Source organism: Mesorhizobium sp. WSM4829, from assembly GCF_055811475.1.
Genome location: NZ_JBVVQJ010000026.1, coordinates 1 through 101,912 on the forward strand (window position 1 = coordinate 1; position 101,912 = coordinate 101,912).

86 protein-coding genes, 2 tRNA genes and 5 pseudogenes are annotated in these 101,912 nt (G+C 61.9%); 51 read left to right on the top strand and 42 right to left on the bottom strand.

What is annotated here, in order from left to right:
* Positions 1-142 precede the first annotated feature (142 nt).
* Entirely contained in the window at positions 143-1,435 is a 1,293-nt protein-coding gene (murA, locus tag AC0L17_RS22745; RefSeq protein ID WP_473517476.1) for a UDP-N-acetylglucosamine 1-carboxyvinyltransferase, read from the bottom strand.
* A gap of 121 nt (positions 1,436-1,556) precedes the next feature.
* Entirely contained in the window at positions 1,557-1,820 is a 264-nt protein-coding gene (locus AC0L17_RS22750; RefSeq protein ID WP_473517477.1) for a hypothetical protein, read from the bottom strand.
* Between the two features lie 118 nt (positions 1,821-1,938).
* Between AC0L17_RS22750 and AC0L17_RS22755 the strand changes: the two genes are divergently transcribed.
* Positions 1,939-2,013, top strand: a tRNA-Thr gene (locus AC0L17_RS22755).
* A 405-nt stretch (positions 2,014-2,418) separates the two neighbouring features.
* Here AC0L17_RS22755 and AC0L17_RS22760 read toward each other — a convergent pair.
* Both AC0L17_RS22760 and AC0L17_RS22765 read right to left on the bottom strand, forming a co-directional pair.
* A complete protein-coding gene (locus AC0L17_RS22760) occupies positions 2,419-2,898 on the bottom strand; it encodes a hypothetical protein (protein ID WP_473517478.1) in 480 nt (159 codons plus the stop codon).
* 266 nt (positions 2,899-3,164) lie between these two features.
* The gene (locus AC0L17_RS22765; protein WP_091595321.1) at positions 3,165-4,448 is read right to left on the bottom strand and encodes an ROK family transcriptional regulator; all 1,284 of its coding nucleotides are present in this window, start codon (positions 4,446-4,448) and stop codon (positions 3,165-3,167) included.
* 199 nt (positions 4,449-4,647) lie between these two features.
* Between AC0L17_RS22765 and AC0L17_RS22770 the strand changes: the two genes are divergently transcribed.
* From AC0L17_RS22770 to AC0L17_RS22785, 4 genes are all read left to right on the top strand, one after another.
* Entirely contained in the window at positions 4,648-7,215 is a 2,568-nt protein-coding gene (locus tag AC0L17_RS22770) for an ATP-binding cassette domain-containing protein (protein WP_473517479.1), read from the top strand.
* Positions 7,212-8,201 (top strand): ABC transporter permease, encoded by a 990-nt coding sequence (locus AC0L17_RS22775; RefSeq protein WP_473517480.1) that lies wholly within the window; start codon positions 7,212-7,214, stop codon positions 8,199-8,201. Before AC0L17_RS22770 ends, AC0L17_RS22775 begins: the two co-directional genes overlap by 4 nt.
* A 46-nt stretch (positions 8,202-8,247) precedes the next feature.
* On the top strand, positions 8,248-9,249 hold the full coding sequence (locus AC0L17_RS22780; RefSeq protein ID WP_473517481.1) for a rhamnose ABC transporter substrate-binding protein: 1,002 nt from the start codon (positions 8,248-8,250) through the stop codon (positions 9,247-9,249).
* Between the two features lie 88 nt (positions 9,250-9,337).
* Entirely contained in the window at positions 9,338-10,120 is a 783-nt protein-coding gene (locus AC0L17_RS22785; RefSeq protein ID WP_473517482.1) for a glutamine amidotransferase, read from the top strand.
* A 177-nt stretch (positions 10,121-10,297) separates the two neighbouring features.
* Here AC0L17_RS22785 and AC0L17_RS22790 read toward each other — a convergent pair whose 3' ends face one another.
* The gene (locus AC0L17_RS22790; protein WP_473517483.1) at positions 10,298-11,083 is read right to left on the bottom strand and encodes a PAN/Apple domain-containing protein; all 786 of its coding nucleotides are present in this window, start codon (positions 11,081-11,083) and stop codon (positions 10,298-10,300) included.
* Positions 11,084-11,088: 5 nt separating this feature from the next.
* Positions 11,089-11,577: a COG3904 family protein gene (locus AC0L17_RS22795; protein WP_473517484.1), complete on the bottom strand. Its 489-nt coding sequence runs from the start codon at positions 11,575-11,577 to the stop codon at positions 11,089-11,091.
* Between the two features lie 336 nt (positions 11,578-11,913).
* Between AC0L17_RS22795 and AC0L17_RS22800 the strand changes: the two genes are divergently transcribed.
* The 4 genes from AC0L17_RS22800 to AC0L17_RS22815 all read left to right on the top strand — a co-directional run bounded on the left by AC0L17_RS22800 (position 11,914) and on the right by AC0L17_RS22815 (position 14,047).
* Complete coding sequence (locus tag AC0L17_RS22800; RefSeq protein WP_473517485.1) at positions 11,914-12,597, top strand: Crp/Fnr family transcriptional regulator; 684 nt, start codon at positions 11,914-11,916, stop codon at positions 12,595-12,597.
* 218 nt (positions 12,598-12,815) lie between these two features.
* On the top strand, positions 12,816-13,061 hold the full coding sequence (locus AC0L17_RS22805) for a hypothetical protein (RefSeq protein ID WP_473517486.1): 246 nt from the start codon (positions 12,816-12,818) through the stop codon (positions 13,059-13,061).
* A complete protein-coding gene (locus AC0L17_RS22810) occupies positions 13,033-13,308 on the top strand; it encodes a hypothetical protein (RefSeq protein WP_473517487.1) in 276 nt (91 codons plus the stop codon). The genes AC0L17_RS22805 and AC0L17_RS22810 overlap by 29 nt, the downstream gene beginning before the upstream one ends.
* A gap of 439 nt (positions 13,309-13,747) precedes the next feature.
* Positions 13,748-14,047, top strand: a complete 300-nt coding sequence (locus AC0L17_RS22815) for a DUF1236 domain-containing protein (protein WP_473517488.1) — start codon at positions 13,748-13,750, stop codon at positions 14,045-14,047.
* Positions 14,048-14,143: 96 nt separating this feature from the next.
* On the opposite strand, the gene AC0L17_RS22820 is transcribed toward AC0L17_RS22815, so the two are convergent.
* On the bottom strand, positions 14,144-15,055 hold the full coding sequence (locus tag AC0L17_RS22820) for a transglutaminase family protein (RefSeq protein ID WP_473517534.1): 912 nt from the start codon (positions 15,053-15,055) through the stop codon (positions 14,144-14,146).
* Positions 15,056-15,373: 318 nt separating this feature from the next.
* Here AC0L17_RS22820 and AC0L17_RS22825 point away from each other — a divergent pair, with 318 nt between their 5' ends.
* The gene (locus AC0L17_RS22825; protein WP_036263866.1) at positions 15,374-15,574 is read left to right on the top strand and encodes a hypothetical protein; all 201 of its coding nucleotides are present in this window, start codon (positions 15,374-15,376) and stop codon (positions 15,572-15,574) included.
* 128 nt (positions 15,575-15,702) lie between these two features.
* On the opposite strand, the gene AC0L17_RS22830 is transcribed toward AC0L17_RS22825, so the two are convergent.
* Both AC0L17_RS22830 and AC0L17_RS22835 read right to left on the bottom strand, forming a co-directional pair.
* Positions 15,703-15,903 (bottom strand): CsbD family protein, encoded by a 201-nt coding sequence (locus AC0L17_RS22830; protein ID WP_091595138.1) that lies wholly within the window; start codon positions 15,901-15,903, stop codon positions 15,703-15,705.
* Between the two features lie 197 nt (positions 15,904-16,100).
* Entirely contained in the window at positions 16,101-16,385 is a 285-nt protein-coding gene (locus AC0L17_RS22835; RefSeq protein WP_236473004.1) for a hypothetical protein, read from the bottom strand.
* A gap of 216 nt (positions 16,386-16,601) precedes the next feature.
* On the opposite strand from AC0L17_RS22835, the gene AC0L17_RS22840 reads away from it, so the two are divergent.
* Positions 16,602-16,880: a DUF3606 domain-containing protein gene (locus tag AC0L17_RS22840; RefSeq protein ID WP_091595140.1), complete on the top strand. Its 279-nt coding sequence runs from the start codon at positions 16,602-16,604 to the stop codon at positions 16,878-16,880.
* Between the two features lie 33 nt (positions 16,881-16,913).
* Here AC0L17_RS22840 and AC0L17_RS22845 read toward each other — a convergent pair whose 3' ends face one another.
* The 3 genes and pseudogenes from AC0L17_RS22845 to AC0L17_RS22855 form a co-directional block, all read right to left on the bottom strand.
* The gene (locus AC0L17_RS22845; RefSeq protein WP_473517489.1) at positions 16,914-17,825 is read right to left on the bottom strand and encodes a YihY/virulence factor BrkB family protein; all 912 of its coding nucleotides are present in this window, start codon (positions 17,823-17,825) and stop codon (positions 16,914-16,916) included.
* Between the two features lie 184 nt (positions 17,826-18,009).
* Positions 18,010-18,729, bottom strand: a complete 720-nt coding sequence (locus AC0L17_RS22850) for a hypothetical protein (RefSeq protein WP_473517490.1) — start codon at positions 18,727-18,729, stop codon at positions 18,010-18,012.
* Between the two features lie 214 nt (positions 18,730-18,943).
* Positions 18,944-19,717, bottom strand: a pseudogene (locus AC0L17_RS22855) (SDR family NAD(P)-dependent oxidoreductase).
* A gap of 195 nt (positions 19,718-19,912) precedes the next feature.
* On the opposite strand from AC0L17_RS22855, the gene AC0L17_RS22860 reads away from it, so the two are divergent.
* A complete protein-coding gene (locus tag AC0L17_RS22860; RefSeq protein WP_091595148.1) occupies positions 19,913-21,229 on the top strand; it encodes an NAD(P)H-dependent oxidoreductase in 1,317 nt (438 codons plus the stop codon).
* A 276-nt stretch (positions 21,230-21,505) separates the two neighbouring features.
* Here AC0L17_RS22860 and proC read toward each other — a convergent pair whose 3' ends face one another.
* The 3 genes from proC to AC0L17_RS22875 form a co-directional block, all read right to left on the bottom strand.
* Complete coding sequence (gene proC / locus AC0L17_RS22865) at positions 21,506-22,321, bottom strand: pyrroline-5-carboxylate reductase (protein WP_473517491.1); 816 nt, start codon at positions 22,319-22,321, stop codon at positions 21,506-21,508.
* 186 nt (positions 22,322-22,507) lie between these two features.
* Complete coding sequence (locus tag AC0L17_RS22870) at positions 22,508-23,827, bottom strand: O-antigen ligase family protein (RefSeq protein WP_473517492.1); 1,320 nt, start codon at positions 23,825-23,827, stop codon at positions 22,508-22,510.
* On the bottom strand, positions 23,796-24,794 hold the full coding sequence (locus AC0L17_RS22875; RefSeq protein WP_473517493.1) for a glycosyltransferase family 2 protein: 999 nt from the start codon (positions 24,792-24,794) through the stop codon (positions 23,796-23,798). The genes AC0L17_RS22870 and AC0L17_RS22875 overlap by 32 nt, the downstream gene beginning before the upstream one ends.
* 175 nt (positions 24,795-24,969) lie before the next feature.
* Here AC0L17_RS22875 and AC0L17_RS22880 point away from each other — a divergent pair, with 175 nt between their 5' ends.
* The 7 genes from AC0L17_RS22880 (at position 24,970) to AC0L17_RS22910 (ending at position 33,992) form a co-directional block, all read left to right on the top strand.
* Positions 24,970-26,142, top strand: coding sequence for a glycosyltransferase (locus AC0L17_RS22880; RefSeq protein ID WP_473517494.1), 1,173 nt, complete (start codon positions 24,970-24,972; stop codon positions 26,140-26,142).
* Positions 26,139-26,969, top strand: a complete 831-nt coding sequence (locus AC0L17_RS22885; RefSeq protein ID WP_473517495.1) for a WecB/TagA/CpsF family glycosyltransferase — start codon at positions 26,139-26,141, stop codon at positions 26,967-26,969. The genes AC0L17_RS22880 and AC0L17_RS22885 overlap by 4 nt, the downstream gene beginning before the upstream one ends.
* Positions 26,966-27,889, top strand: coding sequence for a DUF6492 family protein (locus AC0L17_RS22890; protein WP_473517496.1), 924 nt, complete (start codon positions 26,966-26,968; stop codon positions 27,887-27,889). The genes AC0L17_RS22885 and AC0L17_RS22890 overlap by 4 nt, the downstream gene beginning before the upstream one ends.
* Before the next feature lie 366 nt (positions 27,890-28,255).
* Positions 28,256-29,806 carry an AbgT family transporter gene (locus tag AC0L17_RS22895; RefSeq protein WP_473517497.1) on the top strand — a complete coding sequence of 517 codons (1,551 nt, stop codon included), beginning with the start codon at positions 28,256-28,258 and terminating at the stop codon, positions 29,804-29,806.
* Positions 29,807-29,857: 51 nt separating this feature from the next.
* Positions 29,858-31,060 carry a M20/M25/M40 family metallo-hydrolase gene (locus AC0L17_RS22900; RefSeq protein ID WP_473517498.1) on the top strand — a complete coding sequence of 401 codons (1,203 nt, stop codon included), beginning with the start codon at positions 29,858-29,860 and terminating at the stop codon, positions 31,058-31,060.
* Positions 31,061-31,106: 46 nt separating this feature from the next.
* On the top strand, positions 31,107-32,942 hold the full coding sequence (locus AC0L17_RS22905) for an SLC13 family permease (RefSeq protein WP_473517499.1): 1,836 nt from the start codon (positions 31,107-31,109) through the stop codon (positions 32,940-32,942).
* A 6-nt stretch (positions 32,943-32,948) separates the two neighbouring features.
* Positions 32,949-33,992, top strand: a complete 1,044-nt coding sequence (locus AC0L17_RS22910; RefSeq protein WP_473517500.1) for an AI-2E family transporter — start codon at positions 32,949-32,951, stop codon at positions 33,990-33,992.
* 43 nt (positions 33,993-34,035) lie between these two features.
* On the opposite strand, the gene AC0L17_RS22915 is transcribed toward AC0L17_RS22910, so the two are convergent.
* Complete coding sequence (locus AC0L17_RS22915) at positions 34,036-34,374, bottom strand: hypothetical protein (protein WP_473517501.1); 339 nt, start codon at positions 34,372-34,374, stop codon at positions 34,036-34,038.
* Between the two features lie 40 nt (positions 34,375-34,414).
* A complete protein-coding gene (locus AC0L17_RS22920; RefSeq protein ID WP_473517502.1) occupies positions 34,415-34,930 on the bottom strand; it encodes a DUF1269 domain-containing protein in 516 nt (171 codons plus the stop codon).
* Positions 34,931-35,394: 464 nt separating this feature from the next.
* Between AC0L17_RS22920 and AC0L17_RS22925 the strand changes: the two genes are divergently transcribed.
* The 4 genes from AC0L17_RS22925 to AC0L17_RS22940 all read left to right on the top strand — a co-directional run bounded on the left by AC0L17_RS22925 (position 35,395) and on the right by AC0L17_RS22940 (position 39,623).
* Positions 35,395-36,600 carry a M14 family metallopeptidase gene (locus tag AC0L17_RS22925; RefSeq protein WP_473517503.1) on the top strand — a complete coding sequence of 402 codons (1,206 nt, stop codon included), beginning with the start codon at positions 35,395-35,397 and terminating at the stop codon, positions 36,598-36,600.
* A 158-nt stretch (positions 36,601-36,758) separates the two neighbouring features.
* Positions 36,759-37,064, top strand: coding sequence for a hypothetical protein (locus tag AC0L17_RS22930; RefSeq protein ID WP_473517504.1), 306 nt, complete (start codon positions 36,759-36,761; stop codon positions 37,062-37,064).
* 112 nt (positions 37,065-37,176) lie between these two features.
* Positions 37,177-38,841, top strand: a complete 1,665-nt coding sequence (locus AC0L17_RS22935; protein WP_473517505.1) for an alpha/beta hydrolase — start codon at positions 37,177-37,179, stop codon at positions 38,839-38,841.
* Between the two features lie 38 nt (positions 38,842-38,879).
* Positions 38,880-39,623: an META domain-containing protein gene (locus AC0L17_RS22940; protein WP_473517506.1), complete on the top strand. Its 744-nt coding sequence runs from the start codon at positions 38,880-38,882 to the stop codon at positions 39,621-39,623.
* A 50-nt stretch (positions 39,624-39,673) separates the two neighbouring features.
* Here AC0L17_RS22940 and AC0L17_RS22945 read toward each other — a convergent pair whose 3' ends face one another.
* Positions 39,674-40,741, bottom strand: coding sequence for a helix-turn-helix domain-containing protein (locus tag AC0L17_RS22945; protein WP_473517507.1), 1,068 nt, complete (start codon positions 40,739-40,741; stop codon positions 39,674-39,676).
* Positions 40,742-41,002: 261 nt separating this feature from the next.
* Here AC0L17_RS22945 and AC0L17_RS22950 point away from each other — a divergent pair.
* Positions 41,003-41,401: pseudogene (locus AC0L17_RS22950) on the top strand (DUF6492 family protein); the annotation flags it as partial.
* Between the two features lie 91 nt (positions 41,402-41,492).
* Here AC0L17_RS22950 and AC0L17_RS22955 read toward each other — a convergent pair.
* Together AC0L17_RS22955 and AC0L17_RS22960 are read right to left on the bottom strand one after the other, a co-directional pair.
* Positions 41,493-42,155, bottom strand: a pseudogene (locus AC0L17_RS22955) (alpha-hydroxy acid oxidase); the annotation flags it as partial.
* Positions 42,156-42,275: 120 nt separating this feature from the next.
* Positions 42,276-43,571, bottom strand: a complete 1,296-nt coding sequence (locus tag AC0L17_RS22960) for a lipopolysaccharide biosynthesis protein (RefSeq protein WP_473517508.1) — start codon at positions 43,569-43,571, stop codon at positions 42,276-42,278.
* Between the two features lie 196 nt (positions 43,572-43,767).
* Here AC0L17_RS22960 and AC0L17_RS22965 point away from each other — a divergent pair, with 196 nt between their 5' ends.
* From AC0L17_RS22965 to AC0L17_RS22980, 4 genes are all read left to right on the top strand, one after another.
* On the top strand, positions 43,768-45,960 hold the full coding sequence (locus tag AC0L17_RS22965) for a GumC family protein (protein WP_473517535.1): 2,193 nt from the start codon (positions 43,768-43,770) through the stop codon (positions 45,958-45,960).
* Positions 45,961-46,083: 123 nt separating this feature from the next.
* The gene (gene folD / locus AC0L17_RS22970) at positions 46,084-46,983 is read left to right on the top strand and encodes a bifunctional methylenetetrahydrofolate dehydrogenase/methenyltetrahydrofolate cyclohydrolase FolD (RefSeq protein ID WP_473517509.1); all 900 of its coding nucleotides are present in this window, start codon (positions 46,084-46,086) and stop codon (positions 46,981-46,983) included.
* A gap of 19 nt (positions 46,984-47,002) precedes the next feature.
* The gene (locus AC0L17_RS22975; RefSeq protein WP_023800286.1) at positions 47,003-48,001 is read left to right on the top strand and encodes a GlxA family transcriptional regulator; all 999 of its coding nucleotides are present in this window, start codon (positions 47,003-47,005) and stop codon (positions 47,999-48,001) included.
* Between the two features lie 166 nt (positions 48,002-48,167).
* Positions 48,168-49,823 (top strand): vWA domain-containing protein, encoded by a 1,656-nt coding sequence (locus AC0L17_RS22980; protein WP_473517510.1) that lies wholly within the window; start codon positions 48,168-48,170, stop codon positions 49,821-49,823.
* A 137-nt stretch (positions 49,824-49,960) separates the two neighbouring features.
* On the opposite strand, the gene AC0L17_RS22985 is transcribed toward AC0L17_RS22980, so the two are convergent.
* Positions 49,961-50,137 carry a hypothetical protein gene (locus tag AC0L17_RS22985; protein WP_473517540.1) on the bottom strand — a complete coding sequence of 59 codons (177 nt, stop codon included), beginning with the start codon at positions 50,135-50,137 and terminating at the stop codon, positions 49,961-49,963.
* Here AC0L17_RS22985 and AC0L17_RS22990 point away from each other — a divergent pair.
* From AC0L17_RS22990 to AC0L17_RS23000, 3 genes and pseudogenes are all read left to right on the top strand, one after another.
* Positions 50,072-50,327: pseudogene (locus tag AC0L17_RS22990) on the top strand (type II toxin-antitoxin system RelE/ParE family toxin); the annotation flags it as partial. The gene AC0L17_RS22985 and the pseudogene AC0L17_RS22990 overlap by 66 nt on opposite strands.
* Positions 50,328-50,348: 21 nt before the next feature.
* Positions 50,349-50,660, top strand: coding sequence for a helix-turn-helix domain-containing transcriptional regulator (locus AC0L17_RS22995; protein ID WP_473517536.1), 312 nt, complete (start codon positions 50,349-50,351; stop codon positions 50,658-50,660).
* Positions 50,661-50,851: 191 nt separating this feature from the next.
* A complete protein-coding gene (locus AC0L17_RS23000) occupies positions 50,852-51,385 on the top strand; it encodes a dihydrofolate reductase family protein (RefSeq protein ID WP_473517511.1) in 534 nt (177 codons plus the stop codon).
* A gap of 330 nt (positions 51,386-51,715) precedes the next feature.
* On the opposite strand, the gene AC0L17_RS23005 is transcribed toward AC0L17_RS23000, so the two are convergent.
* The 4 genes and pseudogenes from AC0L17_RS23005 to AC0L17_RS23020 all read right to left on the bottom strand — a co-directional run.
* Positions 51,716-53,605 carry a CHASE2 domain-containing protein gene (locus AC0L17_RS23005; RefSeq protein WP_473517512.1) on the bottom strand — a complete coding sequence of 630 codons (1,890 nt, stop codon included), beginning with the start codon at positions 53,603-53,605 and terminating at the stop codon, positions 51,716-51,718.
* 5 nt (positions 53,606-53,610) lie between these two features.
* Positions 53,611-54,147, bottom strand: a complete 537-nt coding sequence (locus AC0L17_RS23010) for a FecR domain-containing protein (protein WP_473494474.1) — start codon at positions 54,145-54,147, stop codon at positions 53,611-53,613.
* Positions 54,148-54,188: 41 nt separating this feature from the next.
* The gene (locus tag AC0L17_RS23015; protein WP_473517513.1) at positions 54,189-54,599 is read right to left on the bottom strand and encodes a hypothetical protein; all 411 of its coding nucleotides are present in this window, start codon (positions 54,597-54,599) and stop codon (positions 54,189-54,191) included.
* A 7-nt stretch (positions 54,600-54,606) separates the two neighbouring features.
* Positions 54,607-54,813 (bottom strand): annotated as a pseudogene (locus tag AC0L17_RS23020) (PIN domain-containing protein); the annotation flags it as partial.
* Here AC0L17_RS23020 and AC0L17_RS23025 point away from each other — a divergent pair.
* A complete protein-coding gene (locus AC0L17_RS23025; RefSeq protein ID WP_473517514.1) occupies positions 54,770-54,997 on the top strand; it encodes a hypothetical protein in 228 nt (75 codons plus the stop codon). The pseudogene AC0L17_RS23020 and the gene AC0L17_RS23025 sit on opposite strands and share 44 nt — an antisense overlap.
* A 316-nt stretch (positions 54,998-55,313) precedes the next feature.
* Here the strand turns inward: AC0L17_RS23025 and AC0L17_RS23030 are convergent, their stop codons facing one another.
* A complete protein-coding gene (locus AC0L17_RS23030; RefSeq protein WP_473517515.1) occupies positions 55,314-55,643 on the bottom strand; it encodes a CDC27 family protein in 330 nt (109 codons plus the stop codon).
* Between the two features lie 319 nt (positions 55,644-55,962).
* Here AC0L17_RS23030 and AC0L17_RS23035 point away from each other — a divergent pair, with 319 nt between their 5' ends.
* Positions 55,963-57,285 (top strand): adenylate/guanylate cyclase domain-containing protein, encoded by a 1,323-nt coding sequence (locus AC0L17_RS23035; RefSeq protein WP_473517516.1) that lies wholly within the window; start codon positions 55,963-55,965, stop codon positions 57,283-57,285.
* Between the two features lie 167 nt (positions 57,286-57,452).
* Here the strand turns inward: AC0L17_RS23035 and AC0L17_RS23040 are convergent, their stop codons facing one another.
* Both AC0L17_RS23040 and AC0L17_RS23045 read right to left on the bottom strand, forming a co-directional pair.
* The gene (locus AC0L17_RS23040) at positions 57,453-58,355 is read right to left on the bottom strand and encodes a dienelactone hydrolase family protein (protein ID WP_473517517.1); all 903 of its coding nucleotides are present in this window, start codon (positions 58,353-58,355) and stop codon (positions 57,453-57,455) included.
* A gap of 243 nt (positions 58,356-58,598) precedes the next feature.
* Positions 58,599-59,357, bottom strand: a complete 759-nt coding sequence (locus AC0L17_RS23045) for a rhodanese-like domain-containing protein (protein WP_473517518.1) — start codon at positions 59,355-59,357, stop codon at positions 58,599-58,601.
* A 318-nt stretch (positions 59,358-59,675) separates the two neighbouring features.
* Between AC0L17_RS23045 and AC0L17_RS23050 the strand changes: the two genes are divergently transcribed.
* The gene (locus AC0L17_RS23050; RefSeq protein ID WP_473517519.1) at positions 59,676-59,834 is read left to right on the top strand and encodes an alpha/beta fold hydrolase; all 159 of its coding nucleotides are present in this window, start codon (positions 59,676-59,678) and stop codon (positions 59,832-59,834) included.
* A gap of 385 nt (positions 59,835-60,219) precedes the next feature.
* Complete coding sequence (locus AC0L17_RS23055) at positions 60,220-63,381, top strand: adenylate/guanylate cyclase domain-containing protein (RefSeq protein WP_473517537.1); 3,162 nt, start codon at positions 60,220-60,222, stop codon at positions 63,379-63,381.
* Between the two features lie 301 nt (positions 63,382-63,682).
* On the opposite strand, the gene edd is transcribed toward AC0L17_RS23055, so the two are convergent.
* The 3 genes from edd to zwf all read right to left on the bottom strand — a co-directional run bounded on the left by edd (position 63,683) and on the right by zwf (position 67,760).
* A complete protein-coding gene (gene edd / locus AC0L17_RS23060; protein ID WP_473517520.1) occupies positions 63,683-65,527 on the bottom strand; it encodes a phosphogluconate dehydratase in 1,845 nt (614 codons plus the stop codon).
* Positions 65,528-65,592: 65 nt separating this feature from the next.
* Positions 65,593-66,309 (bottom strand): 6-phosphogluconolactonase, encoded by a 717-nt coding sequence (pgl, locus tag AC0L17_RS23065; protein WP_473517521.1) that lies wholly within the window; start codon positions 66,307-66,309, stop codon positions 65,593-65,595.
* Positions 66,291-67,760, bottom strand: coding sequence for a glucose-6-phosphate dehydrogenase (gene zwf / locus AC0L17_RS23070; protein ID WP_236375126.1), 1,470 nt, complete (start codon positions 67,758-67,760; stop codon positions 66,291-66,293). Before zwf ends, pgl begins: the two co-directional genes overlap by 19 nt.
* A 308-nt stretch (positions 67,761-68,068) precedes the next feature.
* Between zwf and AC0L17_RS23075 the strand changes: the two genes are divergently transcribed.
* Entirely contained in the window at positions 68,069-68,815 is a 747-nt protein-coding gene (locus AC0L17_RS23075; protein WP_473517538.1) for an SDR family oxidoreductase, read from the top strand.
* Positions 68,816-68,927: 112 nt separating this feature from the next.
* On the opposite strand, the gene AC0L17_RS23080 is transcribed toward AC0L17_RS23075, so the two are convergent.
* The 3 genes from AC0L17_RS23080 to AC0L17_RS23090 form a co-directional block, all read right to left on the bottom strand.
* The gene (locus tag AC0L17_RS23080; RefSeq protein ID WP_288142191.1) at positions 68,928-69,764 is read right to left on the bottom strand and encodes an SH3 domain-containing protein; all 837 of its coding nucleotides are present in this window, start codon (positions 69,762-69,764) and stop codon (positions 68,928-68,930) included.
* A gap of 228 nt (positions 69,765-69,992) precedes the next feature.
* On the bottom strand, positions 69,993-71,276 hold the full coding sequence (locus AC0L17_RS23085; protein WP_473517539.1) for an NAD(P)/FAD-dependent oxidoreductase: 1,284 nt from the start codon (positions 71,274-71,276) through the stop codon (positions 69,993-69,995).
* Positions 71,277-71,435: 159 nt separating this feature from the next.
* Positions 71,436-72,872: a glutamine synthetase family protein gene (locus AC0L17_RS23090; RefSeq protein WP_027156302.1), complete on the bottom strand. Its 1,437-nt coding sequence runs from the start codon at positions 72,870-72,872 to the stop codon at positions 71,436-71,438.
* Between the two features lie 149 nt (positions 72,873-73,021).
* Here AC0L17_RS23090 and AC0L17_RS23095 point away from each other — a divergent pair, with 149 nt between their 5' ends.
* The 5 genes from AC0L17_RS23095 to AC0L17_RS23115 all read left to right on the top strand — a co-directional run bounded on the left by AC0L17_RS23095 (position 73,022) and on the right by AC0L17_RS23115 (position 77,522).
* A complete protein-coding gene (locus tag AC0L17_RS23095; protein WP_473517522.1) occupies positions 73,022-73,738 on the top strand; it encodes an HAD family hydrolase in 717 nt (238 codons plus the stop codon).
* 304 nt (positions 73,739-74,042) lie between these two features.
* On the top strand, positions 74,043-74,924 hold the full coding sequence (locus AC0L17_RS23100; RefSeq protein WP_198032843.1) for a metal ABC transporter substrate-binding protein: 882 nt from the start codon (positions 74,043-74,045) through the stop codon (positions 74,922-74,924).
* Entirely contained in the window at positions 74,921-75,826 is a 906-nt protein-coding gene (locus tag AC0L17_RS23105; protein ID WP_473517523.1) for a manganese/iron ABC transporter ATP-binding protein, read from the top strand. The genes AC0L17_RS23100 and AC0L17_RS23105 overlap by 4 nt, the downstream gene beginning before the upstream one ends.
* The gene (sitC, locus tag AC0L17_RS23110; RefSeq protein ID WP_473517524.1) at positions 75,823-76,680 is read left to right on the top strand and encodes an iron/manganese ABC transporter permease subunit SitC; all 858 of its coding nucleotides are present in this window, start codon (positions 75,823-75,825) and stop codon (positions 76,678-76,680) included. The genes AC0L17_RS23105 and sitC overlap by 4 nt, the downstream gene beginning before the upstream one ends.
* Positions 76,677-77,522 (top strand): metal ABC transporter permease, encoded by an 846-nt coding sequence (locus tag AC0L17_RS23115; protein ID WP_473517525.1) that lies wholly within the window; start codon positions 76,677-76,679, stop codon positions 77,520-77,522. The genes sitC and AC0L17_RS23115 overlap by 4 nt, the downstream gene beginning before the upstream one ends.
* 10 nt (positions 77,523-77,532) lie before the next feature.
* Here AC0L17_RS23115 and AC0L17_RS23120 read toward each other — a convergent pair whose 3' ends face one another.
* The 4 genes from AC0L17_RS23120 to aceA form a co-directional block, all read right to left on the bottom strand.
* Complete coding sequence (locus AC0L17_RS23120; protein ID WP_023800311.1) at positions 77,533-77,976, bottom strand: Fur family transcriptional regulator; 444 nt, start codon at positions 77,974-77,976, stop codon at positions 77,533-77,535.
* A gap of 195 nt (positions 77,977-78,171) precedes the next feature.
* On the bottom strand, positions 78,172-78,585 hold the full coding sequence (locus AC0L17_RS23125) for a response regulator (protein WP_473517526.1): 414 nt from the start codon (positions 78,583-78,585) through the stop codon (positions 78,172-78,174).
* Positions 78,586-78,865: 280 nt separating this feature from the next.
* Complete coding sequence (locus AC0L17_RS23130) at positions 78,866-79,108, bottom strand: SMc00767 family acetate metabolism repressor (RefSeq protein WP_027156310.1); 243 nt, start codon at positions 79,106-79,108, stop codon at positions 78,866-78,868.
* Positions 79,109-79,173: 65 nt separating this feature from the next.
* Positions 79,174-80,463: an isocitrate lyase gene (aceA, locus tag AC0L17_RS23135; RefSeq protein WP_077379770.1), complete on the bottom strand. Its 1,290-nt coding sequence runs from the start codon at positions 80,461-80,463 to the stop codon at positions 79,174-79,176.
* Between the two features lie 246 nt (positions 80,464-80,709).
* Between aceA and AC0L17_RS23140 the strand changes: the two genes are divergently transcribed.
* The 6 genes from AC0L17_RS23140 (at position 80,710) to AC0L17_RS23165 (ending at position 87,733) form a co-directional block, all read left to right on the top strand.
* The gene (locus AC0L17_RS23140; RefSeq protein ID WP_473517527.1) at positions 80,710-82,164 is read left to right on the top strand and encodes a helix-turn-helix domain-containing protein; all 1,455 of its coding nucleotides are present in this window, start codon (positions 80,710-80,712) and stop codon (positions 82,162-82,164) included.
* 147 nt (positions 82,165-82,311) lie between these two features.
* Positions 82,312-83,265, top strand: coding sequence for a DMT family transporter (locus tag AC0L17_RS23145; RefSeq protein ID WP_473511426.1), 954 nt, complete (start codon positions 82,312-82,314; stop codon positions 83,263-83,265).
* Between the two features lie 357 nt (positions 83,266-83,622).
* Positions 83,623-84,720 (top strand): polyamine ABC transporter substrate-binding protein, encoded by a 1,098-nt coding sequence (locus tag AC0L17_RS23150; RefSeq protein ID WP_473517528.1) that lies wholly within the window; start codon positions 83,623-83,625, stop codon positions 84,718-84,720.
* Positions 84,721-84,795: 75 nt separating this feature from the next.
* Positions 84,796-85,935 (top strand): ABC transporter ATP-binding protein, encoded by a 1,140-nt coding sequence (locus AC0L17_RS23155; RefSeq protein ID WP_091595229.1) that lies wholly within the window; start codon positions 84,796-84,798, stop codon positions 85,933-85,935.
* A gap of 8 nt (positions 85,936-85,943) precedes the next feature.
* Entirely contained in the window at positions 85,944-86,918 is a 975-nt protein-coding gene (locus tag AC0L17_RS23160; protein WP_473511429.1) for an ABC transporter permease subunit, read from the top strand.
* Positions 86,915-87,733, top strand: a complete 819-nt coding sequence (locus AC0L17_RS23165) for an ABC transporter permease (RefSeq protein WP_287065432.1) — start codon at positions 86,915-86,917, stop codon at positions 87,731-87,733. The genes AC0L17_RS23160 and AC0L17_RS23165 overlap by 4 nt, the downstream gene beginning before the upstream one ends.
* Before the next feature lie 68 nt (positions 87,734-87,801).
* Here AC0L17_RS23165 and AC0L17_RS23170 read toward each other — a convergent pair whose 3' ends face one another.
* Entirely contained in the window at positions 87,802-89,652 is a 1,851-nt protein-coding gene (locus tag AC0L17_RS23170) for an AsmA family protein (protein WP_091595235.1), read from the bottom strand.
* A gap of 300 nt (positions 89,653-89,952) precedes the next feature.
* On the opposite strand from AC0L17_RS23170, the gene AC0L17_RS23175 reads away from it, so the two are divergent.
* Entirely contained in the window at positions 89,953-91,959 is a 2,007-nt protein-coding gene (locus tag AC0L17_RS23175) for an acetoacetate--CoA ligase (protein ID WP_473517529.1), read from the top strand.
* 437 nt (positions 91,960-92,396) lie between these two features.
* On the opposite strand, the gene AC0L17_RS23180 is transcribed toward AC0L17_RS23175, so the two are convergent.
* Entirely contained in the window at positions 92,397-96,071 is a 3,675-nt protein-coding gene (locus AC0L17_RS23180; protein WP_473517530.1) for a PAS domain S-box protein, read from the bottom strand.
* A gap of 254 nt (positions 96,072-96,325) precedes the next feature.
* On the opposite strand from AC0L17_RS23180, the gene AC0L17_RS23185 reads away from it, so the two are divergent.
* Both AC0L17_RS23185 and AC0L17_RS23190 read left to right on the top strand, forming a co-directional pair.
* Positions 96,326-96,784 (top strand): phasin, encoded by a 459-nt coding sequence (locus AC0L17_RS23185; protein WP_128166139.1) that lies wholly within the window; start codon positions 96,326-96,328, stop codon positions 96,782-96,784.
* A 442-nt stretch (positions 96,785-97,226) separates the two neighbouring features.
* Positions 97,227-97,303: transfer RNA gene (locus AC0L17_RS23190), tRNA-His, on the top strand.
* A 253-nt stretch (positions 97,304-97,556) separates the two neighbouring features.
* On the opposite strand, the gene AC0L17_RS23195 is transcribed toward AC0L17_RS23190, so the two are convergent.
* A complete protein-coding gene (locus AC0L17_RS23195; RefSeq protein ID WP_473517531.1) occupies positions 97,557-99,008 on the bottom strand; it encodes an acetamidase/formamidase family protein in 1,452 nt (483 codons plus the stop codon).
* A 428-nt stretch (positions 99,009-99,436) separates the two neighbouring features.
* Here AC0L17_RS23195 and AC0L17_RS23200 point away from each other — a divergent pair, with 428 nt between their 5' ends.
* Positions 99,437-101,626: an acetamidase/formamidase family protein gene (locus AC0L17_RS23200; RefSeq protein WP_473517532.1), complete on the top strand. Its 2,190-nt coding sequence runs from the start codon at positions 99,437-99,439 to the stop codon at positions 101,624-101,626.
* A 49-nt stretch (positions 101,627-101,675) separates the two neighbouring features.
* Here the strand turns inward: AC0L17_RS23200 and AC0L17_RS23205 are convergent.
* A partial coding sequence (locus tag AC0L17_RS23205) for an EAL domain-containing protein (protein WP_473517533.1) occupies positions 101,676-101,912 on the bottom strand: 237 nt, incomplete at its 5' end.

A 101,912-nucleotide genomic window follows, 5' to 3' on the forward strand; every position in this document is an offset into this window, starting at 1 on the left:
GATGCGCATCGGCCTCGCAGAGTTCCAAGCCATCAAGTACGGAGCCACGCTCGATGTGTGAATCCGATAGGTCACTATACGGGGAGAAGGTGCCGGCAGGCGGATGAGGGGCGGCGCCGACCTCGGCAATTCCGCGCAGTTATCACCCCGAAATCCGCTCGATCTCCGCGCCGCAGCCGGACAGCTTTTCTTCCAGCCGCTCAAAACCGCGGTCGAGATGATAGACCCGGTTGACCGTGGTCTCGCCTTCGGCCGCCAGGCCGGCGATGACCAGCGACACCGAAGCGCGAAGGTCGGTCGCCATCACCGGCGCGCCCTTCAGCTTCGGCACGCCGTCGACGATCGCCGTCTGGCCGGACAATGTTATGTGGGCGCCGAGCCGGGCAAGTTCCTGGACGTGCATGAAGCGGTTTTCGAAGATCGTCTCGGTGATGCGCGACTTGCCCTTGGCCATCGTCATCAGGCCCATGAACTGCGCCTGCAGGTCGGTCGGGAACGCCGGGAACGGCGCTGTCGTCACGTCGACCGGCGCAATGCCGGCGCCGTTGCGCCTGACGCGGATGCCGGAATTGGTCTGCGTGATCTCGGCGCCGGTTTGGGAAATCACGTCGAGCGCGCTCTGCAGCAGGTCCGCCCGCGCGCCTTCGAGCACGACATCGCCGCCGGTCATGGCGACGGCCATCGCATAGGTGCCGGTCTCGATGCGGTCGGGTATCACCCGGACGCGCGCACCCGACAGCGCCTCGACGCCGTCGATGGTGATGGTCGCGGTGCCGGCGCCGGAAATCCTGGCGCCCATGGCGTTGAGGCATTCGGCGAGGTTGACGATCTCGGGCTCGCGGGCGGCGTTTTCGAGCACCGTCTCGCCCTTGGCCAGGGACGCCGCCATTATTAGCACATGGGTGGCGCCGACCGACACTTTCGGGAAGACGTAGCGATTGCCGACAAGACGGCCGTTCCTGGTCTTGGCGATGACATAGCCGGTGTCAACGTCGATATCGGCGCCCAGCGCCTGAAGGCCTTCCAGGAAAAGATCGACCGGCCGCGTGCCGATGGCGCAGCCGCCGGGCAGCGACACCTTGGCCTCGCCCATGCGGGCAAGCAGCGGGCCGATCACCCAGAACGAGGCGCGCATCTTCGACACCAACTCGTAGGGGGCCGTTGTGTCGACGATGTTGCGGGCGGAGAAAGTGACGGTGCGCGAATAGCCCTCCTGCTGCTTTTCGCGGCGTCCGTTGACCGAGTAGTCGACGCCATGATTGCCGAGGATGCGGATCAACTGCTCGACATCGGCCAGATGCGGCACGTTTTCCAGGGTCAGCGTGTCGTCGGTGAGCAGCGAAGCGATCATCAGCGGCAGCGCGGCGTTCTTCGCGCCCGAGATCGGGATGCTTCCGGCAAGCTTGTTGCCGCCGACAATTCTGATGCGATCCATTTAAAGAGCGTCCCCTCGGCCGAAAGGCCGGTTTAATCGGTTGAGTCTGTTGTGGCCCGTCTAAACCATTGGCCGGCCTGGTTCAAGAAACAGGATTTTCGCGCTGGCCAGCCTGTTGATATCAATCCTTTTGCGTTTCCCTTAAGGCGCCGAACCCTTCCGGCCGCTTGTCAGCCTCGCCAGTGCGTCGCGAGCGCGACTGCGCCTTGCGCTTCTGCAGATTGGCGCGCAATTGCTCGGCGAGCCGGGTCTGGCGGTCAGCCTTCTTCGGTGGGCTGTCCTTTTTCGATGGCCCGCCCTTGTCAGGTGGACCCTCCTTGTCGGGTGGACCGTCCTTGTCAGATGGAATTGCCTTGTCGTTCATGGCTTCAGGGAAAGCCAACATTGTGGCGCCGCCATGTCCGCAAAAGCCGTTGGAGCGGGCTTTCACAGATGGCTTGCGAATGGCTTGCGCTTGGCCTTGCGCTTGCCGGTTCGATATGGCAGAAGCCCCGCCATCAGCGGCTGCGGTAGCTCAGTGGTAGAGCACTCCCTTGGTAAGGGAGAGGTCGAGAGTTCAATCCTCTCTCGCAGCACCATTCCAAGCCATTGTTTGGAAACAACTATCTGACTTTCTTGGTCTTTTCGCCGCCTGTCTGGTACACAGGGGTGGGTACACGTGAGCTTGAGAATGCCTGGACCTTGGAAGCATCCGAAGACTGGTGTCTATTACCTTCGGCAACGCGCACCGACTGACTTGAAGAATTTTCCCCTGGACGGGAAGGTGGCAATTCCCGTTGGCGGAGCCATCAACACAGTGAAAGCGGGGGCATCCTCGCTCTCGCGGGCGCGTCCTGCGGCACATAGGTACCGCGCTTGAAGCGGCGTGCGAGTTACTTGTTCAGTATCCGAAGCGTGCCTCCTCGGCTCACGTGACGGCGAGAAGGAGACAAAATAGGAGGGCCGTAGCCGAGTGTCGTCCCGGCCACGACACTTGGAGGGTCTTACTCGGCTGGCAACCACGCGGTGACGGCAATGCGCCCCGATTTGGTGAGGCGGTAGAGGAACTTTCCGCCCGAACGGATACGTTCCGCCAGTAGCTCGATGGGCTTCTGCTTGCCGGTCAAGTACGAAGCGCCAACCGTCTGCTTAACCTGCCACGACAAATCGCGGAGTGCTGCCGGAGTCCTTGTCGCCGCCTCAGCAGACGGGATCGAAGTGGCGGCAGCTACTGCATTCACGATTTCCGAATAGGCCACCCACTCATTTGCCTGCTTCTCATAAAGCGCCCTCAGGACGGCGGTCTTAACACCGCCCTTGTCGGGGTAGCTCAAGGCGGGCATGAGCCGCACCGCGAGCGGGTCATTCTGGTCGGGCGTCTGGGCACTTTCAGTAGGGGCGACCTTTCCCGCCCGGTAGGCTTCGACAGCCTTGGCCGCCACCTCGGCCTCCATTATGTCATCAAACTGAATAGAAACAAACATCGAGTCACCTCGAAGCGTGCCTCGCACGCGCTTGTGTAAGTTACAAACGAAACATAACACCAACTGCGCGGAGAGTCAATGCCGTCTGTGTTGCGCTTGATTCACGCAATTCGATGGAGCGTGACCTCAGTCCGCCGCTGCATTTGTTGCTTGCACCCTGGTCACCGAGGTGGTACACAACCTTGGCAAAGACGGTAAGAATACCCAGTAATATCAATATGTTGGTTGGCTGTGGGGCGAGTTCAATCCTCTCTCGCAGCACCATCTCATCCCGTTGAAATCGCTGAGCTCCTTGCTGGTTGGCTTTGCCTGGCAAGCTTCGAAAGGCTGCCCAGCAATATCGTTCTGTCCTTACCGATCATCAGCACGCCGCTGTCGGGGGCCAGCAGTGCCGAGAACGGCAACATCGCGGCGCCGATCGGCGAGGCCTCGGGGCCGAATTGCCCCGAGACGATTTCCGGCGCCACGATGCCGATGGCGCTAGTCCGGTTGAACTGGGACTGAACTCTTGTCAGAAGTTCGAGATGAATAGGTCGCGGCAGGATGCTGTCGAGAACGATTGCCTCGATATCGATGACGGAGGTGATGGCGATGATTGCCTCGACCAGCGCATTGGCACAGTCGTCGATCCATTCGAACAGCGGCTCGCGCGCCCCCCGCGGCAGCGGATCCAGTTCGCGCACACGATTGATCTCGACGCCGCGCGATTTGAGGTGATTGACCAGCACGTAAATCGAGGCACGATGCAGCAGGCTCTGGTAACGCGCCGGCTTGGCCGCCACCGAATCGAGGCTTGAAGGCGAGACCGGCAAAGGACCGAGCGCGGCGCTGTTGCCATGCGGCCCGGTGTGGACCTTGCCGCCTTGCACCAGCCCGCCGCCGACAAAGGTGTCGATCGAAATATGCATGAAGTCGCGGAACCGTGCGCCGGATCCTTGGATTAATTCGGCGAGCGCCGCCGCCGACGCGTCGTTTTCGACGAAAACCGGGATCCTTGGCTTTGTAGCGAAGAATGTCGTCAGATCGATTGCTTCCCAGCGGCTACCAAGGTCATTGGGAAAGCCGAGTTCTTCGCTCCAGCCGCCGAGGAAATACGGCGAAGCGATGCCGATGCCGACGATGCTGGCGTCGCCAAGCCCGTCGACCAGTTTTTCGAAATTGGCCAGCGACATATTGCCGGCCTTGAGCACTAGGTCGGGGTCCGGAAAGCGATATTCGTGCGACCCACGCGAGCGAACTTCGCCGGCGAAGTCGACGAGGACGGCTTCCAGCGCGCGCCGGCCGATCTTGATACCGACGCTGTAGATGCGCTCTGGTGTAAGTCGGTAGAGAGTGGACGGCGATCCGCGTTGCCCGAACCTTTTCCCCACTTGCTTTATGAATCCAGACGACTCCAGCCCATCGACAATGGTTGCTACCGCGGCCGGCGTCAGATTCGCGGCGCGCGCCAGATCGGACTTGGATGCCTCCTTCAGACGGCGGATGGCATCAAGCACGAACCGCTCGTTGTAATGCCGAACCTTGACGGAATTGCTGCCTTTTCCGGACAAAACCGGCGCCTCCCCATTCATTTTCGCAGAGCCACTCTAGCCGATCATCACAGCTCTGAAGCTGCTGCGATCGAGGCACTCCAGCCGCCCCAGTGCGCTCGCGACAGTGCCCGTCAGTGCCATGGAAGTCAATTTTCCAGTTGCGGCTTTAGGGCATTTAATATAGCAAATTGAAAAAAACAACCAGCTGGGAGGGAGGATGCTGCAGTTGGGCGCATTAGGCGAGGCCAATGCCGTGGTGAAGACCGATGCGGCTGTCCCCGTTGCCCTGGTTCAGGCGACGAAGGCCTTCGCCGGCACGATTGCCCTCAGGGACGCGTCCTTCGAGTTGCGCGCTGGCGAGGTGCTGGCCCTGCTTGGCGAAAACGGTGCCGGCAAGAGCACCTGCGTGAAATTGCTGGCCGGCGTGCATGCCCCTACAGGCGGCCATGTCGAGGTCGATGGCAAGCCGGTGGTCTTCCACACGCCGCATGATGCCCAGGCAGCCGGCATTGCGGTCATGCACCAGCATCCTGGCCTGTTCCCCGATCTTTCGGTCGCCGAGAATATTTATCTCGGCCATATGCCGCGCGACCGCTTCGGCGGCATCGACAACGCCGCCATGTATGCCGGCGCGCGCAAGGTGCTGGCGACGGTCGGCCTCGACGTGTCGGCCGAAACACGGCTCGGAACGTTGCGCACCTCCGAACAGCAACTGGTCGAGATCGCCCGGGCGCTGTCGCTCGACGCGCGGGTGCTGATCATGGACGAGCCGACCGCCGCGCTGTCGCAGCGCGAGGTCGAGCGGCTGTTCAATGTCGTTGCCGATCTCAGGCTGCATGGCGTGGCGATGATGTTCGTCGGACATCGCATGGATGAGATATTCCGCATCGCCGACCGCATCGCGGTGCTGCGCGATGGGCGCCTCATCGGCGTCAAGCCGAAGACCGAACTTGGCCGCGCGGCCGCCATCACCATGATGGTGGGCCGCGAAGTGACCGACCTCTATCCGGAACGAAACCACGCCACCGGCGCGCTGGTGCTGGAGGCGCGAGGACTTTCGCGCGCCAGCGGTTTTTCCAACATCGACCTCAAGCTCCACGCCGGAGAGGTGCTTGGGCTCGGCGGCCTGGTCGGCAGCGGGCGGACCGAGATCGCGCGCGTGCTGTTCGGCATCGACCAACCTGATGCCGGCGAAATCCTGATCGACGGCGAAACCGTGCGCTTCGCATCGGCTCGCGACGGCATGGATGCGCGCATCGCCTATGTCTCGGAAGACCGCATGGGCCAGAGCCTGGTGATGGATTTTTCTATCCTCGACAACGCGGTGCTGCCCGTCCTCGACAAGGCCGCTCGCTCCGGCCTTTACGGCACCGACCGCGCGATCGATCTGGTTTCGGCTTGGCTGAAGCGCATGAAGCTTCGCTTTTCCGGATACGGGCAGCCGGTGAAGGACCTGTCCGGCGGCAACCAGCAGAAGGTGGTGCTGGCCAAATGGCTGCGCACCGAGCCGCGCGTCCTCATCCTCGATGAGCCGACGCAAGGCATCGATGTCGGCACCAAGGCGGAAGTGCATGCGATGATCGCCGATCTCGCCGCGCAGGGCATGGCTATCATCCTGATCTCCTCCGAAATGCCCGAGCTCATCGGCATGTGCGACCGCATCATCGTCCTGCGCGAAGGCCATCGGACGGCCGAATTTGCCAGGGGCGAGGCCACCCAGGAAAAGGTGCTGGAGGCTGCGACGAAGGCCGACGAAAACGCCGACCCGGCAGCACAGGCGGAACGCGCCGCCGGCGCGGGGAGGAAAAAAGGACCGCTCGACATGCTGAAGCGGCGGGAGTTCGGGCTGCTCGCCGCGATGCTGGCGGTCGCCATCCCGGTTACCATTATCAACCCGCGCATGGTGAGTGCGGCGAACCTGACCGCCGTGTCGATGGATGCCGCTCTGCTGGTGGTGGCAGCACTCGCTCAGATGCTGGTGCTGATCACCCGCAACATCGACCTTTCGATCGCCGCGGTGATTGGCCTTTCGGCCTACATGGCGGCCAGCATGGTTCAGGTCTATCCGGGGCTCGACATCGGCATCGGCCTCGTAACCGCATGCGCGGTCGGTGGTGTCGCCGGCCTGATCAACGGCCTCGTCGTCACCAGGGGAGGGATCCCGGCCATCGTCGTCACACTGGCCTCGATGTCGATCTTTCGTGGCTTCAACTCGATCTGGGCAGCCGGCGACCAGATCAGCGCGGACGAAGTAACGCAAGCCTGGCTCGACATGACCGGCCTCAAGATCGCCGGCGTGCCGCTGATCGTCGCCATCGCGATCGTCATCCTGTGCCTGGGCTACGTGCTGCTCTATCGCACGGCGATCGGACGCGAACTGTTCGCCGCTGGCTCCAATCCGGACGGCGCGCGTCTTATCGGCATCCCGGTCGACCGGCGCATTCTGCTGGCCTTTGGCATGGCCGGCCTGCTCGGCGGCCTGTGCGGCGCGCTGTGGGCATCGCGCTATGCGACCATCGACGCCCGCGTCGCGCTCGGTTTCGAACTCACGGTGATCGCATCGGCGGTGGTCGGCGGCGTCGCCATCCGCGGTGGTTCGGGCACGCTGCTCGGCATCGTCCTTGGAGCGCTCACGCTGCTGGTCATCAAGAACGGCCTGACGCTGGTCCGCGTCGACCCGCTATGGCTGCAGGGCGTTTACGGCCTGGTGATCCTGGTCGCCATCGGCATCGATACCTTCATCGTGCGGCGCGCGGATCAGGCCAGGCAGGCGAGGGCGAGATGAAAAAGTTCCTCCGTTCGATCGACTTCTGGGATCTGCTGCTGGCGACTTCTTGCCTGGCCATCTTTCTCTACGCGGCGATCTTCGTGCCGAATTTCGTCTCCGGGTTCAATCTCTCGCAACTGGCCGCGAGCGCCTCGGAAAAGGCGTTGCTGATCCTGCCGATGACGCTGCTCATCATCACCCGCGAAATCGACCTGTCGATCGCCTCGGTGCTGGCGCTGACGTCCGTCATCTTTGGCTTACTGGTCCAGACGGGCGTGCCGACGCTTGCTGCAATCCCGCTGACGCTCATCGCTGGCGGCGTGCTCGGCGCTTTCAACGGCTATCTGGTGTCGGGCCTTGGACTGCAGTCGTTGGTGGTGACGCTCGGCACCATGGCGCTCTATCGAGGCATCGGCTACATCCTGCTTGGCACCGGCTCGGTCAACATTTTGCCGCCCGCGGTCGTCGATTTCGGCATCAACAACCTGCCGGGGACCCAGATACCGTGGACCATCGTGCCCTTCCTGGTGCTGGCGCCGGTGTTTGCGGTCGTGCTGCAGAAGACGCCGACCGGCAAGCGCATCTATGCGCTCGGTGGCAGCCCCGAAGTGGCGCGCTATTCCGGTATCAACACGGGCCGGATGGTGCTGAAACTGTTCGTCGTCTCGGGCATCGTCGCCGCCATCGCCGGCATCGTCTATACCGCGCGCCTCTCCAACGCGCGCGCCAACAATGCGCTCGGCATGGAGCTCGATGTCATCACCATTGTTCTGCTCGGCGGCGTCAGCGTCTTTGGCGGCAAGGGTCGCCTGACCGGCGTCATGCTGGCGCTGGTCCTTATCGCCATCATCCGCAACGTGCTGGCGCTCAGCCAGATCGGCGGCGACGCGCAGGGCATGATCATCGGCATGCTGCTTATCGGCTCTCTGATCGTCGGCAATTACTGGCGCTCCACACAGGAGCGGCTCAGCAAATCCCGCGCAATGCGCGAGACAAAGGGGTGATCTCGGGCCCCTTCCTTCAAGCCCGAATTTTGACGGAGGAGTCACAATGAAAGCGTTTAGATTAGCCCTGTTCGCATCCGCGGTTCTGCTGGTGCCAACCTCGCTGGCCTTCAGCCAGGAGTGCGCCAAGGAACCCGTAACGGTCGGTTTCCTGCCCAAGCTCGACACAGACCCCTACTTCAAAGTGGCTTTTGGCGGCGCACAAGAGGCAGCGAAGGAAATTGGCGGCACCGCTACCCAGGTCGCCCCATCGCAGGCGACTGCCGAGGCGCAGATCGAATTCATCAACAGCCTCGTGTCGCAGAAGGTCGGGGTGATCGCAATTGCCGGCAACGACGCCAATGCCGTCGCGCCTGCGCTGAAGCGCGCCGTTCAGCAGGGCGTCAGGGTAATTTCGTATGACTCCGATGTGGCCGCCGATGCCCGCGCGGTGTTTGTCAATCAGGTGAAGGGCGACAGCCTCGCCGAAATGATGCTGGAAAGTGCATTCGCCCTCAGCGGGGGTGAAGGCGAATTCGCGATCCTGTCGTCGACGCCGACGGCGACCAATCAGAACGCCTGGATCGACTTCATGAAGGCGAAGATGGCTGCAGAGCCGAAGTTCTCCAAAATGAAGCTGGTGCAGGTCGCCTATGGCGAAGAAAGCGAACAAATCAACCAGCAGCAGGCGCTGGCGCTGGTCCAGGCCTTTCCGGATCTCAAGGTGATCATCGTCCCAGCAGGCATTGGCCTTCCGGCGGCCGCGCGTGCACTCGAGGAGGCGGGCATGATTGGCAAGGTCAAGTTGACCGGCCTCGCGCCGGCCACTCTGATCTCGAAATACATCAAGGACGGCGCGGCTCAGGATATCTGGTGGAACGTCACCGATCTTGGCTATCTTACCTATCAGACAGCCCAGGCGCTTGCGCAGTGCAAGATCACCGGCAAGGAGGGTGAGAAGTTCACAGCAGGCAGGCTCGGCGAATACACGATTGGCGCCGGCGGCGAACTGATCCTCGGTCCGGCCAAGATAGTGACGCCCGACAATCTGGCCGAGTTCAAGTTCTGACCCTGAAAAGTTCAAGCCCAAGGGGGCGCCGGGTCGATCCGGCGCCCTTTCTAAACCCTCTCGAACGAAAACAGTGCGGGGCGCGGCAATGAAGATATTGCTTGCAGGCGAAACTTTTGCGGCGACGACGTCGGTCGCCATCGGCAGTGATGTGCTTACAAGTGCGACCTCGACAAATGGTGCGACGGCTTTTAACGCCGCGTTGGCCGCCGAAGGCATCGTCGTCACGCAGATCGGCGGCGAGCGCTGCGCCGCGGAGTTTCCCTATGAGCTTGATGCGCTCGCCCAATATCAGGCAGTGGTGATCTCCGATGTCGGCGCGCTGACATTGCTGGTCACGCCGGATGCCCGCGCCGGGCGTGTCGGCGTCAACCGCCTCGATCTGCTCAAGGCCTATGTCGAAGGCGGCGGAGGGCTGATGCTGGCCGGCGGTTACATGGGCTTTCAGGGCATGTTCGGGACGGCGCGGTTCCATGACACCTCAGTCGAAGACGTGCTGCCGGTCCGCTGCCTGCCGTTTTGCGATGGCATGGAGGTGCCGCAAGGCCTCCACGCCTCGATCCTGCAGTCGTCCCATCCGATTTTTTCCGGGGTGGAGGGGCCGTTGCCGCCCATCCTCGGCATGAACAAGCTGGAATTCAGGCAGGACGGCTCGTCGCGCCTTCTGGCGACCTGCCAATATCGCGGCACGGACTGGCCGCTCCTTGCCGTTCGCAGCCACGGCCGTGGCCGCGCGATTGCTTGGGCGACCGATATCGGCCCGCATTGGCTCTCGCAGGATTTTCTCGGATGGCCACTCTACGGAAAGCTGATGGCGAACATGGTCCGCTGGCTCGCTGGCACTGATGAGAAAGCCGGATACAGGATTTGACCAACGTCGTTGCCGGCGCTCCCTCCAGCCCTTCGCTGTACTTCGCGACAGCGATGCCCGTTTTCATCTAGGAGCCTTCAGTCGCTCAAGGTCAGCGGAGAAGCCCTTCCAAGACCGCGGGCCGGCTTGCGGCTTCATCGTCACGGCCGGCTAACTCTGCTCAATTACCCCATACCGTCACTCAAGACTGATAATCGACGCAGGCGCAAAGCTCATCATCTTTTTGAGACCACTGATCATGCCCTCGGCATAGCGCGGCGTGCCTATTGTGCCTTTTAGCCAGCATTGGCTCTTCCGTTTCATGTAAGTGAAGCCGATGCAGCGATTATTTGCGACGCAGGCTAGTCTGCACTGCTGCGCGGTCAGATTCCTCCCAAAAGGTCTCCGCGACAGATCTCCACCTGGCAGATCGACGTTTTTGAACACGGCCGTCTTCGGGTCGATCACACCCATGGAGAATGTGTTGGGGTCTGGATCAGCGCTGCTCAGAAACTGACCCGAGATAGCAGCCGAGTTGCCATCGGCTTTACCTGGGCTGGCTTTCAGGAAGCAGTTTGGACCTCTTGCGATATCCGGGTTCATATTGAATGTGAATGCCTTGCATTCACCCCTCATGGAGAGACAGGCTCGCGCGCAATTTGCGGCATCGTCCGCTCGTTGAGAAGTGATGTCGTCGCCAAATAGATCAAGCCCCGCAAAGACAGCCATCCGCGTCGGGCGACGTGTGTATTCCTCGATTGAGGAGAGTTTGGAGAGAGATGAGTGATTGACTGCATCCACCTCCTTTGTCGTTGGAGTTGCCGGTTGGACCGTCGTGGCCGAAGACGGATCAGACGATCCGGCCGGCCGGCTTATCTCACTCGAGGCGGTGTTTGTCTGACTGCCCTGCCTGCGATCGATCCCATAGCGCGCGACCTCATCAGGTGTGAAGACATGCATGTCCTTCGGAGGTGTCTTAAACATCACCGTCAGCACCTCGACAGGCGTGTCGAAGCGATTGAGAAGATCATGATGTCTGAGATTGAGAGCTGAGCGCTGACAAGATCGGTGGAGTCAGACGAAATCTGATGGACACCAAGTTCGCCATCGACCTGGCGTTCCACACCCGCAAGGAAGATATACGCGCATGCCGAATAGCACGCTGCCTTTTTCGGGATGTAGGTCGCGAGCTTCCGCTCATGCACGTCGTCTGCGATCAAAAGAGCGATCTGGACCACACCGCCAGGGCTATTGAGAATGAGCAGCTTGGCGTTGGGTGCAGCCTCGGCCGCGCGGCGGAAGTTGAGCGCCGCCCCTGCATCAATCTCACCATCGAGAGAGATAATGTCCGAATGGGCGTCATCGACCGTAAAGGGGCCAAACGACTTCACAGCAGCGTGGGCGGAACACAACTGAACCGCCAACATCCAAGCGACCGGCAGCAACCGGGTCACGCAATACGAAATCGAACTCAGCACTTTTCGCCCCCCATGGCGAGCTTCAATATATGAAACACTCAGCGGGCTAAGTAGCAAGTGCGCGCAATGATGTGTGGTAAATCAGCCGGCTACCACTGCATGCTCCGAGAGGGTGTAGGTGCTCACCCAATCGAGACAATGCCACGATCGAAGGTAGCTGCCGTGGGAAAGGTCAGTCCGCCACCCTCCATCTGTCGCAGCCATTGACCGCCGCCAGGACCTTCTCAGCTTTTGCCAATCGCGCGTTTGCAGCCTATGTTTCGATATCGGCCGCCAGTGCTGCGGATGCAGCCGACAGTAAGAGGGTACGTGCTCTTGCCCGTCCGGGAGAGAGCCGTGTCGCTTCCTCGCAATCATCTGCTGAAAGCCCTCTCCCCAGAGGATTTCGCACTGTTGCTGCCGTCGATGCATCATGTCCAACTGGACCTCAAAGCCCAGCTGGAGGTCGCGTATCAGCCGATCGAGCATGTGTATTTTCCAGAGGCGGGTATCGCTTCGGTGGTCGCCACCATGACTGGAGGGCGGCAGAGTGAAGTCGGGATCATTGGCTATGATGGCATGACAGGCGTTGCCATCATTCTCGGCCAGGACAGCTCTCCCAATGAGACCTACATCCAGGTCGCAGGCAATGGCTGGTGCCTGCCGGTTGAGACTCTTCGGTCTGAGGTGGCAAAGAGCCAGTCGCTTGGCGCGTCGCTGCTTGCCTATGCCCACGCCTTCCTTGTCCAGTCGTCGCGGACGGCACTGGTCAATGGCCATTCCAAGATCGAGGAACGGCTGGCCCGCTGGTTGCTGATGGTCCACGACCGGACCGAGGGCAACAAGATCCAGCTGACGCATGAATTCCTGGCGACCATGCTCGGCTCTCGGCGCCCCGGGGTTACCACCGCCCTGCAAATGCTTGAATATCGCGGGCTGGTTCACGCCAGGCGCGGCGAGATCACGATCGTCGACCGTGCCGGAATGATAAAGCTCACACATGGCGCCTATGGCGACGAGGAGCAACGTCACTTCGGCTAATGCTTGTCGCGCACAAGCATGCCCCTTGGGCCTGATCCAGGGCCCTGACCCAAGGGTGTGCAGCGGTTTGCGATTGCGACATGCACAACAAGCTGAAGCGCGTCGCATGACGCCGGTCAAACGCGACGCGCTCCGCCTGATTGTCCGATATCGGACATAAGCTTGAAGGCCGCCGCATGTTAGACGAAAGTCGTATTGTTGGCAGGGAGGAACTGTTGATGAGCCACACTTTTCACACGGTCACCGTTGAAGGCGCGACAGAGGCCTATGTCCTTTCCAGAGGCAAGGCTCGGTATCTCTCGATCGCCCAGGCGATCCGCGCCATTCGAACACTCATGCCGGCTTGCAAGGCCACCAACCACGAGTTGGAGGAGATGCTGGCGGCAGCATGCGTCGTGCACGGCGTGCCCGTTGCCTTCGACGCCAAAACAGCCGATGGCCCAGAACCACGGCTCCATTCTTAGGCCGGAAATGTCCGCGCCGCTGCAGAAGCCAAATTCATTGGATGTTCGGCAGGCGATTGTCCGCTACCTGATCGATCATGTCGACAATCCGAGCGTCTCGATAGTCGAAGTGACCATCGCCGTGAGGAAGATGTTTCCACTTTGCGAACTCACGGATTGGCAAATTGGCGATCTCATCGCCAGAAGCGCCATCGACGCGGGATTTGCGATCGATTTCGATGCGGCCCCCTGGACGGAAACTAGCTAAGCTAGACGCCTCTGGGTAGCAGCATAGTGGCGTTACGGTTTCGCGCAGTCGCCTCGCACAGCTGATGCTGGGTCAATCCTGAGCGGGAGCTGCTATAATCCCGTATGGCCGCTCGCATAGTGGTTATCCTGGCGCTGCTTTCCGCCTTCGCCTACGGCTTCGCAAAACTCGTGGAACGTTATGGCGACTCTGGCGACAAGCCGACTGCGTGTGAAAAATGGCCACAGCCTGATTGTCCAGTCCCAAACGCGCCGCCTCAAGGAGAAACCAGGCCTTGAGCGGTCTTTCGCGGGTGCGCCAAACATCGGCGTCGATAGGCCGTGGCAGCCGGTTCGCGCACCGCCGGTGGAACAAGAATTGCTCCGCATCGTTGAGATAACCATGCAACCCGCCGCGGCAGCAATCAAGCACCGCAGCTGAAGGTTGCTTGGAGGCTATTATGGGAAAGCAACTTACATTGGCTGCGGCAGGCGTCCTACTGCTCGTCGGTGTCAGCGCCGCCGCCGCTCAGGACGTCATTATTCAACCCGAGCAGGACGTTGTGATCCGGGAATACGTGAAAAAGAAGCCGGTGGCATCACTCAGCCTTCCCGGCGTGGAACTCAACATCGGTACACCTTTGCCCGAAACAGTCGAGCTTTACGAGGTGCCGGACGTTCAGTACCGCTACGTCGTCATCGAGGGCCGAACTGTCCTGGTCGATCCAGGCACCCGCAAGATTGTGAAGGTCTACGACTGACGTGACCCCACGCTGAAGTCCGTCGTGCCGAAAAGGCGCGGCGGGCTGGCGCCTTCCCCGATGCGAGCAAACTCCCGCGAACAGTTCCGAGGCGCATCAGGATACGCTGATTTTTATGGATGCTGGTGATTTGCCGGCTTCCCTCACCACCTTGACCTCCACCGTCATGCCGAGAAAGCTCGACGCGCTGCCGCAGTAGCTTCCTGAAAGTGGAATGGCTTGCCCAGGATGCCTGGCCACAGCCACCCGGATCAGATCCCGGTTGCCGACAATGCCGTTGGTGGGATCGAACTCGACCCAACCCGCGCCAGGCAAATAGACCTGGCACCAGGCATGCGTCGACCCGCCGCCGACGACAGAACCGCTGTCGCGGTTCGGCACATAGACATAGCCGGTCACAAAACGGGCGGCAAAACCGAGCGAACGAACCGCTTCCATCATGAACAGCGCAAAATCCCGGCATGTGCCTCGACGCAGGTGCAAGGTCATCAGAGGCGGTTGCGTCCCTGATTCAGTTCGACGCGAATAAACAAAGCTCTCGTGGATGGCGTAGCAAAGCGTCATCAGCAATTTGCCGGTCTCGGTGCGCCCTTTGGCGCTCACGAACTGTCGTGCCCATTTGCCGATCTCGTCGCCATCATCGAGGTGATGGCGCTCGATGGTTTGGCTGAGGTCGGTTGCCTCGTCGGAATCATAGGAAAATGGATAGCTGAGTGCTGCGTCATCAATACGGAAATCAGGCGCATGCTGCGGCGTGTGATCGAGCCGGATGTCTGTCACGAAACGCAGTTCGTCGCCCGAGCCGTTGAAATCGATTACCGCAACGCAGTTTCCGAAAACGTCATGGATCCAGCCAATCTCTTTCGGCTCGGGGTCGACTAACAGGGCGTGATCCAGAAGACGCTGATCGAAACTGTCGCGCGGCCTGAACATCAGCCGGTGCTCGCCGAACGTCACCGGCTGCGTATAGCGATAGACGGTCGTGTGCTTGACTGAAAAGATCGGCATTGGCTTGCGTCGACCACCTGCGATATCAGCGCCATCATATAATCTTTTTTGATGTGCAGCGGACAAAATGGGGCTGCCCCTCAAGACGGCCGTATCAGGCGGATTGATGAACAGATCGGCACGGCTAGCGCCGAGTTGATCATCCATGCTGGCCCGCTGTTCTTGGTTCTGTCGGCAGCATGGCCGCGAAAAAAGCAGCGGACTTGCGCCGCAGGCCTTTTGCAATCTCTAATTGGTAGACTCTCTCAAGGCCGGGGAAGTTAATCCTTGCGCCGCGGAGGGGGCCAAGGCGAGGAACGTCGCAAACGGGAGGAAGCAATGAATGAAGACTACGAACTGGCCATAGACCACGACAAGCCTTACGAAATAACTGCTTTCGCTAAAAAGCACGGCCTTACGACAAGGGCTGCCGAGCTGATCCTTTTCGCCTATAGCCCGTCCCGAGCGGCGTGCGATACTGCCGCAACGGCTTTCCTTACCGCCGTCGCAGTGCAAGCCAAGAGACAATCGGCGCGCTAGCTCCAGAAACCGGGAGCGACGGCTGGCGCAGATCAACTCGCCACCGTCGCATGCACCACATTTGCGAGCGTGAATTTGGCTGATGTCGAGGCTGCGCCGATCGACGGCGCAGCCTGGATGTTGAAGACTCAGGTCAGGCTTCTGGACCAGTCATCCACCTGGCGCTCTGCCTCTTCCTTGGCGATTCCATAGCGCTCCTGGATACGGCCTGCGAGTTGGTCACGATTGCCCTCGATGCGATCAAGGTCATCGTCGGTGAGGTCACCCCATTGCTCCTTGGCCCTACCCTTGAACTGCATCCATTTTCCCTTGATTTGATCCCAGTTCATGAATTCCTCCTTTGCTGCTCAAAGGGAAATGCAAACGGACACCACACGTTCCCGACGGCGGACCGCCAGGACGATTATTTATTGGGACGATTATTATTGGCGACGCAGCAAAAGCCGCCGACCGAAGCCAGCGGGGCGAATTCGAGCAGACGATCCGCGTCTTGAAATCACACTCGACGGGAAGCTTCCCCTGCCGATCAGGTGGCGCGCGCCAAGGCGATCGAGATGACGTTGTCCGTATCCGCGCCCGGTAGATCGAACAGCATCGGGAGTTGGCGGGTCATGGCCATTTCAACGATCAACTCTTCGATGGACGCTGTCGGCAAGTCGGTTTCGACACTATTCGAGATCATCGAGGCAAGCTTGTGGACTGGCACGGGTGCCGACTTCGCACGGTCGTCGAGCAGCCTGCTGATTTCGATGACAACGTCTGCGTCAATGCTCTTTGGCAATTCCCGCATGGCTTTTTCCTCCCTGCCCATATTTTCTCCCCGCCCATATCATGCGCGCGCCAGAGGACTGAGTCTCGAAAAATCGACGTCTGGATTAAACCAAAGGCGTGCTTCGGTCTGATTGCTTTGGCGATGCGTCCGGGCTGCGGCGAAAAGGCGCTTTGGTGTCACATGCGGCAACGAAATCGCCCCTTTCGCGTTGGCCAATCATACATCGTCAGCAAACGCGACAAAGGAGAGTAAAACATGGCAGCCGACGCGGCGAAGCTCTATCCTCGCCACCGGGATCGGATTTCTGGCAGCGAGGATTATGTGGTAAGGCATTTTGCCCGGCAAAACGGCATCACCCCGGCGCAAGTCCATCAGTTGATCAGGAGATATGGAAGCGACCGCGCCAAGCTGGTGGCTGCGGCGAAGGAACTTCGCGCGTCGCTGCGACCGGCCAAAGCCATGCTCGCCTCAGGGCGCCGCGGCGGGCGTTTTAGCGCCGGTGTTGATGGAGGAAGTGGCTTGGGGAGGCAGTGAGCAACCGGCTGAAAAAAATTCCAGACTTCGTTTTCAGACTTTTCGATCATGGCCGCCGTGGCCGGCTTCTGCTCGCGATTTGCTTGCTTCAATGGTCGCCTCCAGATCGGATCGGCTGCCGTGTCGAACCGAGTAAGCTCGTGTAAATTCGGCGCCCAACAGAAAGATCTCGGACGAATAAAAGACCCACAGCAGCACGACGAGCAGTGCGCCGGCTGCCCCGTATGACGATGCGAGGGCGCTGGTGCCGATATACCAGCCGATCAGCGACTTGCCGATCGTGAAGAGAAACGCCGTTGCTACGGCGCCGACGCCGACGTCGCGCCATTGCAGCGCGCGGTCGGGCAGGACCTTGTAGATTGCCGCAAACAACAGCGCGATAAGCGCAAACGAAACGATGCCGTTGATCGCGCTGAGGATGAGGGTGCCAAAGGGCAGATATGCGTTGATGATATTTGCAAGCGCCGATATTGCCGCGCTTACGACCAGGGACACCAGCAGCAGAAAGCCAAGCGCCGCGACCAGACCCAGGCTGGCAGCTCGTGCCCGCACGAGACGTGAAATCGATGTGCCGCCCGGTTTGACTTTCCAGATCTCGTTCAGGGCAACCTGCATTTCGCCGAACACGCCGGATGCGGTAACCAGCAGCGTGACGAGCCCCAAAATGCTCGCCAGAGTTCCCGCCTCCTTGTGTGCTGCGTTCTCGATTGTCGCTTGCAGGAGCTCGGCGCTCTGCGGACCCATCAGGCCCGTCATCTGGGCCGAAAGCGCCAGCTGTGCCGCATCGTTTCCGAAGGCCATGCCTGCGATGGCGACGACGATGAGCAGGATCGGCGGAAGCGAGGTCGTGGCATAGAACGCCATCGCCGCCCCGTGGCTCAAGGCATTGTCATTGATGAAACCGAGGACGCTCTCCCTAAGGAGTGTCCAGGCCTCTTTCGCCACATGCCACATGTTTGCCTCGCCTGCTTCTCAAGCAAATAGAGGCAGCACCGCGGCGGACCAGAGCGTGGCAGGTCGCAACCTCTAGGATTGGCTGAAACACCCCTCCACTTCGTCATCCTGGGGCGGAGCAAGGAGCGAAGCGACGCGGCGCAGACCCTAGGATGACGAAGGCGTGGCAGAGCAATCAGATGACCGATCCTGGCTTGTTTGGCGCGACCTGTCCGGCGGCTCTTTTTGTGAGACCGTCCTGCGTCGGGAAGGCCGCGAATGCCGCGATGGCCAGATAGATCGGAATCCCCAATTCGAGGATTTCCTCGAACACTGCCGAGGTATCGTTCCGGGCAACATGTATGCCGAGAAATGTGAGATTTGACGGCGCCCCGTCGATGACCTTCGAAAGGACGGCGCAACCGATAGCGGCGGCAATGGCAACGGCAGTCGCCTCGCCGTGGCGAAGCCCTTGCACAAAGCTGCGGAGGCCGTCTTTGAGGAGAAAATAGAAGGCAATGGCGAGGGCGATAACGACCGTCGCGCCGATCAGCTTTTCCAACAGCGGAACGTCAGGCGAAATGTAGAGGGTGGTCTTGGTGATGTTGTGGGTGGTGAAATGCGCATGGAAGTCCAACTCGCGCAGGCACATCGCGATCGCTATGGCGACGAGATACCAGCGCTTGAGCAACTCCCGATAGGACATTTCCCGCACAAGCGTCGCCACGACGATCAGGTAAGCGGCGGCCGAGAAGACTTCGATGGGACCGCCCTCGCTGAGGTAGAACTTCCTGATATCTTCGGGAAGAAAGGCGAGCGGCAGGGCGATGAGAAAGACGAGCACCAGCAGCGCAAGGCCCATTTGAATGAAATAGTGGCCCGTGCCGTAACCGATCTTTCTTTCATCCCATGCCATATGTGTCTCGCCCATCTGTCTTGTGCCGGTTCTCTATTAATCGTGATTTCACTCAATTTGAAAGACTGGACCGTTGTCAAGTTGCCGCTTCGTAATGCCCGGCCACCTGCCGGTGCCCTTACGGCGTAAGCGTGGCGAACCTGACGGGGCAAGTGCGGCGTTGGCTGTACTGTCCAGACGTGTCTTGCAGCCATCAGCGAGACGACCCGTTCGCTCACGCCACTGACCAGCCGCCATCGACCAGTACATTCGCGCCAGTGATCATTGACGCGGCGGGCGAGGCCAGGAACACCACCGTGCCGGCGACATCGATCGGATCACCGATGCGGCCGAGCGGGATGTGCCCAAGCACATGGGCATGAAAGTCCGGATCGGCGAGCGAGAGCCGTGTTCCGTCGGTCCAGATGAAGGTCGGCGCGACGCTGTTGACGGTGATCTTGTGCTGCGCCCATTCGGCCGCGAGTCAGCGGGTGAGGTGGTTTATCGCCGCCTTGGTCATGCAGTAGATCGCTTCGCCCTTCAGCGTCACTGTGCCGGCCTGCGAACTGATGTTGATGATGCGTCCGGATTTCTGCTTGATCATCAGCCGTCCGACCGCCTGGGTGGTGAAGAACGTGCCCTTGAGGTTGACGTTCACGGTGAGGTCGAAATCCGCTTCGGTCACGTTCTCCGCGAGGTTTTCAGGCCCGAGCCCGACATTGTTGACGAGAACGTCTATGCGGCCGAAGGCGGCGTGGGCGTCGGCGACCGCTTTTCGCACCGTCGCCAGATCGGTGAGGTCCATCTGTACCGCCAGCGCGCGCCGGCCGATGCGCTCGATCTCGGCGGTGATATCCGCGCCGTCGGCAGCGCTGCGAACGCCAACGATCATGTCGGCGCCAGAGCCGGCGCAGGCGAGCGCGCAAGCGCGCCCGATGCCGCGCGAGGCGCCGGTGACCAGCGCCACCTTGTCAGCCAGATCGAATTTCGGCGTGAACTCGTTTGTCATCTCAACCTCCCTGAGAGTCCTGTCGGGGCGCCGCCCGACAGGGCGGTCTCCTCATCTCTGAACAGTAACTGGGAAGACTATTCGCTCGCGGCGCGAAAGCCAGCCGCAAGAAATTGAGGACGGCGGCCGGTTTCGTTGGCAAAAGGCTGCCGTTCCCTGCTATTCCCCTTCAGATCAAAAGCAGTGGACTTGCGCATGACCAATGTCGCCTTGACCGGGCTTGCCCGCGATCTCGCCAAGCGTGCCGCGGAAGGCCGACCGGTGCGCATCGGCGTCATCGGCTCAGGCGAGATGGGCACCGACCTGGTGACGCAAGGCATGCTGATGCCGGGCATTTCGGTGTGCGCCGTCTCGACCCGCCGCCCGCACACGGCGCGTGATGCCATCCGCATCGCCTATGGCGACGAGGCGATGGCGCGCGAGGCCGATACGCCGTCGAAGCTCAGCGAGGCGATAGAGAGCGGAAAAATAGCCATCACCTCGAATGAGATGCTGGTCACCAATCCGCTGATCGAAATCGTCATCGACGCCACCGGCAAGCCCGGCGTCGCCGCCGATTTCGACCTGATGGCGATGCAGCACGGCAAGCATCTGGTGATGATGAATGTCGAGGCCGACGTCACCATCGGCTGTTATCTGAAGCAGCAGGCCGACCGCCTCGGCGTCGTCTATTCGGTCGGCGCCGGTGACGAGCCGTCGAGTTGCATGGAACTGATCGAGTTCGCCTCCGCGCTCGGCTACACTATCGTCTGCGCCGGCAAGGGCAAGAACAACCCGCTCAACCATGACGCCATCCCTGACGACTATCGCGCGGAAGCGCTGCGCCGCAACATGAACCCGCGCATGCTGGTCGAGTTCGTCGACGGCTCGAAGACCATGGTCGAGATGTGCGCCATCGCCAACGCCACCGGGCTGGTGCCCGACATTGCCGGCATGCACGGTCCCAAGGCCGACCGCGATGAATTGGCCAAGGTGCTCATCCCGCGCGCCGACGGCGGCATCCTGTCGAGGAAGGGCGTCGTCGACTACACCATCGGCAAAGGCGTGGCGCCCGGCGTGTTCGTCATCGTCGAGGCCACGCATCCGCGCATCATCGAGCGCATGGACGATCTGCATATCGGCCATGGACCCTATTACAGCTTCTTCCGGCCCTATCATCTGACCTCGCTGGAAGTGCCGCTCACCGCCGCGCGCATCGCGCTCTATGGCAAGCCGGACATGGTGCCGCTGCCGAGGCCAGTTGCCGAGGTCTGCGCCGTGGCCAAGCGCGATCTGGCGGCGGGAGAGAAATTCGACGCCATCGGCGAGACCTGCTACCGCTCCTGGACGATGACTGTCGAGGAGGCCCGCGCCAACCGCGCCGTGCCGGTCGGCCTGCTCGAAGGCGGCAAGGTGCTGAGGCCGGTCAGCAAGGGCGAGCTGCTGACATCAGCCAATGCCGCGCCCGACCCGACCACCAGGTTGTTCGCCTTGCGCCGGCTGCAGGACGAGATGCTGTACGGCGCGGGGTAGTGCGCAGAATTTCGATCCCGGCGGGACAGCGCGCCCCTCTGTCCTGCCCTCTTTGCCAAAACTTGGGATCTCCCCTTCTTGGGGGGAGATTGGCAGCTTCTGGCGGCCACTCACCACTGCGATGTTGGAGATAGGCGAAAGCCGGCGTGACGTCCGATCTCCCCCCAAGTGGGGGAGATGTCCGGCAGGACAGAGGGGGGCGCGAAGGATCGCTACGGAAGTTTGTTATTGCAACTGATCGTCGACCTTCGCCGCCGGCGACTCGCAAAGCCGCCACTACTTCCCCAACTCGATCGACCGCAGCCGTGCCGCCTCCACCGCTTCGGTGAGCAGTTTTGTCAGCCGGTCCTCGCCCATCAGCACGGCAAGTGCGGCGGCCGTGGTGCCGTTGGGGCTGGTCACCTGCTGGCGCAGCACGCCCGCATCTTCGCCGCTTTCGGCGGCGAGCGAGGCGGCGCCATAGACCGTCTGCACGGCCAGCAGCCTGGCGGTTTTGGCTGGCAATCCGGCCGTCTCGGCAGCCACCGCCAGTGCTTCGATGAAATGGAAGACATAGGCCGGGCCAGACCCTGACACCGCCGTCACCGCGTCCATCAGGCCCTCGTCGTCGATATCTGTCACTTCGCCGCTCGCCGAGAGCAGATCGGCAACGAACCGTTTCGTATCGATGGAAACCAGCCGGTTGGAAAACACCACCATCATGCCCTTGCCGATCGCCGCCGGCGTGTTGGGCATGCAGCGCACGATCGGCGCGCGATCGCCCAGAATGGACTCGAAAGTGGCGACCGGCGTTCCGGCGGCGATGCTGAGGAAGGTGGTGCGGCCATCGTTGAAGCGCTTGTAGGCGGCGGTCACCTCGCGGATCACTTGCGGCTTCACCGCAATGACGGCGAGGGCCGGCACCGCGTCTGCCGGAATGCCGCCGGCATCCGAGGCAGCATTGCAACCCAGCGCTTCAGCGCGCTTGCGCAGATCGGCATTGGGCTCGACCACAAAAACCGCCGCCGGGGGGAGCTTGCCCGATTTCAGCCAGCCGGAGAGCATGGCGTAGCCCATATTGCCGCAGCCGGCGAGAACAAGCCTGATCGTCATGGAAAACCTCCGCTAGAGCATCGGACCCAAAAGTGGGTACCGGTTTTGGGACAATTCGATGCTCAAACAACAAGCATTGGGCCCAAAAGTGGGTACCGGTTTTGGCAAAATCCGATGCTCAAACCAAAAGATGGCTTCCCATAGACGTTCGTGGCGGGGCGGGGAAGCCCTGTTGGGGACGCAGGATCAGGACCGACCACGAACCGCCATCGGCCGCAGCGACACTTGCCTCAGGCCGAACATGCCGAACACGAAGAGCAGCCAGACCGGGTCGGCGCGATGGAAGAAGAAGCTTTCGAGGAAGGCGTTCAGCGCTGCGAACAGCACCACCATCATGAAGAAGTCGCCGAGACAGATGTTCTCCTTGCGCAAGGGAATGCGCATGTAATCGCGCAGCGGCGCGACCAGGAACGTGTAGACCGCCACGCACAGCGCCGGGAGGCCCATCAGCACCGCGATGTCGAGATAGCCGTTATGGCCGTGCACGATGGTTCTGATGTCCCAGGCGCGGTCGAAAGGCTGGTCCTGGTTCAACAGCAGCGGCGTGCCCCAGAAGCTCTCGAAGCCGTAGCCGGTCCACGGCCGCTTCGCCAGCATCTCGCCGGCGAACTCCCAAAGAGTCGTGCGCCCGGTGTAGGTCAGGTCGGGGAAATACAGTGCCGCCAGATGCTTCACCGGCGGCAGGAAGACGATGCCCAGCGTGCCGATCGCTGCGGCGATGATGGCCAGCGCGAACAGGATCGGCGTGCCGAGCCGCATGCCGATCAGGCTCGGCAGCACGACGATCAGGATCGAAAACGGCACCAGTCCGGCCGTCGTCTTGGAACCGGTGTGCAGCATGAAGATCATCGCTGCGCAAAAGATCGATGCGCCCCAGAGCCGCTGTCCGCGCCGGTAGAGGTACAGCCCGGCGAAGCTGAAGCAGGCCATGACGGGCCCGGCGATGTTCTTGTGGGTGAACACGCCGCGCCACAGGCCGGCATGTTCCGGCTCCAGCGACGCGGCGGTGTGCAGCGCCTCGTTTGGAAAGACGATGAGCCCGATATAGGACAGGCCCATGACGACGACGATGGTGAAGATGATGACTTTCGAGAAAGCTTCGGCGTCGCGCGGCAGCGCCAGGATCGTCGCCATCGTCAAAATGCCGATCAGCGTGAAGAAGGCGGCGCGCATGGCAGACGGCGGATCGGTTGCCATCACCACCGAGAACATCAGCAAAGCCAGCATCAGCAGCCAGGACGGGCTGAGCAGCGAGCGCACCACGCGCGGGTCGGCAAAAGCCATGAGCGAGAAGACCGAGATCGCGCCAAGCGAGCCGAAGCCGAGCTGGTTGACGATGTCGCCGCCATCGCCGGTCGTTGCGGCGCCGGCCGGCTGGAACGGACGGAACGACACCAGGATGACGGTGAACAGCAGCGCGGCGACCGCGGTCGCGACACCGTCGCGTGTGAAGGCCGCGCTGAGCGGCGCGCGTTCAGTTCTTCTCAGGCTGCCGGTATTGCTCATTGGCATATCCGAATTCGGCAAGCACGCGGCCGACAGCGACATGGATTGGGTATAAGGCCGTCGCCAACGACCCCGTCCGCGCCAGTCGGGCCGCGCCGCGAAACGGCGAGACGGCAAGCAGCGCCAGGCTCTTCAAGAAAACCCTGGTGCCGGCGAACGGCGTGCCGGCCCGCTTCTTCTTCTCGACCAGTGTCGAGATGACGCCGTTGCGCAGGCTGCGGGCACGGATCCAGTCGGCCTCGATGCGCCGGGCCGGAACTGTTTCATGCACTTGCGCTTCGGCGCACCAGCCAAGCACAAAACCTGTTTGTGCCGCCCGGCTCAGGAAATCGGAATCGCCGCCGCCCATGAAGTTGAATTTCAGGTCGAGGAAGGGCGGCCCCATGGCGGTGAGCACGTTGCGGCCGACCAGCAAATTGCCGGAGGAATACAGCGCGGGTACCCGCCCGGTCTGCCGATAAGGTGGCGCAAAGACCGGGTGCTCGGCCCATCTGGCATGGGCCGCGTCGGCAAACACAGGCATTTGCGGGCCACCGACAATGTCGGCACCGAGCGTCTCGGCCGCCTGGCACATGCGCTCGAGCCACTGCGGATCGGCGATCTCGTCGTCGTCGATGACCAGCAGATGGCTGAAGTCAGGAAAGTGCAGGATAGCCGTCTGCCAGCCGGCATTGTAGGCGCTGCAATTGCCGCGCTCATGCGCGACGATCACCATGCCCGGAATATCGCCGCGCTCGAACAGCGGCAGTGCCGCCTTGGCGCCGGCGCGCGCCTCGTCTTCGTTCTCGATGACGATGATTGCGAAGCGTCTGCCGGTTTCCTGGGCCTTGAGCGATGCCAGCGTCGCCAGCAGTTGCTCGGGCCGTTTGAAGGTCGGCAGCGTAACGACCGCCTCGACGGCAGCGGCGACAAGTCCCGGCGACCGCCCTGCGATCGATACCGAACCGTCCAATGGCAAAGGGATCATCCGTGTCCAGCCCGGGATTGGTGAGTTTGGCTCTCGATAGCATCCGTGATGATAACGTTTCGTTTATCACCTTCGTGGACAAGCCCGCAAATCGGTAACGCCGGGCCACCAATTATCTTCACTTAATCAAGGCTTCACCGCGCTTTGTTAGCTGTATCCGCTTAGGATAGGTGAGATGCATCTGCTGTTCGCCACATCGATCGTGCCCGACGGAGCCCTTGCCTCGGGCTACGAGATCGCCAATGCCGCGATCATCGCCGCGTTGCGGCGCGCCGGCGCGCGGGTCACGGTGATCGGCTTCACCTGGCCGGGCAAGCCTGCGAGCGATCCGCAGAACACCATCGTGCTCGGCGCCGTCGATGTGCGCACCGAAACCGCCTCATCGCTGCAAAAGCTCGCCTGGGTTGCAAGGGCGATGCTCTCCGGCCTCACTTTCGCGTCGGTCAAGCTGCGCGTGGTCAACGCCAGCGAGATCCGCGCCGCCGTCGAACGCGCCGGCCCTTTCGACGGCTACGTCTTGAATTCCGTGCAGTTCGCCGGCGCCTTCGAAAGGCTTTTCGGCGACCGGCCGTCGATCTTCGTCGCCCACAATGTCGAGCATCGTTCGGCGCGTGAGAACGCCGCTGCCGCCGGCGGCCTTTTCCAGCGCCTGCTGTTTCGCCGTGAGGCAAGGCTGCTCAAGACCGTGGAAGAACGGCTCTGCCGTCGGGCACGCTTCGTCTTCACGCTGGCCGAAGAAGATCGCTCAGCGCTCGGCGTCGCCTCCGACGACCGTTCGGCGGTGCTGCCGCTGGTGACCTGCGCCGAGCCGCCGGTGCAAAAAACCCCGCGCCGCATCGACTGCGACGCGGCGCTGATCGGCACCTGGACCTGGCAGCCGAACCGCATCGGCCTCGACTGGTTCCTGGAAAAGGTGGTGCCGCATCTCAGGCCCGATTTCCGGGTCAGGATTGCCGGCGGCATGCCGTCGGGCCTCGCGTCCGCGCATCCCGGCGTCGAATTCGTCGGCCGCGTACCGGACGCGCAGGCTTTCGTGCGCAGCGCCGCCGTCATCCCGCTGATCAGCACCTCCGGCAGCGGCGTGCAGCTCAAGACCATCGAAACCTTCGAGCTCGGCCTGCCTTCCGTCGCCACCAGCCATTCGCTGCGCGGCATCGACCATCGCCCGGTCAATTGCGTGGTGACCGATGATCCCGTCGCCTTCGCCGGCGCCCTTGAAGCAGCAGTGGCCGATGTCGGGGACGTCGACGGCAGCGCTTTCCGCCGCCGGCAGCTGAAGGCGCTCGATGCCGCAATCAGGCTCGGCCTGGACAAGCTCGGGCCCGTCGGCCAGGAGATGTTTGCATGAATGTGCACAACGCCCGCGCCGTTTTCGGGGCCGACAGCTTGAAATCGATCCTGGGCATCTCGGTCCTTGCCATCCGCTGGGACGATGCGGTCGCGCACCTGACCCGGTTGATTGCAGAGCGGCGCTTCACCAAGGTCACCTTTCTCAACGCTCACAACGCCAATGTCGCCTATACGGACCCGGTCGTTGCCGAGGCGCTCGACGATTTTCTCATCCTGCCGGACGGTGTCGGCGTCGATCTGGCGGCGAAACTGCTTTATGGGGCGTCGTTTCCGGACAATCTCAACGGCACCGATTTCATCCCCGCCTTCCTGCAGGCGTCCGCCAGGCCACTGACCGTGGGGCTGCTCGGCGCGACCCGGGTCAACGCCGAGGCGGCGTCAGAGAAGCTGGCAGCGCTCGCGTTGCAGCACCGGTTCGTGGTCATCCATGACGGTTATTTCTCTCCCGCCGAGGAGCCGGCAATCGTCGATCGCATCGCCAGATTGCGGCCGGACGTGCTGCTTGTCGCCATGGGCGTGCCACGCCAGGAATTATGGATCGCGCGCCACATCGACGCGCGCCACTGCACGCTGCCGATCGCCGTCGGCGCGCTGCTCGATTTCCTGAGCGGCACGGTGCCGCGGGCGCCGCTGTGGATGCGTCGGCTCAGGCTCGAATGGCTGTTTCGGTTGTGGATCGAACCGGGCCGTCTCTGGCGCCGCTATGTGGTCGGCAATCCCCTGTTCCTGTGGCGCGTCATCGGCCAGAAATTCTTGCGCAGGCCCGCTCCTGCCAAAACTCGCCCCAAAGCAGGCCCCGGAGTGGGCCCCGGAGCAGATCATTGAACAACCGGTTCGTGCCGAGCCCTGACACGGAGGCCGATTTCCTTCCCCGGGCGCCGACGACGGCGGTCGTGACGGCAAGCTATGCGCCGGATTTGGAGCGCTGCCGCCTGCTGTGCGACACAATCGACCGCTACGTTTCCGGCGTGGCGCACCACTATATTCTTGTCGAGCATCGTGACGTGGCGCTGTTTCGTCAGTTGGAGAACAATCGCCGCACCATCGTCGACGAGCGGGACCTGTTGCCGCGCTGGCTGCATGCCTTCGACGATCCGCTCAGCCTGTTCCGCCGGCGCATCTGGCTCAGCCTGAAGACCAAGCCGCTGCGCGGCTGGCATGTGCAGCAGCTTCGCCGCATCGCGATATCGGCGCACGCCGGCGAAGACGTGCTGGTCTTCTGCGATTCCGACGTGGCGTTCCTAAAACCTTTCGACTGCAGCGCCTTCTGGCGCGATGGCAAGGTGCGGCTGTTCCGCCGCGACGGCGTGCTGTCTGGTGACGGTCATGAGGAGCATCGCATCTGGTCGCGCAATGCCGGTTCGGCGCTTGGCATCGAGCCATCGGAGGTTTCGACCCACGACTACATTTCGACGCTGATTGCCTGGCGCCGCCAAACCGTGACGGCGCTGTGCGCGCGGATCGAGACGATCCATGACCGCAACTGGGTCGAAATCGTCGGTGCGGCGCGCAAATTCTCCGAATGTATGATCTACGGCCGCTATGTCGACGACGTGCTCGATGGCGCCGGCCATTTCCATGGCTCGGAGGCGTTCTGCCGCGTCCACTGGACGGGCGAGGCGCTGTCGGATGACGAGTTCCGCCGTTTCGTCGCCGCCATGGCGCCGCAACAGGTGGCCATCGGCATGCAGTCCTTCATCGGCACCGATGTCGGCCGCATCCGCCGCCTGATCGGGCTCGATTAGTGCTGGGTAAAAGCGCGATCACCTCGACCCGCTTCTGCATGACAATGCCGGGACCGAACCTCCAAAGTATTTGAGCATCCCGGTTGCTCATGGCTCTTCGAGAATCTTGACCGAGACTAGCAATTGCCGCCGCCCTTACACATTCGCTCAAAGTCCAGAGTCTACGCTGATCGTTCCATTCCTTGTGTTTCATTTGTCAGGGCGATCGGCGTGAAAGACTTGCGGGCGATTTCGGGACAGGCGGCCAAGGCTTTGGATTCTGCGCTCATGACTCCTCACAGTAGAGGACTAAGCTCAAAGCCCATTTGATCTGAGCATTGCCCGGGGGGACTCGCTGCAGCGGGTCCAGCAGAGAGGAAGGCCGAGATGCCCAACGCGAATGCGGTTCCAAAAACCGCAATGCAAAGATTTCTCGACGCAGTCGAAAGAGTGGGGAACATGGTTCCTCATCCGGTCGTCATTTTCCTGATCCTGATTGCAATCGTCATCGTCTTGTCGGCGCTCCTGAGCGCCTTTGGCGCCGCGGTGACGTTCGAACGCATCAATGCGGACACGCATGAGGTTGAAACGGCGACCACCGAGATCCGTAGCCTGCTGAGCATTGAAGGCATTCGCTTTCTGTATGCCTCGCTCATTCCCAACTTCATGAGCTTCACTGCGGTCGGGCTGATGATCGCAGCAATGGTCGGCGCCGGCGTGGCGGAGGAATCCGGCCTGGTCACCGCGCTGATCCGAAAGCTCGTAGTCGTGTCACCGGCCTGGGCCCTGACCTATATCCTCGCCTTCGTCGGCATCATCGCCAGCGTTGCCGCCGACGCGGGTTATCTGGTCCTGATTCCGCTGGCCGGTATCGCTTATCTCGCAGTCGGGCGTCACCCGCTTGCCGGTCTCGCCCTGGGTTTTGCCGCTGTGGCAGGTGCCTTTACAGTCAATATGCTCATCAAGCCGCTTGATGCAGTGCTGGTCGAATTCACGAACGATGCGGCGCATCTCGTCGACCCCAACAGATCGATCGGCCTGGCCTCGAATGTCTGGTTCTCCATAGCATCCGTGCTGTTTCTGACAGTGATCATCGCGTTCATCTCCGACCGCATGATCGAACCGCGGCTCGGGGTCTACAAGCCCGAGAAGTCCGGGGATGGAACGGTTCCCGATCAGAGTGCGGGACTGTCCGAAAGAGAATCCCGCGGATTGCGCTATGCCTTATACGGGTTGATCGGCCTGATCGTCGTTTTTTGTTTCCTGACACTGCCGTCTTGGGCGCCGCTGCGAAACCCCGAAACCGGCGAACTGATCGGCAACTCGCCCTTCATGAACGGCCTGATCGCGCTCATCATGCTGATCTTCCTGGTGACCGGCTGGTCGTACGGCATCGGAGCCGGCACGCTGCGCACCTTGACCGAGGTCATCGGCGCGATTGAAAAGTCGATCAAGAACCTGGGCGGGACGATCTTTCTGTTCTTCGTGCTCAGCCAGTTCGTCGCTTACTTTACCTACACCAACATGGGAACGGTGATGGCGTTGAGCCTGTCGGGTGCGCTGCAAGCTGCAAACATAGGCGCACTGCCCCTTCTGCTCGGCTTCATCCTCGTGGTCGCGATCATCGATCTGCTGTTGACTGGAGCAATCGCGAAATGGGCGATTTTCGCTCCGGTCTTCGTACCTTTGCTGATGAAACTAGGCGTCGAGCCGGAAGCTGTTTTGGCTGCTTATCGTGTCGGTGACTCACCGATGAACGCGATAACCCCGCTCAATGCCTATTTTGCTCTCGTAGTTGGATTTGCCCAAAAATACGATAAATCCGCAGGCGTTGGCACGATCGTATCGCTGATGCTTCCCTACGTCCTGTGGATGTACGTCCTGTGGACGGCACTCTTCGCGGGCTGGCAGGCGTTGGACCTCCCATGGGGCTTGTAAAGGCTGATCCAGCACGATGCGAAACAGCACTCAAACCGTGGACGAGGTAAGATGAGCGAAGTTCCGATTCCCATCGATGTCGCTGCCGCCGAAGAGCACCTGATGCGGTTCCTTTCGATCGAAGGTGTGACTGGATACGAGGCTAATATCGCGGCGGCTGTCAGTGACGCACTGACGTCCGTTGGCGTACCAGCTTCGGCAATCCGCTTCGATGACGCCAATACCCGCATTGCGTTGCCAACCGAAACTGGCAATCTGATCGTAGATCTGCCTGGGACGCGCAGCGCACCAAGACTGCTTTTCTCCACCCATCTTGACACAGTTCCGCTGTGCGCCGGGGCGAAGCCCCGAAGGGAAGGCGATCGCATCGTCTCCGACGGCACGACAGCACTCGGAGGCGACGCTCGTACCGGTGTGGCGCTTCTGGTTGTGCTTGCCGAAACGCTCATCAGGCACAAGCTACCGCATCCGCCGATCACGCTGCTTTTCACGGTACGGGAAGAGAGCGGGCTTCACGGGGCGCGCGAGTTGAACCCCGCCGATCTCGGTGGCCCGGTCATGTGCATCAATGTCGATGGGCAACTCGCCTCCGATCTGATCATCGGCGCGGTCGGACAGGAAAACTGGGAAGTCGAGATCAAGGGCCGCGCGTCCCACGCTGGCGTGGCGCCCGAAAAGGGCATATCGGCGACGCTGGTAGGAGCGATCGCCTTGACTGAGGCGCGGCAGGCAGGCTGGTTCGGCAAGGTTGTGAAACCCGACGGCCGGGGAACCAGCAATGTCGGCATTTTCGGCGGGAGGGATGGAAAGCCCGCGGGCGATGCAACCAATGTCGTTACCGACTACGCATCCATCAAGGGAGAGGCTCGCAGCCCCGAGGCAGCTTTCGCAACGAAGATCGCCAAGGGTTACGCAGATGCCTTCGGCAAGGCGAAGGGGCAGGTCAGAGATCATGAGGGGCAGACGGCAGAAGTAACGTTCAGCCACCAGACCTCCTACCCTCCTTTCAAACTCGCAGAGGACAGCCCGGTCGTGACGCGGGCCACCAAGGCGTTGAAGATGCTGGGCATCGAAGCCCGCTGTCTCTTCTCCAATGGCGGGCTGGATGCAAATTGGCTCGACAAACATGGCATCCCTACCATCACCATCGGTGCGGGCCAGGCCGAGATCCATACCATCAAGGAATATGTGAACCTTGCCGAATACGAGAAGGGCTGCCGCCTGGGCGTACTTATGGCGACACTGGAAGAGTAGCAGTCATGCCGCGGGTCGGCCGTAGGGCCGGCGAGGAACCAAGCGATTGAGCCCCATAGCGTACACTGCCACCATCATCGCAGCCGTCGTCGTCCTGTTCGTCTGGAACCGGCTGCCAGTCGTCGTTGTCGCGATGGCGACGGCCACCGCGTTGTGGGCAACCGGCGTCCTGACGATTGATCAGGCGCTCGGCGGCTTCGGTGATCCCGCGGTGATCTTCATAGCCTCCCTCTTCATCGTCAGCGCCGGCCTCGACGTGACGGGCGTCACCGCATGGGCCGGGCAACTTCTGATCCGTGGCGCAGGCGAAGAGAGCCGCGCCCGCCTGCTGCTGCTGACGATGAGTATGGTCGCGCTCCTTACGGCGCTGATCAGTGTCAATGGCGCCGTGGCTGCACTCCTGCCAGTGGTGGTCGTCATCGCCGTCCGCCTGAAGCGAAATTCGGCCCAGTTGCTCCTGCCTCTCGTTTTTTCCGCGCATGCCGGCTCAAAGCTGGCTCTGACGGGATCGCCAGTGAACGTGTTGGTGTCGAACGCGGGCAGCGACGCCGGCGTGGGCAGCTTCGGTTTCTTCGAATTCGCGCTTGTAGGCTTGCCGCTGCTGGCAGGAACGATGGCCATCATCATAGTGTTCGGAAAACGGCTGTTGCCCGAACGCAATGGCGCGACCATGCCTGCCGACTTCAGCCGCCATGCGAAGACGCTCGTCGAGCAATACGGCCTTGCCAGCGGCGTCTACCAAATGCGCGTGCGCGCAAGTTCGCCCTTTATCGGCATGCCCGCGTCTGCGATCGAGTTGGGCACCTATCCCGACTTGCAAATCGTCGCCGTTCAGGAGGGTGAAACGGCCAGCCCGCTTCGCAGACCTGTCATCGCCGAGGGGGATCACCTGCTGCTGCGGGGCGACGCCGAGTCGGCCGCTGCGTTCGCTGCCGATAAACACCTCGCATTTAGCGAGTCGGCGGCGCCAGGGCAGGGAGAGGAGACGCTGTTCAACCGCAGCTCGGGCCTCGCCGAGGTGGTGATCCCGCCACGCTCCGGCCTTATTGGCCAGAACGTTTTCCCGGGCATGGTCACCGAGAGCGGCGACCTGATCGTCCTTGCCGTGCAGCGCGCCGGAGCAGAGGTGGTCGCCACCAACGCAACACGAGATGCAGGAGGTATCGTGCTGCAGGCCGGGGACACGATGCTTTTGCAGGGAACGTGGAAAGCTCTCGACCACCGCCTCAAGGATCCGGATGTCCTGGTCGTCAATTCGCCCGAACTGGTGCGTCGTCAGGCGGTGCCGATGGGGCCGGGGGCCCGCCAGGCCGTTGCCATTCTGATCGCGATGGTCGTGCTCCTCGCCACGGGCATCACCCCGCCGGCGGTAGCCGGCCTGCTCGCCGCCGGAGCGATCGTCCTGTCGGGGATCATGAGTGTCGAGCAGTCCTACCGAGCCATCGATTGGACGACCGTGATCCTTGTCGGCGCGATGATGCCGCTGTCCACCGCCATGGTCGAGACGGGCGCCGCGAAACTGATGGCAGAGCATCTGGTGTCGCTGGTCGGCGACGCCGGTCCCATTGCCCTGCTCGCCGGCCTGTTCGTGCTGACTGCCATCATGGGGCAGCTCATCAGCAACACCGCGACCGCTCTCATCGTCATCCCGATCGGCGTTGCAGCCGCGATAACCATGGGTATTTCGCCCCGTCCAGTGCTCATGAGCACCGCCGTGGCGGCGGCCGCAGCATTCCTGACGCCGATCGCAACCCCCACGAACCTGATGGTCATGGGCCCTGGCGGTTACGCTTTCGGTGACTACTGGAAGCTTGGTCTACCGCTGATGCTCTGGTTCTTTGTCGTGGCTGTGTTCATAGTGCCGATGATCTGGAGATTCTGAATTACCATGAATGCCCGCTGGGTTCCGGTACTGCTGGGCATCATCTGCGCAATTCTTCTGCTGGCCGCGCTCTATTTCGCCGACGCGATCATTGCGCCGGTCGCCTGCGCGCTCTTTATCATCGCGATCGTCTGGCCGGTTCAGAAACGGCTGCAGGCACGCCTGCCGCAGCTTCTGGCGCTCGCCATTGTTGTAACGCTGGTCGTGCTGGTCTTCATCGTGTTCGCGTCCGTCGTGGCCTGGGGTTTCGGTCGGATCGGCAGAACCGTCATCGCCGAGACGCCGCGGCTTCAAGCGCTCTACGAACAGGCGACAGCCTGGCTGGAGACGCACGGGATCGCCGTTGCCGGCCTATGGGCGGAGCATTTCAATGTGCGCTGGGTTGTGGCGGCGATGCAGGGCCTGTCAGCACGGCTGAACACGACGATCTCGTTCTGGATCGTGGTACTGATCTACGTGCTGCTCGGCCTGCTCGAGGTCGGCCCGCTGGCGCGCAAAATCCCCAGCATCGTCAGCGGCGAGGCTGCGCGCATCCTGATCGTCGGCGGCGAACGCACGGCCGCCAAGCTGCGCCGGTACCTGGTGATCCGAACGATCATGAGCGTTGCAACGGGTGGCATGATCTACGTGTTTACCCTGGCGCTTGGCCTGCAGCTTGCCACGGAGTGGGGCGTCATCGCCTTCACTTTGAACTTCATCCCCTTCGTCGGCCCGTTCGTCGCGACGCTGCTGCCGACCCTCTACGCGCTGGCCCAGTTCGAATCCCTGTATTCCGCACTTTTCGTCTTTGCCTGCCTCAATCTCATCCAGTTCGCGATCGGCAGTTATGTAGAGCCGCGTTTGGCGGGCAGGGCGTTGGCGCTGTCGCCCTTTCTCGTGCTGTTTTCTGTCTTCCTTTGGATGTTCCTCTGGGGCCTGTTCGGCGCCTTCATCGGGGTCCCGATAGCGATTGCCGTGCTGACCTTCTGCGCCCAGTCTCCGTCAGCCAGATGGCTCGCCCAGTTGTTGGGCGCCCCCGCCGATGAGGTGGGAAGCGCCCAAGGCAGATAGGGAACATGTGGATAGGGACAGTAAGAGCAGCCAGCCCCGGAAATTAACCTTTCACGCGGGCTTGGATTAGACCGAGAACAGTCATCAGAACGACGCCACCGAGCAGGCCCGATACGCCGACCCCGATCAGGACGGCAGGGGTAAGCCCGCCCAGCCCGCGCATGACGGAATCGGCGGCGTTTTCAGCGTGCCCAACCAAGTGGCCAATGCCGGGAATTTGCGCAGCTACGAAGGTCAACGCAAAACCTCCGGCCATGCCGGCCAGAACGGCTGCGATCTTGGTAAGTTCAAGGCTGGGCCACCACCACCGCACAGCGAGTGCCCCCGCCGCGCCGCAGAGCATCTCGACGGCGATGGCTATGACAGTTTCGGTCGGGGACAACAGTCACTTTCTCCAGCACGAGCGGGAGCGGCGATGCCGCCTACGCCGACGGCGCCGAACCGGCTTCTGCGGAATGGCGCTTGAGGGCGTCGCGCAGAACCTGCTCCTTGGTCTCGTCGAGCGAGGACTTGAGGACGATTCCACCGAAGCCCTGGATCTGCTTCAGAACCTTGTCTTCGGTCATCTCCTGGATCAGCAGGAAGAGCGCGGCATTGCCTGGCACGATGCTTGCCGACAGATCTTTCATGAAGGCATCATTGATGCCGACATCGGTCAACGCGCCCCCAAGCGCGCCCGAAGCCGTGCCAACCGCCACGCCTATAAGCGGATTGAGGAATAAAATCCCAATGAGCAATCCCCAGAAGCTGCCGGAGACGGCGCCGGTAGCCGTGGTGTTCATAAGCTGGTTCAGCTTGACCTTTCCCGCCTCGGTCTTGGTGGCGATGACAGCGTCGCCAAGCTTGATCACATATTCCTTCTGTAGACCGAGCAGGGTTTGGCGGACTTCTTCAGCCTTCGCCTCGGTGGGATAAACAATGACGATGAGGGTTGACATGGAGGCTCCTGTCGACGGCAGCCATTAGGGCTGCGTAGGGGGTGCCGTATTTTAGGGCGTCCAGCACCTGAAGAAATCGGCATGGAGTCCTGCTTATGTGCCCCATGTCTCTTTTTCGCAGCGCCGGGGAATCGATTGACTGATGTCAAATCCGTTTCCAGTCTTGCCACAGCCTGAGGCAACTAACTTGGCCTCACGCTTCATCATGCCGGCGTCGCTGGCGAAATCGGGCGATAGGCCGAGGGAACAGGAGCGCTTTGGAGAATATCGTCCGATGTAGGACGAGAGGCACAGTTTTGGAATTCTGGGCCAATGGCAAGGCGGCCAGAAGTCGCTATCGTCAACAACGGAAGCGGAAGCATCCTAAGCTGTAGTCACGGTCCATCTGATGATCTCCGAGCGTTCCTTTCTCCATCAATGACCGCTCAAGCCGAAGCGACCTTGATACACACAAGGACTTGATCATGTCGGACCTATCCAAAAAAGGCCTCGACCGTCGCGATCTGATAATAGCATCCATCGCGACGGTTGGCGCGGCGGCCGCCTTCGCGGCCAACGCTGGTTCTGCAACCGCCCAGGACGTAGCGGCTCCCTCTGCCGACGCCGCATCCGGTGGGTCTCAGGGAACGGTCTATACCGGCGAAGTGATCCAGGGGAAAAAGGTCGTCAGTGCGCTCGACGTCAGCGACCTGGAAGCCGGGCAGAAGCACCTCTTGTACTTTCAGGGCGTGCAGATGCCCACCGGACAGTATTGGTATGTGTCCGTGGCGGTCGCCAAGGGGGCAAAGCCGGGCAAGCGCGTCGTTCTGACCAGCGGTGTGCATGGCGACGAGATGAGTTCCGTGCATACGGTCCTGACCGTGATGAACCAGCTCGTTCCGGCGGAAATGTCGGGCACGGTGATGGCGGTCACGGACATTGCCCGCCCGGCTATGGAAGGCATGCAGCGCAGATGGCCCAATTCTGGCAGGGGCGCCGGCCTGATCGACATGAACCGGGAATGGCCCGGGAACGAGAACGGCTTCACTGCGCCCAGCCGGCACGCCGGGCTCCTGTTTAACCGGCTGCTGCGGCCGAACGCCGACGCGGCGATCGACTTCCATACCGGGACAAGCGGATTCGAAGTCACCGCATTCAATATTGCAAGCATGGATGTGCCCGAGATCCGGTCGATGGTGGAACTCTACCCGGTCGGCCAGATCTTCGACAATCATACATATCCCGGTGTCCTGCATAACGCGTTTATCGACGCGGGTATCCCGTCTTTTTGCCCGGAGGTCGGCGCTGCGCGTGTCCTCGATCTCGAGATGATCCCCCTGTTCGTGGAGGGCACAATGAATGTCCTCAAGCATCACGGCATCCTGGCCGGCCCAATGGGACGGACAGGCAAGGACGTGGGTGTTTTCTTAGGCAACAGCGCGGTTCCGGTCATGGCAACGCAGGGCGGGTTTATCGAGCATCTGGTCAAGCTCAACGACAAGGTTGAAGCCGGACAAAAGGTGGCCATCCAGCGCAACAGCTTCGGCGAAGTGGTCGCGGAATATACAAGCAGCGTTAATGGAGAGATTGCGGGCCAGCGCAGCGAAGTACCGTCCGAGCCTGGCGACCCTTTGGCATTCATCCTTTTCAACAAGGCGGGGCCGGATGGCGGTGAAACTTACCCAGAGTGAGTACGCCACGGCAGCGCCGAGAAAGGCGCCAGTCATGAGCACAGAGTCCTGAACTTTGTCTGGTTGTCCCTAAATTATGGACCGGCACCGTCTTTGCCTTGACAAGGCAGCCGAGGACGAATTGTTCTCGAAGAGCCCGTCGATACGGAGGAAGTCTTATGCGTCGTCTTTTGTTCTCTTGCTTTGGTTTAGCTCTCAGCTTCGTTGTCCCTGCAGCTTCGCCAACGCCCGCCCCTGCAGTCACGATAAACATCAATATCGGCACCAGCCTCAATAATGGCCGTGCCATCACTTGTCGTGATGGCGAGCGAATCTTGCGCAATCGCGGATTCAGAGACATTCGACGTGTCGATTGCCGCGGGCGGTTCTTCGTCTATCGCGCCAGGCGCGGCGCAAGCCGTTTCGAAATTGCAGTGAGCGCGAACAATGGCCGCGTCGTCGATCTGCGTCGCATTAGAAGATAATTGTTTGGGCTATCTTTCCAGGGTCTGGAGGCCGTTAGACTCAAGCCCAAGGACTCGATTGTTGCGCCGGCCTTACAAATTTGCTGTCCGCTAAACGCTGAGGACCAATGGGTTGCGCGCGATCCTGACCAAGCTCGCACATTCATTCCTCGCGACAGGGATACTGGTAGCGACCCTTGCGTTCGCGGCCTCTCTTACGCCCAGCCTTATACCACGATCCTATCTGGTCCAGGGTGTGCTCTCCGGACTTTCAGCTGCTCTCGGATACGGCGTCGGCTTCGTCGCTTGTTCGCTGTGGACCTATCTCGAATTGCCGCAGCTACGGGACCGAACCCTCAAGGCGACGAGAATTGCAGTCGCCGGCACGTGCGTTGTGATTGCCGCTGTCTTCCTTTGGAGAACTCTGGAATGGCAGAATTCGATCCGCGTTTTGATGGATCTCGCTCCGCTGGACACCGCGAGTCCGCTCAAGACAGGGATTGTCGCTGTCGTCGTATTTGCGACACTCATGTTGTTGGCACACCTTTTCAGGCACACCTTCCTGGTGTTCTCCGGCTGGCTTTGGCGCTTCGTCCCGAGGCGGGTCTCCCATCTTGTCGGCGGCCTGCTGGCGGTCGCGCTGTTCTGGTCGGTCGTCGAGGGACTGGTCTTCAGACTGACGCTTCGAATCCTGGATTCTTCGTTCCAGGAGATGGATGCTCTCATTGAAGATGACCTCAGCAGGCCCGCGCAATCGATCAAGACGGGAAGCGCGGCTTCTTTGCTGTCATGGGAAGAACTCGGCAGGCAGGGCCGCAGGTTTGTCAGTTCCGGTCCAACAGCGGCAGAGATAACCACTTTCTTCGGGGAAGGGGCTGTGGACCCTATTCGGGTGTATGTCGGAATGAGTTCGGCCGACACTGCGTATGAACGCGCGAAGCTGGCCTTGCAGGAATTGAAACGTACCGGCGCGTTCGAGAGATCCATACTGATCATCATCGTGCCGACTGGTACCGGCATGATTGATCCGGCTGCGCTGGACCCGGTTGAATATCTTCACAGGGGCAATGTCGCGAGCGTCGCAATGCAATACTCTTACCTCGCCAGCTGGCTATCCCTCCTGGTCGAGCCGGACTACGGTGCGGAGGCCGGCGACGCGCTGTTCCAAGAGGTCTACACCTACTGGTCTTCGCTTCCACGCGACGCCCGCCCGAAACTCTACTTGCACGGCCTAAGCCTCGGGGCGATGAACTCTGAACAGTCGGCGAACCTTTACGATGTCGTCGCAGATCCGTTTCAAGGCGCCTTGTGGAGCGGGCCACCTTTCGCAAGCCGCACCTGGCGATCCGTTACCGACGGCCGCAATTCCGGATCGCCCGAATGGCTCCCCCGCTTTCGCAACAGCTCGATCTTCCGGTTCACCAATCAGAACGATGCCTTGGACATTCCAGACGCGGAGTGGGGACCGATCCGGATAGTCTACCTTCAATACGCCAGCGATCCGATAACCTTCTTCGACGTCGCCACGCTTTATCGAGAACCCGATTGGATGAAAGAGCCGCGCGGACCCGACGTATCGGAAGAGGTTCGCTGGTATCCGCTTATCACGATGCTGCAACTGACGGTCGATATGGCAATAGCGACGACGTCGCCAATGGGCTACGGCCATGTCTTTGCACCGCAGCACTATATCGATGCGTGGCTGGCCGTAACCGATCCGCCGAGCATTACACCTGAAGACGTTGCTCGGCTGAAGGTCCTTTTCATCACGCGTGGGGCGACGCCTGTCAGCGGATAAATCTCAGTTTTGTCATTGTTATAAGTAGGAGAAACGCCGTGAAGCTGCTGTCAGCCCTTGTTGCCGCAGCCATATGCTGCCTAGCGTCGCATGGCGCGTATGCTACGGATGTGAAACTGTCCGGCAGCGCCTTCTACCGGGAGCGGATTGCGCTACCCTCAGATGCCACTCTCCTTGTGGAATTCATAGATTTGGCCAAGCCAGAAACCGCCCTGGCCGCAACTGCGGTGGCGCCGGCCGGACAAGTTCCCATTGCCTTTGGCCTGGTTGTCGATTCAAGCAAACTCTCGAGCGGAGAGGCCTATGCGATACAGGCCCGCATTGAGGTCGGCGGCTCCGCCTGGTTCGCCAGTGCCGAGCCGACCCAGGTCGACCTGGCGAGAGCGGGAGAATTGTTTTCAATCCTCCTCGTTCAGGCGGGCAGTAACAACGCAGAGGAGGCTTCCGGCGTCTCGCTGGCAGGTACCGAATGGAGGGTTTTAGAGCTGGACGGCAAGAGCGCCGATCCGAACGTGACGTCGACGCTTATTTTTGATGCTGATGGCGCGGTGAGCGGCAATGGTGGCTGCAACGCTTTTCGCGGCAACGTCAACATGGAAGGTACGACAATGAAATTTGGCCAGCTGGCATCGACAATGATGGCCTGCGAGGATGCCAAGTCCGTTCAAGAGGCGGTCTTCCACGCAGCGCTTTCGCAAACTGCGGCGTATTCGGTACAGGATGGAAATCTGATGCTCGTCGATGCTGCAGGTAAGACCCTCGCTCGCCTGGGAGCGCCGTGAGGCGGCTAAGCTGACATTAGCGCGGACTTGTCCCGCCGTGCTCGGTCCGGTCAGGTTCCATCGACAGTGCGGAGTAGCTGGTAAAGCGTTTGCGGCCCTTCGTGTCGTGCCTGGCATTGCTGCGCCACGACGAAGCCATCACTCGCCCAACCTATATCCCGTGCTTCCTTCGGTGAAATGCCGAATTCGTGCCTGAACGTTCGACTGTAACTGGAAGCATCGACGAAGCCCCATTGCTCGGCGATCCGGGATATGGACCGCGTATCGCCAATGTCGGAGAGCGCGTCCCGCGTTCGCAGTAGCCGCTGCTTGCGAATGTAAGAAGCTACTCCCCCGAGCGGCTCGAAAATTCGGTATAGCCGGGAGCGGGACACGCCAAGTTCCGCGCACAGCGTTTGGGACGTCAGTTGGCGATCCACAAGTCTGCCGTCAATCATCCGTCGCGCTCGGCCTAGAAATGTCGCGTCGATTGGGGTTTGTGCTTCTCTCAAGCGATCCTGGGAGGGCGCGAGACATACGGCCACAAGGCTTCGTGTTGCCTCGACGACGTATGGTATCTCCGGCGACTGCAAATCCGCCAGCGACCGGTTGAGAAGAAGCAGGTAGTCTGCCAGCAGCTTACCGAGCCCTCCTTCGAACTTGGCATCCAACATTCGATGGAGCCCGGCAGTCGAGGTAAACAGATCGTTTGGGATGAAGAGCGTAAGGACCCCGTCGTGATTGATTTGTCTATCGAACGGGCTGGCCAGGCAGTGCAGCTCAGGCACAGCTTTCTCGCCTTTATGCCACTCATCCGGCAAGCAAAACGGCAGGGTGACATACCAATGGTCAAGAACGGCATTTTTCAGATGCTTCTGGCGATGAGCATGATTTTCGCCTGGAAGCTCAGTTCGCATAAAAGCGAGTCTATCCAGGTTCCACACCGTTTGGCGGGCCGGAAAGGATTGAGGACAATCCCGCACGGCTGATAAGTCCATCACGCCTCGATTGGCGAAACGGAAAGCCGGAAATTGCTCGTGAGGTTGATAGCCAAAGGTTGAAAAATCAAGAGAATGCGTAAATTTCGCATTCTTACTTTTGTGCTCTTCGAGCGATTGGAGCGCGGAGTCTTGATACATTAGATGACTCTAAATTACCGTTGCTCCGCGTAATGTCCAAACAAACATCACCTTCTTTGTACCATATCGTACCACGCACAAGCCTCAAAGACAAAATTGACAGAGCGTGTGAGCAATTGTCCTTGAATTGGGCCTGATGGCTCGATGCTTGCGAAACGGCCAATCTTCTGAAAAAAACGAATCTAGCAGTTTCGGCGTCGGAAAATGCTGCAGGGATTCATGCGAAAGCTTTTCATGCGTGATCTGCACGGAGCGCGGAGGTCGCGCAATGCCGGTTCGGCGCTTGGCATCGAGCCATCGGAGGTTTCGACCCACGACTACATTTCGACGCTGATTGCCTGGCGCCGCCAAACGGTGACGGCGCTGTGCGCGCGGATCGAGAAGATCCATGGCCGCGACTGGGTCGAAATCGTCGGTGCGGCGCGCAAATTCTCCGAATGCATGATCTACGGCCGCTATGTCGACGAAGTGCTCGATGGCGCCGGCCATTTCCATGGCTCGGAGGAGTTCTGCCACGTCCACTGGACGGGCGAGGCGCTGTCGGATGACGAGTTCCGCCGTTTCGTCGCCGCCATGGCGCCGCAACAGGTGGCCATCGGCATGCAGTCGTTTATCGGCACCGATGTCGGCCGCATCCGCCGCCTAATCGGGCTCGATTAGTTCGAGGATAAAAACTCATCGCCCTTTAACGACCGGGCTTAGGCCCCCGACCTTCCTGGCAGGAGGTCATGAAAAGGTGGGAAGTCGCCTGTTACTGGCGGAAGCGCAGGTTCCGTCGCGTGAGCTCGTTGACCGAGGTGCAGCCCATCAGCTTCATGCCCCGCTCAATCTCGATGTGCATCAATTCCAGCGCGCGTTCGACGCCGGCCTGCCCGGCGGCCGCCAGTGGGAAAAGGTAGTAGCGGCCCAATCCGACGGCCTTTGCGCCCAGCGACAGGGCCTTGAGCACGTGGGTGCCGCGCTGCACGCCACCATCCATCATCACATCGATTCTGTCGCCCACCGCATCGACGATCTCGGCAAGCTGGTCGAACGCGGTACGCGAGCCATCGAGTTGGCGACCGCCGTGATTGGATAGGACAATTCCGGTGCAACCAATCTCGACCGCACGCCTGGCATCCTCGACCGACATGATGCCTTTTAGGCAGAACTGTCCGCCCCAGTGCTGCACCATCTCGGCAACGTCGCCCCACGACATGGAGGGGTCCAACATCTCCGTGAAGTAGCGGCTGATCGACATCGCGCCGCCGCCCATGTCGACATGGCCATCGAGCTGTGGCAGCCGGAACCGCTCATGCATATAGTAGTTGATCGCCCATGATGGTTTGACCGCGAACTGCGCGATGCCAGCGAGATTGAGCTTGAAGGGGATGGCGAACCCCGTTCGCTTGTCACGCTCGCGGTTGCCGCCGGTGAAACGGCCTTCACCTGTAAACCACGCGTGATCATTTGTGGCGTCCCATCGCCAGCGACTACTGCCAACGAATCGAAGTGTCCATCCCATCTCGGCAGCGACGGCAGCCAGCTGATGGACCTAGACCGACTTCGCCGGCCTGCGCATCGCCGAGTAGGTGAGCAGCGCCGAGGCGAGATAGAGCAGCAGGAAGACGACGTTGAGCGACAGCACCAGATCGGGTGTGTCCAGGATATGGGTCAGCACATAGGTCAGCAGCACCGCCTTCAGCCCGGCAAGCAGCGCCAGGTTGATCGCCCGCACCAGTGTCTGGCCGCGCGCGAACAGAAGCTCGGCCTGGTATTCGACGAGATTGCGCAGGCCCGGCACGCAGATCGCCAGCGCCACCAAAGGGGCGGCCTCCGCAACATTCCTGCCGAGCGCGTTGGGGAAGAAATGCAGCACGATGCCGAGTGCCGCCAGCGCCAGCGTCGAGACCGCGAACACGCCGCCTTCGATACCGCTCCTGACCGAAAGGCGCGACAAAAGTTCCGGCGCCCGCATCATGCGCTGAACCAGCATCATCGAGAAGGTGCGGATCGGGATCGCCGTCAGGTCGACCAGCCGCATGATGATGGCATAGATGCCGGCGAGGTGCGGACCGCCGATCGCCAGCACCAGCAGCTTGTCGAATTCCATCTGCAGGTAGAACAGCACCTCTGCGCCGGCCACGTAGATGGAATCGGCGAGCCGCCGCAGATAGAGCGCCAGCCGCAGCCGCAGCCGCTGTCGCGGATAGAAAAATCCGAAGGCGATGAGCAGCGAGGCGGCGTTGGCGCCGATGTAATACCAGGACCAGGCTCCTATGGTCGGCTGCGCCGCGAACATGAACAGCACGGCGCCGAGCGCCCGCAAGGCCGTCGCCAGGATCGTCAGCAGGGCGGCGCGGCCGAATTTGCCGAGCCCGTTGTTGACGATCAGCGCCACCTCGACCGGCCGCCACAGCAACGCCTCGGCAAACACGATCGCCGCAAAGACCGACAGCGGCACGGTGCCGGCAAAGAAGACCAGGTAGACGCCGTAGGAGGCGGCCGCCAGCAACGGCAGCGATATCGCGCCAAGCAGCAGGAAGCCTGCCGTGAAGGTGCCGATCAGATTGGGGCGGATGGTGGCGGTTCGGTAAAGCGCCGAGATGAAGCCGAAGGCCAGGATGCGCGACAGCATCACGCCGGCCGCCGAAGCGGTGGCAAACATGCCGAACTCGGCGATCGACAGCGTGTTGGCCAGCGCGATGAAATAGGCGAGTGAAAACACCAGCCGCCCGCCCGCGCCACTGATCGCCGAAAGATAGTCGCGAACCAGCCGCCGTCGCTCGGCGACGAAAGCGCGGATCCGGGCGAGAGGCCGTTTTTGCGGGATGTTGCCAGCCTGAGTCATGTGTCGAGACAGCATAGGCCGGAAAGTTTAACGCGCGGTTCTGGGCGCTGTCGATGCTTTCAGGAAGGGCACAACCCTAGAGGGAAACCGTGTCTTCAAGGCTGGGAAATTAACCTTTTGTTTCCTATACTTGTTTAGCGTGGTTTAACGAATGGCTGACCGCGCGTCCAAGCCGCAAAGGGCAAGCTCCACGACAATGGTCGACAGGCAAAACCGTGAAGATTGGAAGCGCGAGCGCTCGTTGCTGGCGCTCGGCCAGGCGTTGCGCGGCGAAGAAGAACCATCGCTGGTTGCGATCGGGGACCGGGCAGACCCGTCATGGCGCGACGATGCCGCAACGCGCCATCGTCTCGCGCGCTTACGCCGCGAGGGGCGAGCGCATCCGGACCTCTCGGCAGCCCCGGAGCCCACGGCGACCCCGGAACGCTGGGTGACTCCGGAGTTACCGGCAAACGATGAAACAAGCCGGTTTCAAGCCGAGGATGCATCGGCTTCGGCGGCGCGGATGCCACCTGAGAGTGACGAGCCCGTTGAAGCGGACCATGCGGAAGCCGCGTTCGATCCTCCATACGCCATGCCGCGGAAGGAGCCGGTTGCTGCCGCTGTTTCCGAGGACCGCCGTTCCGATGCCGATTCTCGGTACGCCGCGTTCGAGCCTCGATACGCCGCGTTCGAGCCTCGATACGCCGCACCCGAACCCGGATATGCAGATGACGAGCGGCGGTCTTCCCATCAGGATGACGACAGACAAGAATGGAAGCCGTTGATCGATCCGATGCAGGTCGTCCGCGGCATTGCCCGCTCGAAGCTGCTGATCGTCGCCATGACGATACTGGGCGCCACGCTTGGCGTCGCCATCGCGCTGTCGACGCCGAAGAAATACGAAGCCACCGCAGAGCTGATCGTCGACCCGCGCGACCTGAAGCTCACCGACCGCGACCTCACGCAATCCGTGGTTGCGTCCGACGCGACGCTGGCCATCGTCGAGAACCAGGTTCGCGTGCTCACCTCCGGCACCGTTCTCAACAAGGTCGTCGACAAGCTCAATCTCGTCAATGATCCGGAGTTCAACGGGCAAGGTTCCGATGGGCTGGGGATGATGACGGTCATCCGGTCGATCCTGTCGCGCAATGACGGGCCGGCTGCCGGTGAAGGTCGCCGCCGTGCGCTGGCCGTCGCCAATCTGGCCGAGAGCCTTGCGGTCGAGCGCGGCGGCAAGACCTTTGTCATCTCCGTCAGCGCCACCACGCAAAATGGCGAGAAGTCGGCGCTGATCGCCAACACGATGACGGATGTTTTTCTGCAGACCTTCGGTCAGATCCAGTCCGACACCGCTGGCCGCGCGACCAACGAGCTGACGGGCAGGCTCGACGAGCTGCGCAAGGGCGTCGAAGTGGCCGAGCGCAAGGTCGAGGATTTCAGGGCCGCGCACGACCTCGTCGACGCGCAAGGCCATTTGATCAGCGACGACGAGATGCTCAAGCTCAACCAGCAGCTGGCCATCGCCCGCGCGCGCACGCTGGAACTTAACGCCCGCGCGGCGTCGGCGCGCTCGATCGACGTGAATTCGGTTCTGAGCGGCACCTTGCCGGAGGAGATCAACTCCAACACCATGAGCGAGCTGCGCTCGCAATATGCGACGCTCAAGCAGGAGACCGACCGCGCCGCGATCCGGCTCGGGCCGCGCCATCCCGAGCTCCAGGCGCTCAATGCCCAGCTTGCCGGATCGCGCGAGCGTATCGCCGGGGAACTGCGCCGCATCGCCTCGTCGCTGCAGGTCGACCTCAGGCGCGCCGTGCAGCTAGAACAGGATCTGGCCTCCCGACTGGCGCAGTTGAAGGTCCGCAGCGGCGACGTCAACAGCGACCTGGTCACGCTGCGCGAACTGGAGCGCGAGGCCGCCGCCAAACGCTCCGTCTATGAACAATATCTTCTCCGCGCCAGGGAGACCGGCGAGCAGAAGGACATCAACACCGCCAACATCAACGTGATCTCCAAGGCCTTCGCCCCGCTCGAGCCGAACGGACCGTCGCGCGCCATGACGGTGCTTGCCGGCCTGCTGGCAGGGCTTGCTTCCGGTGTCGGCCTCGGCGCCATGCGCGGCGCCTATGCGAGCCTGCGCGAAACCGCCGATTCGCGGCCGCGCCGCAAGGCAGAGGAGCGCCGGACACCCATTGAAGACAAAGCATACCAGACGCCCGTTCCGCCCCATGCCGGACAAGTGCCTCATCCGCAGCAGCAGTATCCGCGAGCCTCGTCGGACGAGGCAGATCAGGCTTTGATAGCTGCTGAACAGCAAGCCTCCATCGAGGAAATCCGAGCCAGCTTGCGCGAATTCCGCGAAGCGGTTCGAGAACTCACCGAAAGCCGATCGCGGCGCTATTTCTGAGCGCCGAATAGAATAAAAGCCATCGGTTTCGAGTTAGCGGCATAAGACGGCGCTTTGACGGGATTGCCCGGTCGGATTTTCGTGAGAATGCCGCCCGAAGCAGAACGATGTTGAGGGTGGTTGATGGCCGAGTTGATTGACGGAAAAAGCGTTGCCGAAGGCGTGGTGCGGCGCGTCAAGGCCCTGACGATCGAACTGATGGAAAAGGGCGCGCACAAGCCCGGTCTCGCAGTGGTCATCGTCGGTGAGGATCCGGCGAGCCAGGTTTACGTCGCCTCCAAATCCCGCACCGCCAAGGAATGCGGCTTTCATTCGGTCCAGCACACGCTGCCGGCCGAGATGTCCGAACTGGAACTGCTTGCTATCATCGGCGAACTCAACGCCGATCCCGGCATCAACGGCATCCTGGTGCAGCTTCCGCTGCCTGGCCATATCGATGCTGGCAAGGTCATCCAGGCAATAGCGCCGCAAAAGGATGTCGACGGCTTCCACTTCATCAATGTCGGCAAGCTCGGCACCGGCGAACTGGAGACGGCGTTCGTGCCTTGCACGCCGGCCGGCTCGATGCTGCTCATCGAGCGTGTGCGCGGCAAGGATCTTTCCGGGCTCAATGCGGTGGTCGTCGGCCGCTCCAATATTGTCGGCAAGCCGATGGCCAATCTTCTGCTTGCCGCCAACTGCACCGTCACCATCGCGCACAGCCGCACGAAGGACCTGGCTGCACTGGCGCGCACCGCCGACATTCTCGTTGCCGCTGTCGGCAGACCTGAAATGGTCAGGGGTGACTGGATCAAACCGGGCGCCACCGTCATCGACGTCGGCATCAACCGCATCGCGGCGCCAGAAAAGGGCGAAGGCAAGACCCGTCTCGTCGGTGACGTCGCCTATGCGGAAGCGGCCGAGACGGCCGGCGCCATCACGCCAGTGCCCGGCGGCGTCGGACCGATGACCATTGCCATGCTGATGGCCAACACGCTAGCTTCCGCCTATCTCGCGGCCGGATTGAAACGGCCGTCTTTCTGAACCTGGAAAGCCCAAAGCTTTGCCGAACCTCACTGTTCCCCCAGAGCGGCCGGTCACCAATGATCCCATTCACGGCGGCCGGCAGTTCGGCTTCCTGCTGGTCGACAAGTTTTCCATGTTCTCGCTGGCCGCCGCAATCGACACGTTCCGGTCGGCGAACCGGCTGCTCGGCCACGACTTCTATGGCTGGACGACGGTGTCGGCCGACGGCGATGCCGTCATGGCCTCCAACGGCCTGCCGCTCAAGATCGACTACGCTGTCGCCGATCTGCCGCCGGTCGATATTCTTTTCGTCTCGGTCGGGCTGACCACCGAGTTTCCCGGCAAGAGCAAGGTGCTGGCGGCGCTGCGCAGCTGGGGCCGGCGCGGCAACGCGCTCGGCGCACTGTCGGTCGGCTCCTATCTGCTCGCCGAGGCAGGCCAGCTCGAAGGCTATCGCTGCACCATCCACTGGGAAAACCGCGCCGGCTTCGTCGAACGGTTTCCCGACATCAACTGCACCGGCAATGTCTTCGAGATCGACCGCAAGCGTTACACCTGCGCCGGCGGCACCACCTCCATCGACCTGATGCTGGAGATCGTGCGCGGCGATTTCGGCTCGAGCCTCGCCAACGGCGTCGCCAACCAGTTCCAGCACGAGCGCATCCGCTCCGCCGGCGACCGCCAGCGCGTCGGCCCCGAGCGAGACCTGACCGGCAAATCGGAGAAGCTGCGGCGCATCGTCGAGCTGATGGCCGATCATCTCGACGAGCCGCTGTCGGCGGTGCAGCTCGCCAAGTCGGCGGGCCTGTCGGTGCGCCAGGTCGAGCGGCTGTTCCTGCGTCACCTCAGTGTGACGCCCGGCCGCTATTACATGCGGCTCAGGCTTGAGCGGGCGCGCGAATTGCTGCGCCAGACCAACATGCCGATCCTCGACGTGGCGATCGCCACCGGCTTCACCTCGCACTCCTATTTTGCCCAGAGCTACCGGCTGCAGTTTGGCCGGCCGCCTTCCGAAGAGCGGCGCACGACATATTGAGAGGTTTGGCGCAGTCAGGCCCGCCACGTGCCCCGGCGCCCGGGCTTGTATCCTGACGCGGCGTCAAATAGCTTCCCCCGGCTGGGACGGACTGGCGGGCATGGACTGGCTGGCAGAAGCTGACTGGCTGCGACGAACTGGCGGCCGCTGACTGGGGGGAGATTTCATGGCGGGACTTGCACGGAGCATCGTTGCGGCGGCGCTCCTGTTGTGGATGACGACGCTCGGCCTTGCCGCCGACCGTGTCGTCATCGTTCTCGACGCCTCCGGTTCGATGTGGGCGCAGATCGACGGCAAGCCGAAGCTCGAAATCGCCCGCGAATCGCTGCGAACGGTGCTGCAATCGGTCCCCGCCGACAAGGAAATCGGCTTCATGGCCTATGGCCATCGCGAGAAGGGCAGTTGCGAGGACATCGAGCTCATCGTGCCGCCGCAGGCCGGCTCGGCAGGTGCTGTTTCCACTGCCGCCGACAGCCTGAAATTCATCGGCAAGACGCCGCTGACATCAGCCGTCAGGCAGGCGGCCGAGGCGCTGAAATACACCGAGGACAGGGCCACCGTCATCCTGATCACCGACGGACTCGAGACCTGCAAAGGCGACCCCTGCGCGCTCGGCAGGGAACTGAGGGCTGCCGGCGTCGACTTCACCGTAAACGTCGTCGGCTTCGGCCTGACCGCGGACGAGGGCAGGCAGGTTGCTTGCCTCGCCGACAACACCGGCGGCAAATACATCCAGGCCTCCGACGAGAAGGCGCTGCAGGACGCGCTGGTCGATACCATCGCCGCCGCACCTGCACCTGCGCCCGAACCAGCGCCGGCGCCGGTCGCCGCGCCGGAAAAACCGGAGTTCAACTTCATGCCCGCCGTGGTGCTCGCCGATGGCGGCAATCCCGTCACCGACGGCAATTCCTGGGAGATATTCAAGGCAAAGTCCGACGGCACGCGCGGCGATTACGTCGCCACCGAATACGGAGCTTATAAAGGCAGTCTGGAGCCGGGCGATTACGCAGTCGTGGCGCGCCATGGCGAGGCCAGGATCGAACAGAAGATCACGGTCGAGGCGGGCCAGGTCTACAAACCCCTCTTCGTGCTCGATGCCGGCACGCTCATCATTCATCCGCGGTCAAGCGAGGGAGCGGATGTGGCCGATGGTGCGGCTGTCGTGATCGCCTTTCCGGGCGTTGAAATGCCTGCGACCTATTATGGCGACACCAAGGTGGTGTTGCCGGCCGGCGATCAGAAAGTCACGGTCAGGATCGGGCAGGGCGAGGTTACCGAAACCATCCCGCTCACTGCCGGCAAGGTCGTCGACAAGGATATCGTCGTTGGCGTCGGCCGTGTCGTTGCCAACGCCTACTACATTGCCGGCGGCGACAAGGCCGACGGCTCGGGCATTGGCTTCAAGGTGTTCAAGGCAAAAAAGAAGATCGACGGAACGAGGCAAGAGGTGGCTTATGCCTATGGCCCCGACAGCAAGTTCGATCTGCCGCCCGACGACTATGTGCTGACGGCGACGGTCGACCTTGCCGTCGTCGAGCAGCCGTTCAGCGTCAAGGCCGGTGAGCACCAGGATCTGAAGATCGCCATCAATGCCGGCGTGCTGGCGATCACCGCGCCAGGGGCTTCGAAGATCGAGATTTTCGATCCGAAGAAGGACATCAACGGCAAGCGCAAGTCGCTCGGCTACGCCTATGACGAGAAATATCAGGCGGCGCTGCCGGCCGGCGACTACGCGGTCGTCTCCGAAAAGTTGGACAACAGCTCGAAGGAAAGCACGGTGACCATCACAGCCGGCGAGCGAGCCGAACTGACGGTGCAGTAGGGACATTCGACGTCTGAAAAAGGGTGGCCGCGAAGACCCGCCCCTAACCCATACGTGGACACGCCGTCTGGCGCCAGACTCGCGATTTGTCGCGTAATTCCTGATATCCGCGAGGTACAGCTCCCACATTGTGATGGTCAGCGGGCAAAAAAGGCTTTCGAAAAATTCGTTTTTAAACGAATATCGCCTATATGTTCGATGTACGACACTACATCACGCGTGACGGCGAAGACCTGATTGCCGGCTGGCTGCGCAAGCTTCGCGACGTACAAGCCAAAGCGGCGATCATCCGACGATTGAACCGGCTTGAGCAAGGCAACTTCGGTGACTTCAAGCCGCTTCGCGAGGGCACACGAACTGCGCATCGATGTCGACCCTGGCTACCGGGTTTACTACGTCCGATCGGGCAAGACGGTGATCCTGCTCTTGTGCGGCGGCACCAAACGAACACAGGACGCCGACATTGACCGGGCGTGTGACTATTGGCGCGACTGGCAAAACCGTATGTTTGAAGGAGCAATGACGATGAAAGACCGCAGTCATGACGACGCAATGGCCGATCTGTTCCGGGACGATCCGGCGACGGCCGCTGCCACGCTCGACGCGATCCTTGCGGATGGCGATCAGGGCGAACTGCTGGTGACGCTCCGGCAAATGACCAAGGCGTTCGGCGGCATGCCCGTCGTCGCCAAGTCGGCCGAGCTGAACCCCACGCAACTCTACCGTACCCTTTCGGAGAAGGGGAACCCAGAGCTGCGCAGCCTGAATGCCGTCCTTCGCACGATGGGCCTGCGCTTGGCGGTGCAGCCACTCGGCAAATCCGTGCCGCACGTCTGACGTTAGAAAGGGCGTCGCAGGACATCCGGTTTTGCGACGTGGCAAATATCAGTCGCGAAACCGATTCAAAACTCGGGAATTTTGCGACAAGAACCGGGTAACGACCCCACAAGAAAAAATTTCTGGCATGTGTCGGGGCGCTTGGCTGTCGTTCGTCTTGAATACCTGACGCGACGGGGGGATTTTGCAGCATGGCGAAAATCGTATTCGGAATGAACCAGTCCCTCGACGGCTATGTCGACCACCAGGAATTGCCTGCGCCAAGTCCCGCGCTCTTTCGTCACTGGATAGAGCACGTCCGCGACCTGACCGGCAGTGTGTACGGTCGCCGCATGTACGAGGCCATGCGCTATTGGGACGAAGACCGTCCTGAGTGGAGTGCGGAGCAACACGAGTTCGCGGCGGCGTGGCGGCGCCAGCCGAAATGGGTTGTATCGCGCTCGTTGAAGTCGATCGGTCCCAATGCCACGCTTATCGCGGATGACGTCGAGGTAGTGATACGCAGGCTAAAGGCCAAGCTAACAGCAGAGATTTCCGCTTCCGGACCAGAGTTGGCGCAAAGCCTGACCGAAATGGGTCTGATCGACGAATACCGCCTCTACCTTCACCCCGTGGTGCTTGGTCGCGGCAAGCCCTTCTTCGCCGGCTCTCGGCCACCGCTCCGCCTTGTGGCCAGCGAGCGAATCGGCGGGGAAGTCATCAGGTTGACCTACGTTCCTGCCTGACTACAGATCAGCCGATGAGAAGGCGATGCATCGAAATCCCCCTTTCGGTTCAGCCTAGACGACGGCTGCGGGTGGGGAGATCGCCATTCGGCGGGGATCGGCCGAACGGTTTAGGAGCGCCATTTGCCGACCTTCATTGCGTTTCTCCAAACCTGCCGTTCGCGACCCTAAGCGGAAGCTCGTTCGCCCCGGCCGAATTCACGCCCATGACCCGAAGCTGCCTTCCATCATTGCGGGTTTTTTCAGAATCTCCCGTTCGGGTTGGCCGAGGCCTCAGGCAGGATTCGAAGTGTCGCGGCCAAACGGGCGCCATTCAGACATTCCGTACCATCATTGTTCAAGGGGCCTGGTATCCTGCAGCGTCTGCGAACTCTGCCACAGCCAGATTGCGAGCGAGCCTGAACGCCCGCGGACCTGTGCTTCCACAGGTCCTCTTAGAGCACCAGATTTGAACAACTCGCAGTCGCGGCCGGCGACTTGCAGCATTTCGTCGCTCACTGCGACTTCGGCATTTTGGCCGGCCGCGATCTCCATCAAGCGACTGGCGACGTTAACCGTATCACCCGTAGTCGCGATGTGCTGACGGCCTTTGCCACCGAGTCTCGACGCAACGATTGTTCCGTAATGCGCTCCGATCTTGAAGCCGAGCCTGGATGCAGTTGATGCGGGCAACGAGACGAGCCAGTTGTTGGTACGGCTGGAGAGCGCTGCGCAGCAGCGGGCAGCATTGAAGGCATCATCTGTCGCTGCTTCCGGTAGCCCGAACAGGATCATGGCTCCGTCACCCATGAAATTCGTGACAACGCCACCGCAGCTTGTCACCTCTTCGTCGACCAACGCATGGAACGTGTTCAAAAGTTCGCGTGTGGCGTTCGGCCCCAATGTTTCGCTCAGTCCGGTGAAACCGGACAGGTCGATGAATATGATGGCGGCGTCCCTCCGGAGAGGTTCCAGGAGAAAGTCGCCATGCTTCGCGAGCCACGCCTCAAAGCCCGGGGCCTGAACTCGTTGAAGCAATTCGCTCTGCGTGGCGAAATACTGGGCCTGGTTCCGGCCCAACCAAAGCTGCGCGGCCCCGAACAAAATAGCCGGTGGAACGGCGGCGGCCATCGGCAACGCCGCGCTCAGCCAGATATGATGTGAGAATGCGGTCATATTGACCACGAACCAGATCACAACCACGCCGACGATCGCTGCAAGGCCGATGGCGTTGCGACGCCATGCCAACAGCCCCACAAGAACCACCGGCAGCACCACCGCAAAGCCGGCATCTGCAAGGCGAACGTACTGATCTCGCACTATGCCGTCGCCGGTCATCAGATGGGCAATGGCCGTCGACATGACCTCGACGCCTGGGAGCACGGGATCAAACGGTGTCGGGAAAACATCGCCGGCGCCGGTTGCAGTTGCTCCGATCACAACAATTCGATCCCGAATAATGCCGCCATCGACTTGGCCGCCCAGCACCGTCGTGGCGCTGATCGTGCGGATCGTGCCGCGGGGGCCATAGAATGTCAGAGGGAGTATGTGACCAATGTCCGTCCGAATCCGCTGTCCGCCCAGAGATAGATAGTCGGGCGCTATTCCCGGATCCTCTCCCACCGCCATGGCGGCAACGCGCAGGGAGAAAGACGCTTCCGTCCGATCTCCGGCCCGAAACAGCAACGGGACGAACCGAGGCGTTCCCGTCCAGTCGGTAACCACGTTCACGACGCCGACAGCGGCGATATCCGAGAACGCCTTCAGGGGCCACAAAAACTGCTTGGCATTCGGCACTCGGGCGAGAGGGCCTTCGCCCTCGACTGCAATCGATTGTTTACCTCCCGAGTAGACCGCTGCAGCAGCGATTACGCTTGAAGTTCCACGCAGCGAACGCGCGAGCGCCTCATCATCATCTTTTGTCCCGGGATCGACCAGCAGCAGGTCGACCGCAATGGCTTTCGGCCCAAAGCGAGCTATCATGTCGACAATCCGGGCAAGCGTGGCGCGGCTGAGGGGATAGCGGCCCTCGTTTCGGACCGCTTCGTCGTCTATTGCGACAATGGTAATCAGCTCCGGCGGCGTTGTGATTCCCCGAACAAGCGTTCGAAGATCCGTCATCGTTGCTTCGACGCGATCGAGGCCCCACATGCTGCCGCGCCAGTGCGCAAAGCCAAGCCCGGCCCCCCAAAGACCCGCCAGGACAAGCGCGATCAGCGTCTGAAGCGCTCGCCCGCTCATTTAGCTTACTGACCGAAACGCGCCATCAATGCCGAAACACGTGCGGCGGGCCAGCGCTTGACCGTCAGTGTGCCTGTTCCTGCTTCCACATCGACGCCTTCACCCGGCCCGAGGACTACGCCAGCATTGGACGCCGGCCTTTGCACGGCGACGCGACCTTTGACGACGAAGACAGAAGTCTTGCCTCGGGCAACGTCGACTGCCCATTTTGTACCTCGCACCGCGGCGATCGCCTGCGGGGTGACGACAGCGAAGCCACCCCGGACCCTGCCGGCTGGAGCATCGAGCAACAGCGCCTTGCGCCGTAATCTGACCGCATCGGCACTACCATTTCGATCACGGTCCACCAGTGCAAAACGAGCGCCATCTTCCGCAATGATGGTAAGGCCTTGCCGGCATCTCAGAATTTGTCGGGACGTACCTGCTACCAGTCGGAACGTACAGCCGGCGTTATTCGACTGCGCTGAAGCGGTATCCACCCAGAAGACACAGGCAAGCATGCAGGCCATCAGGCTCCGGAGATATCGGCCACTTGCGCTCATGAACGTCTCCTTGCTTTTGCGAGAATCTGCGGCAAGAAAATCTATGCATTGTCTTCTGCGGTCAGCTTGGCAGTATACTCATGCGTACGAACCGGCACTTGCAGCCGCGTTGCCTTAGAGGTAGCACGGTGCCGACCAGCGATCTTAGCACGATAGCTTGCTCCAACACCAAATAAGGCGACATCAAGCCGTTTGAAGCGGCCGCGATGCGAATGTCGCGCGGCGACGCTGCTGTTCGGCTCATCTGCCAGAACTCGCAGGTCGCACCATTTCGCGACATTCTGACCGCTTCTCCAAAGCTGATCTTCGAGCAGCGGCAGCAGTCGACCTTCGCGATACGCCGTCGAACAGCAGAACAAGATCGGCAGGGGGCTGGCGGTGGTCGCCTCCCTCCTGACTGAAATCGGTCTTGTTGTGCGTGATGAAGGCGAATTCGTCGCCTGCGGTGCCATCACGACCCATCTGGTCGGCGTAAATCTCGATGATTATGGCGTCCCCGATGCTGTTCTTCTGTCTGTGGTAAGGAGCAACGCCCGCTAGCGCTCGGTCGGCAGCGCGGGCCTTGACGGCCTGCGTGGCCGGAACCGCCTCCGAAGCGAAAAGTAGTTGCTCGATGCGCTCGATGGATTCGTTGACGGGCCTCGCCTTTGTAGACGGCCGAATGATCCACCTCGTTCAGGGCCTTTATCGTCGCGTCGACCTCGCTCTCATCCCCGAATCGCCGCACTCGGACGAGGCTGAAGTGCGACTGCAGGCTACGCTTTGCGTCGGCGGCCACGCGGTCTTTGTTCTGGGCGAACTCGCCCAGGACCACCTGCGGCACGATGAGACCGAAGTCCTCATGGTCTAGGAAGTCCTCGAGAGCCGCGATGACTGGCTGGTTCCGATAGTCCTTGCGAGGTCCAACCAGACGCACGTGTCGATAAGGCGACGCATCGAAATCCCCCTTTCGGTTCAGCCTAGACGTTGCGGAAAGGATTCGGAAGAACGACGGCTGCGGGTGGTGAGCGGTCGCCCGTTCTGACCAGCACGAACGAGCATCTTGCGCCATGAGCTGACGTAGCCAAAGATTTCCCCAACGTCGCGACTCGATGTTGAGCGGACTTTTCGAGCGTGCGCTCTTTCGCCAAGTGCTCATCAAGGTGAGTGAACAGGCCGTTCGCCGTTTATTTCGGCAATCCGGCCTTGCGATAGCCCTCGACGAAACGTTGGACCGTCTCCGCGTCGCGTGCGGGTTGTGCAGCGGCCCAATGACCAATCGTGAAGTTCGGAGTCTTCGCTATGAACAGGGCTGCCTCACGCATGGCCTCGTCGGTGCGCCCAAGCTGTGCAAGGCAAGCGGCTAGTATGCGGCGTGAGCCGCTGCGGTAGGTAGCGTCGTTGCGCAGAATCTTGACGGCTTCGTCATATCGGCGGGCTGCGTAGTAAGCGAGCCCAAGCTCCCAATAATACCACGCAGCCGGATGCGGATTGAGGCGAAGCGCCTTTTGGGTCAATTCGATCGCTTCCGACGCGGCCGGCGAACGCCACGAGCTCCGACCACATGATCAGGGCATCGGCGGGCCTTTACCTCGCAGGGCTGGACTTCGCCTCCACCCGCAAGTCAGGCACAATATTGGCGATCGCCGAGGAAGCACCTCGCCTTGTCGAGCACATCGTAGGGCATTCGTGACGGCCTGTGTTGTGGCCTTCGGCCAAGAGCTGAAATGAATTCCACGCCAACGATCGACGCTGAAAAACTACGGGTTCCATCCAGAAGCAGCAGCTTGCCACATCGCTAGTGTGGATTGCTAATTGCGGTGTATGTTCGTCTGTATGCGACCCAAAACCCATTACGCCAAGGCGGGCGACATCAGTATCGCCTATCAGGTGACTGGCGATGGGCCAATAGATCTTATTCGGGTGCCAGGGTGGATCAGCAATATCGACTACGACTGGGAGTATCCGCCCCTGGCCAGACTGATTGAACGCTTCAGTCAATTTTCGCGCTTTATCCGCTTCGACAAACGCGGAACCGGACTTTCCGACCGCGACGTTGGATATCCCACGTTAGAACAACGCATGGAGGACGTGCACGCCGTGATGGATGCGGCCGGCTCCGATCGTGCCGTACTGTTTGGTACCTCTGAGGGCGGCAACATGTGCCTGCTATTTGCTGCTACCTATCCAGATCGGACCGCTGGCTTAATTCTGCATGGGTGTCAGGCGCGGGGCGAGTGGGCTCCTGACTACCCTTGGGCACCGACGAAGGACGAAACTGAAAAACAACTCGCAGAGCTGGGGAGAGATTGGGGCGGAGCCATCGACCTCAGAGACGGAGCTCCGAGTCTGTCAAACGATCAATTGGCTCAGGAATGGTCTGCGGCATACATGCGGTATTCGGCAAGCCCGCAGGCAGCGCTTAATATGTGGAAATTGGGTACCGAGGTAGACGTGCGGGGCATACTGTCGAGTATACGAGTCCCCACACTTGTCCTGCACAAAGAGCACGATAGATGGATAAAACAGGAAGAAGGGCGTTACCTCGCATCGAACACACCTAATGCCAAGTTCGTGCTATTGCCCGGCACGGATCACATCATCTGGGGTGACGGTCAGGATCGGCTCGTCGAGGAAATCGAGGAGTTTGTGACGGGGGTTCGCCCGGTTCAGTCATATGAGCGGGTGCTTCTCACCGTACTGTTTACAGACATTGTTGGATCTACCCGACTTGCCGTCGAGAAGGGCGATCAGCAATGGAAGGAACTGCTTCAGAAGCACCACGACGTGGCGCGCAATGAGTTCCATAGGCATAGTGGAACTGAAGTAAAGTCAACCGGAGATGGCTTCCTCGCGTCGTTTACAGGCCCGACACGAGCAATCAACTGCGCCACCGCAATTCGCAATCGGATGGCCAGCCTTAGCGTTCCCCTTCGTGCCAGCATTCATACCGGCGAATGCAATATCCGCGATGGAGACCTCAGTGGACTTACGGTTCATCTTGCGTCGCGGCTTCTCGCATACGCCGAACCGGCAGACATTGTTATTTCAAGAACGGTCAAGGACTTACTCGTTGGTTCAGATTTCAGGTTTGATGACAGAGGTGAGATCGAGCTAAGGGACATTCCAGGTCTTTGGCAGATCTATGCGATAAGGTGAATCCGAACGACACACAGGCGGGCGTTGAACGGCGGCATCCCCAGCCGTAGGCGACCATTGTAGCGTCTTGTATAATGGTCCGCACCGGGTCACGAATGCCGGTTCAACGAACCGTTGGGCCTCGGCACTGCCGATGTTTGTCGAGTTGGAGGGCAGACTGAATGCGGTCATGGACCCTTCATTTGCTTATTGAGGAAGGCAAACGTGTCCTTCGCCGACTGTTCGGTCACCTCTGCGCTGTATTGATACACGATCTCTTGGCCATAGACGCCGCGCATTCGCTCCCCCGCGCTGCCCAACTCCCGATGATCCCAAACATGTGTCGCATGGTAGACGATGTGTTCGACCGGATCCCCCTGCGCCTTCCGTTCCTCGAGTAGCGTCTTGCAACCGTTCATCGGCGGTCCGCCCTGCGTGTCCTGGTCGCCTATTTCAACCAGCAACGGCACGACGATCTTTTCAGGAATGAAGTGCATGTCGACGGGATGCAGCATCCCCGGCATCGGGAAGTTCTCGAAGAGACAAACCGGGTAAACCGACACGATAGCGCGGAATGGCTCGTTTGCATCCGGTCGCGACCGCCTCGATCCCGCGGCGGCGAGTCCTGTCATTGCACCCTGCGAAAAACCCATTAGAGCGATGCGAGCGGGATCGACGAAATGCTGCCGACGGAGGTGGTTGGCTGCATCGAACGCATCCTTCAGGAGCCGAGAAGCAGGGATGGCCAAGGGCCGGACACAGTTGTCGTTGACTCCGCGCGGAGCCAGCGGATCAATGACGAGCGCCGCGTACCCGTGCTCGACGGCACGCCGCGCCCAATCGAAGGTGTTCGAGGTGTAGAGATGTCCATAGCAGGTGGGCATGATGACGAGCGCCGGAAAAGGGCCCTCGCCAACAGGCTTGAACATCATGCTTTCGCGTCCGGCCGCAAGGTCCCGCGTCTGATCCGGAAGCGTCAAATCCGCGCTGTTAAAAGGCACGGCAAACTCATCGAACTGATCATCAGATCCAGCAGCAGTTGTCGCCAGCACAACCGCGATTGCGGTAGCAGCCAATGATGGAAAAGACATCGTTCGGCCTTTCTAACTCCGGTGCGAGCACGAAGCATTGTAAGCCCCATGGCGACGGCCACGTCGGTCTCCTGGAATCGACCCCCAAAGTCGCCTTCAACACGAAAGCGAACAGCAAGTGTGCGAGCCTTCTCACCTGCGGCGTAAGGTTGTCCTCGGCAAGCACTTCGCGGACAAGACCGTTTGCCTTGCGAAAATCGGCCGTCCAAGTCGTCGCTCCACCAATTCCAAGCCGCAGTCCACTCACCACAATCGCGCGCTTTTGATGTCTTCGTAGCTCCCGCTGAAATAACTCGAGTTCCAGAACGCGTTCTGCGCGATCTCGGCAGCGACCTCGCCTGCCTCGTCAGAGTTCGTGCCGAAAACCACGATGCGAGTGCCTTTGTCGGTATTGGGAAGCCGCCCGTCCTCATTGGCGGCCTTAGCCTCGCCTTTGCGCACGTTCACGGAACCCGGAAGCGTGTCGGCCTTGAAAGTCTCTGGAGGGCGCGCGTCAACGAACACCGCCGTGCGGTCATCCTTCAAGATGTAAGCGAGGCCCTCGAAATCCGTCTGGACCGTGTTGCCCAGTGCCCGCCAGACCGGAAGCCCAAGCTGATACCGGCGGACGTCCGTGTATCCTTTTTCGAGCAACGGCTTGGCAGTCCGCTTCGACTTCCCGCAGTAAGGCCCGTTGCAGTAAAGGACGATTGGCGTAGCCCGATCAGGATAAGAGTCGAAAATCTGATCGAGATTGTCACCGTAGCTGCCGTCGCTGCGAAGAACACCGGGCATGCAAACACTGCCGGGGATGTGGGCAATGGCGCATTCCTTTGCTGAGCGCACGTCAAGCACCGTCGCTCCCGTTTTCAGGAGCTCAACCAATTCGGCAGTTGAAACTTCGGCTCCTTCGTCGGATTTTGCACCGCCCCAGGTTCCAGATCGGATGTCCTCGGCGGATACCGGAAGACTGAACATACCGGCTGCGACCAACAGAACTAATGAAAGTGATGTGCGTGTCATTCGAGACCTCCTGGCTGCGCGCCGATGCTCGTAGACGGGCTAAACGCCGACGATCTCATCCAACGGTGCACTGGTGATCTGAATGCTGGGCATCAAGTTGAGAGATGACGCGGGCAGTGACAATATACCCTTTCGGTCTCGGCCACTACGCTTATCTCCTGGTGGTCGATTTCGATCGGAACAGCCGACTACCCATCCCGCGAATCAGCCGCAGAGAATCCCGCAATTCGACTGTTTTCCCTCCAAACGAAAATACCTGAGATCGTGTCTGTTGATATTTGCAGCCTTGGAGACGAAGTATCCGTGGAGCTACTGACAGTGACATTTCGCGTATCGCCGAGATTCGCAACGAAGCGCGGCATTCGGCTTGCTTACGTTGAACTGGGCAACACAAACGGTATCCCGGTGCTGCTGCTGCACGGCTTCACCGATAGCGCTCACAGCTGGAGCCTGATCGCTCCGCAAATCGCGGGGTGAATGACGTCATTCCACTGGTTTGAGCCGTACAGCCCATTCAGCGTTGGAATCCGGCAGGGCTGATCCGGTCGCCTCGACAGTGCCAACAGCGGACATCCTCTTACCTCGTAACCTTCGCGTTTTTAACGTGACACCGTCATGCCGGGTCGTGCGAAGTGCGGAAGGCAGATCTTCGCCCGCACGAACCCGCCGACAGTCGAGACAGGCCACACGCACCAGAAACTTCCCATCAGTGGATTGCGGTGACCGATTGAACCGACTTGAGTTCTGCAATCCACTCGGCTCGCTCGGCCGGCGGATGGCGCGCCCGAGTGATCTCGTGTAGGCTTGGCCCCGGAGGCAGCTTGCGCTGCACAGGTGGATGGACCGTCGCCTAGCCGCCGTGATGATCGCCGACGTCGTTGGCTATGGCCGTCTGAGCCAAGTCGACGAGGAGGGTACGCGCGCCCGCTTCCAGGCCAATCTCAAAGACATTTTCGAGCCCAAGATTGCCGCCCATCACGGCCGCCTCGTCAAGACGATGGGCGACGGCATCCTGGTGGAATTCCAAAGCGTCATCAATGCCTTGCGCTGCGCGGTCGACATCCAGCGCGCGGAAGGCGACCTAAACGCCGGCGCGCCCGCCGATGAGCGGCTGGAGTTCCGCATCGCCATCAATCTCGGCGACGTAATCGTCGAGGGCGACGATATCCACGGCAACGGCGTCAACATCGCCGACCGCCTGCAGGCCTTGGCGCGGCCGGGCGGTGTCGTGATTTCCGGGACCGCCTACGACCAGGTCACCAACCGGCTCGACGTGGGCTACGAGTACCTCGGCGAGCAGCGGATGAAGAACATCGTCGAGCCGGTTAGGGTCTATGGCGTTCTGACCGGCTTGACCTCCCCTGCGCCGGCCGCTGCCCCGCACGCGGGCAAAGTGGCGACGCGCCGATGGTTGTGGCCGGCCCTCGCGACGGCCCTCGTGATTGCGCTTGCGGGCGGAGCGGCCTGGTGGCGGCCATGGGCGCTCTCCCTTCCGCCGCCGGCTGCGGAGGTCGCCCCCGTTGCGGCGGAGCAAGCCGGCCCGGCCGCCGCGTCTGCGTCGCCCGCCGCCGCAACGGCCTCGGAAAAACCGTCGCTCGTGGTGCTCCCGTTCGACAATCTTTCCGACGACAAGGAGCAGGGCTACGTCGCCGACGGCATCACCGAGGATCTCACGACCGAGCTGGCGCGCATCCCCGGGCTCTTCGTCATCTCGCGCAATGCCGCCTTCACCTACAAGGGCAAGGCAGTACAGCCGACCGTCATCGCCAAGGAGCTCGGCGTTCGCTACCTGCTCGAGGGTTCCATCCGCCGGGTCGGCGACGACATTCGCATCAACGCGCAGCTCATCGACGGCGAGAGCAGCGGACACATGTGGGCGGAACGCTTCGACGGCGCGTGGGGCGATGTTTTCATGCTGCAGGACGAGTTGGTCGGGCAGATCGCGACCGCGCTCAAGCTGCGGCTGATCGAAAGCCAGCGCGCCGCCCAGATCGCCGGCGGCACGAGCAATCCCGCCGCCTATGACGCTTGGTTGCGGGGATTGGAGCTCGAAAGCCGCGGGACGGAAGACGTCGCGAAGGCGGCGACCTACTACCAGCAGGCAGTCGCCCTCGACCCCGATTATGGGCGGGCCTGGGCTTCGCTCGCTTGGCTGCATTGGAACACCCCCGGCCCCGAGCAGCTAACGGCGCTTGGCATCACCTGGGTCGAAAACCAGCGCAAACTCGACGAAGCCTTGCGGGAGGCCGAAAAGCGTCCCTCCCCAACCTACTATCAGATACTGGCGGAGCACCTCGTTCGGCAGCAGAAATCGGACGAGGCGATCGTGGCGTTGGAGAAGGCCATCGCGCTCGATTCGAGCGACGCCTGGAACTACGAGACGATGAGCTCGGCGTTGACGTTTAACGGGCGGCCTGCGGAAGGGCGTGGCTACATCGACGCAGCGGCGCGTGTCGACCCGGCGTGGAACGGCTGGCGCCATTACCTGGTGGCCCTCGCCTACTTCTCGATGGATCGCTTCGACGAAGCCGTTGCGTCGCTCGAGAAGATCGAACCGCGGTCGGGCGAGTACGGCTGGTTCTGGAGCAACGTCTATGGCCTGATGCTGGGGATATCGGCCTACGGTCACCTTGGGCAGACCGACAAGGTCGCCACCCTCAGAGCGCGCCTCGATCCCATGTTGAAGGAATCCGACAATGGCCAGCTCACCGGTCTGCTGGCACAGGTATTCTTTGTGTACAAGAACGATGCCGATACCAAGCGGCTGCTCGAGGGGCTGCGGAAGGCGGGTGTGCCCGAGCTCTCCTTCGGGTTCGAACCGAAGTCGAAGGACCGGCTCAGCGGCGAAGAGATCCGGAGGCTCACCTTCGGCCACCAGTTTGAAGGACGCCTGCTCAACACTGGGGAGCGATATTCGAGGACGACAGATGCCCACGGCTTCGCCCACATCAGGATCGGCCCGGACACAATCGACGCGCCCAACACGATCGAGGGTGACACGATCTGTCTCAACCAGATCCCGACCCAAGGGCAACGAAGCTGTTCAGCGATATTCCGCAACCCAGGGGGCACCCCGGCTCAAAAGAACGAGTACCTGCTGTTCAACCAGTCGCGCCGCTTCGAGTTCTCCGTCGTGAAGGGAGCAGGCGAGGAATCCCCGGCGCAGGCCTACAGGTCGGCCGCCGAGGTCGCGCACGGCGGCGCGCTGCTCCACGACGAGGCGATTGCCAACCTGGAGCGCGCAGTCGAGATCGAGCCGAAGAACAGCGGGGACCTGTGGAGCGCTGCCAAATGGCTGATCCTCGCGGACCGAGCGCCGGATGCGCAAGCGCGCATCGATACTGCGATCGGGCTCGATCCCGGCTCGGAGGCAGCGAACTGCGTTGTAGCGGGGCTCCTGCGATTTGCCGGAGATCGCCTCGACGAGGCTGCCGCAACACTCGAAAAGTGCGCCGCCGACCATCCCTACGATTCGGATGCCAGGCTTCTCCTGGTCGCGACCTACGGGCATCTCGGCCGCCCGGCCGAGGCGGCGCCGCACTACGTCAAGGTCCGCGCGGGCGAGCCGTGGACCATCATGTGGGCAGGCCAGAGGTTTCCGTTCAAGATGCCGGACGACGCCCGCCGCCTCCGCGAAGGTCTTCAGAAGGCCGGGGTCGCGGAGCTGCCGGAGCCCTACGATCCGGCGTCGGGCGATCGGCTGTCTGGAGACGAGATCCGGTCACTCGTCCTTGGGCACACGCTCAACTACCGCAACATCGGTGAGGAGCCGGGCATGAAGGCCTCGACCGCCTTTTCTAATGACGGCGTCGCTGCCCTGTCGCGCCCCGACGGTGTGCAGTCGGGGATCTACGTCAAGGAATGGGCTTCCGCCGTGGACGATCGCGCCATCTGCATCTCATGGCAAAGCTTCGGCCCCGAATGCGCGGCCATCTTTCGCAATCCGAACGGCACCGCAGCCGAGGAGAACGAGTTCCTTTGGATCAACGACATCAATCCGTGGTCGTTCTCGATCGCCAAGTGACCGTGCCCTGCACATCCACATCGACCTTGGCCTGGGGCACTATTCGACTATGTCTGGAACGGGTCATCAATACAGGTGCGCTTAACGTCCGGTTCCGTGAAGGAAAATAGGCCTCGGAATGTCCCGAAAGCGCCATGGGCGTGAATTCGGCCGGGGGCGAACGAGCTTCCGCTTTAGGTCGGACTTTGCCGTTTCTGAAGACGCAGAAGCCCTCGATCCCGCTCCCCGCCTGCATCGGCTACGAAAGGCAAAATTGCGTGGCAATCGACGGCCAGCGTCAGACGGCCGCGAGCCGCCCTTTTCACTGCAGCGCGAATTCCGCCACGTTGTTTGCGAATGCGCTGGCGCCGTGGTCGGCACGGCCGACCATTTGCCGCAACCCGGCGAAAAGCTCGCGGCCAAAACCGAATTCATTGCCGACAAGATCGCTGTCCGCTGCTCGGCGCAGCGCGAAATCGCCTGCCGGCACCAAGACTTCCAGCGTACCGGCGTCGGCGTCGAGCCTGATGATGTCGCCGTCATGGATCCTGGCGATCGGCCCGTCCTCGACCGCCTCCGGCGTCACATGGATCGCCGCCGGCACCTTGCCGCTGGCGCCCGACATGCGCCCGTCGGTGACCAGCGCCACATGCTGGCCGCGATCCTGCAGGACGCCGAGCACGGTGGTCAGCTTGTGCAGCTCCGGCATGCCGTTGGCTTTCGGGCCCTGGAAGCGGATGACGGCGATGAAATCGCCGGTCAACGTGCCGGCCTTGAACGCCTCGTTGAGCCCTTGCTGGCTGTCGAAAACCTTGGCAGGCGCCTCGATGATGCGCCGTTCCGGTTTTACGGCGGAAGTCTTGATGACGGCGTGGCCGAGATTGCCTGAGAGCATTTTCAGCCCGCCCGTCGGCTGGAACGCCTTCTTGAACGGCGCCAGCACTTTTTCGTCGCCGCTTTCGCGGGGCGAGGCCTCGCGCACCACGCCGCCATCGACGCCGAGCTTGGCCTCGACCGCATAAGGCCGCAGCCCTTCGCCCCAAACCGTCTGGACGTCCTCGTGCAATATTCCCTCGTCGAGCAGTTCGCGGATCAGGAAGCCGAGCCCGCCGGCTGCGTGGAAATGGTTCACGTCGGCAAGGCCGTTCGGATAGACCCGCGCCAGCAGCGGCACGGCTTCCGAAAGATCGGAAATATCCTGCCAGCTAATGGCGATGCCGGCCGCGGCCGCCATGGCGATCAGGTGGATGGTGTGATTGGTCGATCCGCCGGTGGCGTGCAGGCCGACGATGCCGTTGACGAACGAGCGCTCGTCGATCATCCGGCCGACCGGCGTGTAGGCGTTGCCGAGCGCGGTGATCGCCAGCGCCCGCTTCGTCGCCTCCCGGGTCAGCGCGTCGCGCAACGGCGTGCCGGGGTTGACGAAGGAGGCGCCCGGCGTGTGCAGGCCCATGATCTCCATCAGCATCTGGTTGGAGTTCGCCGTGCCGTAGAAGGTGCAGGTTCCCGGCCCGTGATAGGATTTGGACTCGGCCTCGAGCAGTTCGGCCCGTCCTGCCTTGCCTTCGGCATAGAGCTGGCGGACCTTGGCTTTCTCGTCATTGGGCAGGCCCGTCGTCATCGGCCCGGCCGGGATGAACACCGCCGGCAGATGGCCGAAGGTCAGCGCCGCGATCACCAGCCCCGGCACGATCTTGTCGCAGACGCCGAGATGGACGGCGGCGTCGAACATGTTGTGCGACAGGCCGATCGCCGCCGCCATGGCGATCACGTCGCGCGAGAACAGCGACAGCTCCATGCCGGGCTGGCCCTGGGTGACGCCGTCGCACATCGCCGGCACGCCGCCGGCGACCTGGGCAATGCCGCCGGCCTCGCGCGCCGCGTCCTTGATCAGCGCCGGAAATGTCTCGAAAGGCTGATGCGCCGACAGCATGTCGTTATAGGATGTGATGATGCCGAGGTTCGGCACGCGGTCGCCGCCCAACGCCAGCTTTTCCGAAGGGCTGCACACGGCAAAGCCGTGGGCGAGGTTGCCGCACGACAGCACGGCCCGGTTGGCGGTGCGGCTCGATGCCTCGGCGATGCGGCCGAGATAGGCCTCGCGCCCCGGTCTGGAGCGTTGGCGGATGCGCTCGGTGATGGCTTCGATGTCGCGTCTCGCGGTCATGGCGTCGGTCCTTTCAGGCGAGGTCCCGCAAACACGGCCGTGCGGGACCCCTTGGCAAGTTGAAATCAGGGTGCCCAGAAAACCTGTACGGGTTTCTCGGCTGCGTCGAGCACGGCGCGAATGGGCTTTCGCGTTTCCGATGCCATCGCGCTTTCGAATGCCGTGCGCTTGTCCTCACCCTCGATGTGCAGCGCGACGAAGCCGGCCCTGACGATCCGCGCCAGCGACAGCGTCAGCCGCGGCTCGCCGGCGCTTGTCGCGTGAACCGGGAGCACGACCCTTTCCGACGACGGGTCGAGCAGTGTTTCCAGATTGTCGGCGTCAGGAAAAAACGACGCGGTATGGCCATCGGTTCCCATGCCAAGCACGACCACATCGAGCGGCCAGGGCAGCGACCGCAACATCCTGCTATCGGCCTCCGACGTGTTGCCGACGCTTTCTGCCTCTTGGTAGAGCGGCACGAAACGTGCGGCTGCGGCGGCGTGTTGCAGAAGATTGGCGGCGACCAGCCCGGCGTTGGAGCGCGGCGAGGAGACCGGCACGCAACGCTCGTCGACCAGCGTCACCGTGACCTTGTTCCAGGCGATCGGGATGCTCGAAAGCGATGCGAAAAATTTCGCCGGCGTCGTGCCGCCGGAAACGGCGAGCAATGCCGTGCCGCGCTCATCGATCGCATTGGTCAGGCGGCCTGCGACATGGCCAGCAAGTGCTGCCGCCAGGTCCTGGCGTTCGGCAAATGCGTGCCAGTTGTAGGCGTCGCTGTTCAATTGCTCTCGTGCCATGTCCGCCCGTCGCGTTCGATCAGCGCAATCGAGGCGGAGGGGCCCCATGTGCCGGCGGTATAGCCCTGCGCCTCCTGCCTGGCGCCTTCCCATGCGTCCTGGATCGGGTCGATCCATTTCCACGCCGCCTCGACCTCGTCGCGGCGCATGAACAGCGTCTGGTTGCCACGGATGACGTCCATGATCAGTCGCTCATAGGCGTCGGGGGCGCGGCCGTCGAAGGATTGCGCGAAGCTCATATCGAGCGGGATCTGGCGCAGCCGCATGCCGCCAGGCCCCGGATCCTTGATCATGATGAACTGCTTGACGCCTTCGTCGGGCTGCAGCCGGATGACCAGCTGGTTGGCCGAGATCGGCCCGGCGCTGTCGCCGAAGATCGAATGCGGGATCGGCTTGAATTCGATGACGATCTCCGAAACGCGTGTCGCCAGCCGCTTGCCCGTCCTGAGGTAGAACGGCACGCCGGCCCAGCGCCAGTTGCCGATTTCGGCCTTGAGCGCAACGAAGGTCTCGGTGTTGCTGTTCTTGCCGAGCTCCTCGACATAGCCTTTCACCGGCCCGCCGGCCGAGGCCCCGGCACGGTATTGGCCGCGTACCGTGTGCTTGGGCGCTTCATTGCCGTTGATGCGTTTCAGCGCGCGCAGAACCTTCAGCTTTTCGTCGCGCACGGCGTCGGCGTCCATCGACGACGGCGCCTCCATGGCGACGAGGCAGAGAAGCTGCAGCATGTGGTTCTGCACCATGTCGCGCAGCGCGCCCGCCTTGTCGTAATAGGTGACGCGGTCTTCGAGGCCGACGGTCTCGGCCACGGTGATCTGGACATGATCGACATTGGCGGAATTCCACAGCGGCTCGTAGAGCGCATTGGCAAAGCGCAGCGCCATCAGGTTCTGCACTGTCTCCTTGCCGAGATAGTGATCGATGCGGAAAATCTGGCTTTCATGGAAATCGTCGCCGACCAAATCGTTGAGCTGGCGCGCCGAGGCGAGATCGCGCCCGATCGGTTTTTCCAGCACGATGCGCGAGTTCGGCGTGATCAGCCCGTTCTCTTTCAGCTTGTGTGAGATGTCGCCGAACAGCGCCGGCGCAACCGCCAGATAGAAGGCACGGATGCATTCGCTGTCGCCGATCGCCGTCTTCAATTTGTCGAAGCCCGCGCCGGTCGTCGCGTCAGCCGAGACGTAGGAAAGCCGGGCAAGGAACGTCTCCAATTCCGCGGCGTCGATATCAGCCGGTTTCACATGGTCGGAAATCGCCTGCCTGGCGAAAGCCTGGAATTCCTCGTCGGTCATTTTCGAGCGCGACGTGCCGATGATGCGCGTCGGTTCGGAAAACTGATGGCCGCGCTGGCGATGATAGAGTGACGGCAAAAGCTTGCGTTCCGACAGATCGCCGGTGCCGCCGAAAATGATGAAGTCGAAAGGGTCGACGGGAATGATCTGGCTGGTCATGGTCTGTCCGCTCTGACGCCGCTCGCTGTGGTGCGGTGGGTATAATCTAATCGATTTAGATTTTCCAGTGACACGGCGTCACATCCCAGGGCCAATCGGGTGTTTGCCGATTTGTCCTGAGGTGTGCCCTTGACACTGGCGCAACCCGGACGCTTGTCGGCGAGGTGGTTCCGGGAGGCCTTCGCGGATGCAGCATAGAGCGGGATCGAGGCGAAAGCCAAAGGAGAAATCGAGAGTATATTGATCTTTCGGCGGCCATTGCCGGAGGCTGCCGGAGCGGGGAGCCTTCAATCATGAGTGAGAAAGCCATGCGCCTGGAAAACAAAGTTGCCATCATCACCGGTGCCGCGTCAGGCTTCGGCGAGGGCATGGCCAAGCGTTTTGCCGAGGAGGGCGCCAAGGTTGTTGTCGCCGACCTCAACGCCAAGGGCGCCGAACGCGTCGCCAACGAGATCGGCCGGGCGGCGATCTGGACCCAGACGGACGTCTCGACCCGTTCCGAGTTCGACGAGATGGTCTATGCCGCAAAGAGTGCCTTTGGCCGCATCGACATCATGGTCAACAATGCCGGCTACACCCATCGCAACGGCGATATGCTCGAGGTCGACGAGACGACCTTCGATCTGATCACGGCCGTCAACATGAAGGCGATCTACCACGCCGCCCTGGCGGTCGTGCCGGTGATGGATAGGCAAGGCGGCGGCGTCATCCTGACCACGGCCTCGACCGCCGGCATCAGGCCGCGGCCCGGCCTCACCTGGTACAATGCGTCGAAGGGCTGGGCGATCACCGCGACCAAATCCATGGCGGTGGAACTCGCGCCGAAGAACATCCGCGTGAACTGCCTGTGCCCGGTCGCCGGCGAGACCGGCATGCTGGAAAAATTCATGGGCGCCGACACGCCCGAAATCCGCGAGAAATTCCGCGCGTCGATCCCACTTGGCCGGCTTTCGACGCCGCTCGACATAGCCAACGCGGCGCTCTGGCTGGCGTCGGACGAGGCGGCCTTCATCACTGGCGTGGCGCTGGAGATCGACGGCGGACGGTGCATCTGAGCCGTCCGGCCCTGTCGGTTTCAAGTTTGACCTGACCGTCCCTCGCACGCGGGCGGCTGATTGCGGCAGCCAAATGAGCCGTGGGCAACGTCAAAGAACGGCCTGACCGATGCTACGCGCCGGTCTTGACGAAGCTCTTGTAGATCCAGCCGCGTTTGCCGTTGTAGACGATCTGGCACCATTTCTTGCAGCCCATCACCTGAACCGAGGTCTTGGCCGGAATGGTGACGATGGCTGCCGCACTGTTCTTCGGACCGGTGCGCATGGTGACGCCCCTGAGGATACGTCCTGCCGCGCTCGCTGGCTTGGCCTCGACTTTGGCCTGGGTGCCATCCGTCTGTGTCGCGGCCGGCAGCGGCTTCGGGGTGGGGATGGCGGCGGTTGGCGCACCGTCCGTCGCCGCCTTGGCGGGAGCAGCGACTTTGGCAATCAATGCTGCCACTTTGGTTTTCGCTGCCGGATCGGCAAATGCCGCCGCGGTGGACGGCTTGTCTGCTTTTTCAGCCTGGCCCGCCGTCTGGCCGCCCGCCGTCTGGCCGGATGTGGTCTTCGGTCCCGATCCTGTCCAGCGGGGATCATTGGGCGCCAGCGCCGCTATCTCGGCCTTCGCTGCAACCACCGCCGACGAAATCGCATCAGTCTTGCTCGCAGCCTGCTGGGCCGCTTCTATCCGCGCGGCCGCGGCCGCGGCCGGCACGATCCTTGTCGTTTTCACCGGAATGCTGGAAACGATCTGCTCGGGACTGGCGACCGCTTGTCTCTCGGTGGCCGGCAATGCCAGCCATAGCGCCATCGCTGCCACGCCAAGCAGCGCTGCTGTTCCAAACGCGGCGATGACCAGATGCAGGTTCGACCGGATTTGCCGCCAGAACCTGGGCTGCATGTCGTAGCCAAACTGCATCGCAAAGCGCCGTCGTTCCGGCGCGCCGAAACTGAAGGGCTCTCTCACTCTTACAACCTCCATTTGCGGGCCAACGTTCTTACGACCTGTGCCGGAAAACCGGCATCTGGTCGGCATCGGTCCCAATCCAACGCGGGCAGGCCCGCAAAATCCCCCTTCGACTGCCCAGAACCGGCATCCTTTGCCGGCGATTGTGGCATCACTGCGCCCTTGCGGTGCGGATTCTGCACCTTTACGATCGATTCTGCAACTTGCAAGGGATTTTGCAACCTGTGGTTATATGCGGTCCCTCAAGGCATACCAGTTGAGCGCAAGAAACATCAGAGGCGCGCGCAAGCGCCGGCCACCGGGAAAGGCCGGGATGTTCAGGTCCTCGATCAGCCTCAGCCGGTCCCGGTTGCCGGCGACGGTTTCGGCATAGAGCTTGCCGAAAAAGTTCGACAGCATGACGCCGTGGCCGGAATAGCCGCCGACCGAGATCACATTGGGCATCACCTCGCGCACGAACGGTTTTCTCGGCATCGTGATGCCGACATAGCCGCCCCAGCCATGAGTGATCTCGACATCGCTGAGGTCAGGGTAAAGCTCGGCGATCTGCCGGCGGATGTGGACATGGATGTCTTTCGGATCGTTGACCGCGTAGATCTCGCGCCCGCCGAACAGCAGACGCCCATCCGTCGATTTGCGGAAGTAGCGCACGACGAAGCGGGAATCGTCGACCGCCTCACCGCCCGGCAACACGTTTGAATCCGCAAGCGGCACCGTCGCGCCGATGAAGGAGCCGATCGGCATGATATGCGCGGCGCTGATCGGCTCGAGCGTGCCGCCATGGGCGTTGACGCCGATCAGACATTTCTCGGCTGATATCGTGCCTTTCGGCGTCGTGACCCTGACCTTGCCGCCAACGGACGCGATGGCGGTCGCCGGCGTCTGCTCGAACAGCTGCGCGCCCGCGCGCGCTGCCACTTTTGCCGTGCCGATCACCAGCTTCAGCGGATGGATGTGCCCGGTGCCGGTGTCGCGGGTGCCGCCGAAATAGCGCGCCGAGCCCAACCGCTCCGCCGTCTCCCTGGCGTCCATGAAGCTGATGTGCGGATAGCCGAAGCGGTTCGCCATGATCTCGGCATGCGCCTTGTAGTCGTCGACATAGCGCTGCTTGTGCGCCACCGACATCTGGCCGGGCATGTAGTCGATCTCGATCTTGTTGACGGCGGCGAATTCGAGGAGATTCGCCTTGGCCTCTTCGGCGAGGTCGAACAGCGCCTTGGCCCGGGAAAAGCCGTATTCCGCTTCGAGCTCCTCGGCCCAGGCGCGCTGACCGGTGCCGAGCTGGCCGCCATTGCGGCCCGATGCGCCGTCGCCGAAACGATGCGCTTCGACCAGCACGACATTGCTGCCGGCCCTGGCGAGGTGCACCGCCGCCGACAGGCCGGTAAAACCGCCGCCAACGACGACGACGTCGCAGCTCAGGTCACCGTCAAGCGCCTTGTATTCGGGCCGTGGACCGGCCGTGTCCTCATACCAGGACCGGCCGGGGGAGATTGGGGATTGGTAGGTCAGGATTGCACCGCCTTTCGGCGGTGGTGAATAGTGAATGGTGAATGGTGAATGGACGACGAAGCGGCTCGCTTGCCATCGGCGAAGACGTCGTTCATTTCAACCATTCACCATTCACCATTCACCATTCACCATTCACCATTCACGCGACGAAGTCGCCACTCACACATTCAACAACAGATACTCCCGCTCCCACGGGCTGATCACTTCCATGAAGGTCTCGAATTCCGCCCGCTTGATCGCCGCATAGGTGGCGGCGAACGACTTGCCGAGCAGCGCGCAGAGTTCCTCGTCGGCTTCGAACAGGTCGACGGCCTCGAGCAGGCTGCGCGGCAGGTCGATCTCGGCCGCGTTGGCGGTGGTGAGAACCGGCGGTTCGGCCTTGATCTTGTTGGTCATGCCGATCAGCCCGCAGGCGAGCGATGCGGCCATCGCCAGATAGGGATTGGCGTCGGAGGAGGGGATGCGGTTCTCGACGCGCCTGGCTGCCGGGTCGGAGCGCGGGACGCGGAAGGCGGTGGTGCGGTTGTCGTAGCCCCATTTGTTGTTGACCGGCGCCGAAGCCGACTGCGTCAGCCGGCGATAGGAATTGACGTAGGGCGCAAACATCACCAGCGCGTTCGGCACATGTTTCTGCATGCCGCCGAGGAAATGGAAAAAGGCTTCGGTTTCCGAGCCGTCCTCGGCAGAAAAGACGTTCCTGCCGGTCTTCTTGTCGATGATCGATTGGTGGATATGCATGGCCGACCCGGGCTGCCCCTGGATCGGCTTGGCCATGAAGGTGGCATAGATCTCATGCTTCAGCGCCGCCTCGCGGATGGTGCGCTTGAACATGAACACCTGGTCGGCCAGTTCGATCGGATCGCCGTGGCGCAGATTGATCTCGAGCTGACCGGCGCCTTCCTCGTGGATCAGCGTGTCGATTTCCAGGCCCTGGCTTTCGGAGAAATGGTAGATGTCGTCGATCAGTTCGTCGAACTCGTTGACGCCGGCAATCGAATATCCGGCGCCACCGCCGATCGCCCGTCCCGAACGCCCGACCGGCGGGGTCAGCGGGTAGTCCGGATCGGGATTCTTGCGCACCAGGTAGAACTCGATCTCGGGCGCCACCACCGGCTTCAGCCCGCGCTTGTCGTAAGCGGCAAGCACACGCTTCAGCACGTTGCGCGGCGTGAACTCGACCGAGCGGCCGTCCTGGTGGACGAGGTCGCAGATGACCGCCGCCGTCGGATCCTCTTCCCACGGCACCACGGTCAGCGTCGAAAGGTCCGGCATCAGCTTGAGGTCGCCGTCGTCTTCCGGATAGTTGAAGCCGTTGCCGTTCTCAGGGTAGCCGCCGGAGATCGTCGTCATGAACACCGCCGAAGGCAGCGCCAGCGAGGTGTTGGAGGTGAATTTCTTCGACGGCATCATCTTGCCGCGCGCAACACCGGCCTGGTCGGGCGTGATGCATTCGATATCCTCGATGCCGCGCCACGCCAGCCAGGCGCCGACTTCCTTCCAGTTTTTCACACCACGTTGATTTTTCACGAAGGCAGGCGTGCGGATACGTCCTCCGCGGCTCGACGGACGGACTTCCTTTTTTGCAGGCGGCATCATTCACCAGATTGGGTTGCGGATTTGGGAGTATAGCCGGGGCCGGTGATGGAAGGGAAGGGGAGCCGGCCCTGCCTTCGCCCGCCAGTTGAAAATTGCTCCAGGCAGCTTAGGTTCGACGCAAGTTCAATGACCTCGCTTGAAGACGTCGCATGCGGAAAAATCATGAATTGACCACGATCGGCTTCGATGCCGACGACACGCTCTGGCAGAACGAGCAGTTCTTCCGCATCACCGAAAAGCGCTTTGCCGCGCTGCTCGCCGATCATGCCGAGGAGGAGCATATCTCGGCAAGATTGCTGGAAGCCGAGAAGCGCAACCTCGCCGTTTACGGCTTCGGCATCAAGGGATTTACCCTGTCGATGATCGAAACGGCGATCGAGATTACCGACGGCCGCGCGCCGGCCTCGGTCATCGCCGAAATTCTCGCCGCGGGCCGCGAGATGCTTGGCCATCCGATCGAGGCGCTGCCTCATGCGCGCGAAACCGTTGAAAAACTGGCGGATGCCTATCGCCTGGTGCTGATCACCAAGGGCGACCTTTTCGATCAGGAACGCAAGCTGGCGCAATCGGGCCTCGGTGACCTGTTCGATGCCGTCGAGATCGTCAGCGACAAGAGCCCCGCTACGTATACCAGCATCTTCAGCCGCCACGGTGATGGCGCCGAAAAAAGCATGATGGTCGGCAATTCGCTCAAGTCGGACGTGGTGCCGGCCATCGAGGCCGGCAGTTGGGGCATCCACGTGCCGCATGAGCTGACCTGGGCGCTGGAATATGTCGAGCCGCCGGTCACCGCGCCTCGCTTCCGCCAGATAGCCGATCTCTCGGAACTGCCCCGGCTGGTCGAAAGCATCGGGAAAGCCGGCTGATCGCGGGTCTCGGCGCCGGACCGGACGTGCGCGGCAGGCGTATCGATGCCGGACATTGCGCGTCGCAATCCTTGTTGTTCGCTCCGCCAAAGAGCCGCGCTGTCGCTGACCCTCCATCGCGCGGCCCCCTCCAACGCGCGGCTCTTGTACAATCGATGCCGTAAAATCGTTTTCTACTTGCAAATCAGTCGCAATTGCAGAATATGCGACAAGCGCGGCGTCACAGCGCCCGCGGGCATGCGAGTAATCGCGACAGGAGATTTTGATGATCGAGAGACACGGGCGATGGGTTGCCGTCGGGTTGATGGCTGCGGTTTTCGCTGCGGCAGTGGCTTCAAGCCCAGCGAAAGCGCAGGAAAAATTCAAGGCCGTGACGACCTTCACCGTCATCGCCGACATGGCGAAGAACGTGGCGGGCGACGCAGCGATCGTGGAATCGATCACCAAGCCGGGGGCGGAGATCCACAATTACGCGCCGACGCCGGGCGACATTCAGCGGGCTCAGGGCGCAAAGCTCATTCTGTGGAACGGGCTCAACCTCGAAGTCTGGTTCGAAAAATTCTTCCAGAACCTCAGTGACGTGCCCGGCGCCATCGTCTCCGAGGGCGTCCAACCGATGAGCATCGCTGAGGGACCCTATACCGGCAAACCGAATCCGCATGCCTGGATGTCGCCGACAAACGCGCTGATCTACGTCGACAACATCCGCGACGCCTTCGTCGAGCACGATCCGGCGCATGCCGAGACCTACAAGGCCAATGCGGAAGCCTACAAGGCAAAGATAGAGGCGGCCGTCGCGCCGATCCGCGATAAGCTCGCCTCGATCCCGCAGGACAGGCGCTGGCTGGTGTCGAGCGAAGGCGCTTTCTCGTACCTCGCACGCGATTTCGCGCTGAAGGAGCTTTATTTGTGGCCGATCAACGCTGACCAGCAAGGCACCCCGCAGCAGGTTCGCAAGGTGATCGACGCCGTCAGGGACAACAAGATCGTCGCCGTCTTCAGCGAAAGCACCGTGTCGGACAAGCCGGCCCGGCAGGTCGCGCGCGAGACGGGGGTCCATTACGGCGGCGTGCTCTACGTCGATTCCCTCAGCGAGGCGGACGGCCCGGTGCCGACCTATATCGACCTGCTGCGTGTGACATCGGATACAATTCAGAAAGGCCTCGCCGCAGGGCTGTCGCAATGAACGAAGCCGTTCCGCCTCTTGCCGCCGCGTCGCAGGATGCGGGAGGCGGTCTCGCCGTGCGCGGCGCGACCGTCACCTACCGCAACGGCCTCACGGCGCTGCGCGATGCGAGCTTTGAAATTCCGACAGGCACGATCACGGCACTTGTCGGTGTCAACGGCTCGGGCAAGTCGACGCTGTTCAAAGCCATCATGGGCTTCGTGCGGCTGGCAAAGGGAGAGATTCTTGTACTCGGACGGCCGGCCGCGGCCGCGCTGAGGAAGAACGTCGTCGCCTATGTGCCGCAGGCCGAGGAGGTCGACTGGGACTTTCCAGTACTGGTCGAGGACGTCGTCATGATGGGGCGTTACGGCCATATGGGCATGATGCGCCTGCCGAAGGCGGCTGATCGCGAGGCGGTTACATCAGCGCTTGCGCGTGTCGGCATGAGCGATTTCCGCAAGCGCCAGATCGGCGAGCTTTCGGGCGGGCAGAAGAAGCGCGTCTTTCTCGCTCGGGCGCTGGCGCAGGACGGGCGAGTCATCCTGCTCGACGAGCCCTTCACTGGCGTCGATGTCAGGACCGAGGACGCTATCATCGAACTGCTGCGCGCGCTCCGGGACGAAGGCCGGGTGATGCTGGTTTCGACGCATAATCTGGGTAGCGTGCCGGAGTTCTGCGACCGTGCCGTGCTGCTCCGCAACACGGTCCTTGCCTACGGGCCGACAGGCCAGACCTTCACGCAGGCGAACCTGGAAAAGGCTTTCGGCGGCGTCTTGCGTCATTTCGTGCTGGGCGGAGCCGGGCTGCATGAGGACGACGACAGGCGCCGCCTTGCCGTCATCACCGACGACGAGCGGCCACTGGTCTTCTACGGAGAGAACGGAGCCATGCAGCACAAGATGCGGGAACCGGACGAATGAGTGTCCTGCTCGAGCCATTCGGCTACGAATACATGCTCAATGCCATGTGGGTGTCCGCCCTGGTCGGCGGTGTCTGCGCCTTCCTGTCCTGCTATCTGATGCTGAAAGGCTGGTCGCTGATCGGTGACGCGCTCTCGCATTCGATCGTGCCGGGCGTCGCCGGCGCCTATATGCTGGGCCTTCCCTTCTCGATCGGCGCCTTCTTCTCCGGCGGGCTCGCCGCCGCAGTGATGCTCTTCCTCAACCAGCGGACCAAGCTGAAGGAAGACGCCATCATCGGCCTGATCTTCTCCTCCTTCTTCGGCCTCGGCTTGTTCATGGTGTCGCTGTCGCCGACCTCGGTGAATATCCAGACGATCGTGCTCGGCAACATTCTGGCCATCACTCCGGAAGACACGCTTCAGCTCGCCATCATAGGCTTCGTCTCGCTCGCCGTCCTGCTGGTGAAATGGAAGGATCTGATGGTGGTCTTCTTCGACGAGAGCCATGCCCGCTCGATCGGCCTCAACCCGAGCGCGCTCAAGATCATGTTCTTCATGCTGCTATCGGCCTCCACGGTCGCCGCGCTTCAGACCGTCGGCGCCTTCCTGGTCATCTGCATGGTGGTGACCCCCGGCGCGACCGCCTATCTTCTGACGGACCGGTTTCCGCGCCTGCTCGTCATCGCGGTCGTCATCGGCGCGGCGACGAGTTTCACCGGCGCCTATGTCAGCTATTTCCTCGACGGCGCCACCGGCGGCATCATCGTCGTGCTGCAGACTCTGATCTTTCTCGCCGCCTTCTTCTTCGCTCCCAAGCATGGAATGCTGGCAGCCCGCCGCCGCTCGGCGCGGGCCTTGGAGGCCAGCCTGTGAGCGTCCTCGATACACTGCTTACCCCCTTCCAGTTCGGCTTCATGGTCAATGCGCTGATTGCTTCGGTGCTGGTCGCCGTGCCGACGGCGCTGCTCTCCTGCTTTCTCGTTCTCAAGGGCTGGTCGCTGATGGGCGACGCCATCAGCCACGCCGTCTTTCCCGGCGTGGTCATCGCTTACATCCTCGGATTCCCCTATTCGATCGGCGCCTTCGCCGCCGGGATGGTCTGCGCTCTCGCCACCGGCTTCCTCAAGGACAACAGCCGCATCAAGCAGGACACGGTCATGGGCATCGTCTTCTCCGGCATGTTCGGCCTCGGCCTGGTGCTCTACGTAAAAATCCAGTCCGACGTGCATCTCGACCACATATTGTTCGGCGACGTTCTGGGCATCGGCCTGCGCGACATCGTCGAAACGGGGCTCATTGCTGCGATTACGGCCGGCATCATCGGCATCAAGTGGCGCGACTTCCTGCTGCACGCCTTCGACCCGGCTCAGGCGCGCGCGGTCGGTCTTCGGGTCAACCTGCTCCATTACGGCCTGCTTTGCCTGATCTCGCTCACCATCGTCGGCGCGCTGAAGGCGGTCGGCATCATCATGGCCATCGCCATGCTGATCGCGCCGGGCGCCATCGCCTTCCTGCTGACAAGAAAGTTCAGCGCCATGCTGATCCTGTCGGTGGCGATCGCGGTCGCCGCATCGTTCCTAGGCGTCTATCTGTCCTTCTTCATCGACAGCGCACCGGCGCCGACCATCGTTCTCATGCTGTCTGCCGCCTTCATCGCTGCTTTCGTCGTCACCACACTCAAGGCGGGTCGAATGGAGCTCGGCGAGGAGGGCTAGAAACTGGCGGTCATTCTCTGGTTTGACGAGAGCGACGCTGTTTCTGGATCGGCTTCACGTAGATCTCCAGTCTGTGGCTGATGATCGTGAATCCGTGCTGTCGAGCGATTTCCTCCTGGAGCCGCTCGATCTCCGCCGACTGGAACTCGATGACATCTCCCGTCTCGATGTTGATGAGATGATCGTGATGCTCGCGGGGGACGGTTTCGTATCTGGCGCGCCGATCGCCAAAGGTGTGCCGCTCCAGAATGCCCTTTTCGCGCAGAAGGCTGACGGTGCGATAGACAGTGGCGAGCGCGATCGTCGGCTCGATGGCGACAACACGGCGATGGAGTTCCACCACATCCGGATGGTCGCTGGATTCGGATAGAACGCGCATGATGACGCGGCGCGGACCGGTGATGCGCAGTCCGAGTTCCCTGCAAAGCGCGGCGATGGTCTGTTCTGAGGACATGTCATGATCCGCCGATATCGACAGCCATGTCGCGAAGTCGGAACATGCCTGCGGATTTGTTCGAAGGTGCTATCCCAGATGCGTCGCAATTGCAAAAGGACATCGGACTGGGTTCGCTGTCAGGCGGTCACATACTGACATAAGAGATTCAGATCCGATCGCAAGAAGCGAGGAAGGAGCCGGATAGGACGCCGGCTAGCTGCGTCCGAGCCCGATCAAATGGTCGATCACCGGCTGCAGCCGTTCGGTCGTGATCGGCTTGACGACCACCGCATCGACGACGCTCGACAGGCCGAGGCTCTCCGGTGTGCCGCTCTTGGTCGAGAGCAGGATCACCGAGGGACGCGATCTGCCCGAGATGCGTCGAAGCGCGTCGATACGCGACATCAGTGCGTCGCAGTCCTTGTTGTCGGCTCCGCCATCGAGAACGACAGCTCCGGGAATGAGCGAGCGCAGCGTCGCTGCCGCCGTTTCGGGCGATTCCGAGATCGGTTTGAGCCCAGACCGTTCGACGATTTTCGAAACCACCACCCGGTTGACCGGCGATTTTCCGACGACGAGCACGCGGGTGAAGTCGGTGAGCATTTCGGGGTCCACATTCCGGCTCATCAAACTCAACTGGTTCACAGTGCGATTCAAGGGGCGCATGAGCAGGGCGGGCACTCGCTAGTTTCAATGCAGGGTTGTACTTTGGAAACAATTGCCGTGAGATCGCTGCCTATGTCAAGCTGAAATGGCCGGCGTCGAGAACATCGCAAGAAAGGTTAAAATTTAAAGCAAGTTCTTTTCTGGCCGTGCATGCAAACTGGTTGTGCAAGTGCAAAATCACCTGCGCAGAGAACTGCGCAGGTGATGCCGCATCCGCCAGCAGGATTTCGTCGGATTTCGATCAGCCGACGCTCCGCTGCGTGACGATGACCGGGATCAGCAGGTCGCCCCAGTTGCCGTCGCCGCCATGGTGCCGTGCCGAGCGCACCAGTTCTACCGACACACCGGCCTCGACCGCCTTCATCACCGACTGGTTGAGCCTGTGCAGGTCGTTGGCCAGCATGCGGATGGTCGCCTGCTGGTCGACGGTCATCGTGGTGGCCTGTTCTTCGGCCCGTTCCTTGACGCGGCTTATCGATGCCATTGGTCTTCTCCTTGCGTATTTTTTTACCCCTTGTGGGGCGTTGCCTCTATTTTGTTGCGTTCGTGCTATTCCGCCGCCGGTTTGAACTGGGCGTGCTCGGTCGATTCATGCATGGCCGTGGTCGAAGACCGGCCACCGGTGATCGCCATCGACACGGCGTCGAAATAGCCGGTGCCGACTTCGCGCTGGTGCTTGGTCGCGGTGTAGCCGTGGGCTTCCGCCGCGAATTCAGCCTCCTGCAGTTCGGAATAAGCCGCCATCTGACGCGCCTTGTAGCCGCGGGCGAGTTCGAACATGCCGAAATTGAGCTGGTGAAAACCGGCCAGCGTGATGAACTGGAACTTGTAGCCCATGGCGCCGAGTTCCTTCTGGAACCTGGCGATGGTGGCATCGTCGAGGTTCTTCTTCCAGTTGAACGACGGCGAGCAATTATAGGCGAGAAGCTTGCCGGGATGGTGCCTGTGCACGCCCTCGGCGAACTTTTTGGCCTGCGCCAGATCGGGCTTGGAGGTTTCGCACCAGATCAGGTCGGCGTGGGGCGCGTAGGCGACGGCCCGTGCGATGCAGGGCTCGATGCCATTCCTGACTTGATAGAAGCCCTCCACCGTACGGCCGGCGCCATAGTCGACGAAGGGCTGGTCGCGCTCGTCGATGTCGGAGGTGAGCAGCTTTGCCGCTTCCGCGTCGGTGCGCGCGACGACCAGCGTCGGCGTGCCCATGACGTCGGCGGCAAGCCGCGCGGCGTTGAGGTTGCGGATGTGTGCGGCGGTCGGGATCAGCACCTTGCCGCCGAGATGGCCGCACTTCTTCTCCGACGCCAGCTGGTCCTCGTAGTGGACGCCGGCGGCACCCGCCTCGATGAAGGCCTTCATGATCTCGAAGGCGTTGAGCGGTCCGCCGAAGCCGGCTTCCGCATCGGCGACAACGGGCGCGAACCAGGTGTCGACCGAAAGCCCCTTGCCTTCGGAGGTCTCGATCTGGTCGGCGCGCTGCAGGGTGCGGTTGATGCGCTTGACCAGTTCGGGCGCTGCATTGGCGGGATAAAGCGACTGGTCCGGATACATGGCGGATGCGGTGTTGGCATCGGCCGCGACCTGCCATCCGGACAGGTAGATCGCCTTCAGTCCGGCCCGGACCTGCTGCATCGCCTGGTTGCCCGACATGGCGCCGAGCGCGTTGACGAAGTCCTCTTCGTGGATGAGCTTCCAGAGCCGGTTGGCGCCCATTTCGGCGAGGCTCTGCCGGATCTGGACCGAACCGCGCAGCCGCTTCACATCGTCCGGCGAGTAGGGCCGCTCGATGCCGTCGAAGCGGCCTTCCGGCGCCGAGGGGACGAGGTTGTAAAAATCAGTCATTGGTCGCTCCGACAGATCGTTGTTGAGATAGAAACGCCGCCTCATGAAAATTTCTGCGCCGTTTTGGTATGACAGCATTTACATTTTGACGGCGGGCCAGGCGAGGAAAACCAGAGGATTGGCTGGAAAATAAGGGAAAACCTGTGTTGCGTTTGACAGTCAGGTGCTGTAAATCTGTCATGATTGTAAAAGGCCGGCATGGCAGCGCCGCGCGGGAGTCATGTAAATTCTGTCAAGGACAGCCGAGTGGCCGATCAAAAAATCTTCGCCGGGCCGCGCATCCGCCGCATCCGCAGCGCCAAGGGCCTGACCCAGACGGCGATGGCCGAAGGTCTTGGCATCTCGCCGTCCTACCTCAATCTCATCGAGCGCAACCAGCGGCCGCTGACGGTCCAGCTGATCCTCAAGCTGGCATCTGTCTACAAGGTCGACCCGCATGAATTGCAGGGCGAGGCGAGGGGGTCGGTCACCGCCTTGAAGGAAGTGTTTTCAGATCCGCTGCTGGTTGGCGAATTGCCTGGCGACCAGGAGCTGATCGAGCTTGCCGAGGCGGCGCCCAACGCTTCCGCCGCGGTGATAAAACTGTTTCGCGCTTATCGCGAGCAGGCCGAGCGCCTTTCCGACCTCAACGAACTCCTGGCGCGTGAGGGCAAAGCGACGGCGCTGTCCGGCGCCCGCCTGCCGATCGACGAGGTGCACGAGATTTTCGAGCGCCGTCCGAACCATTTTGCCGCGCTGGAAGAGGAGGCCGAGGCATTCATTTCGGTGCTCGATCCCGGCGACGACCTGCTCGGTGCGCTGAAGGCCTGGCTGAAGCGCGAATACGGCATCGTCGTCAAGGTGCTGCCGGTCGCCACCATGCCGAACTGGCGCCGCCGCTACGACCGCCATTCGCAGCGTCTGTTCCTGTCCGAGCGCCTGTCGCCGTTCGACCAGTTGCGCGAGGTGGCGATGGAGGCCTGCCTGATCCGCATGACGGTCGCCGTGGCAAGCGAGATCCAGGCGCTGAAGCTGTCCACGGATGAGGCCCGCCGGCTCGCCCGCTTCGAGCTTGGCCGCTACGCTGCCCACGCGCTGATGATGCCCTATCAATCCTTTCACGCAGCCGCCACACGCGCGCGTTACGACATCGACGTGCTGCGCTCGCGCTTCGGCGTCTCCTTCGAGCAGGCGGCGAACCGGTTGACCACGCTGCAGCGGCCGGGCGCGCCGGGCGTGCCATTCTTCATGCTCGAGGTCGACAATGCCGGCAACCGCTTCCGCAAGGCTGGCAGCCAGGGTTTTCCGCAGAGCCGCTTCGGCGGCGGCTGTCCAAAGCTTCCCGTGCATGCCGCCTTTACCCAGCCCGGCCAGATATTCGTCGAGGCGGTGGAAATGCCCGACGGCGCCGAATTCCTCTGCGTCGCCCGCACGCTCGAGGGGCCGCAAGGCTCGTTTGCGGAGCGCCCGCGCCGTACCGCACTTCTGCTCGGCTGCGACATCGGCTTTCGTGACGAGATCGTCTACGGCGCGGCACTGCCGGGGCCGGCTGCCGCTGCGGCCGGAAAAGCCGGACAGGGCACAAGTCCGGCCACGCCGGTTGGCCCGGCCTGCCGGCTGTGCGAACGCATCGGCTGCCTCGCCCGCGCCGAGCCGCCGGTGACGCGCCCGCTCGGCCTCGACGAGATGGTGACCGGACTAAGCGCCTTCGATTTCCAGTGAGGTCCCGGCAGGCGACTGCCGTCTTTGCCACAACCATCGCTGCCCGGTGGACCACGCTCCGCCGCTGCCTTTGCGCTAGGCGAATGTGGCACGTTTCTGTCGTCCGCTGTGCCTCGTGTTGCCTCGAAATCGCCGACAGTCGCAATCATGACCGATATATCATCATCACCGTTAGCCGTTTCGCCTGTCGTCTCGCCGCGTGACGAGCGTGTCGGCTTCCTGCTGATTTTCCTGTCGGCGCTGATGTGGAGTTTCGGTGGCGCCATCGCCCGTTTCATCGACGCCGGAGACAGCTGGACGGTGGTGTTCTGGCGCTCGGTCTGGGCCGCCGCCTTCCTCTTCTGCTTCATGGTCTGGCGCGACGGCTGGCACGGCACGGTGAGGTTGTTCCGCGGCATGGGCCTGCCCGGCCTTGCCGTGGCGTTCTGCTTCGCCACCGCATCGACCTCATTCGTCGTGGCGCTTGCCTACACCACTGTCGCCAACATCCTTTTGATGCAGGCTGGCGTGCCGCTCCTGGCGGCGCTGTTTGCCTGGGTGCTGTTTCGCGAACGGGTGGCCTTGGCGACCTGGGTGGCGATTGCCGCCGTCATTGCCGGCGTTGCCATCATGGTATCGGAATCGCTCGATGGCGCGGTGTCGCCCATTGGTGACGGCCTGGCGCTGCTTATCGCCGTGATGTTTTCGATCGCCACGGTCATCACGCGACGCTTTGCCCATGTGCGCATGACGCCGGCGACCTGCCTCGGCACGATGATTGCCGCCGCATTCGCCGCGTCGCAGGCATCGCAATTCGGCGTTTCCAGCAGCGACATGGGCTTCCTGTTTGCATTCGGCGTGGTCAATCTCGGTCTCGGCCTTGCCTTTTTCGCCACCGGCGCCCGGCTGGTTCCGGCTGCTGTCGCAGCACTGCTCGGCACGTTCGAGCCGATCCTCGGCCCGATCTGGGTCTGGCTCATCCATTCCGAGGTGCCGTCCGGACGCACCATCCTTGGCGGAACGGTCGTGGTCACGGCGCTGCTCGTCCATATCGGGCTCGAATTCAAGCGTCAGACGCGGCCGGTGCGGCCGGGTGTCACCGGTATGCCGTCGCCTAATTGATGCAGCGCACGCGCCAAAGCGAGATGAGCCATTGACAATGGCGCAGCCGCGCGGGCAGGCTGTCAATACGGCAACAACAAGACAGGCTCATCTTGCCAAGTCTCCCCTCCGGCCCGACCGAGACCGGACAACATCGTCGTATCCCTGCCCGCGCCGTGGCGAGAGCCTTTGACGGCGCCGGAATGCCACCTGGATCACGAGAAAGGAACCGGGGGATCGGCCGTTGCGCATCGAACCGCTGTCGTGTTGGCGGTTCGCGCTTGTCGCTTGTCGGAAAGCCCAATAATCTGAAGCAAACGCCCAGCCGCGCAGCCCCGCGACGAGCTGGCGATGGAACACTCATCAAAGGAGAGACGCATGATCCGCAAAGCATTCTGGCTTTCGGCGACCTCGGCATTTCTGGCGCTTTTCACCCTCGGCGCTCATGCCCAGGAGCGCGTCGTCAACGTCTATAACTGGTCGGATTACATCGACAGCTCGATCATCGACGACTTCACCAAGGAAACGGGCATCAAGGTCACCTACGACACCTTCGATTCCAACGAGCTGCTTGAGACGAAACTGCTTGCCGGCGGCAGCGGCTACGACGTTGTCGTACCGACCGCCAATTTCCTCGCACGCCAGATCCAGGCAGGGGTGTTCCAGAAGCTCGACAAGTCGAAGCTGCCCAACATTTCCAACATGTGGGACGTCGTTTCGGAGCGCACGACCAAGTACGATCCCGGCAACGAATATTCGATCAACTACATGTGGGGCACGGTCGGCCTCGGCTATAACGTCAAGAAAGTGCAGGAAGCGCTCGGCACCGACAAGATCGACAGCTGGGACGTGTTCTTCAACCCGGAAAAGCTGGCCAAGCTGAAGGATTGCGGCGTCTTTGTCCTCGATTCTCCGAGCGACATCCTGCCGAACGTCTTCAAATATCTGGGCATCGATCCCGAGACCACATCGCCGGACGATTTCGCCAAGGCCGAAGAAGTGATGCTGAAGGTCAGGCCTTACATCCGCAAGTTCCACTCGTCTGAATATATCAACGCGCTGGCCAATGGCGACATCTGCCTGGCCGTTGGCTGGTCGGGCGACGTGTTCCAGGCGCGCGACCGTGCGACGGAAGCAAACCAGGGCGTTGAGATCGCCTATTCCGTGCCGAAGGAAGGCGCCGAAATGTGGTTCGACCAGATGGCGATCCCGGCCGACGCGCCGCATGTCGCCGAAGCTCATGAATTCCTGAACTACATGATGAAGCCGGAAGTCATCGCCAAGGCGAGCAATTTCGTCTTCTACGCCAATGGCAACAAGGCGTCGCAGCAATTCATCGACAAGGAGATACTCGAGGATCCGGCGATCTACCCGGACGAGGCGACGCTGGCGAAACTGTTCACCATCACCCCCTATGATTCCAAGACCCAGCGCGTCGTCACCCGCACCTGGACCAGGATCGTCACCGGGCAGTAAGCGACAATCAGCGACCCCGGCAGGTGCTGCCGGGGTCAAGTCTTCTGGGGATAGAACGCGAGCACGGAGTGGGACATGAAATCGCTTGGCAGCATCCGCAGGGATTTCGCGCCATGGAACGATCCGAACGCCAAGCCGTACATCCAGTTCGACAAGGTCACCAAGAAGTTCGGTGACTTCACTGCCGTCAACAATTTGTCGCTGACCATATTCGAGCGCGAGTTCTTTGCCCTGCTCGGCGCATCCGGCTGCGGAAAGTCGACGCTTCTGCGGATGCTCGCCGGTTTCGAGGAGCCGACCGCCGGCCGCATCCTGCTCGACGGCCAGGATCTGCGCGGCATCCCGCCATACCGGCGGCCGGTCAACATGATGTTCCAGTCCTATGCGCTGTTCCCGCATATGACGGTCGAGAACAACATTGCCTTCGGCCTCAAGCAGGACGGCATGCCGAAGCCCGAGATCGCGGCGCGCGTTGGAGAGATGCTGAAGCTGGTCAAGCTCGAGCAGTTCGCCAAGCGCAAGCCGCACCAATTGTCCGGCGGCCAGCGCCAGCGCGTCGCGCTTGCCCGCTCGGTCGCCAAGCGGCCGAAGGTGCTGCTGCTCGACGAGCCGTTGGGCGCGCTGGACAAGAAGTTGCGCGAGGAAACCCAGTTCGAGCTGATGGATCTGCAGCAGTCACTCGGCCTCACCTTCGTTGTCGTCACCCACGACCAGGAAGAGGCGATGACCATGGCCGACCGCATCGCCATCATCGACAAAGGCGAGGTGATGCAGGTGGCGACGCCGGCGGAAGTCTACGAGGCGCCGGGCTCCCGTTTCGTCGCCGGCTTTGTCGGCAACGTCAATATGTTCGAAGGCAAGATTGCGCATGGCGAGGCGGGTGCGGCAAGCATCGATGCCGGCAACGGCATCACCATCCGCACCGAGCATGCCGGCGATGCCGCAACTGGCGCGGCCGTCGCCTTCGCGATCAGGCCGGAGAAGATCAGGATATCGTCGACGAGACCGGCCGGCGCCGTCAACGCCATCGAGGGCGAGGTCTACGATATCGCCTATCTCGGCGACATGACCGTCTATCACGTCAGGCTGGACGACGGCCAGGTGGTGCGAGCGAGCACGATGAACGCGGCCCGCATCACCGAGGATCCGCTGAGCTGGAACGACCGTGCCTGGGTGTCGTTCCGGCCGGATGCCGGCGTCGTGCTGACGCGATAGGGGCGGCCATGTCGAATGCCGCTGTCACCGCTGCAACAAGCTCTCGAGCCACCGCTGCGGACAAATCCGCCCTGGCCAGGCTGGGAGAGGCCTTCGTTGGCCGTCTTGTCATCCTCATCCCGTATCTATGGCTGGTCTTTTTCTTCCTTGTTCCGTTCGTCATCGTCTTCAAGATCTCGCTGTCGCAGACCGCGATCGCCATACCGCCCTACACGCCGGTGCTCGGCTTCGGCGACGGCCTTGCCGGTTTCTTCGCCCAGCTGAATGAGCTCAGCATCGACAACTACACATGGCTGACGCAGGACGCGCTCTACGTCAACGCCTATGTGACCAGCGTCATCGTCGCCGCCATCTCGACGGTGCTGACATTGCTTGTCGGCTACCCGATCGCCTACGGCATGGCGCGCGCCCCGGCGATGCTGCGCCCGACTTTGCTGATGCTGGTGATCCTGCCGTTCTGGACCTCGTTCCTGATCCGGGTCTACGCCTGGATCGGCATCCTCAAGCCTGAGGGGCTGCTCAACCAACTGCTGCTCGCCACCGGCGTTATCAGCCAGCCGCTGATCATCCTCAACACCTATACGGCGATCTTCATCGGCATCGTCTATTCCTACCTGCCGTTCATGGTGCTGCCGCTCTATTCGTCGCTGGAAAAGATGGATTATTCGCTGATCGAGGCAGCCAAGGATCTCGGCTGCCCACCGACCAGCGCCTTCTGGAAGATCACCTTTCCGCTGTCGCTACCCGGCGTCATCGCCGGCTGCCTGCTGGTGTTCATCCCCGCCGTCGGCGAATTCGTCATTCCCGACCTGCTCGGCGGCTCACAGACGCTGATGATCGGCAAGACGCTGTGGAACGAGTTCTTCGCCAATCGTGACTGGCCGGTGTCTTCGGCCGTCGCCGTCATCCTGCTGTTGCTGCTGATCGTGCCGATCATGCTCTTCCAGCGGGCCCAGGCCCGCGCCCAGGAGCAGGACAGATGAACCCGACCTGGAGCCGCTTCAACATCACTTCGATCGTGCTCGGCTTTGCCTTTCTTTACCTGCCGATCGTCCTGCTCGTCGTCTTCTCTTTCAACGAATCGAAACTGGTCACCGTCTGGGGCGGCTTCTCGACCAAATGGTACGTCTCGCTGTTCCACAACCAGGGTCTCATGGACGCCACCTGGGTAACGGCCCGTGTCGCCGTCATCTCGGCCACCGTGGCGACCGTGCTCGGCACGCTGGCGGCTCTCACCTTGACGCGCTACACGCGCTTCAAGGGCCGGACGCTGTTTTCCGGCATGGTCTTTGCGCCGCTGGTCATGCCGGAAGTCATTACCGGCCTGTCGCTGCTGCTGCTCTTCGTCGCCGTCGGTCTCGACCGCGGTTTTGTCACCGTCACGCTTGCCCACATCACCCTGACCATGTGCTTCGTCGCCGTCGTCGTGCAGTCGCGCCTGATCACGTTCGACCGCTCGCTCGAAGAAGCCGCGATGGATCTTGGCGCGCCGCCGGTGAAGACCTTCTTCCAGATCACGCTGCCGGTCATCATGCCGGCGATCGTGTCCGGCTGGATGCTGGCGTTCACACTGTCGCTCGACGATCTGGTCATCGCCAGCTTCACCTCAGGGCCTGGCGCCACCACGCTGCCGATGAAGATCTACAGCCAGGTTCGTCTCGGTGTGACGCCGGAGATCAACGCCGCCTGCACCATCCTGATCGCGGTTGTGGCGGTCGGCGTCATCATCGCGTCGCTCGCCAACAAGCGGCGCGAGGTCCAGCGCCAGCGCGACGAGCAGGCCGCTCAGCGTGGGTGACGAAAGGGGCGGCAGCAGCAAAAGCCGGCAGGAAGCACTTCTGACGACGACCGCAGCAGCTTTGTTGCCTACTCGCCGGATACCCCGCGGCTTATCGGCGAAATGAACGGCGTGCTCCACGTTCCGCCGATGAAGAACGAAGACTGGTTGGGACCTTGGCTATTTGTCTGCGTGGCTGGCTGGTCCGCCTGAATGATGCCGCCGGACAGCGCCAGTCCGCGCCCGGCATAGGAGGCGATACCGGAAAGCCAGATCTTGTACTTCGCCGAATTCGCTTCGGCCTTGTCGATCTTCGCCACACCGTTCGAAATGCTCGCCTTGAGTTCGGCCCCGTCGATCGGCAGCGTTCCGTCGGAGACATCATCGAGCGCGAAGAACCCGCCCTGTTCATTGTGTTTGAGAAACGCCGGCAGGTTGAACCGGCTCAACGCGCCTTGGCCGAATTTCGCCGAAACCGAGCCGTCGGCATTTTCGAAAATGGAATCCCAGGTTCTGCCCGGCCCCTTGAGGATGACCGAAACGGTTCCCGTGCCGATCGGCACCAGTCGCGTCATTCCGGCTGCGGTGCCAAAAGCCCCGCCGTCGATGTCGGAGGCGAGCAGCCTGATCTCGACCTGCGTGCCTTCCGGCTTGCGGTCGAAACGAAGGCTGCTCTGGATGTTGCCGCCAAAGGCCGATGCATCGGAAATATCGAAGACGGCAAGACCGTTCTTGACCTGGGCAGCGGCGGCGACGTCGGCAAGCTGGATGGCGCCTGCGGTGGCCTGCGCTGCCGACAGTCTGAGATCGAGATCGATGCGGTCGGCGACGCTTATGTCGATTTCGCCGGGGCCAGCGCCGTTCGCGGGCGCCAAGGGTGCGAAGGCGGAGAGAAACGACCGCAGGTCGAGCGTCTCGAAGGCGAGCGTACCGGCGATCACCGGCCGCGCCTCGCCAAAGGAGAAATCCAGCGCACCCATTCCCGGATTGTCGTCCAGGGCGATCTCGGTGTTTTCGAATTTAATGCGGCCGGAGGTCGCCGTGAGCTTGCTGGAAACGGAAACCGAGCCAATTGCTGCGCCCGGCGCGATGCCGGCCCGCGACCATTCGAGCGCGCGCCTGAGCGAGGGTGCGGCAAATTTTGCCTGGCCGTCGAAATAGGCGTTCTCGGACATGCTGGCCACGCCGTCGAACGAAAAACTGGCAGGGGCCGCCTTGAAGGAAAGCGTCATCGGCGCCGCACCTCCGCCAAACAGCACCAGCGGGTTTGACGATGCGGCATCCACGGCGACGCTTTCGCCGCGCCAGATCCCGGTCGCCGACAGCGTCGCATTGCTGTTCATTGCGGCCCAGTTCGCCTGACCGCTCAGGCTGCTCAGTATCTCAGCGTCCTTGCCATCGACGGAGGTCACCACGCGGCCGTTCCTGAACTCCACGGTGCCGAACGGATCAGCCGGCAGCTTGCTGAGGTCCGGCTTGGCTGGATTGGCGCTGACAACGGCGCGAGCGATGTCGATGGACCGGGTGATGCGCCCGCCCGAAGGCAGGGCGGGCAGAAAAAATCCATGTGCTGCGCGTTGAACCCTGATCGTCGGCCGGATCAGCCGCGCCGTCGAGAACACCACATTGCCACGCAACGCCGCCATGGCGGAGAGATTGACCTCGACCCGTTCAGCCTCGATCACCGGCGGCGCGTCGGTCTCTGTCCATTGCGAAAGCGTCACGTCGGCCAGGATGGCACGGAAATTCGGCCAGACCTCGATCCGTGGCGCGCCGTCGATGGTGACCCTGAAACCGCTCCACGCACTCATTTCCCAAGCGATGCGGTCGCGCACGATACGGGTCGAGGCGACGAGCGGCAGGGCGGCAACGGCCAGCGCGATGACCAGCACGGCAACGCCGATCGCCCATATTCCGCGCCGGATCAAAGGTGATGGCATGTCGCCCCGTATGCTTCCGTTCCGACAAAAAATCGCCCGACGGGTGTAACCCCCAGTCGTTACCTACGACTTAGGGCTGTCGCATTTCAAGTCTTTATGGCCCAGCGATGGCATTTGCGCACCATCCGCGTCGCCCGGCCGAACAAAATCTTGCTCTGCTGCGCTGCGATATGCATAAGCGATGCCAATGCATGTCGCCAAAATGCGCAACGTTTTTGGATAACGACATGATAATAACAAAAGTCTAAAGCGCGTCGCGTGAATCTCTTCAAGCGTAACGTGCTTTAAGGAGGAACGTTCATGGCTGGCGACGCACCGCTCTGGATACCGACCAAAGACCAGATCGACGCGGCGCCGATGACCGCCTTCATGCAGGCCGCGGCGGCCGCAACCGGCAAGGTTTTTTCCGCCTACGGCGATCTTCATCGTTGGTCGATCGACGATCGCGAGGCGTTCTGGAGCCTGGTCTGGGAGTTTTGCGGGATCGTCGGCGACAAGGGCGCCAATGGGGGCGCCAATGGGGGCGCCGGTGGCGGGATCAGTGGCGGTGAGCGCGTGCTTGTCGATGGCGAGAAGATGCCCGGCGCCGCCTTCTTTCCCGACGCCAAGCTTAACTTCGCCGAGAACCTGTTGAAAAAAACCGGGCTCGGTGACGCCATCGTCTTTCGCGGCGAGGACAAGGTCGAGCGCCGGCTCTCCTGGAACGAGTTGCATGCGCTGACCTCGCGGCTGCAGCAGCTTTTCCTGTCGCTCGGGGTGAAAAAGGGCGACCGCATCGCTGCCATGATGCCCAACATGCCGGAGACGGTCGCGGCAATGCTGGCGACAGCCTCGATCGGGGCCGTGTGGTCGTCCTGCTCTCCCGATTTCGGCGAGCAGGGCGTTCTGGACCGGTTCGGCCAGATCGAGCCTGTCGTCTTCATCGCGCCCGACGGTTACTGGTACAATGGCAAGGCGATCGAGGTTGCCGACAAGATCGCGGCCGTTGCGGCAAAGCTCGTCACCGTCCGCAAGATCCTGATCGTCGACTATCTCGGCACGTCGACCGACGTGGCGGCGACCATCGAGAAGGCGACTGCGCTGGACGAGGCGCTCTCATCCTTCGCTGCCAAGTCGGTCACCTTCGAACGGTTGCCGTTCGCGCAGCCGCTCTACATCCTGTTTTCTTCCGGAACGACCGGCATTCCCAAATGCATTGTCCATTCGGCCGGCGGAACGCTGATCCAGCATGTCAAGGAAGAACGGCTCCACGCCGGCCTGCTAGACGGCGACCGCTTCTTTTATTTCACCACCTGCGGCTGGATGATGTGGAACTGGCTGGTCTCAGGCCTGGCGTCGGGCGCAACCCTTCTGCTTTATGACGGGTCGCCCTTCTACCCCGACGGCAACGTGCTGTTCGACTTCGCCGACGCCGAGAAGATGACCTATTTCGGCACCTCGGCCAAATTCATCGATTCCGCGCGCAAGGCCGGCCTCAGGCCGATCAACACGCACGATCTTTCCAGCGTGCGCACGATCTCCTCCACCGGCTCGCCACTGTCGCCGGAAGATTTCCGCTTCGTCTATGACGGCATCAAGAAAGACGTGCATCTCGCCTCCATCTCTGGCGGCACCGACATCGTCTCCTGCTTCGTGCTCGGCGTGCCGACCCAACCGGTATGGATCGGAGAGATCCAGGGACCTGGCCTCGGCCTCGCCGTCGATGTCTGGGACGACGACGGCCAGCCGCTCAGGCAGGAAAAGGGTGAGCTCGTCTGCACCAAGGCGTTCCCGGCGATGCCGATCGGCTTCTGGAACGATCCCGAAGGCAAGAAATACCACGCAGCCTATTTCGAGCGCTTCGACAATGTCTGGTGCCACGGCGACTTCGCCGAATGGACCGCCCATGGCGGCCTGATCATCCACGGCCGTTCCGATGCGACGCTCAACCCGGGCGGTGTGCGGATCGGCACGGCGGAAATCTACAACCAAGTCGAGCAGATGCCGGAAATCCTGGAAGCGCTGTGCATCGCCCAGGATTTCGACAATGATGTGCGGGTCGTGCTGTTCGTGCGGCTGGCGGCCGGCGTTGAACTCGACGCCGAGCTGGAAAAACGCATCCGCGCGAAAATCCGCAGCGGCGCGAGCCCGCGCCACGTGCCGGCTAAAATCGTCGCCGTCGCCGACATTCCTCGCACCAAATCGGGCAAGATCACCGAGCTTGCGGTGCGCGACGTGGTGCATGGCCGTGCCGTCAAGAACAAGGAGGCGCTGGCCAATCCCGAAGCGCTCGAGCTGTTCCGCGACCTGCCGCAGCTGGCCGATTAGTTTCTCGAGGTCCAAGACATGCGATCCGTCACGCGTTCAAACGGAGCCGAGCATGGTTAACGAAATATCTCGCTCGAATTTACCTAGATTTCATGAGTGGTACACATTGGTAAATTATTCGCGGCGCCGGTAAGGTTTTGTTAAGGGCCGACATCGATAGTCGTGCGTAACTTGAGGGAGAAATCCCGTTCCTCTAAATCCCCAGAGGATCTGAATTCGCTCAAGCCCCGATGTACAGCAATCGATCATTCAAGGCGTCCTGTTGGACGCCTTTCTTTTTGGAGCATCGGACCCAAAAGGGGCACCGGTTTTGGGAAAATCCGATGCTCAAACAAAAAGACAGAGCATCGGACCCAAAAGTGGGCACCGGTTTGGGAAATCCGGTGCTCAAACAAAGAGATAGAGCGGCGATACGGACGGGCCGAAAGTCCGCTGCCCTAATCCGCCAGCACGCGGGTCGACGGGAAAGCGACTTCGACCAGAGTGCCCTCGCCGGGCGTCGAGTTGATGGTGAACCGGGCCCGGTTCGCCTCGACCATGGCCTTGGTCAGCGGGAGCCCGAGACCGGTGCCGTCGCCGCGCCCGCGCTTAAGCGCGTTGAGCTGCTTGAACGGCTTGAGCGCCTGCTCGATCTCGGACTGGCTCATGCCGATGCCGGTGTCGCGCACGCGCATCACGACGTCGCCGGAGATCTCGTAGGCTGTCGATACGATCACCTGGCCGCCGGCCTGCGTGTAGCGGATGGCATTCGACAGGATGTTCAGCGCGATCTGGCGCACGCTGCGCAGATCGGCCACCACTTCCGGCAGCCGGGAGGCGAAGCTGGAGCGGATGATGACGCGTTCGCGGTTGGCTTGCGGCTGCATCATCGCCACCGTCTCGGCCAGCGTGTCGTTGAGCGACACTGCCTCATAGGCCATCTCCTGCTGGCCGGCCTCGATTTTCGAAATATCGAGCAGATCGTTGACCAGGTCGAGCACATGGTTGCCCGACCGGTTGATGTCGCGCAGATAGTCGCGGTAGCGGTCATTGGCGACCGGTCCGAATTTCTCGTCGACCATCAGCTCGGAGAAGCCGATGATGGCGTTGAGCGGCGTGCGGATTTCGTGGCTGATGCGGGCGAGGAAGTCGGTCTTCTGCGAGGAAGCGCGCTCGGCCACAGCGCGCGCCTGGGTCAGATCCTCTTCGGCCCGCTTCCACTGGGTGATGTCGCGCACCACCGCGCAGAAACCGCTGTCGTTGGGCAGCCTGCCGATGGTCATGAACAGCGGAATGAAGCGCCCCTGCGCCTCGCGTCCGATCACCTCGCGGCCGTCGTTGAGCACGCTCGCCACGCCGGGCTCGGATAATCCGTCGAGATAGTCTCGCGCGGCGCGCTGGCTTTCGATCGCGAACAGCGAGACGAAGGGTTTTCCGGTCACCTCGTCGCTGTCGAAACCGAACAGCGCCTCCGCCGGTCGGCTGATCGAGCGGATCGTTCCGTCTCGGCCGATCAGCACGACGCCGTCGGTCGCGGTGTCGATGATGGTGCGCATCTCGGCGATGCGCGCCTTGAGCTCCGAAGTGTCCGGCTGCGTCTGGTCGTCGGCGGCACCTGCTGCCTCGTCGTCGCCGGAACGGCGCACGACCAGCATCAGCGCCTTGCCGCTACGCCAGGGAACCGAGCGCAGAATGGCCTCGATCGGGAACTCCTGACCGTCACGCGTCTTCAACCGCAGCGCGTGATCGGTTCCATCGGAGGCGCTGCCGTCGTAAGGATCGGCAAACAGCGCGTCGAGGCCACCGGCATCCTCCAGCTGGTCGAGCGTGTCATAGCCGGTCAGGCTGAGGAATTCCTCGTTCGCATAGTGAAGATCGTCGCCGGAATGGATCAGCAGCGGCACCGGCAGCTTGCCGAGGATCGAAATGTCCGGAGCCTTGTTGTCGTCCGCGGTCGAAAAAGCCGACGGCACGAACCCTTCGAGCTTGAGCGGCGGCACCGGCAGGCGCGGCCGCTCGACCGTCGCCGGCTCGACGTCGCCGGCATCGCCGATGCCATCGGTTGGCGAACCGGTTTCGCCGTCATCGGGTCGCGCCGAGTCCTCGCTGTCTTCTGCATCGCGGAAATCGGCGGCCGTCATGCTGTCGGCGTCTTCGGCGATCGATCGACTGGCGGCGTCGGTGGGCTCAGCGATCTCCTGCGCCGGTTTGTCCGGCTCGGAGACCGGCGCACAGTCGCCATCGTCGGTGACGTAGTCCCGGTCGGCATAGTCGAGCAGCGAGCCTGAGAGGTCGGACACGGTTGCTTGCGGCTGCTCACCGTCGAGCCTTGCGACATCCTTCTCGTCTTCGACATCGGTTTCGGTCGGTTCCGCCGCAGCCGGCTCTGCCGCAATTGCGGCAGCGGACTGTTCGGTCGGGGGATTGTCCTTCTTGAGCCGCTCGCCGATCTCACGGAATGCACTGCGTTCCAGCGTCGACAGGCCTTTGTCGTTGGCCGGCTGCCTGTGCTCCGCCAACCGGATCACCTTGTCGGCTAAGCGCCGCTCCGGCTTCGGCACGATGGTCAGCGCCGGCACCTCGCCCTGGAACGGGTCGGTTTCGTCAGGCGTTTTGGCGACTTCCGGCTCGACGGCCACGGGGACGTCGGCATTGGCGACAAGCGCCATGCCGATCGCTTCCGGATCGACCACCGCATCGCCGGTGCGAGCAACGCCGAAACCGCGAAAGCCTTCGAAGGCACGGCTGCGGCCGTAGACGGGCAGCGCCGCCAGGTCGACGGGTATCTTGAAATCGGTGCCGGCGACCGGCCACAGCACCGAGCGGCCGGACCAGGTATCGCGTCGGTCGAGCAGGCCGGCGATGTCGCCGGTCGCATCGAGGTCGAAGGTGGCCGCGACGTCCCTGAAGCGCCGGCCGATCACATCGGCGGCAGGCTTGCCGACGAGTTCCGCGAATTCCGGCGACAGCGCACTGAACCTGCCCTCGGCGTCGGTGCGCCAGACGAAACGCAGGGGCGCCGCCGCGCGGTCGATCGAGGGGATGGCATTTTTGACCGGGGAGGCGGCCCTGACGGCATTTTGTGCGAAGCTTTCTGCCGAAGCATCCGCCTCGACAGGACCGGATGCATCCGGTCCCGGCTTTTGCGCCTCCTCCTCGCTGGCGCTGAAATACCAATGGTCATGCTGTGGAGGTATCCCGCCGGCCGCTTCCGGACCCTGCTCGGTTGAATCAGGCGCAGTTGAATGAGATCCGGTCGAATCGACCCCAGTGGAATCGGGCCCACTGGAGTCGGGGACATCATGCTCCGCCGACAGCGAAGTGTCTTCGTCGGCCGCCGCAACTGTCTGCACTGCCGCAGCCGTTTTCGCGACTGTTGCCGGCGGGTTGTCCTGTTGTGCTTTTGGCGGGACTGCGGCATCGGCCGCCGCCCCTGCGCTGAGCACGCCAGCAGGGGCTGCTTCGGAGTCCAGCTGGTTCTCGTCGATCACCACCAGCAGGTGCCGCTCGTCAGTCAGCCGGGCGAGGCCGGCCGGGTAGGAAGCGGTGCCGCCAGGAACGAGGCGTTTGACGGCGCGACCGCTCTCGTTCGCAACATCGGCGACAAGTGCTGTCAGCGTTTCGGGCAGGATGCCGAGTGCCGAAAAACCATCGGAAGCGGCCTCTATGTTGCCGTTGGCATCGACGAAGGCGATGAAATGACCGTCTTCGGTAAAGCCGCTGATGGCCCGAGCGGCAAGCTCGGCGCCGCTGCGCGAGCCGGTCTGCGTCGCCGGCACCGCCAGCATGATGGCGTTTTCGCCGTCAGGCATTGTCACCGCGCTGGCCAGAAAGCCAACCGCGCGGCTGGTCAGCCCGGTTGCCAGCCGCACCGTGATGGCGCGGTCGCGGCCGATCTGTGGAAAACCGCTTGTCGCCATGATCTGGCGCCTGGCGATCGGCGGCAAGCCGGCCGAGGCGCCGATGATCGCCTCGATGTCGGGGTAGCCGAACACCGCTGCCCCGGGTCCGTTGGCCCAGATCACCTGTTCGAGGTCTGCCGACAAAAGAGCGATCGCGTCGCCGGCGGCAAAGCGCTGGCGGACCGCGTCGAGCACGGCGACGTCGAGGAAGGAGTAGTTTTCAGACGGCATGCGCTTTGGGAACCCTTACGAAGCGGGCAGTTTGCAGTTAACGCTTTGTTAATAAAAGCCGACGGTGCGAAGGTCCACAAGCCATAGCGTGCAACCGCCGGAATCTCTGGGCGCGTGGTTAACGCTGGGAGAGAAAATTTATGGTGCGCTGCAACAAAGATATTGCAATGCACAAGATTTGCCTTTATATTGCCATCATACATGAACGAGACGGCTTTCCTATCGAAGCCGCTACCACTGCAAAGGATGGAAAATTGTCCAGGACCAAGACCGCTGATACTATCGAAAACGTTGAATTCCCGAGTTTCGACGCTTCCAAGGCCACCGACCAGATCCGTGCTTTCGCCGAAAAGGGCGTCGAGCAGTCGAAAGAGGCCTATGCCAAGCTGAAGACCGGCGCCGAAGAGACCCAGAAGGCCCTTGAGTCCACCTTTGAGACCGCCAAGACCGTTTCCAACGACCTGTCGCTCAAGACCATTGCCGCTCTGCGCGCCAATACTGAAGCCGGCTTGTCGCATTTCGAAGCTCTGATCGGCGCCAAGTCGCTGTCGGAAGTCGTCGAACTGCAGACCGCATTCCTGCGCAAGCAGGTCGAGATGACTGTCGAGCAGGCAAAGGATTTCCAGACCGTCGCCTCCAAGGCGGCCGAGGACGTCTCCAAGCCGATCAAGACCGCCTTCGAGAAGGCGATGAAGGAAGTTAAGATCGCCTAATATTTGCGCATAGTTCGAAGATGCAACAAAAGGTCGCATTTCTTCGAACAGGATTATGTGAGATATAGTGGTCCAAGCGAATACCCGGCGGGTGGAACCTCCTCCCTCTGCTCTCCGGGATGACCAGCCAGCACCTCCTCCCGCTGGCTCGGAACAGGAAAAGGCCGGCACCTCCTCCCGCCGGCCTTTTTCTTTGCCCGGCGAATATGATGTCGGTGCCGGAGCACCCTTTGCCTACAGCGCCGGGCGCCTTCCTGGACGCGCAAAGCACGCTGCGGAACCCTGGGATTTTGCGCATGATCCCCAGCGAAATCGATTCCGATTTTCCGGGCCATGCGCGGCCAAAAGCCTTGAATTAAACTCCGATAGCCCGTATGGACGCATCGCCGAACGACAGAGCGGGTCTCGGAGGATGAACGTTCCATCCCGCTCAGGCGAACGTGCCGTTGTAGCTCAGATGGTTAGAGCGCCGGATTGTGGATCCGGAGGTCGCTGGTTCGATCCCAGCCAACGGTACCATTGGTGCACGGTCGCCTTCTTCGGTTTCGGCCGCTTCTCTTGGCTACTGATGTCCGTTCTTACGGAGGGACCGGTCGGTGCCCCGCTTGTTTCGGATTCCTGATGCATGTTGCGCAAAAGCATGCCCTCGGGCCTGACCCGAGGGTGCGCAGCGTAAAGCGCGTCGCATGTATCCCTTCAAACGCGACGCGCTTTAGCTTTAGTCGAGCTTCCGAGTAACGGCAATGTGATGCGAGATTTGGTTACCGACACCTCAGGCGACACGTGCGGCGAAGATGTCCTTCTTCACCACCGCATGTACCCCCCAGTTTCCGTCGACGACCTGGGTGATGCCGAAGTCTACTCCGATCGACATCAGGGAAATCGCCTCGTCCTCTGTCAGTCCTTTGGTCGTCATGAGGAAGTGGCGCATCTTCCGGAAAGCATCGCGCAGCGCTCTGTCGACAGACGACTTCGAATAGATGTCGCTCTGAGCGCTCGGTCCCAGTTCCTCAAGATAGTTGGCGTAGGAAAACCCATGCACCAGCCAGTCCGTTTGCGTCTCGAGCATGGGGTAGTTGAGCTCCTCGAGCGGTGTGCCGGCTAGGTCCGCTTTCTTGTGCAAGATGAGTTGGAACGTGCCGGTGAGCGAGCATTCGATCGCCGTGCCGCATAATTCGCTGTCGCCTTGGCTGGCATGGGGATCACCGACCGAGAGCAGCGCGCCGTCGACGGAGACCGGATAATACATCGTGGCGCCCTTGCCGATGCGCCAGTTATCGATGTTGCCGCCGGTGTAGCTCGGCGGGATGGTGTCTACGACGTCCGCTTCTTTCGGTGCCAGTCCGATCGTGCCGAAATGCGGGCGAATGGGCAGTCTCACGCCCTTCAGCACATCGTAGTTTCGTTTGGTTAGGCTGTGGTCGACCGGAACCCCGGGATAGTCGATCGTGTCATGCCTGACGCCAAACGGATCAGTCTGCGGCACCCATTGGAAATTGTAGACCGCTTCGGCCCAGCTTTTGCCGCCGGCAACGTCGACCTCGTAGATGGTGACGACCTCGCGCTTGGTGCCGCCAAGGAGATCATTGTAGTGGAAGCCCCAATTGGCCGCCGCGTTGGAGCCATATGATTTGCCGCTGAACTTGGGATTGCCAGAGGGACGCGGCCCGCAATCGAGAATCCGCACCTCTAATATGTCGCCCGGCTCCGCGTCGCGGACATAGACCGGGCCGGTCATGATGTGCACGCCCTGCCCCTCACCAGAACCTTTCTTGTACTTGGCCGGGTCGGTAGGGCCGGCACCGCGGCGGTCGACGCCCTTCTTCACTTTCGTCCAGAGATAGACGCTCTCTGCACCCTCGTCGCCGTCGACCATGCGCTCCAGATCATCGCCCGCATGGTGGGTGAGCGACTCGATCGTGACGATGTCACCGGAATCGACCTCGATGCGCGGCTTCAGCGATTTGCTGAAGTAGCCCCAATGCACGGTCTCGGCGTTGGCCGGCAAATAATGATAGGCGCGTTGTGCAGGCTGCTTCGATGTCGTGGCCTGCGCCAGTGCGGGTGTGACCAGCGAGATGCCACCGGCGCCCAGCGTGGCCAGACCGCTGGCTGCGAACAGGCCCCCCTTCAGAAAGCCGCGTCGCTCGGCATTTAGATCTTGCTTCAACTTCTTGTAGTGGAGCTCGAAATGCGGACAGCTGATATCATCGCCTTTGCACATGAACAGTCCCCTTGTTTTTGTTGGAAGGAATGTGCGCGATTTTATGCACCACGCGCGCCATCGGCAATCCGGCCAGCCGGCCGCGAAAATCAATGCATCGCGCTGTTTCCTGAAAAAATACAAGTAAATTCAATGGCTTACGCTCACGTCGGCAAAATCGGCGAGCTTGAGCTCCGCCTGGTGACAGGGTAAAGTCAAGAGATTGTTCGCATGCGCACAAAGACTGTGGCGGGCGCCGCGCTAAAGTGAATCTCGGCGGGCGGGTCTCCTGATGGACGTAACGCGCCCCGGAAAGGTCTCTTATGGTTGCGGCTCTGTGATCGATCGACCACCTGCCTCTCGAACACCGCGATAAGGCGTGGCTCGACTGGTTTGAGGAGCTTTCCCTTTCCGCGACTGTCGACGACCAGCCGATCCCGAGAGGCACCATGCACCTGCGGGCAGCGAACGCCACCACGCGCCTCGCCGACGTCTCTGGCACACCCCAGCGCATCGTGCCGATGCGTCGGGACCACGGGATTCTATTCGCTCTCATCGTTGCTGGGCGCGGGCGTCTTGTCGCCCCGCACCAGGCGTTCGATCTTGCTGACGGCGACATGATGGTGCTGGGCACGGCCGACGACTGGTCTTTGACCTTTCGCAGTGACTTCCGCGCGTTCATACTTCAGGCGGCCGCCGGTCCGCTGGAAACACGGCTGGGCCGCAGCGGCATCCGCTTGCCGAAGGTGCTAGGCAGCACCGTCGTCGCTGCGGTTGCGAAATCCGGATTGCGAACGCTGGGCTCCAATCTCGAGACTTCCGGTGCGGCCGATCTGACCGCCGCCGAAGTGGCTTTGACGGAACTCGTGGCAAGCGCCCTGCTTGGCGAGGTACGTGAGCCCGCTGGCAGCCTGACCGGGGTGCAAACGGCGCATTTCAGGCGCGTCGCGGCGACGATTGACGCCCGGCTGTCGGACCCGGATCTTGCCTTGGCCCTGATCGCGAGACTGGAAGGGCTTTCCGTACGCTACGCGCAAAAACTGTTCGAGGGGCGCGGCGAAAGCTTCTCCGAATATGTGCGCCAGCAGCGCCTCGAACATTGCCGCATAGACCTGGCGGATCCCAACCATGCACATGAAAGCGTGGCCGCGATCGGACAGCGCTGGGGCTTTCGCGATCAATCGCATTTCAGCCGCACTTTCGGCGCGACGTTTGGAATGAGTCCCAGGCAGGTGAGGCGCGCCAGGTCGCAGACGGATGAAGCTTATCCGCTGCGCGGCAAACCGGACGGCCGCAAGTCGGCGGCGGCGCGGCCGGCCCCGATGCTGCAGGCCGCTATGGATCGCCCGCCAACGGCAAGAGCGCGTGAACGGACGGACCATTGGCATTTGCCAGCAACAGCGGAGACCGTGCATTGGGGCTTTTTCAGCCGCTCGCTGCCGCCGGTGTTGCGCGTCGATCCGGGCGATTCAGTCACCGTTGAGACACTCACTCAGCACGCGGGCGACGACTGGCAGCGGATGGTGGCGGGTGACAGCGGGGCTGAAAGCGTGTTCGATTGGTCACCCGAACACAAGCGCGTCGACCGTCGCGGGGCCGGTCCGGCAAACGCTTCCATCTTCGGGCGCGGCGCTGGCGAGGGGTTCGGCGTTCACATCATGACTGGCCCGATCTATGTGCGCGGCGCCGAGCCCGGCGACGTGCTCGAGATCGAGTTCGTCGAAATTCGGCCACGGCCGAGCGCTGCCTTTCCCGGCAAGGCCTTCGCATCGAACGTATCGGCGTGGTGGGGGTATCAGTATCACGACCTTCTGGACCGGGATGCCAAACGCGAAACGGTGACTATCTTCGAGATCGACATGCGGTGCCCGGCCGCAGCGCGGCCGCTGTACAGCTACGAATGGCAGCCGCAGACCGACCCCTTCGGCGTTGTCCACGCGACGATCGACTATCCTGGCATACCCGTCGACCACAGCAAGGTTTCGCATCGCGACTTGAGTGGTAGCGGCGTGCGCATACCGGCGCGCCTGCATTTCGGGTGCATCGCGGTGGCTCCGCGCGAGGCCGACCTGGTCGATTCCATCCCGCCGGGCTATTTCGGCGGCAATATCGACAATTGGAGGATCGGAGCCGGCGCGAAGCTTTATTTGCCCGTTGCGGTTCAGGGCGCACTGCTCTCGCTCGGCGATGGACATTTCGCGCAGTCGGACGGCGAGATCAATGGCACGGGTCTTGAGTGTTCGCTGACCGGCGACATCATCATCAAGCTGCACAAGGCGGGCGAAGGGTGCCCGGCTTTCCTGCGCGGTCTCAACTCGCCGCTCATCGAAACCGAGCACAGCTGGGTGATACAGAGTTTTAGCCATCCCAACTACCTCAGGGACCTCGGCAGCAACGCGCAGTCGGACGTCTACAAGACATCCACCATCGAGTTGGCGCTGCGCAACGCCTTCCGCCAGACGCGCCGATTCATCATGCAGGCATACGATCTCACGGAGGACGAGGTGTTGAGCATCATGTCGCTTGCCGCCGACTTCGGCGTTACGCAAGTCGCCGACGGAAATTTCGGCGTGCACGCCACGATCACCAAGGCCGTGTTCGGCGAGCGACAGCACAGCCAGCGTACCGCTCGCCCCTGACCACCCATGATCAGAGATCACGCAGCGGTTTCATTGATGGCGTGTGCCCTCACAACTCCGTGGCGTGCTCTTTTAGTGCCACCTCAAGCGCCTGGCTTAGAGGCACCGCCTTGGAGAATAGGAAGCCCTGAGCAGTTCTGCAGCCGAGCTTGTACAGAATTTGCCGGTCCGCCTCTGTTTCGACGCCCTCGGCCATGACATCGATCCCGAGCGCCCGACCAAGATCGATCACCGTTTTGACAAGCAGCCGGTCCTCCCGAGACTTGGCCAAGCCGCGAATGAAGCC

Coding starts and splice junctions, on each gene's coding strand:
- murA (WP_473517476.1), bottom strand. CDS start 1,435: ATGGATCGCATCAGAATTGTCGGCGGCAACAAGCTTGCCGGAAGCATC.
- AC0L17_RS22750 (WP_473517477.1), bottom strand. CDS start 1,820: ATGTTGGCTTTCCCTGAAGCCATGAACGACAAGGCAATTCCATCTGAC.
- AC0L17_RS22760 (WP_473517478.1), bottom strand. CDS start 2,898: ATGTTTGTTTCTATTCAGTTTGATGACATAATGGAGGCCGAGGTGGCG.
- AC0L17_RS22770 (WP_473517479.1), top strand. CDS start 4,648: ATGCTGCAGTTGGGCGCATTAGGCGAGGCCAATGCCGTGGTGAAGACC.
- AC0L17_RS22775 (WP_473517480.1), top strand. CDS start 7,212: ATGAAAAAGTTCCTCCGTTCGATCGACTTCTGGGATCTGCTGCTGGCG.
- AC0L17_RS22780 (WP_473517481.1), top strand. CDS start 8,248: ATGAAAGCGTTTAGATTAGCCCTGTTCGCATCCGCGGTTCTGCTGGTG.
- AC0L17_RS22785 (WP_473517482.1), top strand. CDS start 9,338: ATGAAGATATTGCTTGCAGGCGAAACTTTTGCGGCGACGACGTCGGTC.
- AC0L17_RS22790 (WP_473517483.1), bottom strand. CDS start 11,083: ATGTTTAAGACACCTCCGAAGGACATGCATGTCTTCACACCTGATGAG.
- AC0L17_RS22805 (WP_473517486.1), top strand. CDS start 12,816: ATGAGCCACACTTTTCACACGGTCACCGTTGAAGGCGCGACAGAGGCC.
- AC0L17_RS22810 (WP_473517487.1), top strand. CDS start 13,033: ATGGCCCAGAACCACGGCTCCATTCTTAGGCCGGAAATGTCCGCGCCG.
- AC0L17_RS22815 (WP_473517488.1), top strand. CDS start 13,748: ATGGGAAAGCAACTTACATTGGCTGCGGCAGGCGTCCTACTGCTCGTC.
- AC0L17_RS22820 (WP_473517534.1), bottom strand. CDS start 15,055: ATGCCGATCTTTTCAGTCAAGCACACGACCGTCTATCGCTATACGCAG.
- AC0L17_RS22825 (WP_036263866.1), top strand. CDS start 15,374: ATGAATGAAGACTACGAACTGGCCATAGACCACGACAAGCCTTACGAA.
- AC0L17_RS22830 (WP_091595138.1), bottom strand. CDS start 15,903: ATGAACTGGGATCAAATCAAGGGAAAATGGATGCAGTTCAAGGGTAGG.
- AC0L17_RS22835 (WP_236473004.1), bottom strand. CDS start 16,385: ATGGGCAGGGAGGAAAAAGCCATGCGGGAATTGCCAAAGAGCATTGAC.
- AC0L17_RS22840 (WP_091595140.1), top strand. CDS start 16,602: ATGGCAGCCGACGCGGCGAAGCTCTATCCTCGCCACCGGGATCGGATT.
- AC0L17_RS22850 (WP_473517490.1), bottom strand. CDS start 18,729: ATGGCATGGGATGAAAGAAAGATCGGTTACGGCACGGGCCACTATTTC.
- AC0L17_RS22860 (WP_091595148.1), top strand. CDS start 19,913: ATGACCAATGTCGCCTTGACCGGGCTTGCCCGCGATCTCGCCAAGCGT.
- proC (WP_473517491.1), bottom strand. CDS start 22,321: ATGACGATCAGGCTTGTTCTCGCCGGCTGCGGCAATATGGGCTACGCC.
- AC0L17_RS22870 (WP_473517492.1), bottom strand. CDS start 23,827: ATGAGCAATACCGGCAGCCTGAGAAGAACTGAACGCGCGCCGCTCAGC.
- AC0L17_RS22875 (WP_473517493.1), bottom strand. CDS start 24,794: ATGATCCCTTTGCCATTGGACGGTTCGGTATCGATCGCAGGGCGGTCG.
- AC0L17_RS22880 (WP_473517494.1), top strand. CDS start 24,970: ATGCATCTGCTGTTCGCCACATCGATCGTGCCCGACGGAGCCCTTGCC.
- AC0L17_RS22885 (WP_473517495.1), top strand. CDS start 26,139: ATGAATGTGCACAACGCCCGCGCCGTTTTCGGGGCCGACAGCTTGAAA.
- AC0L17_RS22895 (WP_473517497.1), top strand. CDS start 28,256: ATGCCCAACGCGAATGCGGTTCCAAAAACCGCAATGCAAAGATTTCTC.
- AC0L17_RS22900 (WP_473517498.1), top strand. CDS start 29,858: ATGAGCGAAGTTCCGATTCCCATCGATGTCGCTGCCGCCGAAGAGCAC.
- AC0L17_RS22910 (WP_473517500.1), top strand. CDS start 32,949: ATGAATGCCCGCTGGGTTCCGGTACTGCTGGGCATCATCTGCGCAATT.
- AC0L17_RS22920 (WP_473517502.1), bottom strand. CDS start 34,930: ATGTCAACCCTCATCGTCATTGTTTATCCCACCGAGGCGAAGGCTGAA.
- AC0L17_RS22925 (WP_473517503.1), top strand. CDS start 35,395: ATGTCGGACCTATCCAAAAAAGGCCTCGACCGTCGCGATCTGATAATA.
- AC0L17_RS22930 (WP_473517504.1), top strand. CDS start 36,759: ATGCGTCGTCTTTTGTTCTCTTGCTTTGGTTTAGCTCTCAGCTTCGTT.
- AC0L17_RS22945 (WP_473517507.1), bottom strand. CDS start 40,741: ATGTATCAAGACTCCGCGCTCCAATCGCTCGAAGAGCACAAAAGTAAG.
- AC0L17_RS22960 (WP_473517508.1), bottom strand. CDS start 43,571: ATGACTCAGGCTGGCAACATCCCGCAAAAACGGCCTCTCGCCCGGATC.
- AC0L17_RS22965 (WP_473517535.1), top strand. CDS start 43,768: ATGGTCGACAGGCAAAACCGTGAAGATTGGAAGCGCGAGCGCTCGTTG.
- folD (WP_473517509.1), top strand. CDS start 46,084: ATGGCCGAGTTGATTGACGGAAAAAGCGTTGCCGAAGGCGTGGTGCGG.
- AC0L17_RS22980 (WP_473517510.1), top strand. CDS start 48,168: ATGGCGGGACTTGCACGGAGCATCGTTGCGGCGGCGCTCCTGTTGTGG.
- AC0L17_RS22995 (WP_473517536.1), top strand. CDS start 50,349: ATGAAAGACCGCAGTCATGACGACGCAATGGCCGATCTGTTCCGGGAC.
- AC0L17_RS23000 (WP_473517511.1), top strand. CDS start 50,852: ATGGCGAAAATCGTATTCGGAATGAACCAGTCCCTCGACGGCTATGTC.
- AC0L17_RS23005 (WP_473517512.1), bottom strand. CDS start 53,605: ATGAGCGGGCGAGCGCTTCAGACGCTGATCGCGCTTGTCCTGGCGGGT.
- AC0L17_RS23010 (WP_473494474.1), bottom strand. CDS start 54,147: ATGAGCGCAAGTGGCCGATATCTCCGGAGCCTGATGGCCTGCATGCTT.
- AC0L17_RS23015 (WP_473517513.1), bottom strand. CDS start 54,599: ATGGCACCGCAGGCGACGAATTCGCCTTCATCACGCACAACAAGACCG.
- AC0L17_RS23025 (WP_473517514.1), top strand. CDS start 54,770: ATGGATTCGTTGACGGGCCTCGCCTTTGTAGACGGCCGAATGATCCAC.
- AC0L17_RS23035 (WP_473517516.1), top strand. CDS start 55,963: ATGCGACCCAAAACCCATTACGCCAAGGCGGGCGACATCAGTATCGCC.
- AC0L17_RS23040 (WP_473517517.1), bottom strand. CDS start 58,355: ATGTCTTTTCCATCATTGGCTGCTACCGCAATCGCGGTTGTGCTGGCG.
- AC0L17_RS23045 (WP_473517518.1), bottom strand. CDS start 59,357: ATGACACGCACATCACTTTCATTAGTTCTGTTGGTCGCAGCCGGTATG.
- AC0L17_RS23055 (WP_473517537.1), top strand. CDS start 60,220: ATGATCGCCGACGTCGTTGGCTATGGCCGTCTGAGCCAAGTCGACGAG.
- edd (WP_473517520.1), bottom strand. CDS start 65,527: ATGACCGCGAGACGCGACATCGAAGCCATCACCGAGCGCATCCGCCAA.
- pgl (WP_473517521.1), bottom strand. CDS start 66,309: ATGGCACGAGAGCAATTGAACAGCGACGCCTACAACTGGCACGCATTT.
- zwf (WP_236375126.1), bottom strand. CDS start 67,760: ATGACCAGCCAGATCATTCCCGTCGACCCTTTCGACTTCATCATTTTC.
- AC0L17_RS23075 (WP_473517538.1), top strand. CDS start 68,069: ATGCGCCTGGAAAACAAAGTTGCCATCATCACCGGTGCCGCGTCAGGC.
- AC0L17_RS23090 (WP_027156302.1), bottom strand. CDS start 72,872: ATGATGCCGCCTGCAAAAAAGGAAGTCCGTCCGTCGAGCCGCGGAGGA.
- AC0L17_RS23095 (WP_473517522.1), top strand. CDS start 73,022: ATGCGGAAAAATCATGAATTGACCACGATCGGCTTCGATGCCGACGAC.
- AC0L17_RS23100 (WP_198032843.1), top strand. CDS start 74,043: ATGGCTGCGGTTTTCGCTGCGGCAGTGGCTTCAAGCCCAGCGAAAGCG.
- AC0L17_RS23105 (WP_473517523.1), top strand. CDS start 74,921: ATGAACGAAGCCGTTCCGCCTCTTGCCGCCGCGTCGCAGGATGCGGGA.
- sitC (WP_473517524.1), top strand. CDS start 75,823: ATGAGTGTCCTGCTCGAGCCATTCGGCTACGAATACATGCTCAATGCC.
- AC0L17_RS23120 (WP_023800311.1), bottom strand. CDS start 77,976: ATGTCCTCAGAACAGACCATCGCCGCGCTTTGCAGGGAACTCGGACTG.
- AC0L17_RS23125 (WP_473517526.1), bottom strand. CDS start 78,585: ATGAGCCGGAATGTGGACCCCGAAATGCTCACCGACTTCACCCGCGTG.
- AC0L17_RS23130 (WP_027156310.1), bottom strand. CDS start 79,108: ATGGCATCGATAAGCCGCGTCAAGGAACGGGCCGAAGAACAGGCCACC.
- aceA (WP_077379770.1), bottom strand. CDS start 80,463: ATGACTGATTTTTACAACCTCGTCCCCTCGGCGCCGGAAGGCCGCTTC.
- AC0L17_RS23145 (WP_473511426.1), top strand. CDS start 82,312: ATGACCGATATATCATCATCACCGTTAGCCGTTTCGCCTGTCGTCTCG.
- AC0L17_RS23150 (WP_473517528.1), top strand. CDS start 83,623: ATGATCCGCAAAGCATTCTGGCTTTCGGCGACCTCGGCATTTCTGGCG.
- AC0L17_RS23155 (WP_091595229.1), top strand. CDS start 84,796: ATGAAATCGCTTGGCAGCATCCGCAGGGATTTCGCGCCATGGAACGAT.
- AC0L17_RS23160 (WP_473511429.1), top strand. CDS start 85,944: ATGTCGAATGCCGCTGTCACCGCTGCAACAAGCTCTCGAGCCACCGCT.
- AC0L17_RS23165 (WP_287065432.1), top strand. CDS start 86,915: ATGAACCCGACCTGGAGCCGCTTCAACATCACTTCGATCGTGCTCGGC.
- AC0L17_RS23170 (WP_091595235.1), bottom strand. CDS start 89,652: ATGCCATCACCTTTGATCCGGCGCGGAATATGGGCGATCGGCGTTGCC.
- AC0L17_RS23175 (WP_473517529.1), top strand. CDS start 89,953: ATGGCTGGCGACGCACCGCTCTGGATACCGACCAAAGACCAGATCGAC.
- AC0L17_RS23180 (WP_473517530.1), bottom strand. CDS start 96,071: ATGCCGTCTGAAAACTACTCCTTCCTCGACGTCGCCGTGCTCGACGCG.
- AC0L17_RS23195 (WP_473517531.1), bottom strand. CDS start 99,008: ATGTGCAAAGGCGATGATATCAGCTGTCCGCATTTCGAGCTCCACTAC.
- AC0L17_RS23200 (WP_473517532.1), top strand. CDS start 99,437: ATGCACCTGCGGGCAGCGAACGCCACCACGCGCCTCGCCGACGTCTCT.